This window comes from Enterobacter soli (genome assembly GCF_964208575.1).
Classification (GTDB): domain Bacteria; phylum Pseudomonadota; class Gammaproteobacteria; order Enterobacterales; family Enterobacteriaceae; genus Enterobacter; species Enterobacter soli_A.
Map to the genome: position 1 here is coordinate 1 of NZ_CAXOFU010000014.1, position 111,976 is coordinate 111,976.

General features: G+C 56.4%; 119 protein-coding genes, 1 other RNA gene and 1 pseudogene (1 of these 121 cut by a window edge). 69 read left to right on the forward strand and 52 right to left on the reverse strand.

All coding sequences use genetic code 11. The features are described from left to right. The first annotated feature begins 34 nt into the window (after positions 1-34). The 3 genes from AB6V08_RS14850 to AB6V08_RS14860 all read left to right on the forward strand — a co-directional run bounded on the left by AB6V08_RS14850 (position 35) and on the right by AB6V08_RS14860 (position 3,248). On the forward strand, positions 35-985 hold the full coding sequence (locus AB6V08_RS14850) for a carbamate kinase family protein (RefSeq protein ID WP_368543618.1): 951 nt from the start codon (positions 35-37) through the stop codon (positions 983-985). A 16-nt stretch (positions 986-1,001) separates the two neighbouring features. Further along, on the forward strand, positions 1,002-2,396 hold the full coding sequence (locus tag AB6V08_RS14855; protein WP_368543619.1) for an amidohydrolase family protein: 1,395 nt from the start codon (positions 1,002-1,004) through the stop codon (positions 2,394-2,396). 117 nt (positions 2,397-2,513) lie between these two features. Then, positions 2,514-3,248, forward strand: a complete 735-nt coding sequence (locus AB6V08_RS14860) for a class I SAM-dependent methyltransferase (RefSeq protein WP_368543620.1) — start codon at positions 2,514-2,516, stop codon at positions 3,246-3,248. Here the strand turns inward: AB6V08_RS14860 and AB6V08_RS14865 are convergent. Next, entirely contained in the window at positions 3,242-3,844 is a 603-nt protein-coding gene (locus AB6V08_RS14865; RefSeq protein WP_368543621.1) for a short chain dehydrogenase, read from the reverse strand. The two genes, AB6V08_RS14860 and AB6V08_RS14865, sit on opposite strands and share 7 nt — an antisense overlap. 97 nt (positions 3,845-3,941) lie before the next feature. On the opposite strand from AB6V08_RS14865, the gene AB6V08_RS14870 reads away from it, so the two are divergent. Continuing rightward, the gene (locus AB6V08_RS14870; RefSeq protein WP_368543622.1) at positions 3,942-4,835 is read left to right on the forward strand and encodes a LysR substrate-binding domain-containing protein; all 894 of its coding nucleotides are present in this window, start codon (positions 3,942-3,944) and stop codon (positions 4,833-4,835) included. An 83-nt stretch (positions 4,836-4,918) separates the two neighbouring features. Here AB6V08_RS14870 and AB6V08_RS14875 read toward each other — a convergent pair whose 3' ends face one another. The 6 genes from AB6V08_RS14875 to AB6V08_RS14900 form a co-directional block, all read right to left on the reverse strand. Further along, positions 4,919-5,479 (reverse strand): Ail/Lom family outer membrane beta-barrel protein, encoded by a 561-nt coding sequence (locus AB6V08_RS14875; protein WP_368543623.1) that lies wholly within the window; start codon positions 5,477-5,479, stop codon positions 4,919-4,921. A gap of 18 nt (positions 5,480-5,497) precedes the next feature. After that, complete coding sequence (locus AB6V08_RS14880; protein WP_368543624.1) at positions 5,498-5,857, reverse strand: hypothetical protein; 360 nt, start codon at positions 5,855-5,857, stop codon at positions 5,498-5,500. A gap of 11 nt (positions 5,858-5,868) precedes the next feature. Next, positions 5,869-13,800 carry a two-partner secretion domain-containing protein gene (locus AB6V08_RS14885; protein WP_368543625.1) on the reverse strand — a complete coding sequence of 2,644 codons (7,932 nt, stop codon included), beginning with the start codon at positions 13,798-13,800 and terminating at the stop codon, positions 5,869-5,871. Next, positions 13,793-14,341 carry a toxin-activating lysine-acyltransferase gene (locus AB6V08_RS14890; protein WP_368543626.1) on the reverse strand — a complete coding sequence of 183 codons (549 nt, stop codon included), beginning with the start codon at positions 14,339-14,341 and terminating at the stop codon, positions 13,793-13,795. Before AB6V08_RS14890 ends, AB6V08_RS14885 begins: the two co-directional genes overlap by 8 nt. Continuing rightward, positions 14,341-15,963 (reverse strand): ShlB/FhaC/HecB family hemolysin secretion/activation protein, encoded by a 1,623-nt coding sequence (locus AB6V08_RS14895; RefSeq protein ID WP_368543627.1) that lies wholly within the window; start codon positions 15,961-15,963, stop codon positions 14,341-14,343. The genes AB6V08_RS14890 and AB6V08_RS14895 overlap by 1 nt, the downstream gene beginning before the upstream one ends. A 281-nt stretch (positions 15,964-16,244) precedes the next feature. Then, positions 16,245-16,634 carry a YdeI family stress tolerance OB fold protein gene (locus AB6V08_RS14900; RefSeq protein WP_368543628.1) on the reverse strand — a complete coding sequence of 130 codons (390 nt, stop codon included), beginning with the start codon at positions 16,632-16,634 and terminating at the stop codon, positions 16,245-16,247. Between the two features lie 141 nt (positions 16,635-16,775). Between AB6V08_RS14900 and AB6V08_RS14905 the strand changes: the two genes are divergently transcribed. The 3 genes from AB6V08_RS14905 to AB6V08_RS14915 are packed head-to-tail and all read left to right on the forward strand — an operon-like array spanning position 16,776 to position 18,280. Then, positions 16,776-17,288: a hypothetical protein gene (locus AB6V08_RS14905; protein WP_368543629.1), complete on the forward strand. Its 513-nt coding sequence runs from the start codon at positions 16,776-16,778 to the stop codon at positions 17,286-17,288. A 10-nt stretch (positions 17,289-17,298) separates the two neighbouring features. After that, positions 17,299-17,745: a DUF421 domain-containing protein gene (locus AB6V08_RS14910; protein ID WP_368543630.1), complete on the forward strand. Its 447-nt coding sequence runs from the start codon at positions 17,299-17,301 to the stop codon at positions 17,743-17,745. A gap of 10 nt (positions 17,746-17,755) precedes the next feature. After that, a complete protein-coding gene (locus tag AB6V08_RS14915) occupies positions 17,756-18,280 on the forward strand; it encodes a 2-oxo-tetronate isomerase (RefSeq protein WP_368543631.1) in 525 nt (174 codons plus the stop codon). A gap of 3 nt (positions 18,281-18,283) precedes the next feature. Here the strand turns inward: AB6V08_RS14915 and AB6V08_RS14920 are convergent, their stop codons facing one another. The 3 genes from AB6V08_RS14920 to AB6V08_RS14930 all read right to left on the reverse strand — a co-directional run bounded on the left by AB6V08_RS14920 (position 18,284) and on the right by AB6V08_RS14930 (position 19,574). After that, positions 18,284-18,790, reverse strand: a complete 507-nt coding sequence (locus AB6V08_RS14920; RefSeq protein ID WP_368543632.1) for a ferritin-like domain-containing protein — start codon at positions 18,788-18,790, stop codon at positions 18,284-18,286. Between the two features lie 16 nt (positions 18,791-18,806). Next, positions 18,807-19,301, reverse strand: coding sequence for a ferritin-like domain-containing protein (locus AB6V08_RS14925; RefSeq protein ID WP_368543633.1), 495 nt, complete (start codon positions 19,299-19,301; stop codon positions 18,807-18,809). 87 nt (positions 19,302-19,388) lie between these two features. Continuing rightward, entirely contained in the window at positions 19,389-19,574 is a 186-nt protein-coding gene (locus AB6V08_RS14930) for a general stress protein (protein ID WP_152082126.1), read from the reverse strand. Between the two features lie 361 nt (positions 19,575-19,935). Here AB6V08_RS14930 and AB6V08_RS14935 point away from each other — a divergent pair, with 361 nt between their 5' ends. Next, complete coding sequence (locus AB6V08_RS14935; protein WP_368543634.1) at positions 19,936-21,117, forward strand: PLP-dependent aminotransferase family protein; 1,182 nt, start codon at positions 19,936-19,938, stop codon at positions 21,115-21,117. A 49-nt stretch (positions 21,118-21,166) separates the two neighbouring features. Here AB6V08_RS14935 and nudI read toward each other — a convergent pair whose 3' ends face one another. The 16 genes from nudI to AB6V08_RS15015 form a co-directional block, all read right to left on the reverse strand. Continuing rightward, positions 21,167-21,592, reverse strand: coding sequence for a nucleoside triphosphatase NudI (gene nudI / locus AB6V08_RS14940; RefSeq protein WP_368543635.1), 426 nt, complete (start codon positions 21,590-21,592; stop codon positions 21,167-21,169). Positions 21,593-21,633: 41 nt separating this feature from the next. Beyond that, positions 21,634-21,972, reverse strand: a complete 339-nt coding sequence (locus AB6V08_RS14945) for a HigA family addiction module antitoxin (RefSeq protein WP_368543636.1) — start codon at positions 21,970-21,972, stop codon at positions 21,634-21,636. Positions 21,973-21,979: 7 nt separating this feature from the next. Beyond that, positions 21,980-22,279, reverse strand: coding sequence for a type II toxin-antitoxin system RelE/ParE family toxin (locus tag AB6V08_RS14950; protein ID WP_368543637.1), 300 nt, complete (start codon positions 22,277-22,279; stop codon positions 21,980-21,982). Between the two features lie 389 nt (positions 22,280-22,668). Beyond that, a complete protein-coding gene (locus tag AB6V08_RS14955) occupies positions 22,669-23,838 on the reverse strand; it encodes an HlyD family type I secretion periplasmic adaptor subunit (RefSeq protein ID WP_368543715.1) in 1,170 nt (389 codons plus the stop codon). A gap of 10 nt (positions 23,839-23,848) precedes the next feature. Next, complete coding sequence (locus AB6V08_RS14960; protein WP_368543638.1) at positions 23,849-26,035, reverse strand: type I secretion system permease/ATPase; 2,187 nt, start codon at positions 26,033-26,035, stop codon at positions 23,849-23,851. Beyond that, positions 26,032-27,432: a TolC family outer membrane protein gene (locus AB6V08_RS14965; protein ID WP_368543639.1), complete on the reverse strand. Its 1,401-nt coding sequence runs from the start codon at positions 27,430-27,432 to the stop codon at positions 26,032-26,034. Before AB6V08_RS14965 ends, AB6V08_RS14960 begins: the two co-directional genes overlap by 4 nt. 86 nt (positions 27,433-27,518) lie before the next feature. Further along, positions 27,519-37,640, reverse strand: coding sequence for a BapA/Bap/LapF family large adhesin (locus tag AB6V08_RS14970; RefSeq protein WP_368543640.1), 10,122 nt, complete (start codon positions 37,638-37,640; stop codon positions 27,519-27,521). Between the two features lie 776 nt (positions 37,641-38,416). Next, positions 38,417-38,773, reverse strand: coding sequence for a hypothetical protein (locus AB6V08_RS14975; protein ID WP_368543641.1), 357 nt, complete (start codon positions 38,771-38,773; stop codon positions 38,417-38,419). 208 nt (positions 38,774-38,981) lie between these two features. After that, positions 38,982-39,242, reverse strand: a complete 261-nt coding sequence (locus AB6V08_RS14980) for a hypothetical protein (RefSeq protein ID WP_368543642.1) — start codon at positions 39,240-39,242, stop codon at positions 38,982-38,984. A gap of 4 nt (positions 39,243-39,246) precedes the next feature. Then, positions 39,247-39,462, reverse strand: a complete 216-nt coding sequence (locus tag AB6V08_RS14985; protein WP_368543643.1) for a glycogen synthase — start codon at positions 39,460-39,462, stop codon at positions 39,247-39,249. A 250-nt stretch (positions 39,463-39,712) separates the two neighbouring features. Then, a complete protein-coding gene (locus AB6V08_RS14990) occupies positions 39,713-40,882 on the reverse strand; it encodes a cupin (protein WP_368543644.1) in 1,170 nt (389 codons plus the stop codon). A gap of 11 nt (positions 40,883-40,893) precedes the next feature. Continuing rightward, the gene (locus AB6V08_RS14995; RefSeq protein WP_368543645.1) at positions 40,894-41,685 is read right to left on the reverse strand and encodes an HpcH/HpaI aldolase/citrate lyase family protein; all 792 of its coding nucleotides are present in this window, start codon (positions 41,683-41,685) and stop codon (positions 40,894-40,896) included. Further along, complete coding sequence (locus AB6V08_RS15000; RefSeq protein ID WP_368543646.1) at positions 41,667-42,410, reverse strand: alpha/beta fold hydrolase; 744 nt, start codon at positions 42,408-42,410, stop codon at positions 41,667-41,669. Before AB6V08_RS15000 ends, AB6V08_RS14995 begins: the two co-directional genes overlap by 19 nt. 8 nt (positions 42,411-42,418) lie before the next feature. Next, positions 42,419-43,183, reverse strand: coding sequence for an SDR family NAD(P)-dependent oxidoreductase (locus tag AB6V08_RS15005; RefSeq protein ID WP_368543647.1), 765 nt, complete (start codon positions 43,181-43,183; stop codon positions 42,419-42,421). Positions 43,184-43,186: 3 nt separating this feature from the next. Then, on the reverse strand, positions 43,187-44,509 hold the full coding sequence (gene hisD / locus AB6V08_RS15010; protein ID WP_368543648.1) for a histidinol dehydrogenase: 1,323 nt from the start codon (positions 44,507-44,509) through the stop codon (positions 43,187-43,189). Positions 44,510-44,583: 74 nt separating this feature from the next. After that, a complete protein-coding gene (locus AB6V08_RS15015) occupies positions 44,584-45,822 on the reverse strand; it encodes an MFS transporter (protein WP_368543649.1) in 1,239 nt (412 codons plus the stop codon). Positions 45,823-46,132: 310 nt separating this feature from the next. Between AB6V08_RS15015 and AB6V08_RS15020 the strand changes: the two genes are divergently transcribed. The 5 genes from AB6V08_RS15020 (at position 46,133) to AB6V08_RS15040 (ending at position 52,071) form a co-directional block, all read left to right on the forward strand. Continuing rightward, positions 46,133-47,203, forward strand: a complete 1,071-nt coding sequence (locus AB6V08_RS15020) for a LacI family DNA-binding transcriptional regulator (RefSeq protein ID WP_368543650.1) — start codon at positions 46,133-46,135, stop codon at positions 47,201-47,203. Further along, on the forward strand, positions 47,200-48,171 hold the full coding sequence (locus tag AB6V08_RS15025; RefSeq protein ID WP_368543651.1) for a nuclear transport factor 2 family protein: 972 nt from the start codon (positions 47,200-47,202) through the stop codon (positions 48,169-48,171). Before AB6V08_RS15020 ends, AB6V08_RS15025 begins: the two co-directional genes overlap by 4 nt. Before the next feature lie 106 nt (positions 48,172-48,277). After that, positions 48,278-49,420 (forward strand): nuclear transport factor 2 family protein, encoded by a 1,143-nt coding sequence (locus AB6V08_RS15030; RefSeq protein ID WP_368543652.1) that lies wholly within the window; start codon positions 48,278-48,280, stop codon positions 49,418-49,420. Continuing rightward, positions 49,421-50,716, forward strand: a complete 1,296-nt coding sequence (gene hisD, locus AB6V08_RS15035) for a histidinol dehydrogenase (protein WP_368543653.1) — start codon at positions 49,421-49,423, stop codon at positions 50,714-50,716. 47 nt (positions 50,717-50,763) lie between these two features. Further along, a complete protein-coding gene (locus AB6V08_RS15040; RefSeq protein WP_368543654.1) occupies positions 50,764-52,071 on the forward strand; it encodes an amidase family protein in 1,308 nt (435 codons plus the stop codon). 193 nt (positions 52,072-52,264) lie between these two features. Here AB6V08_RS15040 and AB6V08_RS15045 read toward each other — a convergent pair whose 3' ends face one another. Continuing rightward, the gene (locus AB6V08_RS15045) at positions 52,265-52,837 is read right to left on the reverse strand and encodes a hypothetical protein (RefSeq protein ID WP_368543655.1); all 573 of its coding nucleotides are present in this window, start codon (positions 52,835-52,837) and stop codon (positions 52,265-52,267) included. 719 nt (positions 52,838-53,556) lie between these two features. Between AB6V08_RS15045 and AB6V08_RS15050 the strand changes: the two genes are divergently transcribed. Beyond that, complete coding sequence (locus tag AB6V08_RS15050; protein WP_368543716.1) at positions 53,557-53,970, forward strand: AbiV family abortive infection protein; 414 nt, start codon at positions 53,557-53,559, stop codon at positions 53,968-53,970. After that, positions 53,955-54,251: pseudogene (locus AB6V08_RS15055) on the forward strand (hypothetical protein); the annotation flags it as partial. The gene AB6V08_RS15050 and the pseudogene AB6V08_RS15055, both read left to right, overlap by 16 nt. Positions 54,252-54,515: 264 nt before the next feature. Here the strand turns inward: AB6V08_RS15055 and AB6V08_RS15060 are convergent. From AB6V08_RS15060 to AB6V08_RS15120, 13 genes are all read right to left on the reverse strand, one after another. Beyond that, positions 54,516-55,553 (reverse strand): hypothetical protein, encoded by a 1,038-nt coding sequence (locus AB6V08_RS15060; protein WP_368543656.1) that lies wholly within the window; start codon positions 55,551-55,553, stop codon positions 54,516-54,518. Positions 55,554-55,843: 290 nt separating this feature from the next. Next, positions 55,844-57,016 carry an Arm DNA-binding domain-containing protein gene (locus AB6V08_RS15065; protein WP_368543657.1) on the reverse strand — a complete coding sequence of 391 codons (1,173 nt, stop codon included), beginning with the start codon at positions 57,014-57,016 and terminating at the stop codon, positions 55,844-55,846. After that, complete coding sequence (locus AB6V08_RS15070; protein ID WP_000050710.1) at positions 56,971-57,180, reverse strand: hypothetical protein; 210 nt, start codon at positions 57,178-57,180, stop codon at positions 56,971-56,973. Before AB6V08_RS15070 ends, AB6V08_RS15065 begins: the two co-directional genes overlap by 46 nt. After that, on the reverse strand, positions 57,170-57,481 hold the full coding sequence (locus AB6V08_RS15075) for a hypothetical protein (protein ID WP_368543658.1): 312 nt from the start codon (positions 57,479-57,481) through the stop codon (positions 57,170-57,172). The genes AB6V08_RS15070 and AB6V08_RS15075 overlap by 11 nt, the downstream gene beginning before the upstream one ends. Positions 57,482-57,581: 100 nt before the next feature. Further along, positions 57,582-57,806, reverse strand: coding sequence for a hypothetical protein (locus AB6V08_RS15080; protein ID WP_023325730.1), 225 nt, complete (start codon positions 57,804-57,806; stop codon positions 57,582-57,584). Then, on the reverse strand, positions 57,803-58,024 hold the full coding sequence (locus tag AB6V08_RS15085; protein ID WP_023325729.1) for a ParE family toxin-like protein: 222 nt from the start codon (positions 58,022-58,024) through the stop codon (positions 57,803-57,805). The genes AB6V08_RS15080 and AB6V08_RS15085 overlap by 4 nt, the downstream gene beginning before the upstream one ends. Then, positions 57,996-58,208, reverse strand: coding sequence for a hypothetical protein (locus AB6V08_RS15090; protein ID WP_368543659.1), 213 nt, complete (start codon positions 58,206-58,208; stop codon positions 57,996-57,998). Before AB6V08_RS15090 ends, AB6V08_RS15085 begins: the two co-directional genes overlap by 29 nt. Then, positions 58,201-58,422, reverse strand: a complete 222-nt coding sequence (locus AB6V08_RS15095) for a hypothetical protein (protein ID WP_368543660.1) — start codon at positions 58,420-58,422, stop codon at positions 58,201-58,203. The genes AB6V08_RS15090 and AB6V08_RS15095 overlap by 8 nt, the downstream gene beginning before the upstream one ends. After that, positions 58,400-58,780, reverse strand: a complete 381-nt coding sequence (locus AB6V08_RS15100; RefSeq protein WP_368543661.1) for a hypothetical protein — start codon at positions 58,778-58,780, stop codon at positions 58,400-58,402. Before AB6V08_RS15100 ends, AB6V08_RS15095 begins: the two co-directional genes overlap by 23 nt. Further along, entirely contained in the window at positions 58,781-59,005 is a 225-nt protein-coding gene (locus AB6V08_RS15105; RefSeq protein ID WP_063157992.1) for a hypothetical protein, read from the reverse strand. It lies immediately after the preceding gene. A 107-nt stretch (positions 59,006-59,112) separates the two neighbouring features. Then, positions 59,113-59,499, reverse strand: a complete 387-nt coding sequence (locus AB6V08_RS15110) for a helix-turn-helix transcriptional regulator (RefSeq protein ID WP_368543662.1) — start codon at positions 59,497-59,499, stop codon at positions 59,113-59,115. 73 nt (positions 59,500-59,572) lie between these two features. Beyond that, on the reverse strand, positions 59,573-59,866 hold the full coding sequence (locus AB6V08_RS15115) for a hypothetical protein (protein ID WP_368543663.1): 294 nt from the start codon (positions 59,864-59,866) through the stop codon (positions 59,573-59,575). A gap of 171 nt (positions 59,867-60,037) precedes the next feature. Next, on the reverse strand, positions 60,038-60,706 hold the full coding sequence (locus tag AB6V08_RS15120; protein ID WP_032625781.1) for a LexA family protein: 669 nt from the start codon (positions 60,704-60,706) through the stop codon (positions 60,038-60,040). 98 nt (positions 60,707-60,804) lie between these two features. Here AB6V08_RS15120 and AB6V08_RS15125 point away from each other — a divergent pair, with 98 nt between their 5' ends. From AB6V08_RS15125 to AB6V08_RS15330, 42 genes are all read left to right on the forward strand, one after another. Further along, the gene (locus AB6V08_RS15125; RefSeq protein ID WP_032625779.1) at positions 60,805-61,029 is read left to right on the forward strand and encodes a helix-turn-helix transcriptional regulator; all 225 of its coding nucleotides are present in this window, start codon (positions 60,805-60,807) and stop codon (positions 61,027-61,029) included. Further along, positions 61,001-61,318, forward strand: coding sequence for a hypothetical protein (locus AB6V08_RS15130; RefSeq protein ID WP_047343661.1), 318 nt, complete (start codon positions 61,001-61,003; stop codon positions 61,316-61,318). The genes AB6V08_RS15125 and AB6V08_RS15130 overlap by 29 nt, the downstream gene beginning before the upstream one ends. A 413-nt stretch (positions 61,319-61,731) precedes the next feature. Continuing rightward, positions 61,732-63,348 carry a DEAD/DEAH box helicase family protein gene (locus AB6V08_RS15135; protein ID WP_368543664.1) on the forward strand — a complete coding sequence of 539 codons (1,617 nt, stop codon included), beginning with the start codon at positions 61,732-61,734 and terminating at the stop codon, positions 63,346-63,348. After that, positions 63,345-64,313, forward strand: coding sequence for a toprim domain-containing protein (locus AB6V08_RS15140; RefSeq protein WP_368543665.1), 969 nt, complete (start codon positions 63,345-63,347; stop codon positions 64,311-64,313). Before AB6V08_RS15135 ends, AB6V08_RS15140 begins: the two co-directional genes overlap by 4 nt. Continuing rightward, positions 64,313-65,173, forward strand: a complete 861-nt coding sequence (locus tag AB6V08_RS15145; RefSeq protein WP_368543666.1) for a helix-turn-helix domain-containing protein — start codon at positions 64,313-64,315, stop codon at positions 65,171-65,173. Before AB6V08_RS15140 ends, AB6V08_RS15145 begins: the two co-directional genes overlap by 1 nt. Continuing rightward, positions 65,170-65,973, forward strand: coding sequence for an antitermination protein Q (locus AB6V08_RS15150; RefSeq protein ID WP_368543667.1), 804 nt, complete (start codon positions 65,170-65,172; stop codon positions 65,971-65,973). Before AB6V08_RS15145 ends, AB6V08_RS15150 begins: the two co-directional genes overlap by 4 nt. A gap of 303 nt (positions 65,974-66,276) precedes the next feature. Then, on the forward strand, positions 66,277-66,828 hold the full coding sequence (locus tag AB6V08_RS15155; protein ID WP_071283673.1) for a hypothetical protein: 552 nt from the start codon (positions 66,277-66,279) through the stop codon (positions 66,826-66,828). Continuing rightward, a complete protein-coding gene (locus AB6V08_RS15160) occupies positions 66,822-67,763 on the forward strand; it encodes a hypothetical protein (RefSeq protein ID WP_368543668.1) in 942 nt (313 codons plus the stop codon). The genes AB6V08_RS15155 and AB6V08_RS15160 overlap by 7 nt, the downstream gene beginning before the upstream one ends. Beyond that, positions 67,669-68,283 carry a methyltransferase domain-containing protein gene (locus AB6V08_RS15165; RefSeq protein ID WP_368543669.1) on the forward strand — a complete coding sequence of 205 codons (615 nt, stop codon included), beginning with the start codon at positions 67,669-67,671 and terminating at the stop codon, positions 68,281-68,283. Before AB6V08_RS15160 ends, AB6V08_RS15165 begins: the two co-directional genes overlap by 95 nt. Positions 68,284-68,326: 43 nt before the next feature. Beyond that, positions 68,327-68,647: a hypothetical protein gene (locus tag AB6V08_RS15170; protein ID WP_368543670.1), complete on the forward strand. Its 321-nt coding sequence runs from the start codon at positions 68,327-68,329 to the stop codon at positions 68,645-68,647. Next, the gene (locus AB6V08_RS15175) at positions 68,625-69,155 is read left to right on the forward strand and encodes a lysozyme (RefSeq protein ID WP_368543671.1); all 531 of its coding nucleotides are present in this window, start codon (positions 68,625-68,627) and stop codon (positions 69,153-69,155) included. Before AB6V08_RS15170 ends, AB6V08_RS15175 begins: the two co-directional genes overlap by 23 nt. Beyond that, complete coding sequence (locus AB6V08_RS15180) at positions 69,152-69,703, forward strand: hypothetical protein (protein ID WP_368543672.1); 552 nt, start codon at positions 69,152-69,154, stop codon at positions 69,701-69,703. The genes AB6V08_RS15175 and AB6V08_RS15180 overlap by 4 nt, the downstream gene beginning before the upstream one ends. 135 nt (positions 69,704-69,838) lie before the next feature. Further along, positions 69,839-70,246 (forward strand): hypothetical protein, encoded by a 408-nt coding sequence (locus tag AB6V08_RS15185; RefSeq protein WP_368543673.1) that lies wholly within the window; start codon positions 69,839-69,841, stop codon positions 70,244-70,246. A gap of 67 nt (positions 70,247-70,313) precedes the next feature. After that, positions 70,314-71,318, forward strand: a complete 1,005-nt coding sequence (locus AB6V08_RS15190) for a tyrosine-type recombinase/integrase (RefSeq protein ID WP_368543674.1) — start codon at positions 70,314-70,316, stop codon at positions 71,316-71,318. A gap of 244 nt (positions 71,319-71,562) precedes the next feature. After that, positions 71,563-72,165, forward strand: a complete 603-nt coding sequence (locus tag AB6V08_RS15195; protein WP_368543675.1) for a hypothetical protein — start codon at positions 71,563-71,565, stop codon at positions 72,163-72,165. Positions 72,166-72,363: 198 nt separating this feature from the next. Continuing rightward, the gene (locus AB6V08_RS15200; protein ID WP_368543676.1) at positions 72,364-73,980 is read left to right on the forward strand and encodes a TerL protein; all 1,617 of its coding nucleotides are present in this window, start codon (positions 72,364-72,366) and stop codon (positions 73,978-73,980) included. Position 73,981: 1 nt separating this feature from the next. Then, a complete protein-coding gene (locus AB6V08_RS15205; protein WP_368543677.1) occupies positions 73,982-75,451 on the forward strand; it encodes a DUF1073 domain-containing protein in 1,470 nt (489 codons plus the stop codon). Between the two features lie 70 nt (positions 75,452-75,521). After that, a complete protein-coding gene (locus AB6V08_RS15210) occupies positions 75,522-76,055 on the forward strand; it encodes a phage head morphogenesis protein (protein WP_368543717.1) in 534 nt (177 codons plus the stop codon). Between the two features lie 254 nt (positions 76,056-76,309). Further along, positions 76,310-78,181 (forward strand): DUF2213 domain-containing protein, encoded by a 1,872-nt coding sequence (locus tag AB6V08_RS15215; protein ID WP_368543678.1) that lies wholly within the window; start codon positions 76,310-76,312, stop codon positions 78,179-78,181. Between the two features lie 11 nt (positions 78,182-78,192). Beyond that, positions 78,193-78,696 carry a structural cement protein Gp24 gene (locus AB6V08_RS15220; protein WP_368543679.1) on the forward strand — a complete coding sequence of 168 codons (504 nt, stop codon included), beginning with the start codon at positions 78,193-78,195 and terminating at the stop codon, positions 78,694-78,696. Positions 78,697-78,707: 11 nt separating this feature from the next. Beyond that, complete coding sequence (locus AB6V08_RS15225) at positions 78,708-79,655, forward strand: DUF2184 domain-containing protein (RefSeq protein WP_368543680.1); 948 nt, start codon at positions 78,708-78,710, stop codon at positions 79,653-79,655. 45 nt (positions 79,656-79,700) lie between these two features. Then, on the forward strand, positions 79,701-80,174 hold the full coding sequence (locus tag AB6V08_RS15230; RefSeq protein WP_368543681.1) for an STY1053 family phage-associated protein: 474 nt from the start codon (positions 79,701-79,703) through the stop codon (positions 80,172-80,174). After that, positions 80,146-80,556, forward strand: coding sequence for a DUF4054 domain-containing protein (locus tag AB6V08_RS15235; protein WP_059387058.1), 411 nt, complete (start codon positions 80,146-80,148; stop codon positions 80,554-80,556). The genes AB6V08_RS15230 and AB6V08_RS15235 overlap by 29 nt, the downstream gene beginning before the upstream one ends. Then, positions 80,553-81,059 (forward strand): hypothetical protein, encoded by a 507-nt coding sequence (locus AB6V08_RS15240; RefSeq protein ID WP_023150226.1) that lies wholly within the window; start codon positions 80,553-80,555, stop codon positions 81,057-81,059. The genes AB6V08_RS15235 and AB6V08_RS15240 overlap by 4 nt, the downstream gene beginning before the upstream one ends. Continuing rightward, positions 81,059-81,463 (forward strand): hypothetical protein, encoded by a 405-nt coding sequence (locus AB6V08_RS15245; RefSeq protein WP_032666025.1) that lies wholly within the window; start codon positions 81,059-81,061, stop codon positions 81,461-81,463. Before AB6V08_RS15240 ends, AB6V08_RS15245 begins: the two co-directional genes overlap by 1 nt. Then, positions 81,456-82,001, forward strand: a complete 546-nt coding sequence (locus tag AB6V08_RS15250; protein ID WP_032666023.1) for a phage neck terminator protein — start codon at positions 81,456-81,458, stop codon at positions 81,999-82,001. Before AB6V08_RS15245 ends, AB6V08_RS15250 begins: the two co-directional genes overlap by 8 nt. A 3-nt stretch (positions 82,002-82,004) precedes the next feature. After that, positions 82,005-83,150, forward strand: a complete 1,146-nt coding sequence (locus AB6V08_RS15255) for a DUF3383 family protein (protein WP_368543682.1) — start codon at positions 82,005-82,007, stop codon at positions 83,148-83,150. Between the two features lie 11 nt (positions 83,151-83,161). Beyond that, positions 83,162-83,602 (forward strand): DUF3277 family protein, encoded by a 441-nt coding sequence (locus AB6V08_RS15260; protein ID WP_000257260.1) that lies wholly within the window; start codon positions 83,162-83,164, stop codon positions 83,600-83,602. A gap of 3 nt (positions 83,603-83,605) precedes the next feature. Further along, positions 83,606-84,058 (forward strand): phage tail assembly chaperone, encoded by a 453-nt coding sequence (locus AB6V08_RS15265; protein WP_368543683.1) that lies wholly within the window; start codon positions 83,606-83,608, stop codon positions 84,056-84,058. A gap of 23 nt (positions 84,059-84,081) precedes the next feature. Next, positions 84,082-84,246, forward strand: coding sequence for a DUF6889 family protein (locus AB6V08_RS15270; protein WP_023229521.1), 165 nt, complete (start codon positions 84,082-84,084; stop codon positions 84,244-84,246). Continuing rightward, positions 84,236-86,245 carry a transglycosylase SLT domain-containing protein gene (locus AB6V08_RS15275; protein ID WP_368543684.1) on the forward strand — a complete coding sequence of 670 codons (2,010 nt, stop codon included), beginning with the start codon at positions 84,236-84,238 and terminating at the stop codon, positions 86,243-86,245. The genes AB6V08_RS15270 and AB6V08_RS15275 overlap by 11 nt, the downstream gene beginning before the upstream one ends. Next, the gene (locus AB6V08_RS15280) at positions 86,245-86,832 is read left to right on the forward strand and encodes a phage baseplate protein (RefSeq protein ID WP_368543685.1); all 588 of its coding nucleotides are present in this window, start codon (positions 86,245-86,247) and stop codon (positions 86,830-86,832) included. Before AB6V08_RS15275 ends, AB6V08_RS15280 begins: the two co-directional genes overlap by 1 nt. Beyond that, a complete protein-coding gene (locus AB6V08_RS15285) occupies positions 86,832-87,134 on the forward strand; it encodes a phage baseplate plug family protein (RefSeq protein ID WP_141114530.1) in 303 nt (100 codons plus the stop codon). The genes AB6V08_RS15280 and AB6V08_RS15285 overlap by 1 nt, the downstream gene beginning before the upstream one ends. 2 nt (positions 87,135-87,136) lie before the next feature. After that, complete coding sequence (locus AB6V08_RS15290) at positions 87,137-88,204, forward strand: hypothetical protein (RefSeq protein ID WP_368543686.1); 1,068 nt, start codon at positions 87,137-87,139, stop codon at positions 88,202-88,204. Next, a complete protein-coding gene (locus tag AB6V08_RS15295; RefSeq protein WP_045354447.1) occupies positions 88,201-88,551 on the forward strand; it encodes a hypothetical protein in 351 nt (116 codons plus the stop codon). The genes AB6V08_RS15290 and AB6V08_RS15295 overlap by 4 nt, the downstream gene beginning before the upstream one ends. A gap of 6 nt (positions 88,552-88,557) precedes the next feature. Further along, positions 88,558-89,295 carry an OB-fold protein gene (locus AB6V08_RS15300; protein ID WP_368543687.1) on the forward strand — a complete coding sequence of 246 codons (738 nt, stop codon included), beginning with the start codon at positions 88,558-88,560 and terminating at the stop codon, positions 89,293-89,295. A 64-nt stretch (positions 89,296-89,359) separates the two neighbouring features. Further along, on the forward strand, positions 89,360-90,112 hold the full coding sequence (locus AB6V08_RS15305) for a Gp138 family membrane-puncturing spike protein (protein ID WP_368543688.1): 753 nt from the start codon (positions 89,360-89,362) through the stop codon (positions 90,110-90,112). After that, positions 90,112-90,465, forward strand: a complete 354-nt coding sequence (locus AB6V08_RS15310; RefSeq protein ID WP_023325694.1) for a hypothetical protein — start codon at positions 90,112-90,114, stop codon at positions 90,463-90,465. The genes AB6V08_RS15305 and AB6V08_RS15310 overlap by 1 nt, the downstream gene beginning before the upstream one ends. Then, positions 90,466-91,665 carry a baseplate J/gp47 family protein gene (locus AB6V08_RS15315; RefSeq protein WP_368543689.1) on the forward strand — a complete coding sequence of 400 codons (1,200 nt, stop codon included), beginning with the start codon at positions 90,466-90,468 and terminating at the stop codon, positions 91,663-91,665. Further along, positions 91,662-92,342, forward strand: coding sequence for a DUF2612 domain-containing protein (locus tag AB6V08_RS15320; protein ID WP_368543690.1), 681 nt, complete (start codon positions 91,662-91,664; stop codon positions 92,340-92,342). Before AB6V08_RS15315 ends, AB6V08_RS15320 begins: the two co-directional genes overlap by 4 nt. Continuing rightward, a complete protein-coding gene (locus AB6V08_RS15325) occupies positions 92,342-92,947 on the forward strand; it encodes a gp53-like domain-containing protein (protein WP_368543691.1) in 606 nt (201 codons plus the stop codon). The genes AB6V08_RS15320 and AB6V08_RS15325 overlap by 1 nt, the downstream gene beginning before the upstream one ends. 1 nt (position 92,948) lies before the next feature. Then, positions 92,949-93,368: a tail fiber assembly protein gene (locus AB6V08_RS15330; RefSeq protein ID WP_368543692.1), complete on the forward strand. Its 420-nt coding sequence runs from the start codon at positions 92,949-92,951 to the stop codon at positions 93,366-93,368. Between the two features lie 51 nt (positions 93,369-93,419). Here AB6V08_RS15330 and AB6V08_RS15335 read toward each other — a convergent pair whose 3' ends face one another. From AB6V08_RS15335 to smpB, 3 genes are all read right to left on the reverse strand, one after another. Further along, positions 93,420-93,686: a DinI family protein gene (locus tag AB6V08_RS15335; RefSeq protein WP_368543693.1), complete on the reverse strand. Its 267-nt coding sequence runs from the start codon at positions 93,684-93,686 to the stop codon at positions 93,420-93,422. Between the two features lie 271 nt (positions 93,687-93,957). Next, positions 93,958-94,320, reverse strand: a transfer-messenger RNA (tmRNA) gene (gene ssrA, locus AB6V08_RS15340). A gap of 90 nt (positions 94,321-94,410) precedes the next feature. Beyond that, a complete protein-coding gene (smpB, locus tag AB6V08_RS15345) occupies positions 94,411-94,893 on the reverse strand; it encodes an SsrA-binding protein SmpB (protein WP_039030084.1) in 483 nt (160 codons plus the stop codon). Positions 94,894-95,049: 156 nt separating this feature from the next. Here smpB and AB6V08_RS15350 point away from each other — a divergent pair, with 156 nt between their 5' ends. Continuing rightward, complete coding sequence (locus AB6V08_RS15350) at positions 95,050-95,487, forward strand: type II toxin-antitoxin system RatA family toxin (protein WP_334407117.1); 438 nt, start codon at positions 95,050-95,052, stop codon at positions 95,485-95,487. Next, the gene (locus AB6V08_RS15355) at positions 95,477-95,764 is read left to right on the forward strand and encodes an RnfH family protein (protein WP_368543694.1); all 288 of its coding nucleotides are present in this window, start codon (positions 95,477-95,479) and stop codon (positions 95,762-95,764) included. Before AB6V08_RS15350 ends, AB6V08_RS15355 begins: the two co-directional genes overlap by 11 nt. A gap of 103 nt (positions 95,765-95,867) precedes the next feature. Here the strand turns inward: AB6V08_RS15355 and bamE are convergent, their stop codons facing one another. The 3 genes from bamE to nadK all read right to left on the reverse strand — a co-directional run bounded on the left by bamE (position 95,868) and on the right by nadK (position 98,970). Next, positions 95,868-96,206, reverse strand: coding sequence for an outer membrane protein assembly factor BamE (bamE, locus tag AB6V08_RS15360; protein WP_112013059.1), 339 nt, complete (start codon positions 96,204-96,206; stop codon positions 95,868-95,870). A 138-nt stretch (positions 96,207-96,344) separates the two neighbouring features. Beyond that, positions 96,345-98,006 (reverse strand): DNA repair protein RecN, encoded by a 1,662-nt coding sequence (gene recN, locus AB6V08_RS15365; protein ID WP_368543695.1) that lies wholly within the window; start codon positions 98,004-98,006, stop codon positions 96,345-96,347. An 85-nt stretch (positions 98,007-98,091) separates the two neighbouring features. Further along, positions 98,092-98,970, reverse strand: a complete 879-nt coding sequence (nadK, locus tag AB6V08_RS15370; RefSeq protein ID WP_368543696.1) for an NAD(+) kinase — start codon at positions 98,968-98,970, stop codon at positions 98,092-98,094. A 122-nt stretch (positions 98,971-99,092) separates the two neighbouring features. Here nadK and grpE point away from each other — a divergent pair, with 122 nt between their 5' ends. Further along, positions 99,093-99,686 carry a nucleotide exchange factor GrpE gene (grpE, locus tag AB6V08_RS15375; RefSeq protein ID WP_368543697.1) on the forward strand — a complete coding sequence of 198 codons (594 nt, stop codon included), beginning with the start codon at positions 99,093-99,095 and terminating at the stop codon, positions 99,684-99,686. A 51-nt stretch (positions 99,687-99,737) separates the two neighbouring features. Here the strand turns inward: grpE and AB6V08_RS15380 are convergent, their stop codons facing one another. Beyond that, positions 99,738-101,024 carry an HlyC/CorC family transporter gene (locus tag AB6V08_RS15380; protein WP_368543718.1) on the reverse strand — a complete coding sequence of 429 codons (1,287 nt, stop codon included), beginning with the start codon at positions 101,022-101,024 and terminating at the stop codon, positions 99,738-99,740. Between the two features lie 18 nt (positions 101,025-101,042). After that, on the reverse strand, positions 101,043-101,834 hold the full coding sequence (locus tag AB6V08_RS15385; protein WP_368543698.1) for an inner membrane protein YpjD: 792 nt from the start codon (positions 101,832-101,834) through the stop codon (positions 101,043-101,045). Between the two features lie 166 nt (positions 101,835-102,000). Between AB6V08_RS15385 and ffh the strand changes: the two genes are divergently transcribed. From ffh to AB6V08_RS15420, 7 genes are all read left to right on the forward strand, one after another. Next, complete coding sequence (gene ffh / locus AB6V08_RS15390) at positions 102,001-103,362, forward strand: signal recognition particle protein (RefSeq protein ID WP_368543699.1); 1,362 nt, start codon at positions 102,001-102,003, stop codon at positions 103,360-103,362. 269 nt (positions 103,363-103,631) lie between these two features. Then, on the forward strand, positions 103,632-103,880 hold the full coding sequence (gene rpsP / locus AB6V08_RS15395; RefSeq protein ID WP_368543700.1) for a 30S ribosomal protein S16: 249 nt from the start codon (positions 103,632-103,634) through the stop codon (positions 103,878-103,880). Positions 103,881-103,898: 18 nt separating this feature from the next. Beyond that, complete coding sequence (gene rimM / locus AB6V08_RS15400; RefSeq protein ID WP_368543701.1) at positions 103,899-104,444, forward strand: ribosome maturation factor RimM; 546 nt, start codon at positions 103,899-103,901, stop codon at positions 104,442-104,444. A gap of 30 nt (positions 104,445-104,474) precedes the next feature. After that, complete coding sequence (gene trmD / locus AB6V08_RS15405) at positions 104,475-105,239, forward strand: tRNA (guanosine(37)-N1)-methyltransferase TrmD (protein WP_234675919.1); 765 nt, start codon at positions 104,475-104,477, stop codon at positions 105,237-105,239. 41 nt (positions 105,240-105,280) lie between these two features. After that, positions 105,281-105,628 carry a 50S ribosomal protein L19 gene (gene rplS, locus AB6V08_RS15410; RefSeq protein WP_002914145.1) on the forward strand — a complete coding sequence of 116 codons (348 nt, stop codon included), beginning with the start codon at positions 105,281-105,283 and terminating at the stop codon, positions 105,626-105,628. 132 nt (positions 105,629-105,760) lie between these two features. After that, the gene (locus AB6V08_RS15415) at positions 105,761-106,165 is read left to right on the forward strand and encodes a DUF2946 domain-containing protein (RefSeq protein WP_368543702.1); all 405 of its coding nucleotides are present in this window, start codon (positions 105,761-105,763) and stop codon (positions 106,163-106,165) included. A gap of 39 nt (positions 106,166-106,204) precedes the next feature. Further along, positions 106,205-107,575 carry a PepSY-associated TM helix domain-containing protein gene (locus tag AB6V08_RS15420; protein ID WP_368543703.1) on the forward strand — a complete coding sequence of 457 codons (1,371 nt, stop codon included), beginning with the start codon at positions 106,205-106,207 and terminating at the stop codon, positions 107,573-107,575. Between the two features lie 3 nt (positions 107,576-107,578). Here AB6V08_RS15420 and AB6V08_RS15425 read toward each other — a convergent pair whose 3' ends face one another. From AB6V08_RS15425 to AB6V08_RS15440, 4 genes are all read right to left on the reverse strand, one after another. Next, the gene (locus AB6V08_RS15425) at positions 107,579-108,064 is read right to left on the reverse strand and encodes an OmpA family protein (protein WP_368543704.1); all 486 of its coding nucleotides are present in this window, start codon (positions 108,062-108,064) and stop codon (positions 107,579-107,581) included. Between the two features lie 13 nt (positions 108,065-108,077). Beyond that, a complete protein-coding gene (gene dgcN / locus AB6V08_RS15430) occupies positions 108,078-109,298 on the reverse strand; it encodes a diguanylate cyclase DgcN (RefSeq protein WP_368543705.1) in 1,221 nt (406 codons plus the stop codon). Beyond that, positions 109,291-109,779 (reverse strand): YfiR family protein, encoded by a 489-nt coding sequence (locus tag AB6V08_RS15435; RefSeq protein WP_368543706.1) that lies wholly within the window; start codon positions 109,777-109,779, stop codon positions 109,291-109,293. Before AB6V08_RS15435 ends, dgcN begins: the two co-directional genes overlap by 8 nt. Before the next feature lie 200 nt (positions 109,780-109,979). Continuing rightward, a complete protein-coding gene (locus AB6V08_RS15440) occupies positions 109,980-110,354 on the reverse strand; it encodes a DUF2799 domain-containing protein (protein ID WP_368543707.1) in 375 nt (124 codons plus the stop codon). A 214-nt stretch (positions 110,355-110,568) separates the two neighbouring features. Here AB6V08_RS15440 and aroF point away from each other — a divergent pair, with 214 nt between their 5' ends. Both aroF and tyrA read left to right on the forward strand, forming a co-directional pair. Beyond that, the gene (gene aroF / locus AB6V08_RS15445; RefSeq protein ID WP_014832942.1) at positions 110,569-111,639 is read left to right on the forward strand and encodes a 3-deoxy-7-phosphoheptulonate synthase AroF; all 1,071 of its coding nucleotides are present in this window, start codon (positions 110,569-110,571) and stop codon (positions 111,637-111,639) included. 10 nt (positions 111,640-111,649) lie between these two features. Beyond that, positions 111,650-111,976, forward strand: partial view of a bifunctional chorismate mutase/prephenate dehydrogenase gene (gene tyrA, locus AB6V08_RS15450; RefSeq protein WP_368543708.1) — the start only. 795 nt of this gene lie beyond the right edge of the window; the window shows 327 of its 1,122 coding nt (coding positions 1-327); the start codon lies at positions 111,650-111,652; its stop codon lies beyond the right edge, outside the window.

Below are 111,976 nucleotides of genomic sequence, written 5' to 3' on the forward strand. Positions count from 1 at the left end.
AGGGCACCCGACCGCACTTACCAAAGGAAACCACATGAAACAACTCATGGTCGTCGCCATTGGCGGCAACAGCATTATCAAAGATAACGCCAGCCAGTCGATTGAACATCAGGCGCAGGCGGTAAAAGCGGTGGCAGAGTCAGTGCTGGAGATGCTGGCGTCCGACTATGACATCGTGCTCACCCACGGCAACGGCCCGCAGGTGGGGCTGGATCTGCGCCGGGCGGAGATCGCCCACGAGTACGAAGGCCTGCCGCTTACGCCGCTGGCGAACTGCGTGGCGGACACCCAGGGCGGGATCGGGTATCTCATCCAGCAGGCGCTCAACAATCGCCTGGCCGCCCGGGGCGAGCAGAAGGCGGTGACGGTGGTCACCCAGGTGGAGGTGGATAAAAACGATCCGGGCTTTGCCCATCCCACCAAGCCGATCGGTGCGTTCTTTAGCGCCGACCAGCGCGACGCGCTGCAGCTCGCCCACCCGGAGTGGCATTTCGTTGAGGACTCAGGCCGCGGCTATCGCCGGGTGGTGGCCTCGCCGCAGCCGATACGCATTGTCGAAGCCGACGCCATCAAGGCGCTCACGCAAAAGGGCTTTCTGGTGGTGGGCGCGGGCGGCGGCGGTATTCCGGTTGTGCGCACCGAGCAGGGGGATTACCAGAGCGTCGATGCGGTGATTGATAAAGATCTCTCCACCGCGCTGCTGGCGCGGGAGATTGCCGCCGACGTGCTGGTGATTACTACCGGCGTGGAAAAGGTGTGCGTCAACTTCGGCAAGCCGACTCAGCAGGCGCTGGACACCGTCAGCGCAGCGCAGATGACGCGCTACATGGAAGAGGGCCATTTCCCGGCGGGCAGCATGCTGCCGAAAATCGTCGCCTCGCTGGCGTTCCTGCACCACGGCGGCAAGCGCGTGATCATCACCTCGCCGGACTGCCTGCCCGCGGCGCTGCGCGGCGAAACCGGCACCCACATTGTGAACGCATAAGAAAAAGGAAGAGAAGATGAGTGAGAACAAAAGCCGCCGCGAGTTTATCAGCCAGAGCGGCAAAATGGTCACTGCCTGCGCGCTGTTTGGCGCCACCGGATCCGTCGCGTATGCTGCTGACTCAGCAAAGCCAACCTGCGAACCCGGCAAACCGATGAACATCACCGCAAAACACTACTACCTCGATAACGTCCTGCTGGAAGCGGGGTTTACCTTCGACGGCAGCGTGGCAACAGGCACCCGCACCGAGCTCAAAACGCTGGAGATCAAGGACGGCAAAATCATCGCCCTGCGCGATAACAACAGCCGCGCGGACGCTTCGCTGCCGCACTATGACGCGGGCAAAAAGCTGATGCTTCCGGCGATGCGCGACATGCACATTCACCTGGACAAAACCTTCTACGGCGGCCCGTGGCGCTCGCTCAACCGCCCGGCGGGCACCACCATCCAAGACATGATCCGCCTGGAGCAGAAGCTGTTGCCTGAACTGCAACCCTATACCCAGGAGCGTGCGGAAAAACTGATCGACCTGATCCAGTCGAAAGGCTCCACCATCGCCCGCAGCCACTGCAATATCGAGCCTACCTCCGGCCTGAAGAACCTGGAAAATTTGCAGGCGGTGCTGGCGCGCCGCAGGTCAGGCCTTGAGTGCGAAATCGTGGCGTTCCCGCAGCACGGCCTGCTGCTCTCAAACTCCGAAACGCTGATGCGCGAGGCGATGCAGGCCGGGGCGCACTACGTGGGCGGGCTGGATCCCACCAGCGTTGACGGCGCGATGGAAAAATCCCTCGACACCATGTTCCAGATCGCGCTCGACTACGACAAAGGGGTGGACATTCACCTGCACGAAACCAGCCCGGCGGGCGTGGCGGCGGTGAACTACATGGTCGAAACCGTAGAGAAAACGCCGGAACTGAAGGGCAAGCTGACCATCAGCCACGCCTTTGCGCTGGCCACGCTGAACGAGCAGCAGGTGGACGACATCGCCACCCGCATGGCGGCGCAGCGGGTGACCATCGCCTCCACCGTGCCGATTGGCACCCTGCATATGCCGCTCAAGCAGCTGCGAGACAAAGGGGTGTTCGTGATGACCGGCACCGACAGCGTGATTGACCACTGGTCGCCCTACGGCCTGGGCGACATGCTGGAAAAAGCCAACCTGTACGCCCAGCTCTATATCCGCCCGAACGAGCAGACCCTTTCCCGCGCATTAGGCATTGCCACGGGCGACGTGCTGCCGCTGAACGACAAGGGCGAACGCGTATGGCCGAAAGCGCAGGACGACGCCAGCTTTGTGCTGGTGGACGCCTCCTGTTCCGCCGAGGCCGTGGCGCGCATCTCCCCGCGAACCGCGACCTTCCATAAGGGCAACCTCGTCTGGGGCTCCGTGGAGGTAAAAGCAAAACGGTAACGCCAGTTACCGTTTTTAGTGTTTGCGCCCTCTCCCTGTGGGAGAGGGTTGGGGTGAGGGCATCAAGCCGCACTGAATGCTTTATACTGGGGGCACATTCTTAAAGAGGGATCTTCAATGGCACAAAACATCTACGACAACCCGGCGTTTTTCGAAGGCTACGCGCAGCTTCCGCGCTCGGTGCAGGGGCTGGACGGCGCGCCGGAGTGGCCCGCGCTGAAAGCCATGCTGCCGGACCTGACCGGAAAATCCGTTATCGATCTCGGCTGCGGCTACGGCTGGTTTTGCCGGGCGGCGCGGGAGATGGGCGCCTCTGAGGTGACCGGCGTAGACATCTCAGAAAAGATGCTCGCCCGCGCGGCGGAGCTGACCGACGACGCGCGCATTCACTATCAGCGCAGCGACCTCGAATCCCTCATCCTGCAAAGCAATAGCCTCGATGTGATCTACAGTTCGCTGGCGCTCCACTACCTGCCGGAGCTGGATACCCTGTCAGGCAAGATCCAGCAGGCGCTTAAGCCGGGTGGAAGCCTGGTCTTCTCGATGGAGCATCCCATTTATACCTGCGCCACGCGCCAGGGCTGGCTGACCGACGACAGCGGCGTGCGCTACTGGGGCGTGAACCAGTATCAGGCCGAAGGGCAGCGCGTCAGCAACTGGCTGGCGGACGGCGTGATTAAGTACCACCGCACGCTGGGCACCACGCTTAACGCGCTCATTAAGGCGGGATTGATCGTCAGCGAAGTGAACGAGTGGGGGCCAACGCAGGCGCAAATTGACGCCTGGCCTGCGCTGGCGGAAGAGGCGGAACGCCCAATGCTGGTATTAATTTCAGCCCGTAAGGCTCAATAACCGACCTTATACACCCGTCCGCTTTGCACCCCTTCCACGCTGCGGCGATAGGCTTGCGCCACCGTCGCGGCAGGCACGCTGGCAAAGCCGGGGAAGAAGCCGTCGTAGGCCTCGGCGGACTCGGTCAGCACCGTTGGGCTTATCAGATTGATACGGATCCCGCGCGGCAGCTCGCAGGCGGCGGCGCGGACAAAGCCTTCCAGCGCGGCGTTCACGGTGGTGGCATTGACGCCCTGGGCAATCGGCTCGTGCGCCACAATGCCGCTCACCAGGGTGATCGACCCGCCTTCGTTCAGGTAGTGCTGGCCGGTCAGCGCCAGACGCACCTGCCCCAGAAGCTTATCCTGCAAGCCCTGGTTAAAATCGCTGTCTTTCATCGTGGCGAGCGGGCCAAAGTGCAGGCCGCCGCTGGCGGAGACAATCGCGTCCACCGGGCCGATGGCTTCAAACAGCGCCTGGACGCTCTCCTGCGAGGTGATATCCACCTGATAGTCACCCTGAGTGCGCCCCACGCGGATAACCTCGTGGCGACGACTTAACTCTTCCGCGACCGCGCGACCGACCGTACCGCTGGCACCAATAATGACGATTTTCATAGCCGACTCCTCATGTTGTGAGCCTCCATTCTTGAATAAAGTAAAAGTCAGATAAACTGGGCTAAAGTTAGATGATTACTAACCAGGGGTTTGCAATATGGATACGCTTCGCGGCATGGAAACCTTTATCGCGGTGGTCGACAGCGGCAGCTTTACGCTTGCCGCCTCGCGGCTGGAGATGTCGGCGGTGATGGTGGGGAAATACATCGCCCGGCTGGAGTCGGGGCTTGGCACGCGCCTGCTGGAGCGCAACACGCGCCGCCAGAGCCTGACCGATGCCGGGCGGGTCTATTACGATGAGGCAAAGCGGGTGCTGGAGCAGGTGTCTATCGCCCAAAGCGCCGTTGAGCGCCTGCGCGCCGCGCCCGCGGGCACCCTGCGCGTGACGGCGCCCACCTCGTTTGGCGGCTGCGTGATTGCCCCGCTGACCGCCACCTTTTTGCAGCGTTTCCCGGAGGTGCGGGTCGAGCTGGATCTCACTAACCGGATGGTGGATCTGGTGGACGAGGGCGTCGATCTGGCGATCCGCATCGGCGACATTCGCAACGACGATCTGGTGGCGAAATACCTTCGCCCCTACCGAATGGTGATTTGCGCCGCGCCGGACTATCTGGCGCGCCACGGCACGCCGCAAACCCCGGCTGACCTGGTGGATCACCTTTGTCTGTCCCACACGGTATGGACCGCGCGCAACGAGTGGCGGCTGCCGGGCGCGGAAGGGGAGGTGCGCTGGAAGCGGGATGCGATTTTACGCTGCAACGACGGCTACGGTTTACGGATGGCGGCCAGAGCCGGGGCGGGGCTGCTGCTGCAGCCGGAGGTGCTGGTGGCCGAGGAGCTGGCGAGCGGCAAGCTGGTGCGGGTGCTGGAGAATTACACCCCGGAGCCGAGGCCGGTACACCTGCTGTGGCGGCAGGATTTACGCCCGCTGCCGAAGCTGACCCGGTTTGTTGAGCATGTTGTGCAGGGGGTAGGGGAGTGGGGTCTGTAATGCCCGGTGGCGGCTTCGCTTACCGGGCCTACAAAATATGACCGTAGGCCGGGTAAGGCATAGCCGCCACCCGGCAAAAAGGGCTAGAACCGATAGCCCACGCCCAGGTTCCAGCCGTTGATCGAACGGTTGCCGTCCAGATCCGCGTTGGTGCCTTCGTAGCCCACGTTAATCGCCAGCTCCGGAGTTGGGTTAAACTGCACGCCCGCGCCGTAGGCGAAAGAGGTCGATTTCTCGGAGATGCTGTCTTTCTGGGTATACCCGTCGCCCGCGTTCACCCACCTGGTGTCGCCGTCCGCCTTGGTGTGGGCCACGCCGCCCAGGGCGTACAGGGAAACGTATTCGTTAATGCGGTACGCCGGGCCCACCAGCAGGGAGTAATATTTCGCTTCGATATGGTTTTTTACCGAGTCGGAATCTACATAGTAATGCTCGTCTTCGTCGCCGCTCATGTAGGTGAATGATCCCATCGCGCTCCACGGGGAGTCCCACTCGTAGCGGTACTGCACGTTCACGCCGCGGATATTTTTGAAGTCCTCCACCTTGCTCTGCGCATAGCCAACGGAAACCGTCGAGCTATCCGCCAGCGCCGCGCCGCTTGCCAGACCCGCTGCAATCAAAACCGCCAGAGGTATTTTTTTCATCTTCCCTTCTTCCTTTTATTAATTTGGACACAGTCCGGTAGGGGCTTTAAGCGGGCCGCATTGATCGTAGCCGTAGACCTTATAGCCTTTGGCTTTCATGCAGCTCGATATCTTATCGTTTCGGGCCACGACCTCCTGAAGCGTCTGATCCCGGGTGGAGCTGCCGCCGTTCCAGCTACCATCATCCAGATTGGCTTTTCTGGGCACCCCGCAGCTGTAAAGATCTTCTTTACGCTGCGCCTCGTTGGTGCGCCCGGTGCTGTCCAACTTCTGGAAGGTCTGGGCGTATTTCACGTACTGATAATCGGTTGAGTCCATATTGCCCACCACGCAGCCGGTGAGCAGGAGGGGCAACAGAATAAGCAGGCTTTTTTTCATATTTCGCTCACTTACTGAGAGGTTGAGAAAATAAATTGCAGCAGTTCAGGCGACACCAGCTCGCTCATGGCGAACGGTGTGGCAATCGGAATAGCTGCGATGGTCCAGGTACTGGCCGCTGCGTCAGCCAGCGGGCCGCGATCGCGCGCGGTATTGCCCTCTTTATCATAAAAACCAGGCAGTTGGCCGCCGACTAAATCATGGGTTCCGGCGTAGCTTTCCACCAGATCGTCAAAGAAGGAGCCAGGCGTGTAGGTCAACGGCCCCATCATACCCACTCCGCCCTGGAAACCGCCCGTTGGGCCGTACAGCCCGGCAGATAACGTCCGGTCTTCCAGTAGAGCGTCGAAGGTCTTATGCTGGTCATCACCGATATACTGAACCCGGCCTTTGCTGTCGAGGATCAGGGCGTTGCCGTTATCTGTATCGCGGCGGCAGCGGATATTGCCGTCACCGCAGATGAAGTCCAGACCGACCCTGACGCCCCCAAGCTTAACGCCGTCGTAAAGCCCGTCGCTTGGCCCGGAAACGTTGCTGATTTCATTGCCGTTTATGTCGACAACTCCCGGGGAGATCAGGGAGTTTTTCAGCGTCTCTTCACGCATTTTGGTCGCCGCCAGCGACAGCGTACCCTGAGTAATCGCGGCATCCGGCGATCCGGCCACCACGCCCACCAGCGTTTGCAGGAATCGACGCTGGTACTGCATTTTGTAGATATCCTGCAGCGCGGCATCCTGCTTCGCTTTATCCCCGGCTTTGATGGCGTCCTGCAATTCCTTACGCGCCGCCGCCTGCTTACCGTCGAGATACTCGCCAATCTGGCGATTGGCGTTCTCTTTGAAATCGCGGGTCACGCTGACCTGTAGGTTCAGCTCTTTAAACACCTCGTCCTTGTCGAAATTATTGGCAATCGCTCCGGAGTTGGCGGCGGCGGTTTCGGTGGTGATGTCGGTCTTCACCTCTTCGATATTCTGCTGCTGCGCGTCCGGGTGGGTAATCGTGATGTTATCGGTATTAATGCCGCTGCGGGTGGTGCCGCTGTCGTTTCCGCTGTCGTGGCCGATACCGAAGGTCACGTTCTTGTTCGTTCCGGCGTCGGCGTTATGGCTCACCGAGCCGCCGATGCCGAAGCCGTTGCCCTCAAACTCCGACGTATTATTCACGTCGCGCCAGCCCAGCGTGCCGGTGCTGAACTGGTTTTTGCCCGCCAGCTCCGCGCTTTCGCTGGAGGTAATCAGCCCGCCTGTCAGGTCGGTATTGCCCTTCACGTTGATGTTATAGCCGTCGCTGCCCGCGAAGACGCCGGACTGCTCCTGCACCGAGGCGTAGTTCGCGTCCACCTTCGACTGGCCGTAGTTGCCCGATGCCGCAAAGCCGTAGCCCACGGTGACCTGGCCGCCCATGCTCTTCTGCTCGCCCTGGTAAGTCATGGTGTCCTGAAGCGACTCGATGTTCAGGTTGTCGGCGGTGATATCCACGCCTTTGCCGAGCAGCTGCCCGCCGCGCAGGGTGGTGTCGCCGCCGCTGACGATCCGGGTCTGCCCGTCCATATCGCCCACGTGGCTGTTGCGCCAGGAGACTTCATCCCCGTTGCCGTAGCCTTTACCTTTGTTGGCGCCAGCGGTCACGCCGAAGGAGGCGCCGCCCTGACCGTAGCTCACCGCCACCCCGGCGTTCCAGCCGCTGGAGTTGTCGGTGCTGCGGTCGTGGCTCTGCTGCTGCGCGGCCAGGATATTGACGTCGTTGTCCGCAAACAGCGTGGTGCCCTGTTTACCGCTGACGTCCGAGCCGATGATGTTGATATTGGACTGCTCGCCGCCGCCGGTGGCGACCACCACCGCCTGCTTCCCGGCGTTCACCTTGCTGGCCAGGGCCGTGGTGCTGTCGTTAGTCTGGGTGTGGGTCTGCTTGCTCTGGCCGTAGGTCAGGGACACGCTCACGTTTTGCGCCGCCCCCTGCACGCCGTTCGCCATCGCGCCCTGGGCGGTGTTCATCAGGGTGTTGGCGGCGCGTGCGCTGTCCCACGCGGCGTTGGCGGCGGCCAGCATGTTGATGCGATCGTTGTTGCTTTGCCCGACCTTCTCGGTAGAGGCAATCACGCTTTGCAGCGCCTGCACCACCGGCACGTTCACCGCCAGGGTAAAGCCTTTCTGCTCAACGGTGCGTTTGTACTGCGACGCATAGGTATTTTGCGCCGCCTCAATGGTGACGTTTTTCCCCTGGATCGCCACGTTGCCGTTCGGCGAGGCCACCGTGCTGCCGGTCTGGCGGTAGTCGTTCCCCGCCAGCAGAACGGTATCGCCGTTCAGGCTGCCGACCATCGAGCCTTGTCCCGCCAGCGCCTGGCTGGCCTGGTCGGTGGTCTCTTTGCGCGAGCCGACGGTAAAGCCAATGCCGCCGGAGGACATCAGGCCGGATTTTTTCTCCTCTCTCAGGTGGGTTTCGTTATTACGCCCGCCCATGCTGGTGAGGGTTAAATCGTTGCCCGCCCGCAGCGCCACGTCGCCCGAGCCCACCACGCTGCTGCCTGCGACGGTAAGATCGTTTCCGGCAGAGAGGTTCACCGTGTCCGCGCTCAGTTCGCTACCCTGCACGGTTTGGCGATCGACCGTGTCGCGGGTTTTGGTGGTGGTTTTGGACAGGAAGCCGTTGCCGCCCACCACCTTATGCTTCTCATCAAGCTGGCTGTCGTTGAGCACGCCTTCGATATTCAGGTTACGCTTCGCGGCGGCGGTCAGCGCGCCGTCGGAGGTGATTTGCGCCCCGCGCACGTTAATGTCGTTATTGGCCGCCAGCGCCACGCCGCCCGTGCCCTGCACGGTGCTGGCGTTATTGTCCACGCGGCTTTGCCTGAGGGCGTTATCCGCGTCCCACGCCAGGCTGTCGCCGCTGGCGGTCTTAACGGTGTTGAGGTTCACGTCGCGTCCGGCAACCAGCTGCGCCTTGCCGTTTTCACCGCTGGCGATCACCTGCGCCCCGGTCAGGGTAATGTCGCGCCCGGACTGCAGCGCCAGCCTGCCGTCGTCGCCCTGCACGTAAATGCCGGACACGCTGTCGATGGTGGTGCGGGTGAAGCTGTTCTCGCCGTTCACGCTTTGCGCGCTGGTGGTCGTGGTGGTGACGTTAATGTCGCGCCCGGCGTTCGCCAGCACGCTGCTGTCGCCGACAATCGCCGCGCCGACGTTGTTGATGTCGGTACGCGCGTTGAGGTTTACGTCTGCCGCCTGAATTGTGCCGGACCGGTTGGTGATGTTGTCCGCATCCAGCTGCAGCACCTTACGCCCGGCGATGGTGCCGCTGTTGAACAGGTCGCCGTTGAGCTTCATCGACACGTTGTTCCCGGCAATCAGCGCGCCGGAGCCGTCGATATCCCCCTGTTTCACTTTGGCGTACACCTGCGGCACCAGCACGGTTTGCGTTGAACCGTCCTGCATTTTCACCTTCGTATTCACCAGCCAGACGATGTCCCCGGTCAGCAGCGCCATCTGCTCCGGCGTGAGCGCCACGCCGAGCTTGAGGTTGTAGGCTTTGCCGAAGGTGATGCCCTTGTCCATCAGCGATTTAAATTGCTCTTCGTCGCTGGAGAAGCCGTCCAGATAGCGCTGTCCGGTAATGCCGATCACCTGCTCGCGCACCAGGCGCTGCTCGTAATAGCCGTCGCCCAGACGCTTCAGCGTATTGTCGCCGTCGTCGGTGAAGGCGTTCTGCATGTAGTCGCTGCCCAGCCACTGGCGCTCGTTGGTGAAGCGCGGATCGGTTTCCACCAGATACGGCACGTCGGCGTTCGGGTTGACCTTAAACAGGCTGTTGTCCGGCAGGGTGGTGTTCGGGCCGATAATGCGGATAGCGCCGTCGGCTGGCGTCACTTCAAACTGCTGTCCGGCAGGCGGGGTTACCGGTTCGCCCGGCTTCACGGTCTGCTGCGGCGTCGCGTTGACGCCCGCCGCCTGACCGATGTCGACGCCCGTGCCTTGCAGCACCAGCGGCGTAATGCTGAGGTTGCTTCCCTCCACGCTGCCGCCGCTCACCAGCTGTCCCGGCTTGAGGGCAATGCTCTGGATAGCCGTCGGCGGGGTGTAGGCGGTCGTTTTGCGTCCCTGCTCATCGCTCCCCTTGTGGCGAATGCGGTAGTAGTGGGTCACGGTGCCGTTATCGGTGGTGTAGCGCTCGCCGGTCACGTCGTCGTTCTGCACGCTGCCCATCTGGTCAATCAGCAGGGTGCCGCCCGCGACCACCTGGCTCTTGTCGTTGAACAGCTTATCGCCCGACAGGGTCATGTTGCCGCCGGAGAGGATCTTCGCCGGGTCGGTCTCTTTGATGCGGGTCTCTTCAACGGTGCGGGTGTAGTCGTACTGGTTGAAGTTATCGTTGCCGTGCCCGGTGCGCTCCGGGGTGTTGAGGTTGCGCAGGCCGTCGGCGGAGTTATTGTCCACCCATACGCCGTCGTCGCCCGCCTTCCAGCGGCTCGGGGAGCCGGTGTGCTGATACTCGGTCAGCTGTTCCTGCGACACCAGCGCCACTTCGGTGGAGAAGTTATCGTTGATGTTGTTGATCTGCGAGGCGCCGATCGCCATGTCCCCGGCGGATTCGATGGTCGAGCTGTGGTTGTTGATGGCCGCCGCGCGTCCGGTCGCCGCGCCCGCGTCGTCCAGCGCGCCGCCGATCTGCAGGCTTCCTGCGCTGTAGATCAGCCCGTGGCCGATATTGTTCAGCGTCTGCACGCCAAGCGCGACCTGCTCGCGTCCGGCGAGGGTCGCCGCCGTGCCGTTCTCCGTGAGGTTGTTGAAGGTCACCGCGTTGACGCCCACCGCGTCGCCGTAGATGCGCCCGGTGCCGATATTGTTAAGGGTGTTGGTATTGATGCGCGTCACCACGCCGTCGATCAGGCCGTAGTTGGACACCGCGCCTGCGGCATTCAGGGTGTTGCGTCCGGCGTTGATTTCACCGCTGGCGGCGTTGGTGAGGTTGGCGCTCTGCACGTTGAGCGCGCTGCCCGCCATCAGCTTCCCGGTGTTGGTCAGATCGCCCGCGGTCGTGAAGCTGAGGTTGCCGTTGGCAATGGTGCTGCCGCTGTTGGTCACGCCGGTGGCGCTGTGCAGGGTCATATCGCCGAGGGACAAAAGCTGCCCGCTGGCGTCAAGGGTATCGGCCTGCACGCTGAGGTTTTTGCCCGCTTTCAGCGTCCCGCCGCCGTTGATCAGGTTCAGCCCGCTGCCGCTGACGTTCAGCGTTCCCGCCGAGGCCAGCGCGCCGCTGGCGTTGTTCAGCACGCCGCTGTTAACCACGCTCAGGTCGTCGTTCGCCAGAATGCTGCCGCTCTGGTTGTCGAGGGCGCTGGTATTGAGGGTAACGTTTTGCCCCTCCAGCCCCTGATTTTCGCCGAGCGTATTCTGGTTGACGAAGTTAAGGGCGTTGACCGTCACGCGCTGTCCGCTGCGGATAAGCCCGGAGGCGTTATCCACCAGCCCCTGGGCGCCGTCGATCAGCAGATCGCCCACGGTCTGGATCTGCCCGCCGCCGTTTTGCAGGCCGTCGGCGTGCAGGGTTGCGCTGCTCTCCCCGATGACGCGCCCGCCGCTGCGGTTGTCCAGACTCCCGGCGGCGATATCTGCCGCCCCGGTGGCGGCCAGCGTCCCGGCCTGGTTGTTCAGGCTGCCCGCAGAGAGGTTCAGTTCGCCGAGGCTGTTGATCGTCCCCGCGCCGTTATCCACGCTGGCGCTGGCGGCGCTGATGCCGTTCCCCTGGATCACGCCGGAGGCGTTGGTGAGCTGCGTCGCGGCGTCAAGCGACAGGCCGTCTGCGGCGGCGAGCTGTCCGCCGCTGTTGTTCAGGGTGTCGCCCGTGAAGGAGAGGCTTGCCCCGGAGAAGGTGGTGCCGCTGGCGTTGTCCAGCGCGCCGCCGATCAGGGTCATCGCCCCGACCGATTTCAGCGCGCCGCCGCCGTTAGTCAGCGTATTGAAGCGCGCGGTTAAGGCGCGGTTGGCCCCGATCTGACCGCCGGTATTGTCCACGTCGCCGCCGTCGAGGGTGAAATCGCTGCTGCTCGCCAGGAAACCGCTCTGGTTATTCACCGCGCCGCTCACCAGGCTCAGCGCGCCCTGAGAGAGCAGGGAGCCGGACTGGTTGTCCAGCGTGCCGCCGTTCAGGGCGAGGGTGGCGCCGTTGGCGACAATCACCCCCTGCTGGTTATTTACGCCCGCCGCGTCGATGCGCTGGGTCTTCGCCGCTTCGATGCGGCCCTTGCGGTTGTTGATGGCCTGCTGGCTCTGGATATCGCCGTCGCCCGCCGCCGCGGAAATCAGCCCCTGTTCGTTATTCAGGGCAGTGGTTTTCAGCCCGGCTTTCCCGGACACGGCAACGATTTGCCCTTCGCGGTTGTTCAGCTCGCCCGTCTGCACCTGTACGCCGTTCGCCGCGCCAATCTGCCCCTGCTGGTTATCAATGCTGCCCGGCAGGTTGAGGGTCAGCGCCTCGCTGCCGCTCTGAATAAGCTTGCCGCGCTGGTTTGTCAGGCTTTGGGCGCTCACCGTGAGTTTATCGCCGCTCAGCGTCCCACCGGTATTATCGAGCGTCTTCGCGGTGCTGAGGTTCAGCTCGCGGGCGCTGACCGTGGCGCTGGCGGTGTTCAGATCCGTCGCGCCGCCGTTCAGGGTGACGCGCGTCGCCTGGGTCTGGCTGCCGCTGACGTCCACGCCCTGACCCTTGGCGGTGAGGTTGCCGCCCGCCAGGGTTTGCCCGTGGGCGCTCAGCCTGCCGCTCGTGGTGAGGGTTAAATCCCCGGCCTGCGCCAGCTTGCCGTCGCTTTTCACCCCGGCGGCCAGCACGCTCTCTTTGCTGCTGGTCAGGCTGGCGGCGCGGGCGCTAACGTTATTCGCGGCGGTGAGGACGCCGCTGTTGGCGAACTCACCCGCGGTCTGCACGCTGGCGCTGTCGCTCGCGCGCACCGTGCCGCTGTTTTCAATGCGGCCGTCGGCGGTCAGGGTGACGTTGCCCGCCTGAGCGCCCATCGCCCCGGCGTTGCGCACCCCGACGCCGCGCTCGGTGCCGACCATGCGGATCTTGCCCGCGTACATCCCGCCGAGGCTGGAGACATCTACCGCCAGCTGCGGACGGGTGGCGGCATCGTCGCTGCCTTTTTCGATTTTTTCGTGGGCGGCATCGACCCGGTTACGCCCGGTCGTGACCTTCAAATCTTTTGCCCACAGCCCGGCGTTCACTTTCACCGAGCGGGCGATAATGTCGGTGTAGTCCGCGCCGGAGGTGTCCATCCCCGCGCCGTCGACCACCACTTCACCGCGCTCGACGTTATACCCGGTGAGCTGCCCGTCCTTCATCTGCGCCTGCCCGGTGGTGAGGGTGGCGCGGTTGGCGTTGATAAAGCCGCAGCCGCTGCAGGTAATGCCCGCCGGGTTGGCGATCACCACCTGCGCTTTTTTACCCGCCACCTCAATCATGCCGTTAAGCTTGCTCGGGTCGCGCGAGCTCACCTCGTTGAGGATAACTTTGGCTTCCCCTTTGGCGAGCCACGGGTTGCCCGCCACCATGCCGCCGAGGTTGGTCTGCACGTTTTTGTGGGAGTTATTGAGGATCGCCCCGTTTTTGTCCACGTCGAAGCGGGTGTAGTTGTTGCGGGAAACCCCGGCTTTGGACGGGGTCTGGATATTGACCTGCGGCGTGCCGTTGGCGCTTTTAATCACCGTCGGCTGCTGGTTTTTGGGCGCACCCGCGTTGGCGACGATGTTGGCCTGTGCCGTCTGCACTGCACCCATCGCCAGCCACAGGCTGAAGCTGAGGGCGCTGACCCTGCCGATCAGGCGACTGTGCGTATGACCGATCCCGGACGAACGCGACGATCCGGCGCGACCGGAGCGGGCGATATCCGCCACCACCATCAGCATGCCGCGCGCTTTGTTGAAGACAATCCGGTACAGGTTCTTATTCATGGTGCGTTCCTTTCAGCGCTTCCGGCAGGTTGACCGTGAGCGGGTGTTTCAGTTGCCATTCTCGTGCGGTGGTGCGGCTGACGTGCCTGCCGTGGAACATCAGCACGCGCTTGCCGCGTTCGGCTCCCCGGTGGTACAGGGCGCGCCAGCAGTGCTCGGGGAAGATGTCCCGGCGGATCAGCCTGTTCATGGCCTGCGTGTGGCCAAAGGGGGCAATCCAGTCGCAGACCCACATCCGGTCGCCGCTGTCCCAGTCCGCGTCGTGCATCTCAATGGACGGGCGTGTGAGGTAGCGCGCCTCCGACTCTTCGTTCAGCCAGGCCCAGCTCAGGAAAAACACCGGGCGTTCGTTTTCCACCGCCAGCACGTACTGGCGGCGTTTGATGATGGGCAGCAGCAGCGTCGGCAGGGCGTGCAGCGGGGCGTCCCGGTGCATCGGCGAGTGCATCCACAGCCAGACGGTGGCACCCAGCACTTCGGCTTCGTTGACGTCGCCGCCGAGGATCAGCGGGGCGTTGATATCCAGGTTTCCGACGCGCATTACCAGCTCCAGTTGAGGTTAAACCCGAGGGTCAGGTTGCTGGTGACGAAGCCGTCCGGCTTCGAGAACGGCGTGCCGGCAAACAGGTCGTAGCCGGTATTAAAGGCGCTGCCGCGCAGGCCCACCACGCCGCCCGCCAGGTGTTTGCCGATCAGATAATCCGAGCTGTAGCCGCCCACCTCGCCGTAGTCCGCGCCGAGGTAGAGCTCCTGGTTCGGCAGCGGCGTGCTCCAGGCCAGATCGTTACGCACGTACCAGCCGTGGCTGGCGTTCAGGGTGCGCTCGCCGTCAAAGCCGCGCACCGTCCAGCGGTTGCCGATGGCGAACTGATCCTGCGGCGTCAGCGGGGTATTGCTGATCTGGCGCAGGTACTGCACGTTGTAGCGGAAGTTCTGCGTGCCAATCTCAAACGGCAGATCGAGCTGGGCGTTCAACTGGGTGATTTTGCTCAGGGCGGTGGCGTCCCCGGTAAACTCTTCCGGAGCAGGCTGCGCCCCGAACCAGCGGGTGCCGCGCTGGTAGCTGATGCCCGCATCCAGCGTGGCCTGGCCAATGTAGTGGCGATGCTCCAGCCCCACGCGCCAGCCCGCCGTCTGCCGGCGCTGCACGCCCACTTCGGTGTCGTCGATATAGTTGCGGGTTTCCCGCGCCAGCACGTCGTAGGTAAAGGTGGTTTTCTGCGTGCCGCTGCGGTGCAGCACGCGGCTGAGCTGAACGTCGAGGTTTTTGCTTTTGCCGCTGTAGCGGTAATCGCCGTTCAGCCCGGCGACGGTCTGGTGGTAGTCGTAATCGCTGCCGGTCACGCCGAGCATCCAGTAGCCAAAGGGCACCGAATAGTGGGCGGTGTAGTTTTTGCTGCCTTTGCCGCCCTTATCGTTGAGATCGTGGCTGGCGGAGACGTACAGCAGGTCGCTCAGGGAGAAGGGGTTATCCAGCGACAGGGTTACGCCGCCCTGATAGCGTCCGGTGGTTTCGGTTCCGGCATCGTCGAGGGAGAGGCCCACGCGCCACATCTTGCTCTGCCTGCGGGTGATGACCACGTCGCTCTCGCCGGGCTTTTCACCGGGCAGGATCTCCATATTGGCTTCAACCGTCGGCAGGCGCTGAAGATTCTCCAGCCCCTGCTCGATGTCGCGCAGATCCAGCAAATTCCCCTCGTGCGCCGGGAAGGCGCTGTAAAGCTGAATATAGTCGTCGCTGTCCTCGGTGAGCTTCACGTGGCGAATGTAGCCGGGAACGATGGCCAGCTTCAGGGTGCCGCTTTTCAGATCCTGCGACGGGGCCAGCACGCGGGTGGTTATCCAGCCGTGGTCGACAATGCGGTTTTGCATGGTGCTCATCAGCAGGTTAATCCCTTTCCCGCCGAGGCAGCGCCCCTGGGCCTGATCCGCCATGCGCTGCAGCGGCAGCCAGTGGGGAAGGGCGTCCTGACCGCTTAATTCCACGCGGTTAATCGGGAAGCAGGGCGTTTCGGTGGGGAAGTCGATTTTGCCGAAGCTGGAGGACGGTTCAGAAAGACGCACGTCCGGCACGGGGGGCGTCAGCTGCTGTTCGAGCGCCTTCTGCCGCTGCTGCTGAATAATAAATTGATTATCCGGCTCGGCGGCATGGGCAGAGAGCATTAAAAACAGTCCAGAGGCTGTCGTTATTATTATCGCTTTATTGTGTCGGGCTATCATCAGGTGTTCCGCGCTGTGTAAGCAAAATGAATGCAATGTGAATTTGTGTAAGATTGTTTAAATAATGGCGGGGGATGAAAAGGGGGATTAATCCTAAAGCTCAGATCATTCCGAGTATTATCATCCTTAATTCTGGTAGGGTAGGAAGGCGGGTGGAATATTCAATGGAAACGGGCGGTTTATACAGAATATATCCCCACCGCCCTTAAGTGAAATTAACAGCGTTATTTCTGAATATGGTCGATACGCACCACGGCCGGACTGCTTTTCTTATCCAGGCTGCCGTTAATGCTAATCATGTTATCCGGCTTAACGGTTCTGCCGTCAAATACCGCCTGCGGAATAATCACATCAATTTCACCGGTTTTATCGCGGAAGCGATATTTATCTCCCGAGCCGTCGATCAAATTACCGCGCAGCGAGATGGTGGCACCATCGTGCATGGTTTTAGCGTGTTCAACGGTCATGATCCGCGCATCGTCCGTCCCGCGGTAGCCGTCGTCCAGCGCGTGCGGCGGCGGCGGTGCTTCGCCCTTTTGCAATCCACCGCCGTCGTCGGCCCAGGCTGCTGGCATGAGTAAACAACTTAAGATGGGCACGTAGCGAAATTTCATATTGGCCTCCGGCTGTTGAGTTGCTTGACTTATTAAGCCTGGTTGCTATTGCTTAATCTGGAAACGAGATGAGTCTTAAAAGATTTTATCCTTAAAAATCATCTGGCTGGTGACTAATAAGCGAAACGGGTGAGGTGATAAATGACGGGATTCGAGGGGGATGAAGAAAAATTACCCGGCGTAAACGAGAGTCGCCGGGCGCTAAATTTTGAAGCCGCATTTCAGTGGGGTGGCCTTACCGTTCTGCTGGTTATTATTCTCGCCGCCGTTCTGGGGGTATTTTCCAACGGTTATTTCAGCTCGGCAACGGCGGATAATTCCGCACAAACGTTGCGCGTAAATTACGAACGCTTTGGTCGTTTGCAGACCGAATATAAAATTGAATTAACGGCGAAATCTCCCCACGCGGAGAACATTATTTTCCGCCTCGACGGGGATTTTAATGATACCTATCAGCCGGGGAGCATCACGCCCCAGCCTGACAGCATGTACAGCCAGGGGAAAACGCTTTATCTGGCCTATCGCAACGTAAAAGTAAACGGCGATTTTACGGTCTGGATGTTCATCACGCCCGTTCAGCCGGGCAAGTCAGTTAATTCTATCGCGGTAAACAACGCGCCGGGCGTGCGCTTCTGGCAGTTTATCTATCCCTGAGGAGAAACGTATGGAGATGGTATTCCGCGCGCTGGCCATTTACCTGATTTTGCTGGTGTTGTTTAAAATCGCCGGGCGGCGTGCGCTGCTGCAAATGACCAGCTTCGATCTCATTCTGCTGCTCATCATCAGCGAAGCCACCCAGCAGGCGCTGCTGGGCAATGATTTTTCGGTCACCGGGGCGATGCTGACCATCGTGACGCTGGTGGTGGTCGATATCCTGTTTGGCCTGATGAAAAAGTACCTTTCAGGCGCGGAAAATCTACTCGACGGCTCCCCGGTGATCCTCGTGGAAAACGGGGTTCCCCTGACCGACAAGCTTAAAAAGGTGGATGTCTCCTGCGACGATATTCTGGTGGCCGCGCGTCAGAACCAGGGCATCACCGAGTTCAGCAAGATCAAATACGCCATTCTGGAACGCAACGGGCATATTTCCATCATTCCCGTTGACGGTTAAAGGTGAAGATATGAGTCATTCCACTTACAACGCCGCGAAAACCACCAATGAGCTGACAAAGCAGGTCGCCAGCGTGCTGATGGATTTAGGGCTGCGGCTCACCACGGCGGAATCCTGCACGGGCGGGAATCTGGCGTCGGCTCTCTGCGCCGAAGAGGGGACGGCGGCCTTCTACGATATCGGCCTGATTACCTTCAGCGACGAGGCCAAGCAGAAGCTGCTGGGGGTTGAGGCGGCAACGCTTGAGAAATACACCGCCGTCAGCGAGCAGGCGGTCACGGAGATGTCCCACGGGGCGCTGGCGCGCGCCGGGGCGGACATCAGCATCGCCATCAGCGGCTACGCCGGTCCGGACGGCGGCGATGACGGCACGCCCGCAGGCACCGTCTGGTTTGCGTGGAATTTCCGCGGCAGGGTCGATACGCAGCGGGAGCTGTTTTCCGGCGAGTGCCAGGACGTGATTGAAAAAGCCGTGCGCTATTCGCTGGCCGAGCTGGTGGCGAAGCTGTCGGTGTGGAAAAAGCGCATCAAATAAGGGCTATTTTTTGGCTTCCACGCCCGGGGCGTCCGAGCGCAGCAGGAACTGCTCGGTGGTTTGCGGAAGGTGCGTCACCAGCCAGTCTGCCATCTGCCGCTCTTCGGCGAGGATGGTTTCCAGCGCCGGAACCGAGGCGGTATCTCCCGCCTGTTTCGCGGCGGTAATCAGCGCGGTGTAGCAGGCCATTTCGAACTGCTCAAACACGTAGCCGCTGATGGCGCCCTTGACGATTTCATCCGACGGGAACATGCCGCCAATCGACTGCCCCAGCGCCGCCATTTTGCTCATCGAATCTTTCAAGACCGAACGTGAAATATCATTGCGATCTAAAATTTCATCCAGCAGTGTGATTTGACGTTTTGTCTCATTGAGGTGCTGCTCAATTCTGGCGCGCAAATCCGGGTAGTTATCGATCCGGCTGGCCATGGATTCAAGCATCGATTCCGCCTGCTTTTCCATGGCGTGGGCGTCGCGCAGCCAGTCGTGGTAGTGTTCAACGTGATTCATTTCATCACTCCCTTTCTCACGCCTGTGCGTGCTGGTTGATGTTGCCGACGGCTAAATCGGTGAGTTTGAGATCCGTTTCTTTCTCTTCTTCCAGCGTTTCAGCCAGCAGCTTGACTGCTTTTTTATACCCTAACTGCTCTGCCAGGGTCGCCAGGGTGCCGTAGCTGGAAATTTCGTAGTGTTCGACCTTTTGCGCGGCGGCGATCAGCGCGGCATCCCGCACTTCGTTTTTGTCGGTGCTCTCAATCACTTCGTTGGCCTCTTCAATGAGCCCTTCCATCGCCACGCACTTCATCCGTTTCAGCTTGATGCCGGACTCCTGCTCAACGATCTGGTCGATACGTTCGATATGCCCCTGGGTCTCTTCGAGGTGGGCGCTGAACGCCGCGCTTAGCTGCTCGTTTGACGCGGCGCGCGCCAGCTTAGCGAGCCCGCGGGTCAGCTGCTTCTCTGCGCTGTAGGTATCGGACAGGAGGTGGATAAAGACATCTTCAATGCTTTTCATATTCATAAGGCTGACCTTTTGTCAGAAAAAAATACTGCGAGCCAGAAGACTCGCAGCTTCGACATTAATTTCGTGAGAAATTAAGGGTATTGATCAGGAGTTATCAGACTTACGGCCTCCGCCGTGGCTGTTTTGACCCCCTTTCTTACCAGCTTCAGATGCGCGTTGCGGATCGTTTTTAAAGTTCCCGCCGCTGTGCTGACCCCCTTTACGACCTGCGTCTGATGCTTTTTCACGGTCTTCAGCGAAATTACCGGAACCACCACGATGCTCTGCCATATATAAACCCTCATATGTGTTTATGTCAGTGAAATACGCATTGTCCAGCGCGTATTTGTTGTCGTTCAGAACTAAGGCTAGTGGAATATTTCGACGTTGAACGTAGCGGTAAAAATCAGGGGGTGGCGATTTTACAGAGAAAAGCGCGCAATTATTCCGCTTCGCTTGTTACGCATATATTTCATGCTTATTAGCGAGGTGCGGGAAACTATTCCCCTTCGTTCTACCTCGTTTTTTCCGGGGGGTAAGCGAAGCGCGGCTATTTACGTTACTTTACGTTTTTGGCGAAGCGGGGGTTATCAAAATGACGGACATATGGTACTAAGAGAGAGATCATAAAAAAAATGAAGGGTCCAACAGCATGTCATCCCAAAAACTCGCCGCAAGCGTGCAAAGTCTGCAATCATCTGCCATCCGTGAACTCCTCAAACACAGTAAAATGGCGGGGGTCATTTCCCTCGGCGGCGGTATTCCCAATCCAGATCTTTTCGATCGTGAAGGGCTCAAAATCGCGTCAGATGCCGTCTTATCCCGGCAGTTTGGCGAAGCCTTCCAGTACGGTCTGACCGAAGGCGTGCCGGCGCTGCGCGACGCTATCCAGCGTATTTCAGCCGAACGCGGCATTCACTGCCACGCCGACGACGTGGTTATTACGTCCGGTTCGCAACAGTCCCTCGACGTTCTGGCCCGCGCGCTCATTAATCCTGGCGATATTGTGGTGGTTGAGCGCCCAACCTATTTAGCGGCGCTGCAGGTATTTGGCCTGGCGCAGGCGCAATTTGAATCCGTGGGCACCGACGGCGACGGTATGATTGTGGACGAACTCGAAGCGCTGGTGGCAAATAAAACCATTAAAGCGGTTTATATTGTTCCGACATTTGGTAATCCAGGCGGGGTGACGCTTTCAGAAGCGCGTCGTAAACAGCTGGTGGAATTATCGAAACGCTATGACTTCGTTATTATCGAAGACGATCCCTACAGCGAAATTAATTATACCGACGAGGTATTCCGTCCTTTAATCGCTCACGCCAAAGATATTGGTAATGAAGAGAATGTGGTGTATACCTCGACCTTTTCTAAAATTCTCGCCCCGGGCACCCGCGTGGGCTGGGTGATTGTGCCGGAGTGGCTGAAGCGCGCGGTGGTGAATCTGAAGCAGACCACCGATCTGCATACCAGCACGCTGTCTCAGCTGATGACTCTGGAATACCTGAACACCGGCCGCCTGAAGGGGCAGATTGCCACGATCCGTGAGGCATACCGTCAGAAGTACCAGACGTTTGCCAATGCGCTGGAAGCCGAGCTGGGTGACGTCATGACCTTCCACAAGCCGAAGGGCGGCATGTTCCTGTGGGCGAAAATGAATAACGGCATCGATACCACCCGCTGGCTGGAAAAGACCCTGAGCAACGGCGTGGTATTTGTGCCGGGCGAGTTCTTCTACTGCAACGAGCCGGATCGCGCCACGCTGCGTATGTCCTTCGTGACGCCAACGGATGAACAGCTGCTCGAGGCGGTAAGACGCCTGAAAATCTCGCTGTAACGGCCTGCGCTCATCGTGGCATTCGCTGCGATGAGCATTCCCTCAGACGCTACAGCAGCCCTTTCTGCGCCAGCGTGATGCGCGTGGCTTCGTTGAGATCCAGCGTTTTCAGCGCCTCCGGCTGAACCCACGCCACCTCCTGAAACTCTTCGTTAAACGTCACCTCGCGGTTGGCGCTGTAGCAGTCGAAGATCAGGTAAATCATATAAATCTCTTCCGTGGTGCCGTCGGCGTAGGTTTTTACCCGGATGTCATCGCGAAACGCCCAGGGCTTCACGTCGGTGATGACGAGGGCTTCGCCCAGCTCTTCTTTCATCTCCCGACGCAGCGCCTGCTCCATGGTTTCGCCCGGCTCCATCCCGCCGCCGGGAAGCGCCCACTGGCCGGGAAACACGCCGCGGTCATCGGCCATTTTGCACAGCAGATAAGCCCCGTTGTTCTGGATAATCGGACAGACAATGGTACGTTGACGCATGGTTCCTCCTGGAAGGATGGGGGTTTCAATAAGCGAAGAGGTTAAGCGATATCCGTTTTTCGCGCTGCCAGAATTTCCGCCGCGGTTTTGACCCGGCTTAACTCTTCCTGCATGCGGGCATCGGTTTGCGCTTCCCAGATATCGAGATTGAGTTGCAGGTTCAGCCAGAACTCAACGCTGGTGTCGAATGCCTTAGCAAGCCTGATGGCCATGTCGGCGGTCAGTTTACGGTTGTTGTTGACCAGCGCACTGATGGTGTTGCGGTGCACGTTGAGCATGTCGGCCAGATCGGTGATTTTGAGATTGAGCGGCTCAAGATATTCATACTGCAATACATCGCCTGGCGTGGTCGGTTTGCGGAGTGCTTGTTGGTGTGCCATAGGGGTCTCACATATGCAGGGTGTATTTATGGGCGGAAAGATAGAGATCTTCTGCTTTTCCTTCATTCCATATGAACACCAGTCGGTATTGTTTGTTGACACGAATTGATGAAAATCCCGACAGCGGTGGTTTTAATAGTTCATACCGGTTTCCGGGAGGCGATCGCAGATCTTTATAAGACGTAGCCGCATGGATAATGTCCAGCTTTCTCGCCAGTACTGACTCCAGGTTTGAAGGAATCACGTTAGAAGATTTTCCATAGCGAAAGAAATCCTCAAGCCATTGATCGCGAAAATGATTAATCATAATGCATGGTAGCTCCAGTCCGTGAAGCTGAATGGATAGTAATGCACCGTAGCACAGTGCGCAAGTGCGTTTTCTAAAACTTAAGCGTCAGTGTTGCGCAATGCAAAAATAAACGGAAGAGGGTGAAGAGAGAGAAGTTTAATCCTGCGAGGCGGCTTCAGGGAAAAGGTATAGCTTTGCAACTTCCTGCGCGCTGTTGCCCTCACCCCGACCCTCTCCCACGGGGAGAGGGAGAAGAAACGGGCGGACACGTCACCTTCTCCCACGGGGAGAGGGAGAAGAAACGGACGGACACGCCAACCTCTCCCACGGTGAGAAGGAGAAGAAACGGGCGGACACGCAACCATCCCCCCAAAGGGGCGAGGGGATGGCTTCGTGCCGTTATCCCATCAGCGCTCCCTCAGCGCCTCTTTCGCCCGGTTGAACGGCTTGATCATATAGTCCAGCACCGTTTTCTCCCCGGTCTTGATATCCACCGTTGCAATCATCCCCGGCACTATCGAAAAATGCCGTCCCGCCTTATTCACCAGATAGTCCTGCCCGGTGCGAATAAACACCCGGTAATAGAACACCTCCGGCTTGGCTTCGTCCTGAATGGTGTCCGGGGAGATGGTTTCCACCACGCCGTGCAGCCCGCCGTAAATGGCATAGTCGTAGGCGGTGATCTTCACCAGCGCCTTCTGGCCGGGGTGGATAAAGGCGATGTCGCGCGGCGACAGGCGGGTTTCAATCAGCAGGTGATCGTCCACCGGGACAATCTCCATCAGCTCGCCGTTGGGCGGGATAACCCCGCCGATGGTGGTCACCTTGATGTTTTTCACAATGCCGCGCACCGGGGAGCGCACGGTCAGGCGGGTGACGGAATCTTCACGCCCCTTCAGGATCGCCGAGAGCATATCCACTTCGGCATTGGCTTTAGACAGCGCCTCGCGCGCCTGGACGTAATACTGCGAACGCACGTCGGTGAGCTTCAGCTCCAGATCGCTTTTTTGCCGCTGGAGGCGCAGCACCTCAACGTGGCTGGCGGCGCCGCTTTTCGCCAGGCGCTCGGTAATCGCCAGCTCTTTGTTCGCCAGGCTCAGGGCGGCGTTGAGCTCCCGCTGGGTGTCCTCCAGCTGCGCGCGGCGGGATTTATAGAGGTGGGTTTCGGTGGCGAGCAGATCCGGCCAGGCCTTGAGCGATTCCGGGAACACCAGCGGGCGATCGTTCACCTCGGCGGTTAAGCGCACGCTGGAGGCCAGCGACGCGCGGTAGCGGGCGGCGCTTTCCCCCACGTTGGACTCCGAGCGGGTCGGATCGAGCCGGGCGAGAACCTGCCCGGCCTGCACCTGATCGCCCTCGTGGACGCTCAGCTCGGTCAGGATCCCGCCGTCGAGGGACTGCAAAACCTGCTCGCGGGAGCTGGGGATCACCTTGCCCGTCCCGGTTGACACTTCATCCAGAATGCCGAACCACGCCCACACGCCGGTAACGATAAACAGCAGCAGCGTCCAGATGACAATGCGCCGCGCCCCGGAGTACCCGGTCTCTGAATCCAGCGCGTTGTCCAGGTCGTCCATCGTAGTGGCATCATGCTGACTGGTTTTCATTTTTCCACTCCCGTCCGTTCGCCTGCTGCTGCATACGGCTGTTGTTGAGGGCCTGCGCTTTCGGCGCGTCCATGACCAGCATTCCTTCTTTTAGCACCACCACGCGCTCGACCAGCTCCATCACCGGCACGCGGTGGGTGGCGACAACCAGCGTGCGGTTGCCGAGCCACTGCCCCAGACGCTGGATAAACTCGCGTTCGGTGTGCTCGTCCAGCGAGGCGGTCGGTTCGTCGAGCAGAACGATATTGGGATCGCGCAGGAGCATACGCGCCAGCAGAATCGACTGGCGCTGCCCGCCGGACAGCCCCACGCCGTTCTCCATAATCGGGTAGTCGAGCCCCTTCGGCAGCTTCTGCACAAAGCTTGCCGCGCCGCACATCTCCAGCACCTCGAAGATCGCCTCGTCGGTGGCGCGCGGCAGCCCGAGGGTGACGTTTTCCCGCAGGGTGCCGTGGAACAGCCGGGCGTTCTGAGTCATAAAGCCGACGTTGCGCCGCAGATCCGCCACGTCCAGATGCGGCAGGCTCAGGTTGTCGAGGCGAAGCTCGCCGCTCGCCAGATCCATCCCGCCCGCCAGCGCCTGCAGCAGCGTCGATTTGCCCGCGCCGTTGCGCCCCAAGATGGCGACGCTCTCGCCCGGCTTGATCTCCAGACGGTTGATGCGCAGCGCCATGCGCGGATCTTCCGGGTGATAGCGAAACTGCGCCTGATCGAAAAGATAGTGGCCGTGCAGCACGTCCTGGCGGATCGGCGTCTCTTCCCGCTGGTTCTCGGTGGGCAGCTGCATGATGCTGTCCAGCCCCTCTTTGGCGGCTTTCACCTGCTGCCAGCGCGCCAGCACGCCGCACAGGGTCGCCATCGGGGCGATCATGCGCGAGGCCAGCATCGACGCGGCGACCACCGAGCCGGTGGTTAAAGTGCCCTCGATCACCATCGGCGCGCCCACCACGATCACCCCGGCATACACCAGGCTCTGGATCGTCATTCCCCAGTTGATCAGCCCCTGGCTCAGCTCGCGGGTGCGCAGGCCGGACTCGGCAGTGATCTGGATGTAGCTGTTCCACTGTTGCAGGAAGCGGTTTTCCGCCTGCATCAGCTTGATGTCCTCCAGCCCCTGCACGCTCTCCACCAGCACCGCGTTGCGCAGGGTGGATTCATGGGCGGATTGCTTCGCCAGCGTCGCCAGCTTTTTTTGCAGCAGCAGGCCGGGCAGCACCATCAGCACGGCGGCGACCGGGGCTATCCACGCCAGCGGCGGGGCGATGATCGCCAGCACCACCACGAACAGCAGAAAGAAGGGCAGATCCACGATGGTGGAGATGGTGGAGGAGGTCACCATCTCGCGGATCTGCTCCAGCTCGCGCAGCTGGGAGATAAAGCTTCCGGTCGAGCGCGGCACGGCGCTGTTGCGCAGCCGCAGCGCGTGGCCAAACACCCGGTCAGACACCCGCAGGTCGGCGCGCTTGCCGAGAAGATCCATGATGTGGCCGCGCGCGATGCGCAGCACAAAGCCAAACAGGGTGGCGATCAGCACGCCGATGGTCAGCACGTACAGCGTGGGGTAGGACTGGGCGGGGATCACCCGGTCATACACCTGCATCGAAAACACCACGCCGGAGAGGGAGAGCAGGTTGATGAACAGCGCCGCCAGCATCACCCAGGTGTACGGGCGCAGGTCGCGCATCACCAGCCGGTAGAGCCAGTCCGGGCGGTATTTTGAAATGTAGGCGTCCACGCGGCTGTCCTTCAGCGCCGCCAGCGGGCGCAGGGCGACAACGTGGCGAATGGTCGGCAGCAGCGCGGTCAGGGACAGGCGGTTGCTTTGCGGGGTGCTGTCGATGAAGCAAATCTCCAGCGTGTCCTCGCCGTCAAAGTGTTCGATGACGCCAATCTTGCCTTCGTGTAGCTCAACCACCACCGGCAGACGCCAGCTGTTGATCGACTCCTCGCTGGCGCGCAAAAGCTGGAACGATAGCCCGGCCTCGCGGGCAAGCTGGGTCAGCGCGGTAGCCATCGGTTTGCCCCGCAGCCAGGGCGCGCCGGCAATCAGCGAGCCGGGGGAGCAGGCCACGCGGTAGTGATCGGCAACGTAGCCGAACGCCTGCGCCCACTGCTCAAGCTCGCGATCCGAAATCGGTTCATCATGGGGGATCTCTGTTTGCGTCATGGCTGGATCTCCACGGACTGGATCGTGCGGTTATCCAGGCTGAATGCGTGTCGCATCCGGCCCGTGTTGTACAGGCAGTTGAGCTGCAGCTGGTGCAGTTGCCCGACGGTTTGCTGCTGGGTGAAGCGCGCCTGGTAGACCTCCTGCTCGGCGTTGAGCACGTCGAGCAGCGGGCGCGAGCCGAGATCCAGATACTGCTGCTGGTAGAGCTCGCGGGTGCGGACGCTGAGCGATTCCTGGCGGGACTGAATTTGCAGCGTGCTGAGCAGGCTCATCACCTGGCTGCGGGACTCCAGCAGCTTTTGCCGCACGTCCACGCGGGTGCGCTGAATGGTGGACTGCGCGGCTTCCACCGCGTGTCCGGCGGCGTTGCGCCGTGCTGTAAGCCCGCCGCCCTGGTAGAGCGGCATCTGCACTTTCACCCACGCCGAGTACTGGGTGCGATCCAGCGTGCCGTGTCCGGCGTAGTTGTCATTCATGTAGTGACGCACTTCCGGCTCCAGCGAGATGGTCGGCGTCATCTGGGCGTTGGCGTAGTCCAGATTGGCCTGCGCCACGTTGGCCTGCGCCCAGGCGGCCAGCACCGCGGGCACCAGGCGATCGTCAGGCTCGGCGATGTCGCAGCTGCGCTTCAGGCTGTCCGGGAAGTCGTTGCTGATGGCGCCGAGCGAGTTCCAGCCGAGGTTGCTCATCAGCGTGGCGCGGGAGCTGTCCAGATTGGCCTGATACTGCATCAGCTGCGCGCGGGCGCCTTCGATACGGGCGTCGGTTTGCACCACGTCGGAAAGGGAGGTGGCTCCCTCGTCGTTACGCTGTTTGGTCAGCTTGCCGATGGCGTCGAGGGCGTCGAGCTGCTCCCGGGCGGTGTCTACCATCTGCTGCCAGGTCTGCACCTGCACCATCGCGGTAGCGGTGTCGTGGGCGATGGTATCAATGCTCACCAGCACGTTGGCCTGCTGCTGGGCAACCCCGGCGTTTTCGGCGCGCACCTGGCTTGCCACCTTGCCGAAGTCATAGAGCATCTGTGAAAGGGATAACACCAGAGAGGGGGTAAAGCCGGAGTCGCTGCCGTCGTGGGTATAGCCGTTGTCCATCCCGGCGTTCACCTGCGGATAGTATTTCGATTTGGCGACGTCCACCTGCTCTGACTGTTCGTAAAGCTTGCCGACCGCTTCGCTGATGGTCGGGTGCCAGGACACGGCGCGCACCACCGCGTCGTCCAGCATCAGTACGCCGGGCGGGGTTTTACTGGCCGGCAGCGCCACGCGGCCTTCCAGCGAGGGGAGTTCTTGTTCGGCGCTCATCTGTTGGGTATTGATAACTACCGCATGAGCGTGGAATACGGGCACAGCAGTCAGGCAGCACGAGAGCCACCAGCGAGGCATTCTTTTTCTCATGGCATGTCCCTAATAAAAAAGTACCGCTTTATTTTGTCTATGCCCGGGCGGCAAGCGCCCGGGTCATTTTTTTACGCTTACGTCTGTCAGGTAATGATGTTGTGGTGCTGATTCACCAGTTCGTCGAAGGTGGTCTGAACATTATCCAGGGTGACCAGGGTGCTTTTAGCGTAGGCACTTCCCGTGCCGTCGCGGTCGATGGAAATCACGGTGTTGTTTCCGCTGGTAGTGACGGACACATAGTTACCGAGCGTTGAGTTCTGCCCGTTCCAGCCCACCAGCAGGTCGCCGATGTCGATCTTATCTCCCTGGGATACGGAGAAGTTCGTCCAGTGATCCCCGCTGCCGTTGCCTCCGGTTGCGGCGCCTGCGGTGGTGTCGAGGACGTTATAGATCAGCGTGTCGCCATAGACGCTGCCGGTCATGGTGTCGTTGTGGTTGGTGCTGATCATCTGCGGCGACAGGTTGATGGTCAGCGAGGCGTTGTCGGTCTGGCCGTTGGCGGCGGTCAGGGTGTAGTTAAAGACCTCCTTGCTGGTCATGGTGGCAAGGGAGATCCCGCTGTTCAGCGTGTAGGTGTAGCTGCCGTCCACGCTGAGGGAGAGCGTGCCGTAGTGCCCGACGATCGACGCGCTGGCGTTGCTGGTGGTGTACGGATCCAGCGTCGTGACGTGGCCGTCGTAGCCGGTAATGCTCAGGCGGGTGTTCACCGAGGACAGCTGATCCAGCGCCCCCTGGGAATCCGTACCGTCGTAGATATTGCCCGTCACCAGATGCCCGGCGGTGGTTTCGAAGTTGTTGAGGGATACCGAGGTGCCCGTTACGTATGGAGTGATCGTGATCCCGCCCACGCTGACCGGGCCCGCCGTACCGGTGAAGCTCAGGGTGTAGGTGCCCGCATCCAGATCCAGGTTGCTCAGGTTGATGGTGGTGGAGCCCCCGGTAAACGAGCTGGAGGCAATCGGCGTTGCAGATCCTTGCAGCGTAATCGACCAGGTGACCCCCAGCCCGCCCAGCGGCAGCAGGGAGGAGATGTCAAAGTGCAGCACCACGTTGTGCAGCGCCGTGTTCGGGTCGACGACGAAGGTGCCGCTGCCGGAGGCGCGTGTGGTGCTCAGCAGCGCAGTCGTCCAGCTTGCGCTGCCCACGGAGGTATCGCTCCAGGCCGCGACGTGCTGGGCGGCATCGAAGGTGACCAGCTTGCTGACGTCGTTGATGGCGTCCAGCGCGTGCGGCGTTGGGGTGATGTTGAGCGAGGCGCTGTCCTTATGCCCGGTCGAGTCGGTAATGGTGTAGACAAAGGTGTCAGGCGTGCTGATTTTGTCTGCCCCGGTTCCGGCCTTCAGGGCGTAGCTGTAGTTACCCTGTGAATCAATGGTCAGCGTGCCGTACAGCCCCTGAATAGTGGTCGGCGCGCCGGTGGCGACCTGCACGCCGTTCACCTCCGTGACCGTGGCGGTGATGCCGGTTGGCAGGATGTCGTCCGCCATCACGTTGCCGCTGGTGGAACCGTCGGTGCTGGACACGGTGTAAACGTGATCCTCAAGCACGTTCAGGGTGTACGCGGTCAGGGCGGTGATCCCCGAGGCGGTGTTCAGCAGGAACAGGTACTGCCCCGCCGGGAGTTCCAGCGTCAGCTTGCTGGAGGTGCCCCCCAGCAGCGGCGCGGTCAGCCAGCTCTTATCGTAGCGGTACTGCTGGTAGGTCTGGGTCGCGGCGTTGAACTTATAGACGTAAAGGTCAAACACCGAGCCGATGGCGACCCCGCCAACGCTGGCCTGCAGGGTCATGGTGCGGGTGGTGCCCTGATCGACGTTATAGATAATCGGGTTGCTGAGGTCGCTCAGCACGTCGAGGGTCAGCACGTTCCCGAGCCCGACGCCCACCACCGTGAATCCGCCCTGGGACGAGGAGCCGTTGTCGATGGCGTGAACGCTGGTATCGAAGACAAAGCTCGCCGCGTCATCCACCGCCGTGGCGTGCGCCACCGTGGCGCCGGAGCTGGTGCCGAGCTGGATCACCAGCTGGGCGCTCGCCGTCGCCCCGTTGTGGGCGATGGTGTAGGTGAAGTTCTCCGTGCGGCCGTTGGCGCTGGCGCTGGTGGTGGTCAGGGTGTAGGTGTAGCTGCCGTTGGCGTTGATGGTCAAATCGCCGTACAGACCGTGAACCACGGTCGTGCCGGTGGCATTGACCGTCGTCACCTGACCCTGGGCGTTGGTGACCTGCGTGACCAGGGTGCCGGACGGCGCGTTATCGCTGCCGGACACCGTGTCGTTGTCGGTGATGACGTTACCCGCAACGTTGAGGTTGCTGCCCACGATGGTGCCCGCGCTGGTCTGGGTGACGTCCACGTCCAGGCTGCTGTAAGCCCCGGTCGCCAGCAGGCTGGTGTTATAGGTCAGCACCCGATACTGGCCCTGGGCGAGTCCGGTCAGATTCAGGGACACCCCGTTTGCCCCGAGGGTTAACAGGTTCAGCGTGCTGCCGTCCCCGGAATCCACCACGGTGGTCCAGACGTTGTTGGTGGCATCCCAGTGCTGCACCACAATCTGCATGGTGTTGAGCAGGCTGAGCACCGCCCCCGTGCCGTAGGCGTTAATGTTGATGTTGGCCGACGCGCCCGGGTCAACGGTAAAGGTGACCTGCGCGCTGTTGTCCCCCAGCAGCGAGAGCACGTTGCCCACCGCGCCCACCAGCAGCAGACCGTAATCGCTGTACTGGGCATCGGTCACCGTCGCCGTGGTGGTGAAGTTCAGCTCGTCGAGGTTGTTGGCGGCAGAGAGCGGCAGGTTAGGGGCGGTAACCTGACCCGCCAGCGAGGTATTGCCCGCGGCGTCGGTCGCGTTGAGGGTCAGAATGCCCCCTTCGGTCTGCTTGTTGGCAAAGTTCAGGGTGAAGACGCCGCTGGCGTTGGCAGTGGTGGTATAGGTGGTGCCGTCCGGCAGGCGAATGGTCACCGTGCTGCCCGCTTCGGCCTGTCCGGTCAGCACGCTGCCGTCGGCGTTAAAGGTGCCCGTCGGGATGCCCGGCGCGGTGGTATCCACCACCACGGCGATGCTGCCCGATACCGGCCCGGTGCCCGTGCCGTTGGTGGCGATGGCGGTAAAGGCGTGGGAGCCTTCGCTCAGGGCCGGGGCAGTAAAGCTCCAGTTGCCGTTAACGTCCGCAACGACCGTGCCCATCGACACCCCGTTGTTAAACAGGGTGACGGTAGAGCCCGCCTGCGCGGTCCCGGTCAGCGTCGGGGTATTGTCGTCGGTGCTCTGCCCGTTGCTCAGGGTGCCTTTCACCGTGCCGAAATCATCGGTAACGGTGGTAATCACCGGCGCGCCCGGCAGGGCGGTAATCGGCGCAATGACCGAGGAGGTCAGTCCGGCGTTGCCCGCCTTATCGGTGGCGAAAGCCAGCAGCGTTTCGCCGTTGGTCTGCGCCGGGCTGATGGTGGCGGTAAAGTTGCCGCTACCGTCCGCCGTGGCGGTGCCAAGCACCGTGCCGCCGCTGGTGGTGATGGTGACGGTGCTGCCCGCTTCCGCGGTACCCGTTACGCGGGTGCCGACGTTGACCACCGCCAGACCGCCCGGCACCAGCGGCGCAATGGTATCCACCACAATCGAGGTGATGGCCGAGGCCGCGCTGGTGTTGCCCGCGGCATCCGTCGCGGTCACGGTAAAGTTATGCTGCCCGTTGGTCAGCACGGTGGTGGTCTGCGGGAGCGTCCAGTTGCCGTTGGCGTCCGCCGTGACCTGGCCGACGAGCGTCGCGCCGTCGTAAATTCTGACCACGCTGTTGGCTTCCGCCGTACCGTTCAGCGTTGGCTGGGTATCGTTGGTCGGGTTCGAGCCGATAATCGGCCCGGTGACAGTGCCCACATCGTCCACGATGGAGGTAATGGTCGGCGCGGTCGGCGCCGTGGCATCCACCACCAGGGTGAAGGTGTTTGAATCGCCGCTGACGTTACCCGCCGGATCGCTGGCGGTGGCGCGCAGGGTGTGCGAGCCGTCCGCGAGCGGGGTGGTGGGGGTAAAGCTCCAGCTGCCGTTGGTGGCCACCACGCTGCCGAGCAGGGTTGAGCCGTCGTAAATACGCACCACCGAGCCCGCGACCGCCGTCCCGGACAGGGTCGGTTTGCTGTCGTCCGTGAGCTGGCCGACAGTCAGGTTGCCGGTAATTGGGCCGATATCGTCAGCCACGGTGAGGATAACCGGCGGCGCTGGCGGCGTGGTGTCGACGGTAATCAGGAACGGCGCGGACGGATCGCTGGCGTTTCCGGCGGCATCCACCGCCACCGCCGTCAGGCTGTGGGTGGTTTCGCTCAGGTTGGCGTTCAGCTGCAGCGACCAGTTCCCGCTGATATCGGCGGTGGTGGTGCCGAGCAGCTGCGTGCCTTCGTAGATGTTAATGGTCGCCAGCGGTTCGCTGGTGCCTTTCAGCAGCGGCTGGGCGTCGTCGGTGAGCTGCCCGGTGCCGAGCGGCCCCTGAATCGCACCAACATCGTCAACCGCCTGGGTAATCGCCGGGGCGGCCGGCGGCGTCAGATCAACCACCACCACAAACGGCGACGAGGCCGGGCCGGTGTTGCCCACGGCGTCGGTGGCGGTAAAGGTAAAGCTGTGGCTGCCCTCGGTCAGCGCGGTAGGGGTGAAGTTCCAGATCCCCGTCCCGTCTGCCGAGATTTGGCCAATCTGCTTGCCGTTGTCGTAAACGACGATCAGGGCGTTGGCTTCCGCCGAGCCGCCGAAGGTTGGCGTGGCGTCGTTCGTCGAGCCTCCGTTGCCGATAGCCACCGTCGGGCCAGCGTCGTCAAGAACGCTAACCACCACCGGTGCCAGTGGAGCGCTGGTATCGACGGTGAAGCTGACGGTCGCGCTGCCGGTGCTGGTATTGCCGGCCGGATCGGTGGCGTTGATGGTCAGGGTGTGCGACCCCTCGCCAAGCGCGGTGGTCGGGGTGAACGTCCACGTGCCTGCGGCGGTCACGACCGCCGTGCCGATCTCCGTCGCGCCGTCCCGGATGTGGATAGTCGAGCCCGCTTCCCCGGTGCCGCTCAGGGTTGGGCGGCTGTCATCGGTGCGTCCGTTAGCGGCAATTTGCCCGGTAATCGTGCCCGCGTCGTCCAGCACGCCCGTTACGACAGGGTCGGCTGGCGGTGTGGCGTCAACGGTGATGGCAAAGGCCGGCGTGGCGGTGGACACGTTGCCAGCGTCATCGCTGGCGTACACGCGCAGGTTGTGCACGCCGTCGCCCAGCGCGGTGGTCGGGGTGAAGCTCCACGCGCCCCCGGTGACGATCGCCGTCCCTATCTGCACGCCGTTGTCCAGAATGTGAATGACGTTACCTTCGGTGCCGGTTCCGCTCAGGGTCGGCAGGCTGTCGTTGGTCAGCTGCCCGTTGGTGAGGTTGCCCACGGCTCCCTGCACGTCGTCAGCGACCGTATCGAGCGTGGGCTGGGCAGGCGGCGTGGTGGAGATGGTAATGGCGTAGCCGTCCGACACCGTGCTCTGGTTGCCCAGCGCGTCGGTCGCCACCACCGTGAAGTTGTGCGGGCCGTCCGGCAGGGCTTTCGACGGCGTGAAGGTCCAGCTGCCGCTGCCGTCCGCCACCGCCGTACCCAGCACCGCGCCGTTGTCGCTGATGGTCACCGTGCTGCCCGCTTCGGCTGTACCGTTCAGGGTTGGCGTGGTGTCGTTAGTGGCGGCGTTTTTATCAATGCCGCCCACGAACAGCGGCACGTCGTCGGTGATGGTATCGATCGTTGGCTTGTCCGGCGCGGTGGTGTCGATATTCACCACAAACGGCAGGGAAGGGGCGCTAGGGATGCCCAGGTGAGTCACGGTAATCGTGTAGGAGTGGGCTCCGTCTATCTGTACGCCGGGCGTGAAGCTCCAGGCTCCATTCTCCAGCCCCGTCGCGACGCCGATGGGAACATTGTTGTCGTAGATGGTGATGATATCCCCCACCCCGGCGGTGCCGCTCAGGGTCGGGTTGCTGTCGTTAGTCCACTGCCCGCTGGTGAGCGGCCCGACGTAAGGCGGCACATCGTCCGTCACGGCGCCGATGACCGGAATGCCGGCAGAAGTCGTAGCAATGTTGACGGTTGCGGCGGCCGAAGGATCGCTTGTCGCCGTGCCAACGGTTGCCGTGGCGGTAAAGGTGTGCTGACCGTTCAAGAGCGGAGAGGTCAGCTCGAAGCTCCAGGTGGTCTGGGTAGGCCCAAGCGTAATGGTCGTCAGCACCGCACCGTCCTGGTAAATCGTCACGGTGCTGCCCGCCGCAGCCGTACCGTTCAGCACCGGGAGCGTGTCGTCCGAGGTACTGCCTTTCACATCGCCCACCAGAACACCAACGTCATCGATAATGGTATCGATGGTTGGCGGCTGCACGGTGCCCGTCACCTCATAGCTGGTCGGATCGCTGGTGTTCCCGGCCTGGTCTTCGGCGGTCACCGTCAGGTTATTGCCCGACGTCTGCGGCGGGGTCAGAGGGATGCTGAAGTGGTTGTTGCTATCGGCGGTGCCGGTGCCGATCAGGTTGTTGTTGGCATCGCGGATCTCCACCGTTGAACCGGCTTCCGCCGTTCCGGACAGGGTGGTGCCCTGCACGTTAATGGTGATATCTGACGGCTGCGCGGGGGCTAAGGTGTCCACCGTCACGGTAATCGGCGCGCCGCTCGCGCTGACGTTCCCGGCCTCGTCTTTTGCCGTGGTGGTAAAGGTGTGATCCCCCTGGCCCAGCGTCGACGGCTGGAAGCTCCAGTTGCCGTTGATATCCACCGTCGCCGTACCCACCGGGCCTTTCGTGCCGTTGTAGTCGTCGTAAATGGTGATCGTATCCCCGGCGGTGCCCGTGCCGCTCAGCACCGGACGCGGATCGTTGGTGGTGCCGTTATTGGCAATCACCCCGGTGTTGGCGTCCACGTTATCGGTAATCACCGGCGCGGACGGCGTTGCCGGAGGATCGGTATCGATAATGATCGTCGCCCCGTGCGAGGCGGCGCTCTCGTTGCCCGCGCCGTCCTTATCGGTGGCGGTCAGGGTGATGTTATAGGTGCCGTTTGGCAGCGGGGTTTCCGGCGTCCACGTCCAGTTTCCGCTGCCGTCGACCTCGGCGGTGCCCAGCACCGTATTCCCGTTGTAGATGGTGATGATATCGCCCGCCGTGCCCGTGCCGCTCAGGGTCGGCGTGGTGTCGCGGGTCGGCTGGCCCGGCGGCAGCGTAACGTCCACGCCGTCCGGGTTCACGGTAACGACCGGCGTGGATGGCGCGTCGGGCGCAATGGTGTCGATCACCACTTCAAACGGATCGGAGGTGGTGGTATTCCCGGCGGCGTTGGTGGCAACCGCGGTTATCTGGTGCGAACCTTCCCCGAGCGGCAGCGGCGGCGTAAAGCTCCAGTTGCCGGACGCGTCGACCGTCGCGTTGCCCAGCAGCTTATCGCCGTCGTAAATGGCGACGGTGCTGCCCGCCTCGGTTGTACCTTCAAACAGCGGTCGGGTGTCGTCGGTCGGCGTTCCGCTGGTAATCGGGCCTTGTACGCTGCCCACGTCATCCGTTACGTCGCCGATGGTAGGCTTATCGGGCGCGACGGTGGAGAGGTTAAGCACAAAGTCGCTGGAGGTGGTGCTGTGGTTCCCGGCAGCGTCCACCGTCACGAAGCTGAGGTTGTGCGTGCCGGTGGTAAAGGCGTTGGCACTGGACGGCGTCCAGGTCCACGACCCGTTGGCGGCTACCAGCGCGGTGCCGATCACCACGCCGCCCTCGACGATGTTAATGGTCGCGCCCGGCTCCCCGGTGCCGTTGAAGGTTGGGGTGGTGTCGTTGGTCAACTGCCCGCTGACGATGTTCCCGGTACTGGCGGCGGCGTCGTCAATCACTTCGCTGATGGACGGCGCGTTCGGTGCCTGGGTGTCAACGGTGATGGTCCAGGAGGCCGACCAGCCGCTCTCCTGGCCTTTGCCGTCCACGGCTTTGGCGGTAATGACGTTCCCGCCCTCCACCAGATGCACGTCCGCCGGGAAGCTCCAGGTGCCGTCTGCCTGCACGACCGTTGAGCCAATCTTGTTGCCGTTGGTGTAGAGATCGAGCGTGGTGCCCGCCTCCCCGGTGCCGTAGATGGTCGGGTGGCTGTCGTTGGTCACGCCGCCGTTGGCGACGCTGCCTGTAAAGTCATCCACGTTGTCCGTGACGCCGATAATCACCGGCGTTTCGGCCGGAGTAATATCCGGCGCAACGATGCTGGCTGGCCCGCCGGTATTGCCCGCTGGATCGGTGGCCTGGGCGGTTAAGGTTTCCCCGTTCGCCTGAGACGGGACGAGCTTCACCGAGAAGTTACCCTGATCGTCTACCTTGACGGTGCCGACCGTCGTCGTACCGTTGCTGACGGTCACGGTGCTGCCCGCTTCGGCCTTGCCGGTCAGGGTGGTGCCATCGTCAGAGATGGCCAGGTCGGTCGGCGCGGCGGGCGGCGTGGTGTCCGGTGCCGTGGCATGGGCAGGCTGGCTGGTGTTGTTCGCGCCGTCGGTTGCCGTGACCTCCAGAATCTCACCGTTTTTCTGCGGTGGGGAAATGGTGACGTCGAAATTGCCGTTGCCGTCGGCCGTGCCGCTGCCGATCGGCTGGCCGTTTTGATCCTTAACGACCACGGTGCTGCCCGCTTCGGCTTTCCCGGTGACGTGATCGCCATCCTGATTCACCACCACCCCGGTTGGGATCTGCGGAGGGGTGGTATCCGGCGCCGTCAGGCTGGCTGGCGTACTGTTGTTGCCCGCCTCGTCGGTAGCGATAACGGACAGCTTTTCACCGTTCGCCAGCGCCGGGTTGAGGGCGATGGTATAGTGCCCGGTGGCATCGGCCACTGTACTGCCAATCACGGTTCCGGCTGCGTTTTTGATGGTCACGGTGCTGCCCGCTTCCGCCGTCCCGGTGATCTGATCCCCCGCGCCGTTGATTTGCGCGACCGGGGTCGCAGGCGGCTGGGTATCGATAATAAAGTTCAGGGCGCCGGACATGCCGCTGGTGTTGCCTGCCGGGTCGGTGGCGGTGATCGTCAGGGAGTGCGACCCTTCAGACAACCCGCTGCCGGGGGTAAAGCTCCAGTTGCCGTTGGCATCCACCTTGGTTTCGCCAATTTTCACCCCTTTGTCGTACAGGGTGATGGTATCGCCGGGTTCCCCTTTACCGCTCAGGACGGGCGTTTTGGCATGGGTATACTGGCCGCCGAGAATCGGCACGGTGGTCGTGCCGCTGTTATCGCTGGCGCTCAGCACGCCCGGCGTGGCGGGCGGCGTGGTATCGATAACCACCGTAAACGCAGGCGAGGCCGGGCCGGTATTGCCCGCGGCGTCGGTCGCGGTGGTGGTGATGCTGTGCGAGCCTTCGCTCAGCCCGGTCGACGGCGTGAAGGACCACTTCCCGTCGCTGCCCGCCGTCACCGTGCCGATGGCCTTGCCGTTGTCGTAAATCGTGACTTTTGCCCCCGCTTCAGCGGTGCCGCTGAAGGTCGGACGGGTATCGTCGGTGGTTTGCCCGCGGGTTAACGCCCCCTGAATCGAGCCCACGTCATCTTTCGCGCCGGAGATAACGGGCGCTGCGGGAGCGGTGGTGTCAGGATTATTGCCGCCGGTATTGCCACCGCCGGTATTTCCACCACCCGTATTGCCGCCGCCCGTATTGCCACCACCCGTATTACCGCCGCCGGTATTCCCACCGCCCGTGTTGCCACCGCCGGTATTTCCGCCGCCCGTGTTACCGCCGCCGGTATTGCCGTTATTATCACTGCCGCCATCACCGCCACCACCGCCTGCCGCAAGGGCCACGCCCCCGCCGACGGCAACGGCGCCAAGCACCCACGGCCAGATCGCGCCGCCCGTGGAGGAATCCGTCCCGGCGGCAGCAATCAGCGCATCCGTAGAGGCAATCGACTCGTACTGCGCGACGCCAGCCGGATCTTCCACCCACCACAGCGCGCCGTTGCTCTCTTCAAGCACCAGCTGGCTCAGGCCCTGGGCGTCCGTCACGTAGAAGTTTTTGATGGTGATGGTTTCACCCGAGTTCAGGGTAATCACCAGGTCATTGCTGCTGCGGGCAAAGTGATTAATCTCGGAGCGTTCAAGATGGAGTTCAACGATTGAAGAGTGGCTCAGCGTAACCTGACTGCCCTCGGTCGTTGTTTCCACGCCGGTTAATTTTGAGATAACAGATATTTTGCTCATAGGGTTACGGCTCCCGCAGCGAGGCTATTTGGATTAGCAACTCTCTTTTGATTTCTTCAGGGCGAACGAGGCCCGCCAGTTTGAAGAGTGGCTATGCGATGTATAAACATGTTATTTACGGCTGGTGAAATTATTTACAGTCGTTATTTACGGCAAAACCCTTTTATTAACAGTGGTATTTTTTAAACAGGCATGAAAATGATATAGCCAGAAAAAGAGAAATACGCAAATTGGGTGAAAGTAAATAAAAACAGGGTAAATAAGTCTTAGATTTCCGGGTCGTATCAGGCTGTAGGCCTTGCTCTGCGCGGGGTGTAAGGAAGCGGGGGTGAAAATGGATGAAGATTTTGTGATATCTGTTACGTTTATTTTTGTGAGTATTTTACGGTAGCTTAATACTAATTTAAGTCTGGTTATATAACTTAGGGAATATCATATATTATGTTTAGCGGGATTTTTTTTAATTTCTTCGTTGCGCGATAAATATAATCTGCTAACGAGGGTTAATTCAATCTTTTTTGCGTAAAAGAGGTATTAAAAATATATGTCATGGAGTTGCTTTGCCGCTGCGTTGAAAAATCGCTTCAGTTAAAGAATAAAAAAGCATTGGCGCATTAACGGCATGCACAGCCAACCGTATATACCCGGAGCACAGCCTGAAGAGGCTAATCGCCCCCCGCTTGCGCTCGCGCCGGGCGGAACCGGGCTGAAGAGGGCAGGGGAGTGGGCATAAAAAAAGACCCGGCGTTCGGCGCCGGGTCTTTTTATCAGAAACATTACTCAGTGACTTTCTTTTCCAGCTCGGAAGCGCCTTCTTTGGTCTTGTTCCAGCCTTTTTCCGCACCTTCTTTGGTTGCATCCCAGCCCTTCTCGGTGCCTTCTTTGGTTTTATGCCAGGCTTTCTGGGAATCTTCACTCACCTTGCTGGAGAAGTTTTCGCTCTTGCCTTCCGCAGCGTGTTTGTTCTTGAGCTTCAGCTCTTCACCTTTGTTCTGCTCTTCATGCAGCTTTTGCTTCGCGTCGTTGGCGTTCGCATTTGCGGCAGCTACGGTTTCGTCAGTGGCGTGTGTGGTCGCGGCAAAAACAGGAGCAGCCAGCAGAACGGCAGATAATGCAATAATTGTCTTTTTCATCATTTATCCTCAATGACTTTTGTGTTTTGTGCGGGATTAATAATGGCACGGGGAATGCGGGGAAGGCTTTAGGAAAAAACTGTAAAAGTTCAGCGACTTCCCTACAGGGTATTTTCCGCGTCAGATCACCACAGGGTTAAATACCCTATTTCCGCCAGCGCAGCGAGGGTCAACAGAATAAACAGAATGATGATAATCGGCCTGTGCATTATTGATATCCATCCGTTGTGATATTTTCATCCGCGACGAACTCCTCATACCCCAGCAGCCACTCCTCCTCAAGCCAGGCGGTGAGCTGGTTGGAGAACGAAATAATATCCCCCGTGATCGCGTCTTTAATGCAGTACCTGCCCAGGACATCCTGCGCGCGTTTGTCACGTATTTTGTGAACCTTTTGCCCCTTTTTCAGAAACACTTTGTTCAGGCGCTTCATGGCCGCAGAAGTCGACAACGCGTAGGTTTTCAGCATGTTATTAACCTCGTTCCACGCAGGTAGACGCCGCCGAGACCGCAGGGTGCGACACCTGCATAATCTCGTCCCGGTACTGGTTGTAGCGCCTGTTAAATTCGTCCCGCACCTCGAGGGGCATGTTGCCCGTCAGCGCCTCAACCGAGCGCGCATTGGTCGACGCATCCATGATTGCAAACGATTGCGCTATAAAATCAAGACTTTGAATTGTAATGTCCATATCACCCTCTCAGCAGTTCCATTGAATAACGATTAAGAATTTTCCTAACACGCATTATTTCCACGGAAAGGGGGCGTCAACCTTGATATAAATCAACTGGAGATTTTGATTCAGGATTATTTGTTAATTCAAACGCGTGGTTGTTTCGGTGGGGAATTATTTTTGGAAAGCGGGGCAATAATAAGCGCGTCGGGCGCCGTATTTCCTTATCTCAACCCTCTCCAAAAGGAGAGGGCATTTTATTATTAAGCTATTGCGGCAACTGTTCCAGCTTCGCGCCTGCCCGGCGTGCCGTGGCGGGCAGGATATCGGCATCGGCAACGTAGCCATCCGGATCGAGACAGCGGTTGTGGCTTTTCGCCTGCTGCACTATCTCTTCATCCCAGTAGATCCTTTTTCGCTGGTCGCCGCGGGTGGTCAGGATAAACTCGGTATTGCCGTCGATTGCCCGGTAGCGCCGCCAGCTGTTTGCCGGAATGGAGACCACCGAACGCTCCGGGGCAATCACGCTCACCTCGTCGCCCGACGCGTTCCACGTCACTTCAAGCTGGCCCTTAAAGACCATAATGACCTGGATATCCGGGCACAGGTGTCGGCCTACCGCATGGTTATCCGCAAGGCGCAGCCATTCGACGGAAAAACCGTGCGGGCTGGTTATCGCCGGGGCGGCGTTTCTGTCCTGGGATATGCCAAAGCCGATAACGGGGGCGATCTCGCCGCCGTGTCCCGGCAGCACCGCGTCCAGCAGCCCCTGCGCAGACCAGCAGCGGTCGTCGCCGGTGACCGCGCGCCTTTGCATCTCTTCAACGCCGTAGTCGCGCAGCCCGGCAATGTACTCCCGGGAGAGCGGCGTCAGCAGCGTGGCGGGGTCGGGCCGCGGGGCGCCCGGCTCCAGCGCAATCAGCATATTCTCTTTGCTTAAATACATGCCGTATTCGCTGGCCGCCGCGAGCACCGACGGGTGCCAGATAATGCCGCCGGTGTTGTCGCCGCCGAGCACCGTAAACACCATGCCGCTGGTGTCCTCTTTACTGACGTTGGTAAAGCCGCGGAAAATCCAGGTCGGAATGGAGAGGATCGCCGGGGCGCTGAACTCCGCTTCATGCTCCCCCTGCGCCCCCCAGCGAAAGCGCCACGTTCCCTCATGAATAAGAAACACCTCTGCGGTGAAGTGCAGGTGCAGGTTATTGGTCACCCCTTTTGGCATCGCCGCCGCGCCGATGTTAAACCCGTGCGGTTCGGGAATGTTCACAATCTGCTCGCTGGACTGGGTCACGCCGGGGCCGATAAACGAATAGTTTTGCTTCAGGTGCGAGCCGGGCAGCTTGCAGTCGATGAAGGCAAGGTTGCACGACACCATATCGTCGGGGGCAATCAGGCGGCTTCTCGCCTGGCGTTGGGTAAGAGCGATGGTTTTCATTTTTTCTCCTGTTAATAGCCGGATGCGCCGGTGGCGGGGATGGCGTTGCCGCGCGCGAGCGCAATGGCTTCCCGCGAGGCGCGACCGAGCTGCATCACGTCGTTTGCCGGGGTAACAAAGTGGAATCCCTGAGCGATACGCTGCGCCGCCGCGGCGCCGGAGGTGCAGAAAATACCGGCGATCTTTTGCTGCTGGCGGCAGCGCTCAACCACCCGCTCAACGGCGGCCAGCATCTCGGGATGTTGCGACTCGGCGCTGGCGCTGCCCGTCAGGGTCAGGGAGAGGTCGTTGGGGCCAATAAACACCCCGTCCAGGCCGTCGGTATCGAGAATGGCGTCAAGATTTGCCAGCCCTTCGCGGGTTTCAATCATCGCCAGGGTCAGGATTTCATCGTTCGCGTGCTGCGGATAGTCGCTGCCGCCGTAGAGCAAGCCTCTTGCCGGGCCAAAGGAGCGTACCCCCAGCGGCGGATAGCGGCAGGCGGACACGAAGCGGCGGGCCTGCTCCGCGCTGGAGATCATGGGGCAGATCACCCCGTAGGCCCCGGCGTCCAGGACGCGCATAATTTGCGCCGGATCGTTATCCGCCACGCGCACCAGCGGCACGGCGGGCGTGGCGGACAGCGCCTGCAGCATCGTCAGCGCGCTGGCGAAATCAATCATCCCGTGCTGCAGATCGACGGTGACGGCATCAAAGCCCTGGTGGCCAATAATTTCCGCGCTATAGCCGGAGGGGATCGCCAGCCAGCCGTTAACGATCGGCCTGTTTTCCCGCAACGCGGTTTTTAGTCTGTTTTTACGCACTGTATACACTCCGTGATCCACTGGCGCAGCGGCGCGGCAACCTCATCCGGGGTTTCCAGCGGGATAAAATGTCCGCCGGTTTCCACCGTATGCCAGGCCGCGTTCGCGGCGCTTTCCGCCAGCAGCTGATGATGATGTGGCGTGCAGATACCGTCCTGCGCGCCGTTAAGGATAAGGATCGGGCAGGCGAGGGTGCCGAGCGCCGCCCGGTTGTCCCGTCGGTGAATGGCGATTTCCGTTTGCGCGGCAAAGGTGTCGATGCCGCACTCGTTCGCCATCTGCCCGATAACGTTGCGTAAACCCGCGTCGTGCAGGCGCGACGGGGCAACGTAATCACGCCACAGTGCCGCCAGCAGCCAGTCGGCCACGCCCTGCGTTCGAGCGGTGCGTACCGCTTCCCGGCGCGGGGCGGCTTTTTCCGGCGGGTCGGCAAGCGGGTTGGCGGAGATCAGCCCCAGCCCGCAGAGCCTCTCCGGCGCATCGGCGGCGATTTGCAGCGCGACGATGGCGCCGAGAGAAAACCCCGCCAGCAGAAAGCGCGGCGGCAGGGCATTCAGCAGCCGCCGCGACGCCCGTTGCGCCGTGTCCGCCCCGGTCAGGGTGACGCAGGTTACCGACGCGACGTTCAGCCGTTCGACGATCGGCTGCCAGAGCCGGGCGTTGCACAGCGTGCCGCCAATTAGCACCAGCGGCAGGTCGCTGTTATCCAGCAGAGCAGGTGTCATGTCGCGCCTCACGTTGCCGTCCAGCCGCCGTCTACCAGCAGGGCGCTGCCGGTGATCATCCCGGCGGCGTCGGAGGCGAGAAACACCACCGGCCCCATGATGTCCTCCAGCCTGCCGAGGCGGCGCAGCTTGATGTTGTCCAGCACGTAGCGGCGAAAGTCCGGATCGCCGAGCGCCGGGCGCGACAGGTCGGTTTCAATAAAGGTCGGGCACAGGGTATTCACTCTGATCCCGGCGTCCCCCAGCTCCAGCGCCATCGTGCGGGTCAGTCCCTCAAGAGCAAACTTCGAGGCGCAGTAAACGCTGCGCTCGGGGCCGCCCACGTGGCCCATCTGCGATGAGATATGCACGATAGACCCGCCTTTGCCCGCCGCCCGCATTCGATGCGCGACGCGCTGGCTAACGAAAAAGGTGGCGCGCAGGTTAAGCGCCATCACGGCGTCGAAATTCTCCTCGCTCACCTCCAGGAACGGCTGGTGGCGGGCAAGCCCGGCGCTGTTCACCAGAATGTCGAGATCCGGCAGCCCGGTCAGCGCCCGCTCCACTTCCCGGCTGCGGGTGATGTCCAGCGTCAGAGGGTGCAGCGTCAGCCGATGCTCTGCCGCCAGCGCGGCGGCCTTGTCCAGCGCCTGCGGATCCCGTGCGGCGATCCACACCTCGGCACCCGCCTGGGCGAGGGCGACGGCGGCGGCAAAGCCAATGCCTCTGGAGCCGCCGGTGACCAGCGCGCGCTTTCTGTGCAGGGCGAAAGAGGGCGTTTGCGGAACGGTCATGGGCTACACCTTTTCCCTGACCGGGGCAGGCGTTGCGTAGGGAACGTCCGTCTGCCCGTAGCGGCGCACGCGAATGTTGGCCTGCTCGGCGTGTCCGGCGAACCCTTCCAGCAGCGACAGGCGGGAGCAATAGCTGCCGATTTCGGCGGTGGCTTCGTCGCTAAGCACTTTCTGGAAGGTGCAGGTTTTCATGAATTTGCCGACCCACAGCCCGCCGGTATAGCGCGCGGCCTTTTGCGTCGGCAGGGTGTGGTTCGTGCCGATAACCTTATCGCCGTAGGCCACGTTGGTGCGCGGCCCGAGGAACAGCGCGCCGTAGTTGGTGAGATGTTCCAGGAACCAGTCGTCCCGGTCGGTCATCACCTGTACATGCTCGGAAGCAATGCGATCCGCCTCCGCCAGCATCTCGTCGTAGCTGTCGCAAACGATGATTTCGCCATAGTCCTGCCACGACTGGCGGGCGATATCGGCGGTGGGGAGCTTTTGCAGCAGCCGTTCCACTTCGCGCAGGGTTTCGTCGGCAAGCTGGCGCGAGTTGGTCAGCAGGATCGCCGGCGTGGTCACCCCGTGTTCGGCCTGGCCGAGCAGATCCGTGGCGCACATTTCGGCATCAACGGTGTCGTCGGCAATCACCAGCGTTTCCGTCGGCCCGGCAAACAGATCGATACCTACGCGCCCAAAGAGCTGGCGCTTGGCTTCTGCCACAAAGGCGTTGCCGGGGCCAACCAGCATGTCTACCGGTGCCAGCGAATCGGTGCCGAGCGCCATCGCGCCAATGGCCTGAATGCCGCCCAGGGCATAGATTTCCGTGGCGCCCGCCATTTTTTGTGCCGCAACGATCGCGGGCGCGGGCTCGCCGTTAAACGGCGGCGCGCAGCTGATGATTCGGGAACATCCCGCTACGCTGGCGGTAATGATCGACATATGGGCCGAAGCCAGCAGCGGATATTTCCCTCCGGGGACGTAACACCCCACGGCGTTAATCGGGATATTTTTGTGACCTAATATCACCCCGGGGCGGGTCTCTATTTCCAGATCCCGCAGGCAGGCTTTTTGCGCCCGGGCAAAATTCGCCACCTGGTGCTGGGCAAATTCAATATCCTGAATATCCTGGCGGCTTAGCTGCTTAATACAGCGATCAATTTCCGCCGGCGTCAGGCGATAATCCTGACGGTCGTAGCGATCGAATTTAATGGATAATTCGCGAATGGCTTTATTACCGCGTTTTTCAATATCCGCCAGAATAAACTCCACCGTTTCGCGTATTTGCTGGTTGGCTTGCTGGCGTTCTTCATGTGATTTACCGCTTTTTAATTTCCAGGACACAGGCTTCTCCTTACCTTTTTCAGATGTCAGTGACCCTTCCGGCGAGCCGGAATAAGGGTTTACTTAAGAATGCGTTATTGATCCGGCGCGGCGGCGTAGGCTTCGTTTTTCACCCGCCGGGATGATGTTTGCACCTTGCGGTTATAGACCCAGCGTGCGGACAGCGGCGTGGCAACGGCGGCGACAACGGAAAGCGCGGCAATGAGCAGATACCCGGACGACAGGTTAATGTGCTGCATCATGACGCCCATCATGACCGGCCCGACAAACATGCCGCAGGAGTAGATGGTCTGGAACAGCCCCATTCTGGTGGACTGCTCGTCGGCGGTGGTATTCACCACGCTCAGGGACATAAAGGCCGCAAACGCCATGCCGAACGAGAAACCCGCCAGCGCCTGCCACAGATAGATAACGTAGATATTGCTGGTGAAAGGAATGCCGAACGTTGATATCACCTGTAAGACGATGCCGAGCACCGCGGTTTTCACCAGCCCGAGGCGCTGATAAAACACCGAGCTGCACAGGGCGATAGCCAGCCCGTAAAACAGAAGATGAATATTACCCAGCAGCGCGAGGATCCCCGCCCGGGCGCCAAGCTGCTCGGCGTAGACCGGCGTCAGCGTGTCGCGGGTGGCGAAGGGCACCAGGATCACGATGGTCGCCAGGATGCCAATCAGCCAGACCGATCTGTCGGCAAGCTGCTGGCGCGCGCCGGTGATGCAGGCTTTCAGCGTGGGCGCCTGCACCGGGTCGTGAACGTCCTGAATGCGGGTGGTGAGGATGAGCGCGACCAGCGCCGAGATGCAGGAAACAAAGAAGGCGATGTTGTTGGCAAAATAGTGGATCAGCACCGCGCCGATGCAGTTGCCCAGAAACACGCCGATAGGCCCGGCCAGCGCCAGCAGCGCGACGGCGGCAGGGGCTTCGCTGCGGTCGAAATAGCGAATAAACAGGATGTTGTAGAGCACCCAGGTCGCCGCCGTGACGCCGTCGGCGGCTTTCGCCAGATACAGCGTGACGGCGTTGGGCTCGAGCCAGGCAATCGGCCAGGCGATAATCGGCAGCAGCAGGCCAACCTGAATAAAGATCCTGCGGCTTTTTACCACGTCGGAAATAATCCCGAGCGGGAAGCGGATAAGCAGCGTCGCCAGACCGGACGCCCCCATAATGATGCCCATGATTTGCGGCTCAATGCCCTGGTTAATCATCATCGGGGCCAGAAAGGCATCAATGCTGTGAATACAGATAAAGAACAGGACGCTGATCATGAAAAAGAGCCGGGCTTCCCGACGGCGTAACAGTGCGTGAAACATGGTTTTGAACCTCTTAAAAATTAATGGGTTATAACCAGCCAGGTACGACGTTTACCGGTTCAGTCCTTTGGGCGACTCCTGTTCTCTCCGGTATCATGACGGTATGAAAAACGGTTTGCATACGTATTCAAGATTTGAAGTTACGAAAAGGTTGCTTGTTTGTAAAGTGATCTGGATCTTGTTGTGACATTTTTATTTTTTTGTGTTGCATACGCATTCAAAGGTGGTGTAAGAATAAAAAACACCCACTTGCGGAGGCGTTAAAACCCGGTGCACAGAGGGCTAAGACGTTGATAAGGAATCAGGGGTAATGAAACGTAAGACTTTTGCAGCAGTCACATCCCAGCAGGTCGCGCAGCTGGCGGGGGTATCGCAATCCGCGGTCTCGCGAACCTTCACGCCGGGGGCCAGCATTTCTCCGGCGACGCGTGAAAAAGTGCTGAAGGCGGCGCGGGAGCTTGGCTATCGCCCGAATGCGATCGCCCGTTCGCTCAACACCGCCCGCTCGCGCATTATCGGCGTGGTGATCTCTTACTTTGATAATCCCTTTTACTCGCAGGTGCTGGAGGCGCTGGCGCAAAAGCTCGATACGCTGAACTACCACCTGCTGCTGTTTGTCGGGGATCGCGACGGCAACGTCGACCGTATTTTTGACCAGATTATGCAGTACCGGGTGGACGGCATTGTGCTGGCCTCGGTCACGCTGTCGCTGGAGCTGTCCGAGGAGTGTCTTGCCGCCGGGATCCCGGTTGTGCTGTTTAACCGCAGCGAAGAGAGCGGGATGGCCTCCAGCGTTAACAGCAATAACGAAGCGGCGGCGCGGCAGATCGCCGAGTTCCTGCTCGCGGGGGAGCACCAGCGTTTCGCCTACGTCGGCGGCGTGGCGGACTCCCCGGTGAACGTTGCCCGCCAGCGCGGATTTCTTTCCACGCTGGAAGAGCACGGCATCACCGACGTGCAGGTGGTCAACGGCAATTACGACGTCGCCCAAACCACCTGGGCGGCCTACGCGCTCTTTTCCGCAGCGCCCGCGCCGGACGCGGTCTTCGTCGCTAACGATCATATGGCCGTGACGGTGATGGACGTGGCGCGCTACGAGTTTGGCCTGCGCATCCCTGACGATCTGTCCGTCGTCGGGTATGACGACATCGGCCCCTCCGGCTGGCCCTCCTATGCGCTGACCTCGGCGTCGCAGCCGGTGGGCGCGATGGTCGATGCCACGGTAGACCTGTTAATGAAGCAAATTGAGAGCGGAACCATTGAGCCGGAGCAGATCACGGTGCCCGGTACGCTGGTGATCCGCCACTCCGCCCGACGTCCACGCAGCGGCGTTATCGAAAACAATGGCTTAACGCTTTTCCAGTCTAAGGAGCGCAAATGAGCAGATTGCGGGGCTTCAGCCCACAGTTCGACTCCATCCAGCAGTTCATTTTGACGCTGACGCACGTGGTGTGGGAGCAAAAAGACATCGGCCAGCTGGCGGATTTCTACGCCACGCCGGTGGTTTTCATCACTCCGGAAAAACAGCTGCATGAACTCTCCCAGTTTATGCGCCTTACGCTGGAAGCCATGCACAGCTTCCCGCAGCGCTCGGTGCTGACGGAGGATATTCTTTGCAGCCAGGATCCGGCGGATGAGTATTACGCGGCGCAGCGCACCGTTGCGCGGATCCAGCATCAGGGGGAGGGCTTTTTTGGGCCGCCAACCGGGAAAAATGTCTGGGTGCGTACCTGGGCCGACCGCATCTGCGTGGACGGCGCGGTGCGCCAGGAGTGGCTGTTGCAGGATCGCGCCGCCATCGTGTCGCAGCTGGGGCTGGATATCCGCGAATTCGCCTGTAACCTGGCCACCGCCCGCCAGCAGCTCGGGCTTGAAGCCGTTTCTGCTGAAACGCTGGACGCGCGCTGGGCCGGCGGGCCGGAAGGGGACGACGTGGAAGGTGCGCTGGCGGGCGTCGTGGAGCGCTACATGACCATGTGGGCGGGCGGCAACAGCGGCGTAGTGCCGGGGTTGTATCATCCGGCTGCCACGCTTTACGCTCCCGGCCACTGTATCTGTACCGGCGAACAGGAGATTAGCGCCCAGCTTTCTGGCTACCGCGCCTCCTTTGCCGACAGCGAAACCCAGCTTCACCATCTGATTGTGCGTAAAGATCCCAACGAGCCGATTCGAATTTCACTCCGCTGGTCGTTATTAACCTGGCATGACGGCTATGGCAAATTTGGCGCGCCGACCCGAAAACCGATCTCAATTACCGGTATTAGCCAGCTTGAATTACGTGACGGATTAATTTTCCGCGAATATCTGGGAATTGATGAATTAGCGATCTGGTCGCAAATCGTTAATTAACGGAGCGGCAGCCCTCCTTATTCCGGCTGCCAGAAATAATCGTTTTTATTTCACCCTCACTTACGGGTGCGGGTTTTTATTGTCTGAAAACAGAGCAGGAGTTTATATGTCTTCCACCGAAGCAACAAATAAAGCACCAGCCGTACCCGAAAAAAGCAGCGTTAAAGCGCTGAAAGAAGAGTCTGTATTACAGGTAGAACGCCGCGACTTTACTGACCTGGTGCCGGAAAAAAGACCCCGCGCCCAGTCATTAAGAGGATTTGATGATTGTTATACCGATATTGTCGATTATATCGTTCGCTGCACCCATAAAATATGGGACGAGCGCGACGTCGGTTTAATTTATTCCCACTACACCCACAACTGCGTGCTGTATAACGCGCTGGGTACGCTATATAACCGCGAGCAGGTCGTGCAGGATACGCTGCAGCGTTTAGTCGCCTTCCCGGAACGACGCGGCATGGCAACGCAGGTTATCTGGAACGGTAACGACGTTGACGGCTTTTATACCTCGCACCTGGTGACCGGCAGCGGTCGTCACACCCAGTACAGCCATCTGGGCAAGCCGACAAACCGCACCTTTGTCTCCCGTACCGTGGCGGACTGCATGATCCACGAGAACAAGATTTATCGCGAGTGGGTGGTGAGCGACAACATGTCGCTTATGAAGCAGCTTGGCCTCAATACCGATGAGATCGCCTTCAATATGGCGAAAGAGCAGTTCGATAAAGGCTTCCGCGTGACGGATATCGGCGAAAATGGCCGGATGCTGGGCCAGTATCCGCCGGAGATCGAATGCGATGTGTCGATTGCGCACAGCGATACCGAAGAGCAGTGCCTGCGCTGGCTGCACGAGATTTATAACCGCCGGATGTTCGGCAAAATCAAAGAAGTCTATGCGCCCAACGTGCAGTGGCACGGCCCGCTGATGAAAGAGCTTTACGGCACCGCGGCGGTGACGCATCAGACCCTGGCGCTGGTGGGGATGATCCCGGACGGGGCGTGGCTGCCGCAGCATATTTGCTCTAATCCTTGTGACGAAGGCGGCGTCAAGGTGGCGGTGCGCTGGATCATCGAAGGTCACCATCTTGGCTACGGTGCGCTCGGCAAGCCGACCGGAGAGCGGCTGTTCGTGATGGGGATGTCGCACTACCACATCGTTAACGGAAAAATTGTCGACGAGTGGGTGGTTTACGACCATCTCGCCCTGCTGGCGCAAATCAAACTCGGCCAGATGGAGGACGCGTAAATGCACGATCAGGTGAGCTGGATCAAGCGCCCGCAGGGGCAGGACGCGCAGGCGGATCGTTCTTTAACGGACAAGGTCGGCGCCATTATCGAACGGGTAAAAGCGGAGGGCGACGCGGCGCTGCGGGACTATTCCCGGCAGTTTGATAAGGTCGTGCCGTCGCAGTTTGAGGTGAGCGAGCAGGAGATTGCCGCCGCGCTGGAGGGGATGGATGCCCAGACCCGTCGCGACAGCGAATTCGCCATCCAGCAGGTGCGCCGGTTTGCCGAGGCGCAGCTGGCGACCATGCAGCCGCTGGAGGTTGAGACCCTGCCCGGCGTGCATCTGGGGCACCGGATCATCCCGGTGCAGACGGTGGGCTGCTACGTGCCTGGCGGGCGTTATCCCATTCTTTCTGCGCCCGTGATGTCGATTGTTCCGGCCACGGTGGCGGGCTGCGAGCAGATTATCGCCTGCCTGCCGCCGGGCGCCCATCCGGCGATGATTGCGGTGTGCCACCTGGCGGGCGCGCACCGCATTTTTAAAGTGGGCGGCGCGCAGGCAATTGCGGCGATGGCGTGGGGAACGCAGAGCATTCCTTCGGTAGATAAGATTGTCGGGCCGGGCAATGCCTTTGTGAATGAGGCTAAACGTCAGGTGTTTGGCAGAGTCGGTATCGATGCGCTTGCCGGGCCGAGCGAGATTTTCACCCTCGCCGACGACAGCGCCGACCCGCGCATTCTGGCCGCCGATATGCTGGCGCAGGCGGAGCACGATATCCATACCCGCGTCGGTCTGGCGACAACCAGCAGGGAGATCGCCGAGCGCACGCTGGCAGAGGTTGAGCGTCAGCTGAGCAGCCTGCCAACGGCAGCAACGGCGGGCGAGGCGTGGCGTCGGCAGGGCGAAATCGTGGTGTGCGAAGATGAAGCGCAGCTCATCGCCTATGCCGACCACATGGCGACGGAGCATTTGCAGATTCATACCCGCGATCCGCACGCCACGGCGGCGAAGATCCGCAACTACGGATCGCTGTTTATCGGCCAGAACGCCAGCGTGGTGTTCTCCGATAAATGCTGCGGCACCAACCATACCCTGCCGACGATGGCGGCGGCGCGCTACACCGGCGGCCTGTGGGTGGGCGCCTACGTCAAAATCTGTACCCATCAGTGGATTGATGAGCAGGGCATACCGGCGATAGCGGAGCCCGCCATCCGCCAGAGCCGCACCGAGGGGATGCAGGGGCACCGGCGCGCGGCAGAAATCCGTCTGCGACCGCAGGAGATTGATGCAATCACCAGCGGCCTGCGGGACTAAATGATACGCCGGGCAACAGCCCGGCTTTCATCACGAGGAGCCTCAGCATGATGCGCCTGATACCGCCGGACGATTGCGTGGATGAGATCGCCCGGCGTTTAGAAGCGATAGAACAGCACCGGGGGCTGAACGCCCTCCTGGGCGTTAATCCCGAGGCTATGGCGCTGGCAAAACGCTACCAGCAGCAGCGTCGGCGCGGGGAGTTGATCGGCCCTTTGCACGGCGTCCCGGTGATTATCAAGGACAATATTGCCTGCGCGCCGCTGCCCATTACGCTTGGCTGCCGGGCTTTGGCCTCTGTCAGGGCGACGGCGGATGCGCGGGTGGTGCAGCGGCTGCGCGGGGCAGGGGCGATTATTCTCGCCAGAGCCAACATGTCGGAGTTCGCCTTCGACGTGCGTTCCCGAAGCTCGCTGGCCGGCGACGTGGCAAACCCGCTTTGCCCAACGGTGACCGCTGGCGGCTCCAGCGGCGGATGCGCGGCCGCCGTAGCCGCCGGAATGGCCGACGCGGCGCTGGGTACGGACACCGGCGGCTCGGTTCGTATTCCCTGTAGCTACACAGGCCTGGTGGGGCTACGACCCACGTTTCGCCGCGCGCAGCTGGACGGCGTTGCGCCGCTCTCGCCCAGCAAAGATACCGTCGGGCCCATGGTGCATGGCGTTGAAGATGCGGCGCTGCTCCATGCGGTGATCCACGGTAGGCCTCTGGCTCCGCTTCCAGTACGTTCCTTAGAAGGCGTGCGCTTTGGCGTAATTACCGCCTTGCAGGGTAGCGATGACGCGCAGCTGACGGTCTGGCACGCGGCGCTACATCAGCTTCGTCAAGCGGGTGCGACGATCGCAGAAGTGGCTTTGCCGCTGCTGGATGACGTCAGGAAGGCGACGTGCCTGAGCCTGTATGAATTCCACGCGGCGATTAACCGCTGGCTCAGCACGCAGCCCGGCGCCCCGGCAGGATTAAATGAGATTGTTACCTCCGGCGCTTTCCTGCCGGAGTTCGCCCCCTTTTTGCAGCAGATGATGACCAGCCACACCCTGAAAACCCCGCTCTGGCTGGCAGGACGGCGTTTTCAGCGCCTGCTGCGCCAGAGCCTGAGCGACGTGGCGCAGCAGCACCGCATCGACGGATTTGTCTATCCAACCGTACAGCAGCAGCCCGTCAGCATGGAGAAAATGCCGCCCGGCTGCGCCCCGGAGCTTTCCGCTATCAGCGGGTTCCCCGCCATAACGCTGCCCTGCGGCGTGAGCCGTCATGGCCTGCCGGTAGGGATGGAGATTTTGTCTGTAGAGGAGGATGAAACTGAATTGTTGTCGCTTGCGCTGGCGTGTGAGCGATGCGGTGATTTTGGCTGATGGAGATACAAAAAAGCCCGCAGGGCTTGCGCCGTGCGGGCTTTCAGGACTTCATCGGATGACTCTGGTAATCACCGATGGAGAATTTTGGTGGAGCTGGCTGAGAGCGACACCAAATACTAACCGTCTGATTCTTTGAGCAATGTAGCGGGAATCAATGTCACAGCAGTATGGTACAAGTCATTTGTATCAATCAAGATGAAGAGAGGGGGTCATGATTGGCAAGAGACCTTCTAAGCTTTTGGACACGAGTAAACTCTAGCGTCTCTAAAAACAAATCTGAAAGTTCTTGTCGGGAAATCACAACGTCATCACTAACTTGCCATGCTATGCCAATCAGATAGTCAAATCCTGGATATGCAATCTTAAAGTCAGTCGTCTTGTGTGCTTTAGCGGCTTCAAATTTTGCTAAGGGTATCCTTAAGCGTGCAAAACGTTTCTTTGCATTCTGAAAACGCTCTAACACTTCCGCAGGGTCATCACTTTTGTTTTCCTTAATGCTCTGCGTAAGAGTGCGAATTACTTCATAAGAGCCCAAAATCCATAAATATGAATGAGTAAGATGCCCTTGTATCAGCTCGTAGTCTTCGTTTGCATTTCCTCCCTGCTTGTACTTTTCTACTAAAGAAAAATCGGTCTCACAAAGAGTTGCATCCATTTGCCCCAAACTTTGCACAAGGCTAGGTACAAAAGGATCAAATCGTGCCAAACCAATGGAAACCTTCAGCCAGCGTTCAAAACGCTCCTCATACATGACACTATCCATTTGTACTAGCCCTTTAAAATCAGAGCATTAACCTTGGTAGCAAACGCTACCCACGAGGGTTCTGCAGATAATACTCGTTCAGTCCATCGGTGTATCCTTGGTAGTAGGCTACACGAGGGCTTCTGTGGCGAACTTCAGCCGCTTGGCTTTTTAATATGGAGTCAATAGACGCAGCTGCATTTGGCTCTTGGTTGGTTACCCCCGCTTGAAAACCCAATTCGTATGCACATCCGGCGCATTTATGACGGAATGGATAGCTTTGGTCTTCTGGAAGGGCTGCAAACATGGTGTCGTAGCGGTGCGGTGCTTGGCAGGTTGTCATGAGTACCTCTAGAATATTATGAAAGTACTCTTTATATGAGTATGGTTTTTATTCATTCAAGAAGAACTGAGCCTGCTTGCTTCTCTTTTCTTACAGAATGTGAGCTACTTCGCTTTTTGGGGTACTGCGTCACTAAGCATGAATTCAAATCCTCACTGGGAAATTGAATACACTAGATAAGCTGTCGCTGCTGGTATCCGTCCTTATCCCATGAATAATCGATGTTGAGGATTAAGATAACATATATCGGTAATGTGATTGAGGGGGAGAGTATCTGGCTTTTCAGCTGAAATGATGTGTCCTAAGATTGATGAAATTTTTAACACGAGCAAACGTTATGGCAAATAAGCTAGAGCAATGGAAAAACACACTTGCCGTTGAGAAAATTGTGGAAGGCATGAATGATGCATCATCTAACGCACGAAGGCTTCTGAACGATGCCTCTGCTTTGTTTGATTTAGAACGCTATCCTTCTGCTACCTCTCTAGAAATCTTGGCTATAGAAGAAGCAGGAAAGGTGTCAATACTTCGAGAGATGTCACTGTTGAAAGATGGCAAAGATATCAAGCAGATTTGGCACAGGTACCGCTCACATACTGAAAAAAATATGATTTGGGTGTTTCTTGATGCAGTTAAAAAAGGTGCTAGAAATCTCAATGATTTTGCACCAATTTTCAGCGATGAATCAGAACATCCCTTTATATTGGATCAATTAAAGCAACTATCATTTTATACGGATTGTCTTGGTAAGGCACATTGGTCGATATCGGCGGCAAAGATGAAACGGATGTGGCCGGGAGCCAGACAGTGACAACGGGTAAAGACCTGATCGAGAAAATTGGCCAGATTCGTAAAAGCGTGGCGGCAGTTCAACAGCAGATTATTGCCCCGGTAGTATGGATTGGCTCTGGCACCATCAACGTGGCACAGCTGATGCTCGACACACTGGACGTGGTGAAAGAGCTGGCAGAGCAAACGGCAAGCCACACGCACAGCAATACGGGAGCACCGACCAATGCGGGAGCCATTCGGAGGACAGGAGCGAAAGCGGACACGCTGAACGGCAAATACTCGCCGGTGATTGGCAAGTAAACCCGCCCAGAACATAACCCGCGAAAGCGTGTTTTTTATGCCCTTTTTTCCCCTGGTGGGGCGAGTATCTCTTCTCTCTTTTCGCAAACAGCCTTTACCACGCGCTACCAGCGGCGCTCTGGTTCGCTCAGCCTTTTCAGGCACGCATAGCCACCCTTAAAACGGATCGAATGCACAGCAGGCTTTGCCTGAAGTCTAAAATTTATTTGGCTCAATGAATGAGCCGAATAGATGAGCATTCGGCTCATTATTAGCAACGATAATTCAATCGTCTTTATATCTTAAGTTGTTATGGTACGCACATAACCCATGATTTTCCTGATCGTCCTGGCCGAGGGTTTCATGGCAAATAGCACACTCTTTATACCAAAGCTCGTAACCGCACCAGCGGCAAGTTTGCTCACTGATTACGAAGGTCTCGTGTCCGCAGTCTTCACATTCTTCATATGTCGGCCCTTCACCATCAGGCGGCCAGTAGAAAAAGGCATGCTCGAATGATTCCATTAATACAGTCAAATATAATCCTTCATTGGCGCACGATATACAAACATAAGGGAATTCATCATCAGAGAATTCAATTGAGTAGCCAAGTTCGAGATATTCTTCAGAAGCTTTTAACAGTTTCGAACCGCACTTTTCACATTTACAGTCAGGCATGAACTCCTTCATGCCATCAGGCACTTTCGCTTTTTCCCAGCTCGCGAGGCATTCATCCAGTTTCTGCTTATAAAAGTTTTGGTGATTCAGCATCAGCCCCCAAGACGAACCAAGCACATCTTGAGGACGGGAATCGAGTTCATTTGATATGAAATCGCTTAGTACAGGGAAGAGGTCTGCGATGAAACCCGCCAGCTCACCTAAAGTATTCTGCGGATGTAAGTGTTCCAGATGATTTCGGCATTCCTGGAGTTTTTCAACAGCTTTCCAATTTACTTCGATATTGAAAGCAGTGAATCTCTCAATGATTTTTGCAACATCGATTGTGCTTGATGAGAATCTACCATTAGGTTTCCACTCTATCCCACCATTACCATCTGGATGGGGCCAAATGTTTTTGGGGGGATTGTGGATTAGTTGATATGCAGATTCTTCACAATCAACAGAGGTAGCAATTTTGTATTTAAACAACAGAAGCATTCCGGCATAGAGATTTCTAACTGACGACAATGCTCGTGCGGGGTTTCCTCCTTCGGAAGAGGCTTTCTGGGAAAGCTGAAAATCTTCAATTCCAAGTTGAATTGAGAGTACAGCATTTTCGTAAAGCTTTTCAGCATCGAGTGAGGGAACTGAAACGTTACTCATGACAGCTATTCCTGTTTGATTAAACCAATCGATGGATGATTAAACACAAACAATCACAACGGGCGTGGACGTAAAGTGGACATTGGGCATTAAAAAAGGGGCTACGCTTTCACGTAACCCCTTGTTTTATTTGGTGGAGCTGGCGGGAGTTGAACTCGCGTCCGAAGTGTATTTAACTCATTGAAAATAAATAATTTTATTGCTGTTATATACCTCAGGTGCATTTTACGTGCATATTGAGGTCTGTCTAACGTCCTGATTCTGTCCAACATTTTGAAATATTTCCCCCGCTACAGCGCGGCTGAAATCGCGGTTTTACCGTCATATTCAGCTAGGTATTTACCGTAGTTGCGGAATATCATTTCCGGCCCTTTGTGGCCCATCTGTCCGGCAAGCCAGAAGAGGTTAACGCCCTGGCTAATATGCTTGGTGGCGAATGTGTGCCGCGTCTGGTACGGGTTACGGTAGCGCACGCCAGCTTTTTTTAGGGTCGGCACCCATGCTTTTTTACGGATAGCGTCGGCGTTCGCCCAGGGTTCTCCCGTTTTCGGATCGCTGAATATGAACTCACTTTTCATAAAGGTGTATTGCTTCTGCGCCTGCAGGGCCGCCAGAGCCTCACTGTTCAGATCCACCTTACGGGTACCAGCTTTTGTCTTGGTGCCTTTAAGTATCCCTACGACACTGGCCGCCTGAACGTGGGCTGTGTTCGCGATGGTGTCGAGATCAGGCCAGCGCAGCGCGCACAGTTCGGAGCTGCGCAGACCGGTATTGAAAGCAAAGCGGAACAGGTTTTCCCATTCCGGATACCTGCAACTCTGGTAAATGGCGAGGGTTTCCGCTGGCGTGAACGGGTCAACCTCGTAATCGTCGGCGCTCGGGCTGCTGTCGATCACGTGGTACCGGCTGGCGCTGACGAGGGTTACCGGGTTAATGGTCAGCAGGCCATCCGTAACAGCTTCATCGATGGCGCTGCGCAGAAAAGAAAGGTTATTCCTGGTCGTTTTCAGCTTTGTTTTCCGGCTGGCTATCCAGTTTTTAAGGACCGCTGGCGTCAGTTCTGACACGTGGAGTTTATGCAGGGCTGACAGCGCCGACAGGCATTTTTCATAACCGTTGATAGTCGACGGGGACAGGTTGCGGTTCTGGCAGATTTTCAGGTACTCGTCCAGGTAAGACTTTATGTTTTTGGTTTTCTTCACCACCCCGAACAGCCCCAGCTTTTTGGAGTTGGGGAAATATTTCGCATATTCAAAGGTGCCACTGACGATCTGGTTTTGTATCTCCCCGAGCAGGCGCTCGGCGTACTTCACACCGCGCGCGTTTGCTTCCATTTTGGAGAGGGGCTCCCGGCACAGAACCCCTTTGTATGTGAAAGTGATAACCAGAGTGTCGCCAGTTTTATGCTGGCGGATGGTTACTCCTCTTGGGAGAGATAATGATCCTTGTTCTTTCTTGCCCACTTTGAAACCTCCGTTAAGTCAATCCAGCGTTCTTTAACGCCATCGACTTTTAATACATGTACTCCCTCCTTCCATAACCCCCTTTGTATCCGTTTGTTAACGGCTTCTACCGTTTCCCCCGCGTCCCTGCAGTACGTAGAAAGGGGTACACAGTCAAGACTCATGGCTGACCTCCCGCCCGAAAGCCTGGGCATTTTCCAGTTCATTAGCTGCATAAATCAGGGCGTTGTGATGCGCGCGAAAACCACCATCGAGTTCGCGAGCAGCTCTGTCGCGCAAGATGTCGATCGCATCCTGATAGTCATTCTGGCAATCGGCGGACTTTTCCGCCGAACTGGCCGGCAGATCCCCCAGCACCATCAACATGTTTTCCGGGTCGATGGGAATGGTGGCGAGTCCCAGCTCTTTGGCCTCCACCGCTAAACGGGTCCAGCGTTCAATAATTTCAGTGGTACCTTTTTTCATGGCATGCCTCAGAAACCTATCAAAAATTTATACTCAATCAGCGCGCCGAACACGACGGCCACCAGCAACAGGCCAAACAGCATAGAGAGGAGGAAATACTTCATCGTGATGCCTCCCGAAAAACAGCTCTGTACGCACGCAGCATGTCCCGAGACTTGCCGGATAAAACCGTTCTCATGAAGAACATCCCGCTACGGGTTGCTACGATTCCGGGTGTGTGTAGCAGCGTGACATCTACAACTCTGTTATGTTTACGGAACTCAAACAGAGTGCTTGTGATAACGATGTTCGCCACGGCGCCATAGTCCTGATGTTGAATTTTCATTTTCTGTCCTTCAGTTTGCTGTATCGTTCATGGCTCATTACTTCCCAGTTCTGGCCGCCGTCTCGGGACAGCAGCCGCCAGCGGCGATTAACCCTCAGGCTCAGGTTTCCGGAGCCGTGCATACGGCAGGGATGAATTCGTCTGGCTCTGAACTGGCGGAGGACATGGACCGCCTGCAGGTGCACCCACTCAGGAATTCGTATCGCCGTCAGGGCCATTGTCCTTCTCTCCTGCAGGTGGGGTGATCGTGTAACCGGCGCGTTCAGCCATCCATAAAAAAGTCTCCAGCGATGCTGTAACCTCGCCGTTCTGAACCGGGCGCGCGTGGATAACTCTCCCGTTCTCGATGGTAAGCACCACCTCAACAGGTCCGTGTTCAACTGAATAATTTGCATTAGGCATTTGATGTCTCCTTGATACGCAACTCCATGTCACGAGCCATTTCAATGAAAGTGTCCAAAGCGCAGATGTGCTCCTCCGGAGACAGCTGACGATCGCACTGCACTTTTCCGTTTTCGATATAGAGAACGACGCGGCCTGTGAAGTCAGGCAGAACATGCAGATCGATATTTAGAACCGGACGGCTACCCGGGTTAACGTTTTGCTGACTTAACATGCTGCTCCTCCGCTGGTGCTGGTTTCTGTTTCTTGGCAAACTCGACCAGCTCAGCAATGAGATCGTCGATTAATACCTTTCCGCTTTCTGTCAGGAACTCACCGCTGCCATTCACATCTACGGCATTGCTGTAAATTCCTCTGATGGCTTTTACGCCGTCGATATTCCCGTATTCACTGAGAGCCAGTTTTTCGAGTCGTCTCAACAGACCATCAAGCAGTATTTCTGTTAATTCGACGGTGTTTATTCCCCCCTTAGGCATATTAATAATGATGCAGGTGCTGCCGGTTTTACGCTGGTGGCGTAATAACGCAGCCTTTAAAATTCGTCGGCGATACGTAGTGATTAAGTTATCCATTTATTTAATCTCCCTTTGCGTATCTTCATTCGCTAAAACGATTGTTTCTTCCTTCTCTGTCCAGCTATAAATTAAACTGGCTAGGTCATAAGCCAGACCTAAAAGGCCATCCAGTTGGTGGCGGTCAAATTGTTCGTGGTGTGCGTGAATTGTTTGCATTAAGGCATTTAACTGCTCAGCTTTAACATTCACGCCTTGTATATCTTGGCGTTCTTGAATCGGCATTGTTTACCTCCCATATGCTTTTTTAAGATAAAGCCTGGCGATTACTTCGTAACCACATGCCGCATAAAGGCACGCTGTTCTATATGCCGTTTTGTCTTTGATGAAAGTCATATGAAGTGCCTCACAGCCAAAGAAGCGACAACCCTTCCGTGAATACGCATATCTTTTTGCTCACCAGAATTAAGCGTGAAAGTTTGGTAATGGAGATTGTCAGAAATAATCTTTAATGCCCCGTCCGGTAAGGGTTCTATTCGCTTGATGAACAGGCAATTACGACCAAAAACAGCGTCCGTAAAAACATAGATGCCAGGGGTAAGTGCACGGCCACCGCAATCAACGAAAGCGACTACCTCACAAGGTTCGATGGTTGGCTGCATTGAGTCACCTTCCATCCTGCAGCTCTGAACGCGGTTACCAAAGTCATTAATATTGTCTGAACCGAACAGCATTTGAGGTGTTTTAATTGGCTTATTAATTGCGATAGCGTTTTGCATTTTCATTTCCTCAGGGTGAGTTTGTACCCACCCAAAAAGGTGTTATTTATGATTAAATGTGTTAATTAGTTAGTTAAATGGCAGAGAATATTTTTTTAATGTCAGGATGGTCATCAATGATTTTTTTAGCATTAGCACATGCTTCATCGTATGACTTAAAAAAATCAACCAAGACGAAATAATTATCGATGCGTTCGTAAACGGCGAACTCCATCTCACCAACAAACGTTGTATTAAATTGATAATTAAATCCTTTCTCACAAGGCTGCACAGCATAGCAATAAGACCAGTGCGAATTTGCTGCTTTGAGCTTGGCGTGGATATCAAATTCCATGCTGTTTGGTTTTGGTAGGGAGGTTGTGCTCATCTTCCTGCTCCGTTTGCTTGTTGATGATTAAACAATACATAACGTATTAACTAGCGTCAATACAAAACGGATTAATCTGATGTATTAATTTTTATCTCGATGTTTGTTAAGGTTTTTTTGTTTGATTTCGTGACTGAGGGGATAAAAAAAGCCGCTTTCGCGGCTTGTGCACTATGGCAGGTTGGTTATTTTTGCATCGACCACGACGCCGATAATACGGCAATTACCATTTATGGGAATGATCGGGTATTGAGGGTTTAACGGCTTGAGGAATCGTTGACCAGCATCGATAACTAGCTTTTTGAAAGTGGCCTCGTTATCCCCATCGAGCTTAGCGACAACTAACTTTCCGTTGATGGGTTCAACCTGAGGATCGACCAGTATAACCATGCCTTCAGGAATGCTAAGCCCAGCTGGCGATGTCATCGAATCCCCTCTGACATCTAACCAGAATGAATCTTCTGAACATTCCACGGTTGTATCATACCAGCGGTCGATCGCGCGCCTATGATATGGTTCCACTGCTTCCATCCAATCCCCTGCGCTGACCCAACTGATTACGGGGTAGCTTCCTTTCGATTCATTCATGGCGTGAAATGACACATTGTGATCAGCTCTTGCGTCGCTCACTGCGCCGTCAGCGTCAACCACAAAACCTGGCATTTGTAGAATTTTAAAAATTTTTGCTATGACCTCCAGGTTAGGTTCACGTCTTCCGTTCAGCCAATGGCCTAGCCCACCCTGTGTCATACCGAGTGCTTCAGCTAGCTGTTCTTGAGTCATTCCGACTTCTTTCATCCTGGATTTGGCCAGGTCCTGCCATCTCTGTTTCATAGACATGATTATTACAATCCGTATTTTTTGAGCAACTTCCATTTTGTATTATTGTTTTATGTGTGTATAGTACGTTATGTATTATTTAGATAGGAACTATCCGAATGAGCGGTATTAAGAGCCTAAGGCTGAAAGCAAAAGTGACCCAGGGGGAGCTGGCAGCGTTGATCGCTAGCTCTCAAGGGGCCGTTAGCCACTACGAAACTGGTCGTCGAATCCCAGATATTGAAGTTGGGAAACGCATTGTGAGCGCCTTTAAGCAGCTCGGATATGAAACCAGTCTGGATGAGGTTTTTTCCGATGAACATACCGGAGAGCAACTTCGATAACGCACTGCTGCCGGATACCCACTCACAAGCTGATGCCGAGTGGATTAAGCAGCAGTTGCTTAGCCTGACACCAACTGCACGACAAAAAGCTATCCAGCGTTATGCAGCTGTGTATCAGGAGACGTTCGAGGCCGAACCCGTTTCGTACCGCAAGGAGAACCGGGCAAGGCATGAAGCAAACACAAGGCTTCGCCTGTTTGTAAGAAATCAGGGCAGAGCTTTACAGGGGTATACCGCCGAACCTCCCCTGGCTGGATCGCAATCGCGCTCCTCATTGTTTCGGGTTTAAAGGTACCCGAACAGAAGCAGGCTTAAAGGTGCCTGTTCAGGTTGGCAACCAACTGACCCAACTCCTCATATGTACTAGGGAAGTAGTACGTTTTTATGGGGAAGAGGGAAAGGGGGGTAAGGGGGGATTGGGTGTAGGGGCAGGAATAGGGTCTTTTCCAACAGGAGAGATCCATTGGTTAAGTAGATCACTGTCTTGAGGGCGCAATTTAAAAAAACGCCCGTATCAGCAAGGTAGTACAAAGCGCTCAGGCGTTGAGAAACGAAAAGGGTTCTTCCTGGAAGAGTGATTTTTCAGAGGAGCGGAATCAGAAGGGGGGCTGGCAGCCTTTGGGGAGGCCACCAGCCATGTGAGGGGGAATCCATGAAAACCACATCACGAAATTATTATCTCATCAGCACGGGAGCTGCACAATGGAGCTGACGATCACGCCGAATTTTGCACAGGAACGAGCGCTAAACATGTTGCGCCGTGATTGGAAGGCAAACGACACCTTCATGGTGTATTCGCCAACCGGTAGCGGTAAAACGGGTTTGGCCGCCTTCATAGTTGCCGGGTTTGTCAGCCGTGGTATGCGCGTCCTGTTCTGTGCACCGTACACCATCCTGATCGGTCAGACGGCTAATCGGTTCGTGGAGTATGGATTACCGGGGGATGAAATCGGTTATATCTGGGCGGATCACCCGAACTACGATCCGGACCGGAAAATTCAGATTGCCAGCGCCGACACGCTTATTCGTCGTGTTTTTCCTGAAAATATTGATCTGCTGATTATCGACGAAGCACACCTGCGTAAAAAGCGCATCCTGAAGGATATCGAACGTCTGCGCGGCAAAGGCGTAAAGGTGATTGGCCTGTCGGGTACTCCGTTTTCCCCGTTCCTGGGCAAATACTATGACCGACTGATTAAACCGACCACCATCGGCGAGTTAATCCAGCGTGGCGATTTGAGTAAATACGAATTTTACGCGCCAACTAAGCCGGATCTGAAAGGAGTTAAAACCAAAGCATCGCTTGAGTACGGGAGCGATTACAACGAAACGCAGCTGGCTGAAATCATGTGCGGCTCTACGCTGGTGGGCGACATCGTACAGAACTGGCTGGAGAATGGCCGGGATCTGCCTACCATCGCTTTCTGTGTCAACGTAGCCCACGCCAATTACCTGACAATCCAGTTTAACCAGGCGGGTGTTAACGCTGAGGTTATGACCGCCGACACTCCAGTGGATGAACGCCAGACCATCATTCACCGCTTTGAAACCGGTGCAACGAAAATCATCGTTAGTGTGGGCGTTCTGGTGGCCGGCTTCGATAGTGACGTTCGTTGCATCATCTACGCCAGGCCAACAAAAAGCGAAATTCGCTGGCTGCAGGCGCTCGGACGTGGCCTGCGCACCGCGCCGGGTAAAGAGTCCTGCCTCATCTTCGATCACAGCGGCACCGTGCACCGTTTGGGTTATCCGGATTCAATCGAGTACGACGATCTTCCCGGTAAGTCTGACGGCATGGAGGAAAGCGCGCGCCGCGCAGCTGAGGAACGGGCCGAAAAACTGCCGCATGAATGCACTCAATGCCATTACATGAAGCCAGCTGGCGTTTATGTATGCCCGAAATGTGGGCATAAGCCGCTGGGCGGTGAGGACGTCGATACCGACACCGGCCGCAAACTCAAAAAGCTGGGTAAAAACCAGCATCAGCCCACTAAGGCAGAGAAACAGGCCTGGTGGAGTCAGATCAAATTCTATCAGCGCCAGCGCGTATCGCAGGGGAAAAAGCCCGTCAGCGATGGCTGGTGTGCAAATACCTTTCGCGAACGGTTTGACGAGTGGCCTAACGGGTTGAGCGATTTCCCGATGGAGATCACCCCGACTGTCTCTAATTTCATCCGGCACAAATTGATTGCGTATGCGAAAGGGCAGGAGAAGGCCAAGCGCCTGCAGGAGGCATCAGGCACGGCAGCCCCATCCTCCGTACAGCAAGCACAGAAAGCGATTAGCGATATCAAACAGCAGTTAGGAAAACGAGCATGAAGACGGCAGAAGCAGCAAAAGGCCAATGGGCCATGATTTTTGAACATTACGGACTGCCGCCGATCACCGGTAAACACCATTTCAGAGGCAAATGTCCGCTTTGTGATTCGATTGGTAAATTCCGCATCGATGACCGCGACGGCGCGGGAACCTGGATTTGCACCTGCGGCTACGGTACGGGATTGGACTTGGTTACTAAAACCCAGGGCAAACCATTTAACGAGGTTTGCCGCGAAATTGATGAGCTGATCGGCAATACGTTCAGGCGTGACAAAGTTCCTGAAGCCAGTGACGCTTTTAAACTGCGGAAAAAGGTACTCAACAATTTTGCAAAAATGGCTCCTTTGCGCGGTACCTCTGGCGCCGATTACCTTAATTCTCGCGGTATTTTTAAGCTTCCAGCCGAGGCGGTACGGTTAAACCCAAAGCAACGGCATAACGGCCGTGTCTACCAGTCGATCTATTCACTGGCAACAGACGATAAAGGGGAGCTGTGTTACCTCCACCAGACATTACTCGATGGCGCAAAAAAGGCTGATATCGGGGCCAGCGCAAAGCGACAGAAATCACTACAGGAAGATAACTATCTCGATCATGCCCGGTCAGTTGCGATCCGTATGTTCCCGGTCGCCAGCACCCTGGGCATTGCCGAAGGCATCGAAACGGCCCTATCTGCGCACCAGATTTATAACGTGAATACCTGGGCGACTATGACGGCAAATTTCATGAAGAAATTCCGCGTTCCTGCTGGTGTTAAGCACCTGATTATTTTTGCCGACCGCGACGAGAACAGCGCTACCGGGCTGGCGGCTGCGTATGAATGCGCTCATGCCAATCTGCTGGCAAAGAATGACCTGCAGCGTGTGAGCGTGTACTGGCCGGATCACGATGATTTCAACAATATGCTCATGAACGGTGATCAGGTTCGTGAGCTGGTTTTCCACAAGAAAAAGGCGGCTGCGTAATGCGTATTGATAACAACGAACATAAAGCACTATTCACCATCCCGACGGCAGCGCACAGCTCCGCCCTCGCAAACATCAAGCCTCTGCCCGAGCAACGGAGAATCACCGGGCATAAGCAAACTGACGCTTATCTTTGGGTGCTGGAGGTGATCCGTCTGAACGAACCCGCACATCTGGACGCAGCCGAAGCCGCGCTGGAGAAAATTGAAATCTCCCCAAAAGAGGCCGAGGAACGTTACGCGCGTTATTTGCTGGCGAAAGGTGGCGATCCTTTCCAGGTTGCTTTCGGTACCATCGGCATGGATAACCCGGCACAGGCAATCAGGAACGCCCGGGAGGACATCAAAAAAGCAGCATCAGTCAGGGCCACGTTCGGCAGCTATGAGGCAGCTCTCGAAGATGTGGGGGCCGAGCGAGTAATCAAGTCTTCCCCGAAGTTTATCGACGATCACCTTTGGGGATGGACTCCGGCCGAGAAGAAAGCTGGCAGCATTAACGGCAGCCGTATGAACGAAATTGATGAACAGCGCCGGGCATTTGTTGAAGGCTATCGTGATGTACTGCCAGAGCCCAATACGCTTTCTGACGTTGTTCGTGAGTTTGTTTACTGGGACTGGCTCTACAGCGTTCGTCACACTGCAACTAAAGAACAGGGCTATGAATTTGGTTACTCCGAGCATCACGAATCCGTATATGACCGCGAGCGCTACCTTGAAAAATTGCTGGAAACCATCAAACCCGTGACGCGCGTCGAAGCCGTGGGGGTATGTCGTTGGTTTCTTGACAGTGGAAAGGACGAATTCATGGAAGACCACGGCGCGGCGGTGATTCTTAACCTGGTAGGGGAGTGTGAAGAATGAAACTGGAGGCATCACTAAAACACTTTAGCCCTCAGGGAATGCACATCAGCGACGACGTGAAAGGAACCTCTCCGGATCGTATCACCGGCACCGATGTTATGGCGGCCATTGGTACCACCAGCAGCCGAGCGCGCTTTGGTCTGGCTGCCTTCTTTGGTAGGACCGGGATCAGCAAAAGCGATGAGCAGCTGGCTGTACAGGCTCTGGCGCGTCATGCAATGGAATCAGCTCCCAGGAATGTACGTAAAGCAGCTGCAGGAGAGTTTGGCTGGTGCATGCTGACGCTGGCACAATTCGCTTTTGCTGAATACTCCCGTTCAGCGGAAACCAGCGTGACGTGTCACAGCTGCAGCGGCAGCGGATTAACCTCTCAGTATGAGGATGTGATCAAACATCCTGGAGTCTTCAACTCTGACGGAATGGAAATCGTACCGCCGAAAATCAAGCACGAACTGGTCAAGCGTAAATGCGCGGCATGTAACGGTAAAGGTGAGCTGCTGGCCCGATGCCGTTGCGGCGGCAAAGGTGAGGTGCTCGACCGCAAAGCCACAAGCGAGCGCGGCGCGCCGGTGTTCAAAACCTGCGAGCGCTGCAGCGGAAACGGATTTTCTGGGGTGCCGTCTACTGCAGCCTATAAAGCGATACTGAAGCGAGTCCCGGATCTGCACGTCAGAACGTGGACCCGTAACTGGAAACCGTTTCTGGAGGTGCTTGTCGACGTCTGCCACAGGGAAGAACAAAAAGCAGACTCGGCGTTTCAGGACGCAACGAGCTTTCGTGATGATGTGAACAAAATTTAGCATATTAGCGACTTAAAACTTGATTTTGTCCGAACTTGTCGTGTATGCTTCAAATCATAGGTTATTGCGCCTGCACGAAATCAAACCCGCCTCCGAGCGGGTTTTTTTATGGCCGTAACAGGGAAGAGCATTGGGCTTATGGGCGTTCTGCGTCGAGGGCCACCCTTCGGGGGAAAGAGTGACGATAACCCGTCACAGTAGGCTCAGTGCTCTCCCCGTTACGGTTAATTGCAGTCCTCAGAGACAAGCCGAAGATAAGCATCGGCAACCGTAACCAATTACTCCCGAACCAGGTCAACACGAATGAATACATTCATCATTTGTGCGTCCGGCCCGTCTCTCAATAAATCAGATTGCGAACTGATCTCCGGATCGGGGCTGCCGGTTATTGCTGTTAACTCCACCTGGCGAGCCGTGCCTGATTGTGAATACATTTACGCGGGTGATCTGCGCTGGTGGGATGCAAACATCGATGTTCTGCCGTCCTCAGCCTCTCGCTGGACCTGTAATTACCGGGCTCATAAACGCTATGGGCTAAATCTGTTTGATACAGATACCCGGTGGGCCTTCAACTCCGGGCAGCGCTCAATTCTGTTTGCTGCCAGCCAGGGGGCGAAAAACATCATCCTGTTAGGGTTTGACTGCTCCATTAATGGCGGTAGTCACTGGCATGGTGATCACGTTGGGCTGGATAACCCTACAGCAGAGAGTGTCACGCGATGGCGCGGGGAGTTTGCCAATACCGCCAGAGCGCTGACCGGCAAGGTGAATATCATCAATAGTAGCCGCCAGACAGCGCTAAAGTGCTTCCGGCGTCTCGGCCTCAATGAGGCTTTACGCGAGGTAGCATGTTAAACGTTCCTCTATTCATTGAAGGCATGCTGGGCATGGGTGACAACATCTACCAGCGCGCATTCGTTAAGCAGTTGCCCGCCGGTACTTATATCCGGACCGCCTGGCCCGAACTGTATGAAGATTTGCCTGTTCTGCCCGTTCGCAGTTTTACAACGCTCCGCACGCAGCGCAAAAACGAGTACCGGACGCAGGCCGCTTTTCACCTGCCGCCAAATATGCGCCAGACAAAACGGATTTTCTACGGTCCGGATCATCTACGGCGCGGTTCAATATTTGACGCGATGCGCCAGCAGTTTGGCACCGAGCCGTCAGAACTCGACTTGCCCTCTTACGGACCCGCTGAATTTACGTCTGAAAAGCCGATCGCGGTAATTCGTCCGGCTACTGTTCGCAGTGAATGGCGCAGTGACTCCCGTAATCCTGATCCGGATTACCTGTTGCAGGCATCCCGGCTACTGAGAAAGCATTTCTGTGTAATTAGCGTGGCTGACCTGCAGGAGGGGGAGGAGTGGACCGTCGGCGAACTTCCCGAAGCAGATCTGCGCATGCACTCCGGCCAGCTCAACTTCAAATCGCTGATGCGCCTGATTGAACATGCCGCCGTGGTGGTTACGCCGGTGGGCTGGGCGCTTCCTGCTGCTATTGCCTATAAAACCCCGGTGTACGTTGTCGCTGGTGGGCGAGGTGGTCACAACGCCCCGGAAATCGTAACCGATCCGGCGATGGACCTTTCTCGTGTTGGCTGGGCAATTCCCGACAATTACTGCCGCTGTGAAGCATGGAATCACCACTGCGACAAGCGGATTTCAAATTTCTCCGATAAATTCGAGGCCTGGCTCCATGAAGTCGTTTTATCAGGAACTGGAAAACGGGCTGGTATTTTTACCGGAGCTGGGGATCGGACGTTACCCGGTTCCGGCGTCACGCCCGTATGACGAGCAGTATTTTGCGAAGTATCAGCAGCTGGCCGACACCGAAACGGGCAGAGCTTTAACGCAATCCCGTATTGAGCTGGTGGATCGCCATTTTCACGGACCTGTTCTCGATGTTGGTATCGGTGCCGGTCAGTTCGTCTCTACCCGACCGGGAACGCTTGGGTATGACGTTAATCCGGCTGGTATCGCCTGGCTGAACGAGCGAGGCGCATTCGCTGACCTCTACGCCAATAAGTGGCGAGCACTGACGATGTGGGATGTGCTGGAACACATCGACGAGCCGGAGCTGGCAGTACAACAGGCCAGTGAATACGTGTTCGTGTCGATCCCGATTTTCACTGATGCAGGAGACATTCTCCGCTCCCATCATTTCAGAAAGAACGAGCACATCTGGTATTTCACTGATGAAGGTATCAGGCGCTGGTTTGCAGAGCAGGGCTTCACCTGCGCAGAGCAAAACACAATCGAATGCCTGTTAGGGCGTAAGGGCGTCGCTTCGTACGCTTTCCGCAGAATTTAATTTCCCATTTCATCACACAGCACCCCGAACCCGGAGGTGTGGAATGCAACGTATGAACCCAACAAATGGACACGACTTACCGTATTGGTGGTCGGCTGCTTTAGGGGTGTTCTCTTTGCTCAGCCTACAGGATTACGTATTTATTATCGGTGCCCTTGTATCGGCATTTTTCACGATAAAAACCTACTACGCAAAGCGCAAAGAAGAGCGTGAGCGCATGGCAGAGGAAAGGAAAAGAACCCAACTGCTGGCGAACTACTTATCAGATGTAGGTAAAAAACCACACTCCGATCGTCCGGCTACCGCCGAGGTGGTAACGGAGGCTATGCGGAGAATTTCTAGTGACACAGTTGAAACTGAGTAAGAAAAGTGGAGCTGCCGGAATTGTTTGCTCGGTAGCTACGATTATCGCAATAGTGCTCAACGCTGGGCATGTTCGGACCAATGAGCGCGGCCTTGAACTCATCGGCAACGCGGAATCATGTCGTCGAGATCCTTATATTTGCCCGGCTGGTGTGCTCACTGATGGCATGGGCAACACCCACGGGGTTAAACCCGGCACAGTTAAAAATGACCAGCAGATCGCGGCGGAATGGGAAAAAAATATCCTCGATGCTGAATCCTGTGTTAACCGGTATGCCAACGGCAGAAATCTGTCTGATGATACTTTCAGCGCTGTAGTATCGGTCACGTTCCGTGCTGGGTGCGGCAATATGCGGAGCTCGACAATGTTCTCCCTGTTCCGAAAAGGTGACCTTAAGGCGGCGTGCTACCAATTTCCTCGCTGGGTTTACGGTGGCGGCCGGGTTCTTCCTGGGTTGGTTACTCGCGCAGGTAAAGAGGAAGCTCTCTGTCTGGACGGTCTGAAATGATCACTATAGCCGATATCAAAGCCTCATGGCGCCTGATACTGCTGGTGGCCGTCATTGCAGTAGTCGCCGTGCTGTGTGTCCTGCTGGCAAACAGCCGATCTGACGTAGCTACGCTGAAGAGTGATAACGGCGTTCTGCGCAGTGACAACGCCCTGCAGGGGACGGTTATCGCTGCTCAGGCTTTCAACTTCAACCGGTTTAACCAGGTTGCCGAAAACGCCAGCCGACTAAACTCGCTGATTGATGCCAGCTCCGATAAAACCGTTATCGAGTATCGGGAGAGCCTCCGCCGTGAAAAAACCTGTGATTTGCCTGTTCCTGCTGATGTCGCTAGTGGGCTGCTCAGCTACGCGGACAGTTTACGTGCCAGCGCAATGCACGCCGATCCCGGGGACGCTGACGCAGTCGGTAATAGCGCCACTACCACCAGCGCGCTGACGTATTGCCAGGCTGTTCTCTGGATCAAGCCGCTGCTGGCCGCTATCGAAAAAGCGAATAACCAGCTGGCTGGGATACGTGAAATAGAGAAAACCAGAGCCTCGCAATAGCGGGGCTTTTTTCTGCGCCTCGTACGCGCATTTCAGAGAGTCTTTCAGTAGTGAGCCTGAGGAGCATCGTTAAAGGTGGCGACCTCTCTCGGGCGTTGCTCCTGTACGACAGGCTCACACCTTAAAGGAAACGCAATGATGAAAAAAATAACAGTCACCGTATCGGGACTTTCTTCATTTCAAATGGAAGTGGATTATCGCCCAGAAAAAAGTGAATTAGGTAATATTCTACGCGCTCTTTCATGTGCCTCATATCTTGCTTCAAAAGAGGCGGTTAAAAACGGCGAGGAAATACCCGTGGATATACTTCGTGAAACTGAATTACCCCTTCATGTAACAGATTGTGAGCCTGCCGATACCGGGGGGACCGTTTATGAGGCAGTTTTTGAACTGAATGATGGTAAAAAAATCCTCGGCTATTCGGATCAAGACCAACCGAAGGCGAACGGAGATTATTACCACTGTGCAGCTACCAAAGGTCTGAAAGGGCGGGTTATCGTGGTGGCTAAATATGTCACTAATTTCCGTTTTACTCCTCTATAAAGCTGATATTACAGGAGCCCTTTACTGAGGGGCTTCGATAATGTTTTTTGATTGAGGATTGTTCAGCATGGCTTCGATAAAAGAATCCATTAATGCCAATGGACAATCAAAATATTACGTCCACTGGAAGGATGATAAATCCGGTCATGGACGCCGCCGCATTTTTAAGAATATTGATGATGCCGCACATCTTTTCTGGCAAAAACAGAATATCGAGCTGGATTGTCGAACTGCCAGCTGGACCGGAATAGACCATTCCTGGACTTTCCGAAAATTAATTCTGTTTTATCTGGGGTATCAGGCCGGCAAGCTGGAAAAAAATATCATTCGGTTGTCGTCATATACGAAATGCCGTCACGATCTACTCGCTGTAGACGGGCCGATACTGGAAAAAAATATTCTCCATATCAGCCATCGCGATATCGTTGATTCGGTTCGCACCGGCTGCCATCGCTGGGTTCGTTCGGCTTTCTTCCTGCTGGTGGAAAAGCGGCTCATCACTTTTAACCCTGTTGACCGTCCCGCTCGCCGGAAGCGTCGACCCATCACCATACCGCCATCATCATCGGTCAGGGAGCTACTGAATAACGCGCCAGTTCGTGAGCGTATCGCGTGCTGGCTCGGGATTTGTGGCCTGCGCATCGGTGAGGCTCTGGCGGTTACTTATAACGACGTGTCAGCCGACTGGATCGACATCCGGGGGCATGTTGTTGATGGCGTTATACATGAGGGGCTGAAAAGAGGCGTGGAGCGCCGGGTAAGGATGCCGCGTGAGCTTTTCGCGTTGCTGGATAAAAGTAAACTCGGTACCTCTGAGCCTCTTATCTGCAACCAGTTTACCGGCGCATGCCTCGCTACAAGCTACGGCACTCAGGGCGTTCTCGTCAGAACCCTGAACGACTATGGCATTAAACGATTCCATCATCTTCGCCACTTTGCTGTATCTCGCTTGGCAAACAAAGGCGTCGATATTCTGAAGGTTTCCCGACTTATTGGGCATTCGAACATCAAAACCACAATGGACGTTTACGGTCACCTGTTCGGTGAAGTGGTGGAGATGGATTTGGACTGAGTTATCCACATAGTGGAAATATTAGGGCGATCCACTATCTCCCCATTCTGCGCGGCCTCCGGGCATCAAATCGCAGTTTTTACGGAAAATCGATAACTCCGCATTTTTTGACGTTTTTAATTCCGCACTTAAACCCAGCAGGCTTGCGGCCCCGGAGCAGATTTTTTCTCAGAATTATTCCGCACGCAAAATGCGAAAAAATAATTTTGAACAAAATATAAACAACTCGATTTCAGGTAAGCGTATGGCCCGCAAAAATAGCTTTAAGAAGGCCTACGTCGGTATCGTTATTGATATGGCTCTGGCCCGTAACAAGATCTCAAACCGTATGGTTGCCCAGCGACTGGAAATTGACGAGGCGACTATCCGCAACTGGCGCAAGGAACATGCCGACTTTAATCGTGCCTTTACCGAGGCTCGCGAAGTTCTGATGGAAAAGATTAACAACGTTGCAGGTAAAAGCCTGGACGTTCGGAAGCGAAAGATTGTCACCAAATCCTCTGATGGACTGAAAACAACCGTCGAGGATGTTTTGCCAACGCACAATGATGTTGCGGTGTTTGCCAAAGCTCTTGGACTCGGCCGCAGTGTTTATGGGGAAGAGGACCGTCAGCGTGATGTGCTTCGTGAGGTAATGAAGCACAAGGTAGATGGTAAATACACCGCACTGCAGGCGGCGCAGCTGCTTGAGGCTGAGGGGATAAAGGTTCCGGCAACCCTGCTTATGGAGCTGGGAGCACCGAAAATTTTCGAATCGTTCACCAATATGGACGAGGCAGCCAAAGCCGACGCGGCGAACATGACCCCGCAGGAAGCAGCAGATATCTACAAAAAATACTTGGGCTGAAAATTGCAAAAACAGGCGTTTCGAACCGTAAAAACGCTATGCAATTTTTGACCCGTTTTATGCACGTTTTATTCATCCTGATTTGACCACTTTTCTGTTCAAAACAGAGGCTTCACGCCGTTTGCGTGATGGGTGCTGTTGCGCCAGTGCGGGTAACGACCATTATGTTAAATCGGGGCTTTTTTGAGGAATTTTTCTGTGCCGATCCCGTTCCCCTTTGACTTCCGCAAACCGGACTATACCGCCGTGTTTGAGTGGAGAATGGAGAGGCTGGAGCGGATCAGGAAAGCGCCTGAAATGCTTCCGGCACTCCGTGAGTTTTACCGCACTAACCCGGCCCAGTTCATCATCGACTGGGGCATGACGACGGACCCTCGTAACCTCGATTATGGCCTGCCTGCCACCATCCCGTTCTTGCTGTTCCCCCGCCAGGAGGAATGGATTCACTGGATCATGGACAGGCGCGCCAATCTTGAGCATGGATTGACAGAAAAAAGCCGCGAAATGGGGCTTAGCTGGACCTCTATCGGTCTGGCCTGTTCGCTTTGCCTGTTCAATAAAGAAATGGTGATCGGGTTTGGTTCCCGTAAAGAGGAATATGTCGACAGTACCGGCGACCCGAAAGCACTGTTCTGGAAAGCGCGTAAGTTTGTCGAGCTGCTGCCAGTTGAGTTTCGCGGTTCATGGAATGACAAAAAACATGCGCCTTACATGCGCGTGGAGTTTCCGGAAACGGGCGCGGTCATTAAGGGTGAGGCAGGCGATAACATTGGCCGTGGTGACCGTACCACGCTTTATTTCGTAGATGAGTCGGCATTCCTGATGCGGCCATTACTTATCGATGCTGCGCTTTCTCAGACGACCCGCTGTCGTATTGACCTCTCATCTGTGAACGGCATGAATAACCCGTTTGCCCGTAAGCGGCATAGCGGAAATATTCCGGTGTTTACGTTCCACTGGAGCAGCGACCCGCGCAAAGATAAAGAATGGTACCGCAACGAATGTCTGAAAATTGATGATCCGGTTATCGTTGCTCAGGAACTGGATCTGAACTACAGCGCATCTACAGAGGGGATTCTCATTCCTTCTGAATGGGTGCGGGCTGCCGTCGACGCACATACCAAACTGGGTATTCAGCCCAGCGGCCAGCGCCTCGGCGCAATGGATATCGCAGACGAGGGGAAAGACAAAAACGGCTTTTCTTGCCGCTATGGCTTCCTTCTGCAGAATGTTCACGAATGGTCTGGCAGTGGCAGCGACATCTACGCCTCTGTAGTTAAATCGTTTGGGTATTGTGACGATTACGGTCTGGATGAGTTCCGTTTCGATGAGGACGGTCTGGGCGCCGGTGCGCGTGGCGATGCTCGCGTGATAAACGAGCTCAGGCAGGCTGAAGGCCGGGGAACAATCACAGCTACGCCTTTCCGTGGTAGCGGTAGCGTATTCGATCCGGAAGATGAAGCCGTTCCTGGTGATAACGGTAAAGCGGCGCGCCTGAATAAAGACTTCTTCGCGAACGCGAAAGCACAGAGCTGGTGGCATCTTCGCAAGCTGTTTCGTAACACTTTCCGCGCGCTGAACGGGATGGACTACAACCCCGACGAAATCATTTCTATAAGCAGCGAGATAGAAAATATTGACCGCCTGCTGATGGAGCTTTCACAGCCTACGTGGTCGAAAAACGCCGTCGGTAAAATCCTCGTGGATAAACAGCCGGAAGGTACAAAATCGCCGAACCTCGCCGACGCCGTAATGATTAACTACGCGCCGATGGATTCCTCTCTTGATAATTGGGCCAAACTGGCCGGAGCGTGACATGTCCCGTAAGAAACGCCAGAACGGCGCACAAAAGCCCGTTGCGACAGCTGACGGGTACAACAATTTCACGGCCAAACTTGGCAGCGATACCAGAAACATACAGACGGGCGGAATGTATATGCCCGGGTACATCAGCCGTAACAGGGTGATGCTGGAGTTTGCGTATCGTTCATCGTTCCTCGTTGGTGCCGGTGTAGACGCGATGGCAGATGATATGACCCGCAAGGGGATTAACATCAGCTCAAAGCTGAAACCCGGACAAAAGGGCAAGCTCGAAACCTTCTGGGATGAGCTCGCTATATGGGATGGTCTTAACGATAACCTCAAATGGTCACGATTGTACGGTGGCGCGGTGCTGGTGGTCCTGCTTGAAGGGCAGGATATGTCCTCCCCGCTGAAACTGGATCGCATCAAAGAGGGGCAGTTTAAGGGCGTGATGAGCCTTGACCGCTGGATGGTTAACCCGAGCTATTACGATCTCGTTACCGATTACGGTCCCGATTTTGGGAAACCAAAATATTACAAGGTAATTACGAACCAGCAGGGGATTCCCCCCTGGAAGATCCACCATAGCCGCGTTATCCGCATGGAGGGCGATACGCTTCCTTTCCAGCAGGCCCAGACGGAAAACGGCTGGGGGATGTCTGTTGTGGAGCGTATTTTCGAGCGTATCGAGGCGTTTGATACTGCGACGGTCGGCACCACACAGCTGATCCACAAAGCGCATCTGCGGACATACAGCATTGCTGAACTTCGAAAAATACTTGCTGCAGGCGGCGACCTCGAAAAAGCACTGATGAAGCACATGGACATGATCCGACAGTTTCAGACCATCGAAGGTATGACCATCATGGACGCTGCGGACAAGTTCGAAACGCACAGCTACACGTTCGCTGGTATCGCTGATGTTCTTCTGCGCTTTGCTGAGCAGGTTTCTGGCGCGACGGGAATTCCTCTCGTCCGTCTGTTTGGGCAGTCCCCTGCAGGTTTCAACACTGGCGACGGCGATCTGGAAAACTACTACAGCCGGGTTAACTCGCTGCAGGAGAGACGCTTACGGCGACATATCCGCTGGCTGCTCGATATCTCCTGGCGCTCTCTGTTCGGTGAACCACTGCCTGACGATTTTACATTCGAGTTTAACAAGCTCTGGGAGATGTCAGACGTGGATCGTGCAGCGATGGCGAACAATGTGGTTACCGCACTCGGTACCGCCGTTCGTGAGCTCGGGATGACGCATGCAGCAGCGCTTAACGACCTCAGGAACATTTCTGATGTGATTGGCATCGGTGGTTCTATCACTGACGAGGACATAGAAGATGCGAAGGCCCAGTGGGAGGAGGATGAACCTGAAACCATCCCTCCGCCGCCGTTCGGAGATCCAGTATCGAAAAAGCCTGTTGGCGATAGCAAACCAGATAGGGCAGATCGTCGATGGTACCTACGATGGTTCACAGGCCAGCGCTGACAGCATTTCGAAAACGCTGGTGGACTATTCCGAGGTAATCAGCGACTGGGCAGAGCAGGTCGGGCGAAGGATGTTTGTCCAGGTCGAGCAGGAGGAATGGAATCAGTGGAAATCGGTAGCAGAGGAAATCGGCGCTGGCCTGCGCGATGTGGTGGGTAATACCCCCGTCGGGCAGGTGGCGCAGGATATCGTGTACCGCCAGATTCAACTGATGAAGTCCCTGCCGCTAGAAGCAGCCGATCGCGTGATGGACATACAACAGCGCGCAATGCAGGCGGTTATCACTGGCGAACGTCCGGACGAGCTCTACGAGATGATCATGGCCTCCGGTGACGTGGCCGCCAGCAGGGCGAAGCTGATTGCCCGTACAGAGATTGGACGAGCTACCGGCGCGCTGACGCAAGCCAGAGCCCTTTCGGTTGGATCAGAGGGCTACTGGTGGCGTATCGAGGGAGCCGGAACGCGCGATTCTCACCGCAAGATGAAAGATAAATTTGTGCGCTGGGATAACCCGCCGACGCTGGACGGTATGACCGGACACGCCGGATGTTTGCCGAACTGCCAATGCTGGCCTGAAGTACAGATTCCTGCACCGAGAAAATGAAAAATACGGCTTTGAGCAATCATTTCATGCGAACTGCAATACCCGCGAAATGTTATGAAAATGTTGTATTCGGAAAGACCGATTTTCAGCCCAGTTAATCGTTACTTTTACGGCTTTAAGGGGACATTTTAATCGAGTTCATTTTCGTAGGTGCGGGTAAGAACCCTTATGTTAAATAGCCTGTTATTTCGAACATTTTTCCTATCTCACAAGGTCGCCACTGGGCGGCCTTTTTGTCTGACGGAGACCGTTAAATGATACGTATTAATTTCGGCGATGCGGACAAATGGATAACCGTACACCCCAACGGAAGAGACAGCACAGGAGCTCCTGTTTTGGTTGGCAGCGGCGGGGAAATAAAAGGAGGGATGGGAGGGAAATTCAACGGCCAAAAAATCGACGAGATTAACAAATCCCAAAAAACTGAATCTGGGAATTCTTCCCCTACTAACTCTTTTGAAAGACGTCTGGACCACGGCGAGCTTTCCATCCCCAACCGAACAAAAAACATTAACCGCGACCTTGATCGCTATAAAGCGGAACAAACCAAACAGCAGCGGCGCGACCTTGATGATCGAAAATTTCTTCATGAGGAATCGCAGCGGAAAAAAGCCCAAACCCTTAATCAGGGAATGAGTGAGGTAGACAAAAAATCCTTTCATAAAGAGCTTACTGAACGTCTGACAAAAAAAATCATCGCAGCGGAAGGTTTAAGCAAAGGAACTGCACGGGAGCAAGCCAGGGTTGAGGTTGACCGGCTGTTCAAAAACAAGCCCGAAGCGATTCTTGCTGCGTGGAGGAAGCAACAGGAAGCATCAACTAAGACAGGAGATATCGACACAGTGCAGCACACGATGCGCTATTTCTTCACTACACGCCTGGGCGAAACTCGCTATCTGCAGGCGGACGGCTCTCTACTGTGTAAAGACGTGCCGATCGCTCGCACAGGGACGCAGGTCTATCTACCTGAGGAAATCGACCTCGAACCGGATGGCACCGGTACGGTGACAGTCTGGCGAACAGAAGACGAGGTGTTTTCCCCGGAGACGATGGCGAGCTTTGAGGGCGTCGCCGTCACGCTGGGGCATCCAGAGGACAGCCAGGGCAACATTGTTTTCGTAAACCCTTCTAACTTCGCGGAACTGGCGCACGGACACATTCAGAACGTCCGGCGCGGCACCGGTGATAAATCGGATCTGCTCATTGCTGATGTGCTGATTAAACGCCAGGAAGCAATCGACGCGGTGAATTCTGGCCTGACCGATGTCAGCTGTGGCTATGACGCGCAGTACAAGCAGCTGGCACCTGGCAAAGGCAAGCAATACCAAATCACAGGTAACCACCTCGCTGTCGGCATCGACCGGGGGCGTGCTGGTGGACGCTGTGCAATCGGGGATTCCATCCCATCAACAACAAAGGAGAAGCCTGTAATGTCATGGCTTAAAAAACTGGCTCAGGCCATTAAGACGAAAGATGAGGATGCGCTGGCAAAACTCATCGACGAAGCGCCGGATATGCCGTCTGATGGCATGCCTTCAATCCCCGGTTCCTCTATCACCATCAACATTCCTTCACAGGCCACAGCCTTACCTGAAGGCAATCGCACCACTACGGACGAAGGCGATCCGAACAAAGACAAAACCGGCACCGGCGATGAAGAAATTCCGGCCTGGGCGAAAGCGCTGCTGGCTCGTCTGGAAAAGCTGGAGGGTAAAACCACCGACGTCGATCCGGACCCGGGCAACATGACCACCGACGAAGACGAAGAAGAAAACCGCAAAGTGACGGCTGATGCAGCCTTTAAGCGCAACCTGATCGCCGATGCGGAAATTATCTGCCCTGGCTTCCAGCCTGCTGGCGATAAGAGCCTGAAGCGTCAGGTGCTGAGTCATGCAATGCGCACCGGTGACAGCCTGAAATCGTTCGGAGTGGATGATTTCTATAAAGCGCCTAAGGCTACGGTCGACGCGGTGTTTACTGCCGCCGTGGCGCTGCATAAGGCAAAAAATCAGCTGATCCCGTTGAACAACTTTTCACGCACCACGGACAGCGCGATCAGCACTAAACACCTTTCCCCGGCAGAACTGAACAAGGTCAACGCCGAATTCTGGGCAAAAAATAAATAAGGTAAATCATCATGGCAGGTACTGCATATTTAACGCGCATGCCCCTGGGCATTGCCGGGGGCGTTACCCGTCCTCGTGATCTCACCATCGAGCCGGTAAACCTGGACCATTCGAACCTGTTTGCGTCCTACGGGCTGCCAGGTAAATACGTGAACGATAAATTCGTTCCGCTGGAGTCCGGCGACACCATCAGCAAAGTGAAAGGGATTCTGGTTCGTCCGTTCCCGATTACCTCCGCTCTTGATCTGGCTTACATCGGTGTGACCGCTAATCAGGTCGGCGACAACCTTAAACGCGGTTATATCTGCGTGATGGCGACTGCCGGCAACGCGACGACCGCGAAGAAAGGCGATCCGGTTTACGTTCGCGTCGCTGGTGGCACCACCCAAAGTCCGGTTGGTTCCTTTGTGTTATCTCCGGACTCCACCGCATCAAATACACCTCAGCTGCCAAATGCAGAGGTCATGGGGCCGGGTGAAGCCGACGGCAGTATTGAAATCGCGTATAACATCTGAGGGAATAATTAATGTTTACTTTTGACAGAGCGACCATCGACTCCACCGGCGCGTTTCTCATCGGCGAACTGGAGCGCATGGATCAGACGCTGAACATGCCTCTGGTTTCTTACAAATGGTCACGCGACATGCCGCTGCGCAGCGACGTTTCTATCGCTGATGAAGTGTCATCCTTCACGAATACCAATTTCGTCGGTGTTGGAGGTCCCAACCCTAACGGTAAAAACTGGATCGGTAAAAAGGCCACCGCCATACCTGGTATCGAACTCGACATTCAGCCTACCCGTAACAATCTCACCCTGTGGGGACAGGAAATCAGCTGGACGGTGCCGGAACTGATTTCTGCCCAGAAACTGGGACGCCCGGTTGATGTCCAGAAATACGAAGGCATGAAGCTGAAATGGAACATGGACACCGACGAACAGGTTTATATCGGTGATGGCGAGCTCGGCGTTGCTGGTCTGCTGAACCTGCCGGATGTTACTCCTGTTGCTGCCGCTGCAGCGTGGACCGCAACCACCGATCCGGATGTGATTGTTCAGGATATCAACCTAGTGCTGTCTGATGGCTGGGTTCGTTCTGGTTATGCGGTCTGCCCGGCGAAAATCGGCCTGGCTCCGGAGCTGTTCGGCCTGCTGGCGAGCAAAAAGGTTTCCTCTGCAGGGAATATCTCCGTGCTGGAATACGTGAAGATTAACACCATCGCGTTTCAGGAAAACGGCACACCACTGGAGATCGTCTCCATAAAGTGGGCCTCCAAGCGTGGCGCTGGTGGCGCGCATCGTATCGTTGCTTACACCCAGGACGAAAAATACGTTCGCTTCCCAATGGTTCCTCTGCTGAACACGCCGCTGGAGTATCGCGGCCTGCAGCAGTTGACCACTTACTACGGCAAGCTGGGCCAGGTGGAAACCCCGTATTCCAATACGATCTCTTATCTGGACGTTCCGGCGTCTTAACCTGAAACAGGCGGGGAAACCCGCCTTTTTTTATGGAGCAAAAACATGAAATACGTTGTTTCCGGTGGCGCGACTCTCAGCTTTGCCGACGGTTCTAAATTTGAGCTGTCTCAGGGCATCCACGACAGTTCCTCTTTCCCGAAAGAAGTTAAGGACCACTGGGCCTTTAAAGCCTATGCGCGCCCGATTGACGAAGCCGACCTGGCGAACGAGCAGAGCAATGAAGACCTTTCCGCGAGCCTTGTTCTTCTGGCAGAAGAAAATAACACCCTGAAAGCGCAGCTGGCTGAGCATGAAAAAACCATCACCGCGCTGGGGAATGAAAACACAGACCTGAAAGCGCAGCTGGCTGAGCATGAAAAAACCATCACCGCGCTGGGGAATGAAAACACAGACCTGAAAGCGCAGCTGGCAGCCGCTCAGGCACCAGCAGGCGGTAAACCTGCCGACAGCACGGACAAAACCGATAACACCGGCGGGGACGCGAAAAATGCCAAAAAACAGCAGGCTTCCGACTAACGAGCAGTTCCGCACCGACTTTCCCGAGTTTGCCGATACAACCCGCTACCCTGACCCCTCAGTGAATTTCTATCTGGGGCAGGCCGATTCGCTTCTGAATCAGGACGTACAGGGCGATCAGTTCGTCTACCTGGCCGAACTATTCACGGCTCACTATACGGAGCTGCGCGGCCGCACGCTGGCCGCCGCTGCCGCTGGTGGTGTGAACAGCAATGGCGCAGCAGGTGTCGTGTCCTCTAAATCAGTGGACAAGGTTTCAGTGAGCTATGACGTGTCCGGGGTAATCAATCCGGATGCCGGTTTCTGGAACAGCACCGCCTACGGGCGCGAGTTCTACTGGTGGTGGTCGATGTTCGGCGCTGGTGGCAGGCAGCTGCTATGAAAAGCGGGTTAACGGTTCGTGCTGATAACGCCGTGGCTGTTCTGGAATCCCTCCGGCAGCTATCCGGAATGGATGTGCTGGTGGGAATACCTGAGGACAAGGCAGGGCGTGAAGATGGCTCCCCGATTAATAACGCGGAACTGGGCTACCTCCACTCGACGGGCGCAACGGTAGAAATCGACGGTACGACGGTCACGCTTCCCCCGCGTCCTTTTCTGGATATGGGGATCGAGGATTCAAAACCCCGAACCACTGCGCACCTGAAGGCAGCGGCAACCGCCGCGCTGGAGGGGCAGACTGAAGCAGCAGTGCGTGAGCTGGAAAGCGCCGGACAGATTGCTCGTGATGCTGCAAAAGCTGTTATCGGTGCTGGCGACCGACTGCACCCGCTTTCTGAGAAAACCCTCGAACGCAGACGCGCCGAAGGCATTCCCGGCGACAAGCCGCTGTATGCCCACGGTTACCTGCTGCGCTCAATTAACTACGTCGTGAGGAAAAAATAATGCCTCTTCTCGATGTGAGCGATGTTCTTCTCGATCCCGACTTCATGGACACCAGTCTGGTGTGTCACCGGCAGGTTCAGACGGTGGATGAGGACAATTTCACGAAAAACACCGCTCAGGATATTCCATTCTCTGGCGTGGTGACGGTTGACCGTTCCCTGGAAGCCAGGCGAATGGAAGCAGGCCAGAACATAAGCGGCGCGATCCTCATCGTGACGCAGTTCAGATTAACCCAGGGCCAGCCCGGTTCAGACAGCTCCCCACGACTTGATGCAGATATCGTGACCTATAGCGGACGCGACTATCGCGTGACGTTCGTCGACCCGTACACCCGTTACGGTGCCGGATTCGTCCAGGCACATTGTGAGCTGGTGGACTTTAACGGAGGGACGCCAGTTGAGTAACGACAGCACCGCGCGCGGTTATCTGACGCCTGTCGGGGATCTCCCCCAATACGACGAGGCGCTGGAGCGTGAAATCAGCCGGTGGATTCGTGGTGTTTCTGGCCTGCCGGCTGCGCTTGTTTTCCCCCGATGGACTGACCCGCAGCCGCAGATCCCCAACAACGGGGTGACGTGGTGCGCCTTCGGTATCACTACTGTTCCCCAGCCGTTAAGTCAGTCCGATGTTCAGGTTTCGGAAGAACAGTCCGAGCAATGGACATGGGAGCAGGTCACGGTGATTTGCTGCTTTTACGGCCCTCTGGGGGCCAACATTGCATCAACTTTCCGCGCGGGGATATTCGTCGAGCAGAACAACGCCGAGCTGAACCGCTCGGGGCTTTCGCTGGTGGATGCCGGGACTATCTACAACCTGCCAGAGCTCATTAACAACCAGTGGGTGAGGCGATACGACCTTACCATTACGCTTTCTCGCAAAAACATTCGTACCTATAACGTCCGGACGCTGCAAGATGCGCCCGTCTCATTTTTCGGAGACTAAATTATGCCGCAGGGATTACCTGTATCAAACGTCGTCAATGTCGACGTGATCATTGGGCCGCGTGCGGCTACTGGTCGAAACTTTGGTTCGCTGCTCATTCTCGGGAGCTCAACGGTTATCCCTGTTACTGAGCGTATTCGCCTTTACTCATCCCCCGAAGATATCGGCACAGATTTCGGTGTTGATAGCCCGGAATATGAAGCCGCTACGGTGTATTTCTCGCAATCACCGAAGCCTCAGCAGGTATATGTCGGCCGCTGGGCGAAAACGCTGGCATCGGCTGAAAGCGGTTCGACGGAAACGCTGCTGCAGGCCGTGAACGCCGTACTGAATTACACGAACTGGTATGGCCTGGCCGTAGCAGACGATGAAGACATCGACGATGCCGACTGGCTGAGTGTGGCCGCAGCGATCGAGGCTTCCAGTCTCAGCCGCATTCTGGCGATTACCACTGCAGACCCGGCCTCAGTTGATGCGACATCAACAACCGATCTGGCTTACAAGCTGAAAGCTGCAAAATACGCTCGCACGTTTGTGCAGTATTCCACCAGCAGCAAGTACGCCGCGCTGTCAGCGTTTGGCCGCGCGTTTACCGTGAATTTCAACGGCAGCAACACCACCATTACCCTGAAGTTCAAACAGGAGCCGGGGATCACCTATGAAACCCTGACCACCAATCAGGCGGCGGCGCTGGATGCCAAAAACTGTAACGTCTACGTGTATTACGAAAACGATACGGCAATCCTGCAGCAGGGCGTCATGTCCAGCGGCGATTTCTTCGATGAGCGCCACGGGCTCGACTGGCTGCAGAACTACGTTCAGACCAACCTGTATAACCTGCTCTACACCAGCACAACCAAAGTCCCACAGACTGATGCGGGTGTTACGCGCCTCCTTTCTAACGTTGAGAAATCAATGGATCAGTCTGTCACGAACGGGCTGGTGGCTGCTGGCGTATGGAACGGAGGCCCGATTGGGCAGCTGGATTCCGGCGACACGCTGACAAAAGGCTATTACGTCTACGCGCAGCCGATTTCCGAGCAGGCGCAGGCAGACCGTGAAGCACGTAAGGCACCAGTTATTCAGGTGGCCTGTAAGCTGGCGGGTGCGGTTCATTTCGCTGATGTGCAGATCAACGTCGTTCGCTAAGGAGAACATGAATGGCTACTTATTCTTTTATGGACGTCACGGCGTCCCTCTCCGGTCCGACCGGCGAGATTGATCTGGGCTACGGTTCCGCCAGTTCAGAGGAGGGGATCACCGTTGCAATGGGCGGCCCCAAAAATACCATGACCATCGGCGCTGACGGCGAAGTGATGCACAGCCTGCACGCGGATAAAAGCGGCACGGTAACCGTCAACCTGCTGAAGACCTCACCGACAAACAAAAAGCTGTCGCTGGCGTACAACGCGCAGAGTCAGTCCTCAGGCACCTGGGGAAACAACGTCATTGTGATCCGAAACAAGGTGAGCGGAGACATCATCACGGCGCGCAGCGTGGCGTTCCAGAAACAGCCGGATAACGCCAACGCTAAAGCGGGTAATACGATGCCCTGGGTATTTGACTGCGGCAAAATCGACCAGGTTCTCGGAGAGTTTTAACAGATGGAATGCTCAATCAAAGGCCACGATTACCGCGTGGCAAAACTCAGCGTTTTTGACCAGCTGAAAGTGACCCGTAAGTTGCTGCCGGTGCTGGCGGGCATGATGTCAGATTTCGGGAGCATTCGCTCCCTATTGCCAGCTGATGGCAAAATCGACACCGTGAAATTCGATCAGCTGAAACCGGTGTTTGAAACCCTGCTCCCACGTATCGCTGAGGAACTGTCTTCCCTGACCGAAGAAGACACCAACGCGATTATTCATCCTTGCCTGGCCGTAGTGTCACGTAAACACATGAACGGATGGACACCGGTATTCAACAGCGGTCAGCTGATGTTCGATGATATCGACCTGCTAACCATGCTGCAGCTGGTGGCGCGGGTGGTCGCCGATTCGCTGGGAAATTTTTTGCCCGTGAGCCCTACCAGCCCGACGCCGGGCCAGCCTCAGGGTTAACCCTCAACAGCCTGCCAGATGGGCTGTCTTATCTCCTTGACCCGGTTGATGCCGGGTTAATCCCTTATTACGCGCTGAAGGATGGATCAGTCGATCTGTGCGATATCGCGCTGATGAATGACCACCTGGCCGTTAAGGCTGACAACCAGCGCCGTATAGAGAAATGGAGAGAGGATAATGAACGCTGAGACTATTAAAGATTTCCTTGTCTCGCTCGGTTTCGATATCGACGAAGCAGGCGCGGAAAAGTTCGATTCAGTCCTGGCAGGCACGACCGCAAACGCCATCAAAATGGGGCTGGCCGTCGAAGGTGCCGCGCTTACCGTGGTGGCCTTTACGGCTAAGATCGCCTCCGGGCTCGATAACCTCTACTGGGCGTCACAGCGCACCGGCGCGACGGTTCAGGGGATTCAGTCTATTGGCTATGCGGTTTCGCAGGTGGGCGGCAGCGTGGACGCGGCGCGCTCCTCTCTGGAAAGCCTCTCCCGGTTTGTTCGTAACAATCCCGGCGCGGAAGGCTTCCTGAATCGGCTGGGCGTACAGACCCGTGACGCCAGCGGTAACATGCGCGACATGGCCGCTATCTTTACTGGCGTCGGCCAGAAGCTCAGCAGCATGCCGTATTACCGGGCTAACCAATATGCGCAGATGCTGGGGATTGACGAAAACACCCTCATGGCGATGCGCCGGGGTGTAGGCGGTTTCTCCGGGCAGTACAGCGCAATGGCGAAGGCTATCGGCTTCAATGCTGACGAGGCGGCCAGAAGCTCCAACAAATTCATGACCTCCCTGCGCGAGTTCGGCGCGATGGCAGGCATGGCCCGTGACAAAATCGGCTCTAATCTTGCTGGTGGCCTGGCGGGTTCGCTGGACACGCTGCGCCGCCACATCCTCGATAACTTCCCGCGCATCGAGCAGACCCTGACGAAAGCCATAAAAGGCATTCTGGCGCTCGGGGATATTATCGGGCGGCTATTCTTCCGGCTTATTGAGGGGACATCCAGCCTTATCAACTGGTGGCAATCGCTGGATAAGCAAACGCGGGAGCTGATCTCGCTGTTTGGCGCACTGACTATTGCGCTGCGCATTCTGAATAGCACGTTCTGGATGTCGCCTATTGGCCTCATTACAGCGCTGGCGGCGGGGATTGCCCTTCTGTGGGAGGACTATCAGACCTGGAAGGAGGGCGGTGACAGCCTTATCAACTGGGGCAAGTGGAAACCGGAAGTCGACGCCGCGCTGAAGATGGTTCGTGACCTTAAAACGACCGTTAACGACCTGGCGAAAGCGCTGGCGAAGCTGCTCAATATTGACCCCAAATCATGGTCCCTGAAGTGGGATTTCAGCAACTTCATCGACCAGATGGGCGAGTTCAGCAAAATGCTGAATATGATCGCCGACCTGCTCAACGCCATTAAAGATGGCCGCTGGGCTGATGCCGCCAGCATCGGCAAACAGATGCTCAATCAGGGCAGCGAAAATCCGTCAGCGATGCCGATGGTTACTGACAGCGCCAACGGTACCGCCGACTGGATTAAAGAGCACTGGGGATTCGATCCTCGCAGCGTGGGCCAAACGGTGCGCGGCTGGTTTGGTGATGATGAAGCTGAACAGCTCGGCCAGTCAGTCAAGCGGCCACAGCCAACCAAAGCGGGTTCTGAACTGCTGGGTTGGATGCAGCCGATGCTAACCAACCTGGAGCAGCTCTATCGGCTTCCGGAAGGTTTGCTGCGCAGTGTGGCAATCACGGAATCGGGCGGTAATCAGTTCGCTGTTTCAGGCGCTGGCGCTAAAGGCCTGTTTCAGTTTATGGACGGCACGGCGCGCGACATGGGGCTGCGCGGGAATGATGTTTTCGACCCGGAGAAGGCGGCGCAGGCAGCCGCAAAGTATCTCTCACAGCTGCTGAAGGCGAACGGCGGTGACCTGAGCAAGGCGCTGGCCTCATACAACTGGGGGATCGGGAACGTGCAGAAGCACGGGATGGCCCTTATGCCTCAGGAAACCCGCAATTACATTCCGAAGGTGTTAAGCAACATGCCCGCGCCCGGGGCTCAGGTGCAGCAACAAAACACCTATCACATCTACGGTGGTGGTGACCCGCGTTCTGTCGGTACCGAGGTCGAGCGTCGGCAGCAGTCGGCAAACGCCCAGGTCATGCGCGGTAATCAAACGAAGGTGGGCTAATGGATATTCTCTCAACTCTCTTTCAACAGCAGACCCGAAAAATAGGGATGATTGTCCCCAGCGTGGTTGTTTCTGAGAAGCACACTGACACGCTGGAGATAACCGAGCACCCTGTCGAGGTTGGGGCTGCGATCGCCGACCATGCCTACAAAAAACCGTCTGAAGTGGTGATGGAGGTCGGTTTCGCTGGTGGCGGATCGTTGCTGGATTTTGCCAGTAACCTGACGGCTACCAGCCTGCTCGGGCTGAGCCCACAGCAGACGTATCAGGAGATACTCGACCTGCAGGCGAGCCGTATCCCTTTCGATGTGGTAACTGGCAAACGGCTGTACAGCAACATGCTAATCCGCGCGCTGGAAGTGACGACAGACAAGACAACCGAAAACGTCCTGTCTGCCGTCCTCACTCTGAGGGAGGTTCTTATCTCACAGACTCAGCAGATCACCGTCGCGGATAAAACCCACATGAAGGACGGTGCCAGCACGTCGGCGGTACTGAATACCGGCAACAAAACCACAAAACCGCCAAATACCTCGCTGCTGAAAAGCATCACGGGTAGCGCGGCGTCATTACTGGGGCTCGGCTAATGGCAATTCAGGAAATCCCGCTGACAGCGGATAACCAGCAATTCAGCATCATCCTGGCAGGTACCACCTGGCGGATTAGTATCACCTGGCGCGATCTGTACTGGATTTTGGATCTGCAGAACGACAGAGGGGAGCCGGTTATCTCCGGTATTCCTCTCGTCACGGGCGCTGACCTGCTGGCGCAGTACGCCTATATGGGGCTCGGCTTTAAGCTGGTGGTGGTCTGTGACGACAGCACACAGGATTATCCGACTAAAACCGACCTGGGCGGTCGCAGTCATTTACTGGTATCAACGGAGTAAGCATGTCGCAGAACTGGATGAGACATTTCGAGCTGCAGCTCGTGGACGAGAACGGGCAGGGTATCGAGCTCAGCGATTTTAAAGTGACCTTTACGATCGACTGGTTCAACATCAGCAGCGCGTCACGGGTGGGTACGTTCAAAATCTACAACCTGTCAGCTGATACGGTAAACCGCATCACCGGGCAGGAATTTTCGAAAGTGCGGCTGATTGCCGGATACGACGGTATCGCGCCGGAGGTGTCGGCAAGCGATGTCGGGACCGTGCGGGAAGTCGACGCGGCGGACGTGGGCCAGAGTGATGGCCGGAACTATGGTCTGATTTTCAGCGGGGAAATTCGCTACTCGGTCACTGGTAAAGACAGTCCTATTGATTCCTACGTCCTGATTCAGGCAGCCGATACGGATCTGGCTTTTGCCACCAGCATAACCTCGCAGACACTGGCGGCCGGTTATACGGTCGCAGATGTGAACCGCGCGCTGATGAAAGACTTCGAGGCCAAAGGCGCAACCGAAGGCCTGACCCCTGAAATGCCTGTTACCGTATTCCCCCGGGGGCGGGTACTGTTCGGTATGACACGGCATCTTATGGATAACGTGGCCGGACAATGTGGCGCAACATGGCAGTTCGTGGACGGTCAGCGTCAGATGGTGGCGAATAACGAGTATGTTCACGACGCGATAGTGCTGAACAGCGCCACCGGGCTTATCGGTATGCCACAGCAGACCATCGGCAACGGCGTAAACGTCCGCGCGCTGATTAACCCTAACATTCGGGTTAACGGGCTCATTCAGTTGGATCAAGCTTCCGTGTATCGCACCGCGCTGTCAAACAACGATATCGCGATGGCTGGTGGGCAGATCACCGACCAGAACATGGACGGAAATATCACGCTCAGCGGCACCACAGCGCAGCCTGCCAGCATTGCAACAGATGGCGTTTATATTGTGCGCGGGATTATGTACACTGGCGACACAAGGGGCCAGGCGTGGTACATGGATATGATGTGCGAAGCGCGTGGCGCGGCGGATTTACTCTCGTCCTCAGCGCAGCAAAGGATATATTCATGAAGCGTATGAAGTTATTTCTGACAATTTCGTTACTGTTCTCCTGCTCTGCGGCTTTCGCTGATTTACAATGCGGCGGATACCGACTTCATGCAGCTGATAACGGCTGGACGAAAATCAACGGCGAGCAAGTTACATCTCAAAAAATCAAGTTTCTCGGTAAGAAAGACGATTGGGATAACGTTAAAACGGATATGGGGCTGATGCCTGCACGTGACGGTAATAATTACGGTTTCGAATTTGTGAAGCGTGAGGGGAAATCGTTCCTCAATGTACAATTGCTTCAAAATAGCATGAATGCTCCCAAGATAATTGGCTCCTACCCATGTTCACAAATCAAGGGTGAGTGACCAATTATGAAAAAAGTTATTATCGCTCTATTTTTATGCTCTGTTCCTTTTGCTGCTATTTCAGCTGTTAAAAACATAACGTTTAGTGATAGCGAAAAAGTCATGCTTAAGAACCTTTTTAAATATGACCTTAAACAATTCATCCATTCTGACGCCCATATGTTTTCTTATGAAACGGTGATTGTTTCCGCGGAAAAGATTGCAGAGGATTATGATGCAAATGAAGCGAGGGGGGACAGAGACTATAAGGGTAAACCCATTGTCGTTTCTGGGACTGTCGAAAAAATTAGATCCACCATGGGCGATGTTCCAGCAGTAGAGCTAAAAACTAATGTGGGGATTAAGGGCGTTTCTTTATACTTCACTAAAGAAAACGAGAAACTTGCGATTGATTTGAATAAGGGCGATAAAGTCAGTTACGCCTGTATAGGTGATGGCTCAGTATTAGGTGACCCTGTTCTTCGTGGTTGTCTGCAAACAGATGAATATGTAAATACAGCATCTGAAGTTATGTATAAAGATTCAATGGCGATGCTGAAGGATATTAAAGACCCTAAATCAGACGCTAACACTTTTCTTTTATTTACTAAAATGATTACAAGATTAACTGATGATTATAAATTGTGCGCAGCCACTGATGCGAAATGTATCGTTAATGTAATTGATACAACACCTATGGAAAAACGAAAGACTATGGCTAGGGAAATGTCCAAAGAACTTGGTGTCAATGTCAGCGTAAAATAGCCGTCATACCTTCGACCTCATAACCCGCCACCCGGCGGGTTTTTTGCTTTCTGGAGCCTACAAAATGGCAGTATCTGACCAGACCCGCAGCGGCGACCTTGCTGAAACATTCAAATCTGAGCGGGACACAACAAAGAACCAGATCCGCGTCGCCATGCCAGGCATCGTTCAGTCATTCGACCCTGACGCGGTTACGGCGGTTGTGCAGCCTGCTATCCGTTCGGTTGAAACGGATAACGACGGGAACCGCGTTACCAAAAATTACCCGCTACTGGTGGATGTGCCGGTGATATTTCCGCGTGGCGGCGGCTGCACGTTAACGTTCCCGGTGAAAGCCGGCGATGAATGCCTGGTGATTTTTGCCGATCGCTGCATCGATTTCTGGTGGCAGAACGGCGGGGTACAGGAGCCTGTCGACGACCGGGTGCATGATTTATCGGATGCGTTCTGTATCGTCGGGCCGCAGTCGCAGGCGCAGAAAATAAGCGGTATCAGCACGGGGGCCGCGCAGCTCCGCAGCGACGACGGAAGCACTTATTTTGAGCTCAACCCCTCAACCCAGAAAATTAAAATTGTGGCCCCGGGTGGGCTGGAGGTTATTACTCCCCTGGCCGACTTCTCGGAGAAAGTCACTATTCACGGCCTCCTGTCCTGGATGGGGGGCATGGTGGGTTCTGTTGTCTCAGGCGTTGCATCCAAAATCATCGGCGCTGTTGAGTTTATTGGCAGCGTTAAAGCTAACGGTAAAACTGTCGACGATACGCACACTCACGGCGGCGTACAGAGCGGCACCAGCAACACAGACAAGGTGAACTGATGCGATACAGACGTGAAGATGCCGATGGCGATTACACCTTTGGCAGCGGTGATGATACCTGGCTGATTAACTCACCAGAGGCCGTGGCGCAGGCTGTTAAAACGCGATTCGAATTGTGGTACGGGCAATGGTTTCTCGATACCACAGAGGGAACTCCGTGGATTCAGTCCGTACTCGGTAAGCAGAAGCCCGAAACCTACAACCTGGCGATTCGTAAGCGCATCCTCGAAACGCGGGGCGTTAAATCCATTCTCTCTTTCAATACGACAGTGAACACGACGACGCGCCGCGTCCAGTTCTTCGCTGAAATCGACACTATCTACGGAACAACGACAGTAACCAGCGAGGCATAAATGGCCCTCAATTTGGACACACTCGGCTTATCGGCAACGGTAACCGCTGAGGGGATCAGCGCGCCTGATTACCAGGCGATACTCGATACCCTGACGAGCTATTTCCAGCAGATTTATGGCAGTGACGCTTATCTGGAGCCGGACAGCAAAGACGGCCAGATGGTGGCGCTGGTGGCGCTGGCTATTCACGATGCCAATAACACGGCCATCACCGTTTACAACTGCTTCTCACCTGCTACGGGTTACGGCGCAGCGCTGACCAGTAACGTGAAAATTAACGGTATCGCGCGCAAAGGGGCGACGAATTCCACCGTGGATCTGCTGCTCACCGGCACCGCAGGGACAACCATCACGAACGGTACCGTGAAAGACACCAATAACGTGATTTGGCGTCTTCCTGCCTCTGTAGTCATTGGTGTGGACGGTACGGTGACGGCTACTGCCACCTGCTCAAACAGCGGCGCAGTCGCGGCGCTGGCCGGGACGATTACCACTATCAACACGCCGACCCGTGGCTGGGCATCGGTAACCAATCCGGCGGCGGCCACCGTAGGCGCTCCTGCTGAAACCGACGCAGAGCTGCGCATCAGGCAGGGGCAGAGTGTCGCGCTGCCATCGATCACTCCGTTTGAAGGTGTAGACGGTGCAATCGCTAATGTTGCTGGCGTGACACGCCACAAGCTGTATGAGAACGATACGGGAGCAACCGACAGCAATGGGCTGCCGCCACACTCAATTTCCGCCATCGTCGATGGTGGGGATGTTACCGAGATAGCCCAGACCATCAGGGGGAATAAAGGGCAGGGAACGGCAACATATGGGACGACCTCAGTTACTGTACCGGATACCTACGGCAACCCGCATGTGATCAGCTTTTCACGGTCGACTGATGTCCCGATTTATGGACAAATCACGCTTAAAGCCTTTACCGGATATACATCTCAAATCGGCGTACAGATCCAGCAGGCTGTTGCGGACTATATTAACAGCCTGAAAATCGGCGATTCGGTGTTGCTGAGCCGTATTTATTCCCCGGCTAACCTCGGTGTGGTGAGCGGCGGCAGTGCGCGTTATTACGACATTCAGGAGCTGCTGATTGGCAAATCAGCCGGGGGTGTTGCCGCAGCGAACATCAATATTGCCTTTAACGAATCAGCATCATGCGTGCCAGCTAACATCGCGATTACGGTGACGTCATGAGTAAATACACAGATTTAATCACCAACTACCACGCCACCAGACCTAAATACTTTGATCACATCGACCTGAGCACCCGTCCGCTGATTGATATTACATCAGCCATCCGGGGGCTGGTGAGCGCGTTTGACATCGATACAGCGGTAGGCGTTCAGCTCGATACACTCGGGCTCTGGATCGGGCGTAGCCGTACAGTTAGCCAGCCCATAAGCGGTGTGTATTTCAGCTTTGATACAAACGGACTTGGCTTTGACCAGGGCGTCTGGCAGGGGCCTTACGACCCCGACAACGGCTATACGTCCCTGAGCGATGACACTTACCGCATTATTCTTAAGGCGAAAATCGCTATTAACAACTGGGACGGCCGCAACGACTCCCTGCCGCCCATTCTTGACGCTGCTACTGCTGGCTCTGGCCTGAAGATGCAAATCGTCGACAACCAGGACATGACGATTTCGGTCTGGGTGTTCCCTGAGACTGATATTTCAGATGTGTCGCTGGAACTGATAGCCGCTATCAAACAGGGCTATCTCACTGTAAAAGCTGCTGGTGTGTGGGCCGGTGATGTTGAAACGCCTTCGGTAGAAACACCGTCCGAGGGGAGCAAATTTTTTGGATTTGACATGGATAACGACTATATAGGCGGATTCGATGTCGGAGCATGGGGGATGACACTCTAATGGCAACAAATAACTTTAAATCTTTTTCAGCTGCAACGGGCGCTAACGTAACGTCACAAACCGACTGGGAGGCCTTACCGGCGCTGCTGACTGGCTTCACAGCTGGTACGGCTTCAAGCGCGCAAGTAAATAAAGCGCTTCGGCAGTCAACGACGATTGCGGCTCTTGTGGGGCAGTTTATCGCGAACTCTGGTGTAGATGCTCTGGATAACGGCGATGTGACCGGACTTGTGACCAAGTTTAAAAACGCGATAGTCACAAATCTGGGCCTGAGTAATATTCTCCTCGCCGGGGTATGCACTGGCGTTCTGTCCACCACCGGTAATATTTCCATCCCATTAATCATCAGCGGCGCGCAAAAAAAATGCCTCATTCAATGGGGGGTAGTGGATGCTGCGCGGCAGTCCACAACTAACGTGACATTGCCGGTCACATATGACAACGCCTGCCTGTTTACCCTTGCCGTTAAGGGCAGTGCAATCTCGTTAACAGCGGAATATGGCGTTGGCTGTTCCCCTGTAAACAACTCAACAATAGCTATTTCGAACTCTAACGGTGGATCTGGATCTACTCAGGGCGTTCGCTGGCTAACGATAGGTTACTAACATGACTCAATATTTTTCCCCGACAGCTCTTGGTTTTTACGTGGAAGGCGTAAACGAAGTTATCCCAGAAGACGTCGTTATCGTTTCAGATGATGTCTATCAAGAGTTCACAAGCGTGGGCTGGCCTACTGGAAAGGTGATAGGCGCCTCGCTGTCTGGTCAGCCTGAATGGGTGGATGCGCCTCCGTTAACAAAGGAGCAGGAAGTTGCTGCTGCCGATGAGCAGAAGCAGATGCTAATTGACCAGGCGAACGAATACATCAACAGCCGGCAGTGGCCTGGAAAAGCCGCAATCGGGCGTCTGAAAGGTGACGAACTGGAGCAGTATAACGAATGGCTGGATTATCTCGACGCGCTTGAGGCTATCGATACATCAACTGCGCCGGATATAACCTGGCCTACTTTACCTGTGAAAAGTTAGTAAATTCACGGCTGGCAACCGTTAGATTTTATAGTGGTTGCCAGCGCTATGTTACAGACCAACCTGTCTTACTGATGGAAATTCAGACGTCAGCCACATGTCGGATTCATCAAACATTTCCTCCAGCATGCGGTTCAGCTTTTCCCGATCGTTTTTACTTGCATCGCTATTCAGGCCGTTCGCCTGCATCGGCTTCACCCTCACTTCGGCATCAGGGAAAATCTGGTGCACTCGTTTCGTCAGCTCTGCGAGGATAATCTCTCTGGCCCCTTCGAGCCCCTCTACATTGCGTTTGTCATATACCAGTTCAACGAACATAAAAGCCTCCGGAAAACCACTGTGGTTGTATACAGTATTTTTACTGTAAAAATAAACAGTGTCAAGGCGAGCGGGGCGTGAAAGGGGAAGGGGGGGTTGTTACCCTTAGTTACAAATAGAAAAACCCCAGACCGTGAAATCTGGGGTTCTTTTAAAGTGCACGTGCATTTCACGTGCATATTTTTGTCTTTTCTCGGTCTGCCTTCTGTCTGGTCAGTGTCCGTAAGTAGCTGTTTTTACTGCCGCTGTCCGGTTGCAGTCCTATCAAAAGTGGTGGAGCTGGCGGGAGTTGAACCCGCGTCCGAAATTTCTACATCCTCGGTACTACATGCTTAGTTTGTCTTTACATTCGCACGCCAGCTGCGGACAGACACGCCACTAACGAACTAGCCTGATTAGTTTTAGCACTTCAACCCCAGGCAGGGCATCCGCGCGATCTCTTTTGGGTTTGACCTCTCTTGATCCCCGTCTTAAGAGCGGAAGCTAGGGAGAGAGGGCTCAGAGCAGGTTATTAAGCTGCTAAAGCGTAGTTTTCGTCGTTTGCGACTATTTTTTTGCGGCTTTTTACGAGGCAAACCGCCCCTCGGCATGCACCTTGGGTTTCGCAAATCCCGTCGAATCCAGAATCAGCCCCAATAGTGTTAGACGGAGTATACCAGATTTCGCTGCCTGGATACCAGTCCGGAACGCTAACTTATTGAATCGCTCAATAAGTATCCGATAATTATCGGCCCGCGTGCTTCATGATACGCGCTTTATCAACCTGCCATTCGCGATCTTTCGCATCGTTACGTTTGTCGTGCTGCTTCTTACCTTTCGCGACGCCGATTTTCACTTTGCACCAGGCGTTCTTCCAGTACAGAGACAGGGCCAGCACGGTATAACCTTCGCGGTTAATGCGTCCAAAGAGTGAATCGAGTTCGCGCTTGTTCAGCAGCAGCTTACGGGTACGAGTCGGATCGCAGACGTAGTGTGATGAAGCAACGGTCAACGGCTGAAAGTTTGCGCCAAACAAAAAGGCTTCGCCGTCTTTGAAGATCACGTAGCTATCGCCAATGTTGGCTTTACCCGCGCGCAGTGATTTTACTTCCCAGCCCTGCAGTGCAAGACCTGCTTCGAATTCTTCTTCGATGAAATACTCATGGCGAGCACGCTTGTTTAGTGCGATGGTCGCCGAACCAGGTTTATGTGCTTTTTTCTTCGTCATAAGTGTCGCAAAGCCGTAGGTAATCTGATGTCAAAAAGTCACCTCATTGCATCCTGTGAGGTCTAACGCGCTATCTTAGCACGAGATGAGGCTTAGCGTTTTTTTAACAGGTGATAAATGTTATTATTTGTCTGTTGTGTGACCATGGAAAATGCTATGCCTCAGATTAGCCGTACTGCGCTTGTACCCTACAGCGTGGAACAAATGTATCAGTTAGTGAACGACGTTAAGTCTTATCCGCAGTTTATTCCGGGATGTACCGGCAGCCGGGTGCTGGAATCTGGTCCGACGCAGATGACTGCAGCGGTGGATGTGTCCAAAGCCGGGATCAGCAAGACGTTCACCACCCGCAATACGCTGACCGATAATCAGAGTATTTTGATGCATCTCGTCGATGGTCCGTTTAAGACCCTGATGGGGGGCTGGAAATTCACGCCGCTGAGCGCAGATGCCTGCCGCATTGAATTCCATCTGGATTTTGAATTTACCAACAAACTCATCGAACTGGCGTTTGGCCGAATCTTTAAAGAGCTGGCCTCGAACATGGTTCAGGCGTTCACCACCCGCGCCAAAGAGGTCTACAGTGTCGCATAAGATTGCTGTGGAAGTGGTGTATGCGCTGCCGGAAAAACAATATCTGCAGCGCGTTATGCTCGAAGAAGATGCAACGGTTGAAGACGCCATTCGTGCCTCCGGTTTACTTGAGCTGCGCAGCGATATTGACCTGACGAAGAACAAAGTCGGGATTTACAGTCGCCCGGTGAAACTGGCTGACGCGGTGAAAGAGGGCGACAGGGTTGAGATTTATCGCCCGCTGATTGCCGATCCGAAAGAGCTGCGTCGCCAGCGCGCGGAGAAATCCGGTAAGTAGCGCTTCCTTTCCCTTCACCCTGACTATTACCCAAGGCGCGAGGGGATCCAGACAAAACAAAAAAGGTGCTCATTGAGCACCTTTTTGCATTCCTGACGCCTGATTATTTGGTCAGTGCAGGTTTGTTATCGATATTGGTCAACACGCCGCTGCTGTTGAAGGTCAGCGTCAGGGTTTGCTGAGTCACGTCTTCATGACCAGGCTGCTGACGGAATACATAGAACCAGGTGTTGGTGCCGAACGGATCGGACATCATCGGGGTTCCCAGTGCATAAGCGACCTGCTGTTGTGTCATACCCACGCGGATTTTGGACACATCGTTAGGGGTAAGGTAGTTCCCCTGGTTGATGTCAGGACGGTAAACCACTTTCTCCAGAGTGGAACAGCCTGCGGTCAACATCAGAAGAACTGCTGCGGCAGCGGTCAGCATTTTACAACGCATAGTGATTTTATTCCTTTTCGGGCCCGAGCAGTACGCGGCTCATATGTAATATGCCGATGATAATAGACCTTGCCCCACTTTGAAACCGGTCTGGCGGCGTTTTTGTTGTTCTCTATGACCCTGAGATCCCGAAAAAGTTTATGCCGCCAGCAGTTCTTTCGCGTTCGCGAGGGTGTTGCGCGTCACTTCGCTACCGCCCAGAAGGCGTGCCAGCTCCTGCAAACGTGAGCGCTTATCCAATGGCTTCATGTGCGTTTCCGTCATTTCGCCATCCGTTTCTTTGCTGACAATAAAGTGGTGATGACCGCAGCCGGCAACCTGCGGCAGGTGAGTCACGCACATAACCTGGGTTGATTCACCCAGCTGACGAAGCAGTTTACCCACCACGGCAGCGGTCGGGCCGCTGATCCCCACGTCCACTTCATCGAAAATCAGCGCCGGGGTTTCCATTTTACGCGCGGTAATGACCTGAATAGAGAGCGCGATACGCGACAGCTCGCCGCCCGATGCGACTTTTGAAATCGGCTGCAGCGGCTGGCCTGGGTTAGTGGTCACGCGGAACTCAATGCGATCCGCGCCTTCCGCCGTCAGGTGGTTCTCTTCAAAGCGCACATCGATGGTGAACACACCGTGCGGCATGGCCAGCGAGCGCATGCTGTCGGTGATGTGCTGACCTAATTCCTGAGCGTAATGCTGACGGACATCGTGCAGCTGCTTCGCCGTTTCCAGCGCCTGCTGGTGATGCAGATTAACCGCCAGGGATAACGTTTCGAGCGAGTCGGCCTGATCGTCGAGCTGCTGCTGTTCTTCCAGCAAAGACTGGTAGAAGGCAGGTAGCTCTTCTGGCGTGACGTGATGCTTACGCGCCAGCGAGATCTGCCTGGAGATGCGCTGTTCCAGCTCAAACAGGCGATTCGGGTCGAGATCCAGACGCTCGCAGTAGTGACGCAGCTCGTCACCTGCCTCTGAGATCTGAATCGCCGCTTCTTCCAGCATATCCAGCACGCCTGAAAGTTTACTGTCCATGCCCGCCAGCTCGGTCACCAGCTGGCGCACGCTGTACAGCTGGCTTTGCAGGTTAACGTCCTCGCCGTCGGCGAGCAGGTTGAGTGCGGTCTGGCTGGTTGACAGAAGCTGCCCACTGTTAGCCAGACGTTTGTACTCTTCGTCGATCTGTTCGAATTCACCCGCCTGCGGATTAAACTCGTTCAGCTCTTTCAGTTGATATTCCAGCAGTTCAGCACGGGCGGCTCGCTCCTGGCTCAGCTGTTGATGCTGGGCAAGCTCGCGGCAGCTCTGGTGCCACTGGCGATAATGTTCCGTCATCAGCTGAGTTAGCGCATACTCACCCGCATAGCCATCAAGCAGGGCTTTCTGTTGCTCGGGTTTGATCAGCTGCTGGTGGGCGTGCTGTCCGTGGATTTGAATAAGCAGCTGACCCAGTTCGCGAAGCTGGGAGAGAGGAACGGCGGTGCCGTTGATAAAGCCACGGGAGCGCCCATCGCTGCTGATCACGCGACGAAGTAAACACTCACGTCCGTTTTCTAGCGCGTTCGCTTCAAGCCAGCGCTGGGCGGCAGGGGTATCTTTCAGGGAGAAACGTGCGCAGAGGTCGGCACGGTTTGCGCCAGCGCGCACCATATCGCCTTCGGCTCGACCGCCGAGACACAAGCCAAGCGCATCGATTGCAATAGATTTACCTGCACCGGTTTCCCCGGTGATAGCCGTCATGCCACTGTTGAAGTCTATTTCAAGCTCACGAACAATGGCGAAATTGCTGATGGTCAGTTGTGCCAGCATAATTGTTTTCCTGTATGAAAAACCATGACTGTGTTTCCATACAGTATAAACTGGTTTTTTATACAGTAAAGTGCTGGGTGCAAAATCAGAACAATTTTTTTGACCAGCCGAGCTTCGAGCTTAACGTATTGAAATAGCTGTAGTCTTTCGGGTGGATCAGGTTCAGGTGGTAATCGCAGCGGCGGATTAATACGTCTTCGCCTTCCTGAATAGGCAGCGCAATCTGGCTGTCGCAGCTAATTTCGAGGTCGTTGCGGCGATGGGAGAACCGCAGGCGGATCGTGCTGCTGCTGTTGATGACCAGCGGGCGAGCAGAGAGGGTGTGCGGGAACATCGGCACCAGCGTGATGGCGTCCAGCGACGGGGTAAGAATAGGGCCGCCTGCGGAGAGGGAATAGGCGGTGGAGCCGGTTGGCGTGGAAATGATCAGTCCGTCGGAACGCTGGGAGAAGGCGAAGACTTCATCGATGTAGACTTCGAACTCAATCATGTGCGCCACTTTGCCGGGGTGGAGAACCACTTCGTTGATGGCGGTGCTGATGCGTTTCTGGCAGTCCTGCTGGCACACCTGCGCTTCAAGCAGGAAGCGCTTCTCGCTGATGTAGTGGCCTTCAAGAACGTCGGCGAGCTGCTGCTGCGCGTTGTCCGGGTCGAGATCGGTCAGAAAACCGAGATTGCCGCGGTTAATGCCGATCACCTTGATATCGTAACGCGCCAGCGTGCGGGCCGCGCCCAGCATGTTGCCGTCACCGCCCACCACCACCGCGAGATCGGCCTGTTGGCCAATTTCCGCCAGCGTGCCGGTCTTAACGCTTTTGAGCTGCAGCTCCTGCGCAATTTGCTGTTCGACCATCACTTCATAGCCTTTGGCGCACAGCCAGCGATACAACATTTCATGTGTCGTCAACGCGGTAGGGTGACGCGGATGTCCGACGATCCCAATACACTTGAAATGATTATTCATTTTCTGGTGGTCCTTGTGCCTAATGAATGATGACAATCTGTCTTGTTCCCTTGAATCCCGGAAACTGATCCCCATAATAAGCGAAGTTAGCGAGATGAATGCAGAAAAACGCGGAGAAATTCATGAGTAGTAAAGAACAGAAAACGCCTGAGGGGCAAGCCCCGGAAGAAATTATCACGGAACAGCACGTTGAAGTTGAGACCGTCGAGTCAGACGCTTCCGCTGAGCAGGTGGACCCGCGCGATGAAAAAATTGCGAACCTGGAAGCCCAGCTCGCAGAAGCACAGAATCGTGAACGCGATGGCGTGCTGCGTATCAAAGCGGAAATGGAAAACCTGCGCCGTCGTACCGAGCTGGACGTTGAAAAGGCGCATAAATTTGCGCTGGAGAAGTTTGTTAACGAACTGCTGCCGGTGATTGATAGCCTGGATCGCGCCCTGGAAGTGGCTGATAAAGCTAACCCGGACAACGCGGCGATGATCGAAGGCATTGAGCTGACGCTGAAATCCATGCTGGACGTGGTGCGCAAGTTCGGTGTGGAAGTGATTGCTGATACCAACGTGCCGCTGGATCCAAACGTTCACCAGGCGATTGCGATGGTGGAATCTGAAGACGTTGAAGCAGGTAAAGTGCTCGGCGTGATGCAGAAAGGCTATACCCTGAACGGTCGTACCATTCGTGCTGCAATGGTCACCGTGGCGAAAGCGAAAGCATAATTCGTCGCTCGGTAGTGCCGGGTGGCGGTTTCACCTCACCCGGCCTACATCCTACTCGGAAATACTCTCCCGAATCGGTTTCACCGGCAGGACTTTCACCTGCTTGATCATATTGTCCTGCACGTCCAGGATATCAATATCGTATTGCTCAATCCGCACCCGCGTTCCCGCCGCCGGGATCTCTTCTAACGCTTCCAGAATCATCCCATTAATGGTGCGCGCTTCATCTTCCGGCAGATGCCAGTTAAAGGCTTTATTGAGTTCGCGAATGTTGGCGCTCCCGTCAATCAGCACCGAGCCGTCGTTTTGCGGCGTGACCTCTTCGGCAAGGGAAGGGGACATGGATGTTGTAAAGTCGCCGACAATCTCTTCAAGAATATCTTCGACCGTCACCAGACCCTGAATATCACCGTATTCGTCGACCACCAGGCCCACTTTCTTTTTATTGCGCTGGAATTTCACCAGCTGCGTGCTGAGCGGCGTGCCTTCGGGCACGTAGTAGATTTCGTCAGCCGCGCGGAGCATCACCTCTTTGGTGAACTCTTTTTTCTCGGTCATCAGACGATACGCTTCGCGCACGCGCAGCATGCTGATGGCATCGTCCAGCGAGTCGCGATACAGCACAATGCGGCCGTGCGGTGAGTGGGTCAGCTGGCGGACGATGGCTTTCCAGTCGTCGTTAATGTCGATCCCGACGATTTCGTTGCGCGGCACCATGATGTCGTCAACGCTCACTTTTTCCAGATCCAGCACCGACAGCAGCATGTCCTGATTGCGGCGGGAAATCTGCGAGCGGGATTCGTTCACAATGGTGCGCAGCTCGTCTTTGCTGAGCGCGCTGCTGATAGTGACGTCCGCTTTAATGCCCACCATGCGCATCAAAATGCGCGTGACCATGTTCAGCAGCCAGACCAGCGGCATCATCAGGATCAGCAGCGGGGCCAGCAGGAAGCTGCTCGGATAGGCGACTTTCTCGGGATACAGCGCCGCGATGGTTTTCGGCAGCACTTCGGCAAACACCAGCACCACAAACGTCAGTACCCCGGTGGCAATGGCTACACCGGCGTTGCCGTACAGGCGCATCCCGACGATGGTCCCCAGCGCGGAGGCCAGAATGTTGACCAGGTTGTTACCGATAAGGACCAGGCTAATCAGGCGGTCCGGCTTACGCAGCAGCTTTTCCACACGACGCGCGGCGCGGTTACCCTGTTTAGCACGATGGCGCAGCCGATAGCGGTTGAGCGTCATCATGCCGGTTTCCGAGCCAGAGAAATAGGCAGAGATGACCACCATGATGATCAGCGTGACGATCAGCGTGGTGGTAGAGATGTGTTCCAGGGGGAACTCCTTTGTTACTTAGCCAGCAAATTGCTGAATGAAACGGCTGCCAAAATAGGCAAGTGTGAGGATGCCCGCACCCGCCACGTTGAACCAGACCACGCGGCGACCGCGCCAGCCTTCATGATAATGGCCCCATAACAGGACAATATAGACAAACCACGCGATGATGGAGAGCACCGCTTTGTCGATATTCTCCATGCTGAAGAGGTTGTGCATATAAAACAGGCCGGTACAGAGCGTCAGCGTCAGCAGCACCACGCCGACCTGGGTGATGTGGAACATCTTACGCTCAATCACCATCAGCGGCGGCATTTCATTATTAAAGGCCAGCTTTTTGTTTTTAAGCTGATAATCAATCCAGGCCAGCTGCATGGCGTAGAGCGCGGCAATAATCAGCGTAGCGTATGAGAACAGCGACAGGCCGATATGCACCAACATGCCCGGCGTGGTTTCCAGATGCGTGATGAACTCGTTGGGCATGAAGGTGGCTAAAGCCAGGTTGATCAGCGCAAAGGCGTAGACGATGGGCAGCAGCAGCCAGCCGCGGTTTTTCGACGCGACGATGGTCATCACCGTACAGATCATCAGGCTGACCAGAGAACCCACGTTCAGCACGCTCAGGTTTTGCACGCTACCGTCGCCGGGGATAATGCGCGATTCCAGCGCAAAGGCGTGGCTGACCAGTGCGATCACCGCCGAAAGAATTGCCATGCGCCGCCAGCCGCTGTTTTTTTGCAGCAGGCCGGGGATGATCAGCGCGAGGCTGACAGAGTAGGCAACAAGGGCGATCAGTGCGAAAACAGGCATATAGGCGTCGACAGTTGTCTTAATAAGAAAGAGAAGCAGTATAACGTTACGTGACGCCTGCTCCAACCGTTGCATAACAACAAAGCCGCCTTCATGTTATACTCCGGCAAAATTCTGTGTATGTGTCGCTGCGGCGGCCCAACGTTTCTACCTCAGGCGAGAGACAATGTTTGATAATTTAACCGATCGTTTGTCGCGCACGCTGCGCAACATCAGCGGCCGTGGACGCCTCACCGAAGACAACATTAAGGAAACGCTGCGCGAAGTGCGTATGGCGCTGCTTGAAGCAGACGTTGCGTTGCCGGTTGTTCGTGATTTCATCAACCGCGTAAAAGAGAAGGCGGTTGGTCATGAAGTTAACAAGAGCCTGACCCCGGGTCAGGAGTTCGTCAAAATCGTTCGTAACGAACTGGTTTCGGCGATGGGCGAAGAGAACCAGGTGCTTAACCTGGCGGCTCAGCCACCGGCTGTCGTGCTGATGGCGGGTCTGCAGGGTGCGGGTAAAACCACGAGCGTCGGTAAGCTCGGTAAATTCCTGCGCGAGAAGCACAAGAAAAAGGTGCTGGTGGTTTCTGCCGACGTTTATCGCCCGGCGGCGATCAAACAGCTCGAAACCCTGGCGCAGCAGGTCGGCGTGGATTTCTTCCCGTCTGACGTGGCGCAAAAGCCTGTCGATATCGTTAACGCGGCGCTGAAAGAAGCGAAGCTCAAATTCTACGACGTGCTGCTGGTGGATACCGCCGGTCGTCTGCACGTTGACGAAGCGATGATGGACGAAATCAAGCAGGTTCATGCTTCTATCAATCCGGTAGAAACCCTGTTTGTCGTCGATGCCATGACCGGTCAGGATGCGGCGAATACCGCAAAAGCCTTCAACGAAGCCCTGCCGCTGACCGGCGTGGTGCTGACCAAAGTGGACGGTGACGCCCGCGGCGGTGCGGCGCTCTCGATTCGTCATATCACCGGTAAGCCAATCAAATTCCTCGGCGTCGGCGAGAAAACCGAAGCGCTGGAGCCGTTCCACCCGGATCGTATCGCCTCCCGTATCCTCGGTATGGGCGACGTGCTATCGCTGATCGAAGATATCGAGAGCAAAGTCGACCGCGCGCAGGCTGAAAAGCTCGCCAGCAAGCTGAAAAAGGGCGACGGCTTCGATCTGACCGACTTCCTGGAGCAGCTGCGCCAGATGAAAAACATGGGCGGCATGGCAAGCCTGATGGGCAAGCTGCCGGGTATGGGGCAGATCCCTGACAACGTCAAATCGCAGATGGACGACAAAGTGCTGGTGCGTATGGAGGCGATCATCAATTCCATGACGCTGAAAGAACGTGCGAAGCCAGAGATCATCAAAGGTTCGCGCAAGCGCCGTATCGCAGCCGGCTGCGGTATGCAGGTGCAGGACGTTAACCGCCTTCTGAAGCAGTTCGACGACATGCAGCGCATGATGAAGAAGATGAAGAAGGGCGGAATGGCGAAAATGATGCGTGGCATGAAAGGGATGATGCCCCCAGGATTCCCAGGCCGCTAAAAACAAGGGTATAAGGCTATCTTGTTTGCCATTTTAGCTCCGGGGTGTGCTCGAAATGCTCACGTACTACGTGTACGCTCCGCTTTCTGCGCGCACGCCGGAACTAAACTGGCTGCACCGATATACGCCTTCTATCCCTTGTTTAAGGCGCGGTATCAAGATGCTGATTGCAATTTCCCCAGAAATCAGTAAAATTTTCGGGCTTTTAATATGACACCGGGCTCCTTCCCTCGATGGGGCCCGGTGTTTTATTCACACAAGAGGATGTTATGGTAACTATTCGTTTAGCACGTCACGGCGCTAAAAAGCGTCCGTTCTACCAGGTTGTTGTAACCGACAGCCGTAATGCACGCAACGGTCGCTTCATCGAGCGCGTTGGTTTCTTCAACCCACTGGCCGCTGGCGCAGAAGAAGAAACTCGTCTGGATCTGGATCGTATCGCTCACTGGGTTGGCCAGGGCGCTACTCTGTCCGATCGCGTTGCAGCGCTGATCAAAGCCGCTAACAAAGCAGCTTAATCTGTCACGGTGGTCATGATGAGCAAGCAACACACCGCACCAGTACCTGTTGAACCGATCGTATTGGGGAAAATGGGTTCTACTTACGGTATCCGTGGTTGGCTCAGAGTGTTTTCCTCCACCGAAGACGCCGAAAGCATTTTTGATTACCAGCCCTGGTTTATCCAGAAAGGCGGTAAGTGGGAAGAGGTCGAGCTGGAAAGCTGGCGTCACCACAATCAGGACATCGTTATTAAGCTGAAAGGCGTTGACGATCGCGATGCTGCGAATCTGCTGACCAATTGCGAAATTGTCGTTGATTCGTCGCAGTTGCCGAAGCTGGATGATGGCTACTACTGGAAAGACCTTATCGGTTGCCAGGTAGTGACCACTGAAGGTTACGGTCTGGGTAAAGTCATTGATATGATGGAAACCGGATCGAATGACGTTCTCGTCATTAAGGCAAACCTGAAAGATGCGTTTGGCATCAAGGAGCGGTTGGTTCCGTTCCTCGATGGGCAGGTTATCAAGAAAGTCGATCTCGCTACTCATACGATTGAAGTAGATTGGGATCCTGGTTTTTAAATTCTCCTGAAAACGGTAAAAGACGGCGCTATGTGGATTGGCATAATTAGCCTGTTTCCTGAAATGTTCCGCGCGATTACCGATTATGGGGTAACTGGCCGGGCAGTAAAAAATGGCCTGCTGAGTATCGAGAGCTGGAGTCCACGCGACTTCACTCATGACCGGCACCGTACCGTGGACGATCGTCCTTACGGCGGCGGACCGGGGATGTTAATGATGGTACAACCTTTACGGGATGCCATCTCAGCAGCAAGAGCCGCGGCAGGTGAAGGCGCAAAGGTGATTTATCTGTCACCTCAGGGACGCAAGCTTGATCAAGCGGGCGTGAGCGAACTGGCGACGAATCAAAAACTGATTCTGGTCTGTGGTCGCTACGAAGGGATAGATGAGCGCGTAATTCAAACCGAGATTGACGAAGAATGGTCTATCGGCGATTACGTACTCAGCGGTGGTGAGTTACCAGCGATGACGCTGATTGACTCGGTTTCCCGGTTTATTCCGGGTGTACTGGGCCATGAAGCTTCAGCAACGGAAGATTCCTTTGCTGATGGATTGCTGGACTGTCCACACTATACTCGTCCTGAAGTGTTAGAAGGGATGGATGTCCCGGCAGTATTACTGTCAGGAAACCATGCCGAGATACGTCGCTGGCGTCTGAAGCAGTCGCTGGGCCGAACCTGGCTTAGAAGACCTGAACTTCTGGAAAACCTGGCTCTGACTGAAGAGCAAGTAAAGTTGCTGGCCGAGTTCAAAACTGAACACGCGCAGCAGCAGGAACATGATGGGATGGCCTGAGGCCCCCAAATATCAGTTTACCCAGGATAAGAGATTAAATTATGAGCAATATTATTAAGCAACTTGAACAAGAGCAGATGAAGCAGGACGTACCTTCCTTCCGTCCAGGTGACACCGTGGAAGTGAAAGTATGGGTTGTTGAAGGTTCCAAAAAACGTCTGCAGGCATTCGAGGGCGTGGTTATCGCTATTCGTAACCGCGGTCTGCACTCTGCATTCACTGTTCGTAAAATTTCCAACGGCGAAGGCGTTGAGCGTGTCTTCCAGACTCACTCTCCGGTAGTTGACAGCATTGCTGTTAAACGTCGTGGTGCTGTACGTAAAGCTAAACTGTACTACCTGCGTGAGCGTACTGGTAAGTCTGCTCGTATCAAAGAGCGTCTTAACTAAGATTCGCTTAAGCGACATCCTGTTAGAAAGGGCTGGCCGAAAGGCTGGCCCTTTTTTTATCTCAACCACACGCCATGCGTTAACCGTTTTGACATAAATCATTTACAATGCCTGCTCTTTAGCGGAGGGGCAGTGGAAAACGTACTACATCAGCAAAAAAGGAAACGCGCAGCGGCACTGACCGCGCTGTTCGCGATCCTGCTGATCGTCGTTGCGCCGCTTATCTCCGTATCCCTGCAAAAAGATCCCATGAGCGCCATGCCCGGCATGCACCACGACATGAGTATGATGTCGACGGATGCGCATCACGGCGATATGCAGCACACGATGCCTGTGGATCACGCCGAGGCGTGCGGCTACTGCGTGCTGTTAGCCCACGTTCCGGGCGTGATGCTGGCGCTTATCGTGCTGCTCAGCGCGGTATTGCAAAGGCTGCGGGTTAAACCGCCGCGACCGGCGGTGAGCCACTGGCACTTTTTCCCCTGGCTGTACCCAGATACGCGCGCGCCGCCGCGCAGGTCTGCTTTTTCCCTTTAAAAACAAAATCGATAACTTTTTACCTTAAAAAGGAAAAGTATGACTACCTGCACTCCTCGCGCGGCCTGGGTAAACCTGCTGCGTCGGCTCCATTTCTATATCGGGCTGTTTGTCGGGCCATTTATCTTCTTTGCCGCGCTGACCGGCACCCTCTATGTCGCCACGCCGCAGCTGGAAAATGCGGTATATCGACATGCGCTGCACGGAGTCACCGCCGGCGAAGCAAAATCGCTGGCGGAGCAGATCGCCGTGGCGGAAAAGGTGACGGGCGGCGAATTGCGTCTGCATGCCGTTCGTCCGGGGCTTGTTGACGGTGACACCACGCGCGTGATGTTTGCCGATCCGGCTCTTGGCCCATCCGAAAATCGGGCCATTTTTATCGATCCCGTCACCCTGGCGGTTCGCGGTGATATGACGGTGTACGGCACCAGCGGAATTTTGCCGCTGCGCCAGAAAATTGATTATCTGCATACCTCGCTGATGCTCGGCGACGTCGGGCGGCTTTACAGCGAGCTGGCGGCATCCTGGATGTGGCTAGCAGCCCTCGGCGGCATCGCGCTGTGGTTTTACACCCGGCCAAAACGGCGCATAAACAACCGCTTCCAGAATCGTCGCCGCCTGCACGTTAGCCTGGGCTGGGTTTTGCTGGGCGGGATGCTGCTGTTTTCTGCCACCGGGCTGACCTGGTCGCAGTGGGCGGGCGGGAACGTCGACAGGCTGCGCGCCGGGATGAACTGGCTTACGCCGCAGGTTAATACTCAACTGTCCGGCGCGCCCGCTGTCGTTGATGAGCACGCCGAACACCGCGGGCACCGCGGTGGGATGGTGATGCCGGACATGGCTCTGGATCTGACGCAGTTTGACGACGTGCTTCACGCAGCTCGCAGCGCCGGGATCGAGGCCAACAGGCTGGAAATCCGCCCGGCCAAAAGCGCGGATCGGGCCTGGACGGTAACGGAGATCGACCGCAGCTGGCCAACGCGGGTGGACGCGGTGGCGATAGATCCGCACTCGATGCAGATCCTCGACCGAACCCGGTTCGCCGATTTTCCCCTGATGGCGAAGCTGACCCGCTGGGGCGTGGATTTCCATATGGGGATCTTGTTCGGCCTGGTGAACCAGCTGCTGCTTATCGCCTTCGGTCTGGCGCTGTGCGTGCTGATCGTCTGGGGATACCGCATGTGGTGGATGCGCCGTCCGGCAAAATCGCCAGCGGATCCGGTTCACACGCTGTGCCAGAGCTGGCTGGCGCTCTCGCGATGGGGAAGGGCGGTAACGGTAGCGGTAAGCGTGCTGCTGGGGATGGCGCTTCCGGTGATGGGCGGCAGTCTGCTGCTGTTCATCCTGTTTGACTGGCTGCGCTGGCGAGCGGCCGTACAGGTGTCGCTCGCCGAATCATCCGTCAAATAGGCCTTAGGGCGTGCTGATGACCACCGCGACGCGGCGGTTTTCGGCACGTCCCTGCGAGGTGCTGTTGCTGGCGACAGGATATTTTTTGCCTAACCCCTGGGTAGTGAGATTGCTGCGCGGGATTTTTGCCCCCGCGGCCCAGGTGTCGGCAACAACGTTTGCACGCTTCAGCGACAGCGCTTCGTTGTAGCTGTCCTCCCCGTAGTTATCCGTGTGTCCGTCCATGCGGGCGTGGGTCAGGCCGGTCGCGGCAAGGCGGATGGCCATTGTCTCGATCTCTTTTGCGCTTTCCGGGCGCAGCTGGGCTTCATTTTTCCCGAACAGAATGGTGTCAGAAAGCCCCAGCGACCAGTCGCCATTCATTTCGTTAAAGCCATAAGATTTCATGGCGGCGATTTGCTCGGCGGTGAATTTTCCCTGTGGCGGCGTCTGGCAGCCTGCCAGAACCATTGACGCCAGTACGAACGGCGCGAGGTATCGCTTTAACATATCGTCTTCCTTTCTAGGATATTGTTTTGGAACGCTGGTTTTTAACGATGTACATGTTGCGGTCGGCTTGCTCCAGCAATGTTTCCATTGAGGTATTTTCCCACGCCAGAGCAAAGCCAATGCTGAGTGACATCGACGCTGTGTGCCCGTTATGCAGATCGAACGGGCGGATAAACTGCTGCGCAAGCGCAGCACAAATGTGTTGAACATCCGTCTCGGAATGGACGCCGTATAAGATCATCGCGAATTCATCGCCCCCAAGACGGTAGGACTGATGGCGCTTTTCACCAAATTCCACCATTCTGCTCGCGACTTCAATGAGCACGCAGTCGCCCGCGGCATGTCCCCAGGTATCGTTGATAAACTTGAAGTTATCGCCGTCCAGGAAAAGCAGGGCGGAGTTCATTTTGGCGGAAGTATCATTCATCAGCGCCGCAATGCTATTGCGAAACGCCGCGCGGTTAGCCAGCCCGGTTAGCGGGTCGTGCATCGCCGTGCGCAGAAGCTGCGCGTTTTTAGCCTGCAGCTTAAGCTGCCACTCTTCCATTTCGTCCAGCAGGCTGTTGAAGTCTTCCCCGAATCGGTGGAATTCTTCTATCTTCCCTTCCTTAACCCGGCGCGAGAAGTTGCGGTTGGAGCGCACGTCGTGCACAACGTCGGTGATATTTTGCATGGCTGCAACCATGCCCTGATGCAGGGAGCGGGTAATGGTCAGGGCAACCACGGAAGCAAACAGAATGCAGCCCGTCAGAACGGCAAACGACATCCAGATGAAATGGCTGATAAGGCTGTCGCGAGCGGTCAGGCGGATTTCACCGATCGCGTTGCCGTTGTGCATTACGGGCTGCGAGACAGGCGTGGGGAACAGCCAGCGGCTGATCAGCGTGCCGAGCGTATCCGTATTGTCCTCAGGGTTCCACGACCAGTAAGCGAAGCGCTTTTTGTGCACGTTAAGGACTTCCGCCACCGCAAATTGCCCCTGTTTACCGAGAGTCGCGAGCGTTTCATTGGCGGCCTGTGGATCGTTAAAGACGAGCGAGGCTTCCAGACTGTGGCTCATGGTCGCGCCCGTTAATTCGAGATTTTTTTGTGCATATTGTTTTAGCGTCACAACGGAAGCAAAACACAATAATAACCATATAAGTGTCATTGTTATTATGACGCTTATCATGCTGATACGCCGTAGCGTTCTTTTAAACGTCGGGCGTGGTGTTGAAGTGAAATCCTTATTCATGCTTCGTATTCCGTGCCAGCATTAATACATCCGGATTAACTCTGACTCCGCTACGTGAGAGAGCATCCAGATTTGCGGAAAATCTAACGCGTTGATTTTCAATTATCAGGCAAAATGCGCTGCCAATAACACATTCCGGGTTTTGCTCAGCGATTAATAGCAAGGGTTTACCCTGGAATTTACTAATTAATTCAAGTTGATTCGCAGGCGATTCAGCGCCGAAATAAATTGCGTCACAGGTCGCTGATAATGCTTCCTGGTGATTGTGAACGATAACCGGCGTATAGGTTAACGGGGGTTGCGCATCCTCACTACCGAGCGCTTGCGTAAAGCGCGACGTGGCAAATATACAGAGTTTTGGGGGGCCGGAAAGCGCTGGCCATCGGGTATAGCTCACGATACCCGATACAATAGAGCGCACCGATTTATCCGTTTCCGTTAGCGCACCGGCGGTGACTGAGCCCGCGATAAGAAACAGCATCAACGCCAGAGTGAGTCGGTAAAAAGAGATCAAGAATGAATTCTCACCAGAATCTGCCGTGCCGCTCTGGAATTAGATGTCCTTAAGAGTTGTCGGCAGAATACCATTGTTTATCAGAGCCGTCATTATGTCCGAAATGCAATTGAAATGACTTAAGTTAAATCTTACAGTTGAATTTATTGTAGAGCTAAAAGAGTAAATCAATTAAGTCTGCTGGCGCTCATGCTTTCATCCATCCCTTGTTGCCAGGCTTCATGCAGTTTGGCTGCATTTTCCACGGTATCGCAGCTTGCGGGGAATGATTTTCCGGCTAATCCCCATGCGTGAATAAAGCCTTCTTCACATACTTTCTTCTGACCATCGGCATATCCTCGGAGATATTCACCGCGATCGACATTCGGATCGTTGAAATTATCGGCCAGCGCCTGGTTATCTTTAACGGGCAGGCCATTCATAGCGTCTTCTTTTCCCGCATCGAACCAGCTCGGGCTTGTCCAGTCAGGCTGAAAGGTATAGGGATTGATTTGGCAACCGGATAAAAGCAGAGCCAACAGCGCAAAACGGGTTGTACGCATAGACATTCTCCTTTTTTTATCAGCATAGCCTGGCGGATGAAAAGGTGAGTGTAATTTTAACTTTACGAATTAATCGGCTATATTTTGCATTAAATTCACTGTTGTAAATTAATGTTTACGTATTTTGGATTGAAATCTTTACTTGGTGTGGTATCGTTGTTCCACCTCAGAGAGGAAACCCACTATCGCAAACGAGCATTACAGGATCGCAATCATGCAAAAAGACGCGCTGAACAACGTACATATCACTGACGAACAGGTATTAATCACTCCGGATCAGCTGAAAGCCGAATTCCCGCTGAGCGTGGCGCAAGAAGCGCAAATTGAGCACTCGCGTCAGACCATTTCTGACATCATCGCCGGGCGCGATCCGCGTCTGCTGGTGGTGTGTGGCCCATGCTCGATTCACGATCCTGAAACCGCCATTGAATATGCCCGTCGATTTAAAGCATTAGCGGAGGAGGTCAGCGATAGCCTCTACCTCGTAATGCGCGTCTATTTTGAAAAGCCACGTACCACCGTCGGCTGGAAAGGGTTGATTAACGATCCGCACATGGATGGCTCGTTTGATGTGGAAGCCGGCCTGAAGATTGCGCGTCGTCTGCTGGTGGAGTTGGTCAGCATGGGGCTGCCGCTGGCAACCGAAGCTTTAGATCCTAACAGCCCGCAGTACCTGGGCGATCTGTTTAGCTGGTCCGCGATTGGCGCGCGCACCACCGAGTCACAAACTCACCGTGAGATGGCGTCCGGCCTGTCGATGCCCGTTGGTTTTAAAAACGGAACCGACGGCAGCCTGGCAACGGCAATCAACGCCATGCGCGCCGCCGCCATGCCGCACCGCTTTGTGGGTATCAACCAGGCGGGCCAGGTTTGCCTGCTGCAAACCCAGGGTAATCCGGACGGTCATGTCATCCTGCGCGGCGGTAAAGCCCCTAACTACAGCCCGGCAGACGTCGCGCAGTGTGAAAAAGAGATGGAACAGGCGGGACTGCGCCCGGCTCTGATGGTAGATTGCAGCCATGGTAACTCCAATAAAGATTACCGTCGTCAGCCTGCGGTTGCGGAATCTGTGGTTGCACAGATCAAAGATGGCAATCGTTCTATTATCGGTCTGATGATTGAGAGCAACATTCACGAAGGCAATCAATCATCTGAACAACCGCGCAGCGCCATGAAGCACGGCGTATCCGTTACGGATGCCTGCATCAGCTGGGAAACCACCGATGCACTGCTGCGTGAGATCCATAAAGATTTAAACGGCCAGCTGGCGACGCGTCTGGCTTAAGAGGTTAGTTATGGTTGCTGAATTGACCGCGCTGCGCGATCAAATTGATGAAGTAGATAAAGCATTGCTGGATTTGCTGGCGCGCCGTATGTCCCTCGTCGCCGAAGTGGGCGAGGTGAAAAGCAAATATGGTTTGCCGATTTATGTCCCGGAGCGCGAAGCCTCTATGCTCGCGTCCCGGCGTAAAGAGGCGCAGGCGCTGGGCGTTTCTCCTGATTTAATTGAGGATGTGCTGCGCCGCGTGATGCGCGAATCCTATTCCAGCGAAAACGACAAAGGGTTCAAAACCCTTTGTCCTGCGCTGCGCCCGGTGGTGATTGTGGGCGGCGCCGGCCAA

Coding starts and splice junctions, on each gene's coding strand:
- AB6V08_RS14850 (WP_368543618.1), top strand. CDS start 35: ATGAAACAACTCATGGTCGTCGCCATTGGCGGCAACAGCATTATCAAA.
- AB6V08_RS14855 (WP_368543619.1), top strand. CDS start 1,002: ATGAGTGAGAACAAAAGCCGCCGCGAGTTTATCAGCCAGAGCGGCAAA.
- AB6V08_RS14860 (WP_368543620.1), top strand. CDS start 2,514: ATGGCACAAAACATCTACGACAACCCGGCGTTTTTCGAAGGCTACGCG.
- AB6V08_RS14865 (WP_368543621.1), bottom strand. CDS start 3,844: ATGAAAATCGTCATTATTGGTGCCAGCGGTACGGTCGGTCGCGCGGTC.
- AB6V08_RS14870 (WP_368543622.1), top strand. CDS start 3,942: ATGGATACGCTTCGCGGCATGGAAACCTTTATCGCGGTGGTCGACAGC.
- AB6V08_RS14875 (WP_368543623.1), bottom strand. CDS start 5,479: ATGAAAAAAATACCTCTGGCGGTTTTGATTGCAGCGGGTCTGGCAAGC.
- AB6V08_RS14880 (WP_368543624.1), bottom strand. CDS start 5,857: ATGAAAAAAAGCCTGCTTATTCTGTTGCCCCTCCTGCTCACCGGCTGC.
- AB6V08_RS14885 (WP_368543625.1), bottom strand. CDS start 13,800: ATGAATAAGAACCTGTACCGGATTGTCTTCAACAAAGCGCGCGGCATG.
- AB6V08_RS14890 (WP_368543626.1), bottom strand. CDS start 14,341: ATGCGCGTCGGAAACCTGGATATCAACGCCCCGCTGATCCTCGGCGGC.
- AB6V08_RS14895 (WP_368543627.1), bottom strand. CDS start 15,963: ATGCTCTCTGCCCATGCCGCCGAGCCGGATAATCAATTTATTATTCAG.
- AB6V08_RS14900 (WP_368543628.1), bottom strand. CDS start 16,634: ATGAAATTTCGCTACGTGCCCATCTTAAGTTGTTTACTCATGCCAGCA.
- AB6V08_RS14905 (WP_368543629.1), top strand. CDS start 16,776: ATGACGGGATTCGAGGGGGATGAAGAAAAATTACCCGGCGTAAACGAG.
- AB6V08_RS14910 (WP_368543630.1), top strand. CDS start 17,299: ATGGAGATGGTATTCCGCGCGCTGGCCATTTACCTGATTTTGCTGGTG.
- AB6V08_RS14915 (WP_368543631.1), top strand. CDS start 17,756: ATGAGTCATTCCACTTACAACGCCGCGAAAACCACCAATGAGCTGACA.
- AB6V08_RS14920 (WP_368543632.1), bottom strand. CDS start 18,790: ATGAATCACGTTGAACACTACCACGACTGGCTGCGCGACGCCCACGCC.
- AB6V08_RS14925 (WP_368543633.1), bottom strand. CDS start 19,301: ATGAATATGAAAAGCATTGAAGATGTCTTTATCCACCTCCTGTCCGAT.
- AB6V08_RS14930 (WP_152082126.1), bottom strand. CDS start 19,574: ATGGCAGAGCATCGTGGTGGTTCCGGTAATTTCGCTGAAGACCGTGAA.
- AB6V08_RS14935 (WP_368543634.1), top strand. CDS start 19,936: ATGTCATCCCAAAAACTCGCCGCAAGCGTGCAAAGTCTGCAATCATCT.
- nudI (WP_368543635.1), bottom strand. CDS start 21,592: ATGCGTCAACGTACCATTGTCTGTCCGATTATCCAGAACAACGGGGCT.
- AB6V08_RS14945 (WP_368543636.1), bottom strand. CDS start 21,972: ATGGCACACCAACAAGCACTCCGCAAACCGACCACGCCAGGCGATGTA.
- AB6V08_RS14950 (WP_368543637.1), bottom strand. CDS start 22,279: ATGATTAATCATTTTCGCGATCAATGGCTTGAGGATTTCTTTCGCTAT.
- AB6V08_RS14955 (WP_368543715.1), bottom strand. CDS start 23,838: ATGGACGACCTGGACAACGCGCTGGATTCAGAGACCGGGTACTCCGGG.
- AB6V08_RS14960 (WP_368543638.1), bottom strand. CDS start 26,035: ATGACGCAAACAGAGATCCCCCATGATGAACCGATTTCGGATCGCGAG.
- AB6V08_RS14965 (WP_368543639.1), bottom strand. CDS start 27,432: ATGAGAAAAAGAATGCCTCGCTGGTGGCTCTCGTGCTGCCTGACTGCT.
- AB6V08_RS14970 (WP_368543640.1), bottom strand. CDS start 37,640: ATGAGCAAAATATCTGTTATCTCAAAATTAACCGGCGTGGAAACAACG.
- AB6V08_RS14975 (WP_368543641.1), bottom strand. CDS start 38,773: ATGAAAAAGACAATTATTGCATTATCTGCCGTTCTGCTGGCTGCTCCT.
- AB6V08_RS14980 (WP_368543642.1), bottom strand. CDS start 39,242: ATGCTGAAAACCTACGCGTTGTCGACTTCTGCGGCCATGAAGCGCCTG.
- AB6V08_RS14985 (WP_368543643.1), bottom strand. CDS start 39,462: ATGGACATTACAATTCAAAGTCTTGATTTTATAGCGCAATCGTTTGCA.
- AB6V08_RS14990 (WP_368543644.1), bottom strand. CDS start 40,882: ATGAAAACCATCGCTCTTACCCAACGCCAGGCGAGAAGCCGCCTGATT.
- AB6V08_RS15000 (WP_368543646.1), bottom strand. CDS start 42,410: ATGACACCTGCTCTGCTGGATAACAGCGACCTGCCGCTGGTGCTAATT.
- AB6V08_RS15005 (WP_368543647.1), bottom strand. CDS start 43,183: ATGACCGTTCCGCAAACGCCCTCTTTCGCCCTGCACAGAAAGCGCGCG.
- AB6V08_RS15015 (WP_368543649.1), bottom strand. CDS start 45,822: ATGTTTCACGCACTGTTACGCCGTCGGGAAGCCCGGCTCTTTTTCATG.
- AB6V08_RS15020 (WP_368543650.1), top strand. CDS start 46,133: ATGAAACGTAAGACTTTTGCAGCAGTCACATCCCAGCAGGTCGCGCAG.
- AB6V08_RS15025 (WP_368543651.1), top strand. CDS start 47,200: ATGAGCAGATTGCGGGGCTTCAGCCCACAGTTCGACTCCATCCAGCAG.
- AB6V08_RS15030 (WP_368543652.1), top strand. CDS start 48,278: ATGTCTTCCACCGAAGCAACAAATAAAGCACCAGCCGTACCCGAAAAA.
- hisD (WP_368543653.1), top strand. CDS start 49,421: ATGCACGATCAGGTGAGCTGGATCAAGCGCCCGCAGGGGCAGGACGCG.
- AB6V08_RS15040 (WP_368543654.1), top strand. CDS start 50,764: ATGATGCGCCTGATACCGCCGGACGATTGCGTGGATGAGATCGCCCGG.
- AB6V08_RS15045 (WP_368543655.1), bottom strand. CDS start 52,837: ATGGATAGTGTCATGTATGAGGAGCGTTTTGAACGCTGGCTGAAGGTT.
- AB6V08_RS15050 (WP_368543716.1), top strand. CDS start 53,557: ATGAATGATGCATCATCTAACGCACGAAGGCTTCTGAACGATGCCTCT.
- AB6V08_RS15060 (WP_368543656.1), bottom strand. CDS start 55,553: ATGAGTAACGTTTCAGTTCCCTCACTCGATGCTGAAAAGCTTTACGAA.
- AB6V08_RS15070 (WP_000050710.1), bottom strand. CDS start 57,180: ATGAGTCTTGACTGTGTACCCCTTTCTACGTACTGCAGGGACGCGGGG.
- AB6V08_RS15075 (WP_368543658.1), bottom strand. CDS start 57,481: ATGAAAAAAGGTACCACTGAAATTATTGAACGCTGGACCCGTTTAGCG.
- AB6V08_RS15080 (WP_023325730.1), bottom strand. CDS start 57,806: ATGAAAATTCAACATCAGGACTATGGCGCCGTGGCGAACATCGTTATC.
- AB6V08_RS15085 (WP_023325729.1), bottom strand. CDS start 58,024: ATGGCCCTGACGGCGATACGAATTCCTGAGTGGGTGCACCTGCAGGCG.
- AB6V08_RS15090 (WP_368543659.1), bottom strand. CDS start 58,208: ATGCCTAATGCAAATTATTCAGTTGAACACGGACCTGTTGAGGTGGTG.
- AB6V08_RS15095 (WP_368543660.1), bottom strand. CDS start 58,422: ATGTTAAGTCAGCAAAACGTTAACCCGGGTAGCCGTCCGGTTCTAAAT.
- AB6V08_RS15100 (WP_368543661.1), bottom strand. CDS start 58,780: ATGGATAACTTAATCACTACGTATCGCCGACGAATTTTAAAGGCTGCG.
- AB6V08_RS15105 (WP_063157992.1), bottom strand. CDS start 59,005: ATGCCGATTCAAGAACGCCAAGATATACAAGGCGTGAATGTTAAAGCT.
- AB6V08_RS15110 (WP_368543662.1), bottom strand. CDS start 59,499: ATGCAAAACGCTATCGCAATTAATAAGCCAATTAAAACACCTCAAATG.
- AB6V08_RS15115 (WP_368543663.1), bottom strand. CDS start 59,866: ATGAGCACAACCTCCCTACCAAAACCAAACAGCATGGAATTTGATATC.
- AB6V08_RS15120 (WP_032625781.1), bottom strand. CDS start 60,706: ATGTCTATGAAACAGAGATGGCAGGACCTGGCCAAATCCAGGATGAAA.
- AB6V08_RS15125 (WP_032625779.1), top strand. CDS start 60,805: ATGAGCGGTATTAAGAGCCTAAGGCTGAAAGCAAAAGTGACCCAGGGG.
- AB6V08_RS15130 (WP_047343661.1), top strand. CDS start 61,001: ATGAACATACCGGAGAGCAACTTCGATAACGCACTGCTGCCGGATACC.
- AB6V08_RS15135 (WP_368543664.1), top strand. CDS start 61,732: ATGGAGCTGACGATCACGCCGAATTTTGCACAGGAACGAGCGCTAAAC.
- AB6V08_RS15140 (WP_368543665.1), top strand. CDS start 63,345: ATGAAGACGGCAGAAGCAGCAAAAGGCCAATGGGCCATGATTTTTGAA.
- AB6V08_RS15145 (WP_368543666.1), top strand. CDS start 64,313: ATGCGTATTGATAACAACGAACATAAAGCACTATTCACCATCCCGACG.
- AB6V08_RS15150 (WP_368543667.1), top strand. CDS start 65,170: ATGAAACTGGAGGCATCACTAAAACACTTTAGCCCTCAGGGAATGCAC.
- AB6V08_RS15155 (WP_071283673.1), top strand. CDS start 66,277: ATGAATACATTCATCATTTGTGCGTCCGGCCCGTCTCTCAATAAATCA.
- AB6V08_RS15160 (WP_368543668.1), top strand. CDS start 66,822: ATGTTAAACGTTCCTCTATTCATTGAAGGCATGCTGGGCATGGGTGAC.
- AB6V08_RS15165 (WP_368543669.1), top strand. CDS start 67,669: ATGAAGTCGTTTTATCAGGAACTGGAAAACGGGCTGGTATTTTTACCG.
- AB6V08_RS15170 (WP_368543670.1), top strand. CDS start 68,327: ATGCAACGTATGAACCCAACAAATGGACACGACTTACCGTATTGGTGG.
- AB6V08_RS15180 (WP_368543672.1), top strand. CDS start 69,152: ATGATCACTATAGCCGATATCAAAGCCTCATGGCGCCTGATACTGCTG.
- AB6V08_RS15185 (WP_368543673.1), top strand. CDS start 69,839: ATGATGAAAAAAATAACAGTCACCGTATCGGGACTTTCTTCATTTCAA.
- AB6V08_RS15190 (WP_368543674.1), top strand. CDS start 70,314: ATGGCTTCGATAAAAGAATCCATTAATGCCAATGGACAATCAAAATAT.
- AB6V08_RS15195 (WP_368543675.1), top strand. CDS start 71,563: ATGGCCCGCAAAAATAGCTTTAAGAAGGCCTACGTCGGTATCGTTATT.
- AB6V08_RS15205 (WP_368543677.1), top strand. CDS start 73,982: ATGTCCCGTAAGAAACGCCAGAACGGCGCACAAAAGCCCGTTGCGACA.
- AB6V08_RS15210 (WP_368543717.1), top strand. CDS start 75,522: ATGTTTGTCCAGGTCGAGCAGGAGGAATGGAATCAGTGGAAATCGGTA.
- AB6V08_RS15215 (WP_368543678.1), top strand. CDS start 76,310: ATGATACGTATTAATTTCGGCGATGCGGACAAATGGATAACCGTACAC.
- AB6V08_RS15220 (WP_368543679.1), top strand. CDS start 78,193: ATGGCAGGTACTGCATATTTAACGCGCATGCCCCTGGGCATTGCCGGG.
- AB6V08_RS15225 (WP_368543680.1), top strand. CDS start 78,708: ATGTTTACTTTTGACAGAGCGACCATCGACTCCACCGGCGCGTTTCTC.
- AB6V08_RS15230 (WP_368543681.1), top strand. CDS start 79,701: ATGAAATACGTTGTTTCCGGTGGCGCGACTCTCAGCTTTGCCGACGGT.
- AB6V08_RS15235 (WP_059387058.1), top strand. CDS start 80,146: ATGCCAAAAAACAGCAGGCTTCCGACTAACGAGCAGTTCCGCACCGAC.
- AB6V08_RS15240 (WP_023150226.1), top strand. CDS start 80,553: ATGAAAAGCGGGTTAACGGTTCGTGCTGATAACGCCGTGGCTGTTCTG.
- AB6V08_RS15245 (WP_032666025.1), top strand. CDS start 81,059: ATGCCTCTTCTCGATGTGAGCGATGTTCTTCTCGATCCCGACTTCATG.
- AB6V08_RS15255 (WP_368543682.1), top strand. CDS start 82,005: ATGCCGCAGGGATTACCTGTATCAAACGTCGTCAATGTCGACGTGATC.
- AB6V08_RS15260 (WP_000257260.1), top strand. CDS start 83,162: ATGGCTACTTATTCTTTTATGGACGTCACGGCGTCCCTCTCCGGTCCG.
- AB6V08_RS15265 (WP_368543683.1), top strand. CDS start 83,606: ATGGAATGCTCAATCAAAGGCCACGATTACCGCGTGGCAAAACTCAGC.
- AB6V08_RS15275 (WP_368543684.1), top strand. CDS start 84,236: ATGAACGCTGAGACTATTAAAGATTTCCTTGTCTCGCTCGGTTTCGAT.
- AB6V08_RS15280 (WP_368543685.1), top strand. CDS start 86,245: ATGGATATTCTCTCAACTCTCTTTCAACAGCAGACCCGAAAAATAGGG.
- AB6V08_RS15285 (WP_141114530.1), top strand. CDS start 86,832: ATGGCAATTCAGGAAATCCCGCTGACAGCGGATAACCAGCAATTCAGC.
- AB6V08_RS15290 (WP_368543686.1), top strand. CDS start 87,137: ATGTCGCAGAACTGGATGAGACATTTCGAGCTGCAGCTCGTGGACGAG.
- AB6V08_RS15295 (WP_045354447.1), top strand. CDS start 88,201: ATGAAGCGTATGAAGTTATTTCTGACAATTTCGTTACTGTTCTCCTGC.
- AB6V08_RS15300 (WP_368543687.1), top strand. CDS start 88,558: ATGAAAAAAGTTATTATCGCTCTATTTTTATGCTCTGTTCCTTTTGCT.
- AB6V08_RS15305 (WP_368543688.1), top strand. CDS start 89,360: ATGGCAGTATCTGACCAGACCCGCAGCGGCGACCTTGCTGAAACATTC.
- AB6V08_RS15310 (WP_023325694.1), top strand. CDS start 90,112: ATGCGATACAGACGTGAAGATGCCGATGGCGATTACACCTTTGGCAGC.
- AB6V08_RS15315 (WP_368543689.1), top strand. CDS start 90,466: ATGGCCCTCAATTTGGACACACTCGGCTTATCGGCAACGGTAACCGCT.
- AB6V08_RS15320 (WP_368543690.1), top strand. CDS start 91,662: ATGAGTAAATACACAGATTTAATCACCAACTACCACGCCACCAGACCT.
- AB6V08_RS15325 (WP_368543691.1), top strand. CDS start 92,342: ATGGCAACAAATAACTTTAAATCTTTTTCAGCTGCAACGGGCGCTAAC.
- AB6V08_RS15330 (WP_368543692.1), top strand. CDS start 92,949: ATGACTCAATATTTTTCCCCGACAGCTCTTGGTTTTTACGTGGAAGGC.
- AB6V08_RS15335 (WP_368543693.1), bottom strand. CDS start 93,686: ATGTTCGTTGAACTGGTATATGACAAACGCAATGTAGAGGGGCTCGAA.
- smpB (WP_039030084.1), bottom strand. CDS start 94,893: ATGACGAAGAAAAAAGCACATAAACCTGGTTCGGCGACCATCGCACTA.
- AB6V08_RS15350 (WP_334407117.1), top strand. CDS start 95,050: ATGCCTCAGATTAGCCGTACTGCGCTTGTACCCTACAGCGTGGAACAA.
- bamE (WP_112013059.1), bottom strand. CDS start 96,206: ATGCGTTGTAAAATGCTGACCGCTGCCGCAGCAGTTCTTCTGATGTTG.
- recN (WP_368543695.1), bottom strand. CDS start 98,006: ATGCTGGCACAACTGACCATCAGCAATTTCGCCATTGTTCGTGAGCTT.
- nadK (WP_368543696.1), bottom strand. CDS start 98,970: ATGAATAATCATTTCAAGTGTATTGGGATCGTCGGACATCCGCGTCAC.
- grpE (WP_368543697.1), top strand. CDS start 99,093: ATGAGTAGTAAAGAACAGAAAACGCCTGAGGGGCAAGCCCCGGAAGAA.
- AB6V08_RS15385 (WP_368543698.1), bottom strand. CDS start 101,834: ATGCCTGTTTTCGCACTGATCGCCCTTGTTGCCTACTCTGTCAGCCTC.
- ffh (WP_368543699.1), top strand. CDS start 102,001: ATGTTTGATAATTTAACCGATCGTTTGTCGCGCACGCTGCGCAACATC.
- rpsP (WP_368543700.1), top strand. CDS start 103,632: ATGGTAACTATTCGTTTAGCACGTCACGGCGCTAAAAAGCGTCCGTTC.
- rimM (WP_368543701.1), top strand. CDS start 103,899: ATGAGCAAGCAACACACCGCACCAGTACCTGTTGAACCGATCGTATTG.
- trmD (WP_234675919.1), top strand. CDS start 104,475: ATGTGGATTGGCATAATTAGCCTGTTTCCTGAAATGTTCCGCGCGATT.
- rplS (WP_002914145.1), top strand. CDS start 105,281: ATGAGCAATATTATTAAGCAACTTGAACAAGAGCAGATGAAGCAGGAC.
- AB6V08_RS15420 (WP_368543703.1), top strand. CDS start 106,205: ATGACTACCTGCACTCCTCGCGCGGCCTGGGTAAACCTGCTGCGTCGG.
- AB6V08_RS15425 (WP_368543704.1), bottom strand. CDS start 108,064: ATGTTAAAGCGATACCTCGCGCCGTTCGTACTGGCGTCAATGGTTCTG.
- dgcN (WP_368543705.1), bottom strand. CDS start 109,298: ATGAATAAGGATTTCACTTCAACACCACGCCCGACGTTTAAAAGAACG.
- AB6V08_RS15435 (WP_368543706.1), bottom strand. CDS start 109,779: ATGCTGTTTCTTATCGCGGGCTCAGTCACCGCCGGTGCGCTAACGGAA.
- AB6V08_RS15440 (WP_368543707.1), bottom strand. CDS start 110,354: ATGCGTACAACCCGTTTTGCGCTGTTGGCTCTGCTTTTATCCGGTTGC.
- aroF (WP_014832942.1), top strand. CDS start 110,569: ATGCAAAAAGACGCGCTGAACAACGTACATATCACTGACGAACAGGTA.